The following is a 115,343-nucleotide window of genomic DNA, read 5'->3' on the forward strand; positions in this document are numbered from 1 at the left end:
CAGACTGGCTGTGACAGCGCATCCTTTCTGTGACGTGCACCGATAAAGGTAATGCTGATTTATAGAAGTTCAATGCTTCCATAACAAATTGTTTCATTTTCGCCGGTGCCGCTGCCCAGACGATGAGTGTTTCAACGACAACGAGCACGCCCATGACCGAGACTACCGTGACCCCCGTGCGTCGCTTCCGCGGCACACCCCGTGGCCGCGAGCTGGCCCCCGAGGCGCTGACGGCGCTACGTGCGCTGCTCGGCGACGAACGCCAGACGCCGACGCTTCAGCGCCGCGATCTACTGATCGAGCACCTGCACCTGATCCAGGACCACCACGGCTACTTGTCGATGGCCAACCTGCGCGCCCTGGCCGCCTACATGAACCTGCCCATGGCGACGGTGTATGAGACCGCCACCTTCTATGCACACTTCGACGTGGTCCACGACGACCAGGCACCGCCGCCGGCGGTGACCATCCGCGTCTGCGACTCGCTGTCCTGCCAGCTGGCCGGCGCCGCGGCGCTCAAGAACGAGCTCGAGGCCGGCGCCGACCCGGGCCAGGTGCGGGTGCTGCGTGCGCCCTGCATGGGCCGCTGCGAGAGCGCGCCGGTGGTCGAGGTGGGGCATCGCCATGTGCTGCATGCCAGCTGCGAGGCGGTGGAAGCGGTGGTCGATACCGGCCATTACCATCCCGAGACCGTCGACTGGCAGCGGCTCGACGCCTATCGCGGCGAGGGCGGCTATGCGCTGCTTGAGTCCTGCCGCGATGGCGAGGTGAGCGTCGACAGCCTGATGCAGACCCTCGAGGCGGCCAACCTGCGCGGCCTGGGTGGGGCCGGCTTCCCGACCTTCAAGAAGTGGTACTTCGTGCGCCAGGAGCCGGGACCGCGCTACTGCGCGATCAACGCCGACGAGGGCGAGCCGGGCACCTTCAAGGATCGCTACTACCTCGAACAGGCGCCACACCGCTTCCTCGAGGGCGCGTTGGTCAGCGCCTGGGCGGTGGACGCCGAGGCGCTCTACATCTACCTGCGTGACGAATACCCCGGCCTGCACCGCGTGCTGCACGAGGCGATCGCCGAGCTCGAGGCCGCTGGCCTGGTCAGCCCCGGCTACGTGGTGATGCGGCGCGGCGCCGGCGCCTATATCTGTGGCGAAGAGTCGGCAATGATCGAGTCGCTTGAGGGTAAGCCCGGCAAGCCGCGCCACCGGCCGCCGTTCGTCGCTCAGCGCGGCCTGTTCGACCGCCCGACCCTGGTCAACAACGTCGAGACCGTCTACTGGATCCCGCTGATCTGGCAGCGCGGCGCCGAGTGGTTCGCCGGCCACGGCCGACACGGCCGCAGCGGCCTGCGCAGCTTCTCGCTCTCCGGGCGGGTCAAGCGCCCCGGCGTGCACCTGGCCCCGGCGGGCATCACCCTTGCCGAACTGGTCGAGGAGTACGGCGGCGGCATGGCCGACGGCCATCGCCTCGCCGCCTACCTGCCGGGTGGCGCCTCCGGCGGCATCCTGCCGGCCAGCAAGGCGGATATCCCGCTGGACTTCGACACCCTGCAGGCCGAGGGCTGCTTCATCGGCTCGGCGGCGGTGATTGTGCTATCGGATCGGGACGACCTGCGCGCCGCGGCCGCCAATCTGCTGGCGTTCTTCGCCGACGAATCCTGCGGGCAGTGCACGCCGTGCCGGGTCGGCACCGAGAAGATGTTGACCCTGCTCGAGCGCGACGAGTGGCACGCCGCCGACCTCGAGCGGCTGTCCCAGGTGATGATCGACGCCTCGATCTGCGGCCTCGGTCAGGCGGCGCCCAATCCGGTGCTGGGCCTGCTCAAGGATTTTCGCAGTGAGCTTGCCGCCCAGCGCGTGATCGTCAAGGGCTAAGGGAGATGAGCATGAGCGAACAGAGTTTCAGCCTGACCCTCGACGGCGTCGAGGTCATCGCCCACGCCGGCGAGACGCTGTGGCAGGTGGCCAAGCGCGCCGGTGAGACCATTCCCCACCTGTGCTACAAGGACGCCCACGGCTACCGCGCCGACGGCAACTGCCGCGCCTGCATGGTCGAGATCGACGGCGAGCGGGCGCTGGCGGCGAGCTGCCTGCGCCAGGCCGCGCCGGGCATGGTGGTCAAGAGCGCCAGCTCCGAGCGCGCGCGGCTCTCCCGCGAAGCGGTCATGGAGCTGCTGATCGCCGACCAGCCAGAGCGTGAGCAGAGCCCCGACCGCGCCAGCCACTTCTGGGCCATGGCCGATCAGCTGGCCATCGATGCCGCGGCGGTGCGCGAGTGGCTGCCGCCGCGCAGCGCGCGCGATGCGCCCACGGTGCATCACGTCGCCGCACGGGACGCCGCCTTGCCGCACGCCGAGGGCCATGACGCCACGCACTCGGCGATGCACGTCAATCTCGACGCCTGCATCGAGTGCAACCTGTGCGTACGCGCCTGTCGCGAGGTGCAGGTCAACGACGTGATCGGTCTTGCCCATCGCGGTGCGGCCTCCAAGATCGTCTTCGACTTCGACGATCCGATGGGCGAGAGCACCTGCGTGGCCTGCGGCGAATGCGTCCAGGCCTGCCCCACCGGCGCGCTGATGCCGGCCACGCTGATCGACGCCCAGGGCCGCGGCGACTCCCGCGTGGCCGATCGCCAGGTCGACTCGGTGTGCCCCTACTGCGGGGTGGGCTGTCAGCTCACCTACCACATCAAGGACGACGAGATCCTGTTCGTCGAGGGCCGCGACGGGCCCTCCAACCACAACCGGCTATGCGTCAAGGGGCGCTTCGGCTTCGACTACCCGCGGCATGCGTCGCGGCTGACCACGCCGCTGATCCGCCGGGCCGGGGTGGCCAAGGGGCTCGACCCGGACTTCGACCCGGCCCAGCCGCTGAGCCACTTCCGCGAGGCGAGCTGGGAGGAGGCGCTGGACGCCGCCGCCGGCGGCCTCACCGCGCTCAAGGCCGAGCGTGGCCCGGCGGCGCTGGCCGGCTTCGGCAGCGCCAAGTGCTCCAACGAGGAGGCCTGGCTGTTCCAGAAGCTGGTGCGTACCGGCTTCGGCTCCAACAACGTCGACCACTGCACCCGGCTGTGTCACGCCAGCTCAGTGGCGGCGCTGATGGAGTGCATCGGCTCCGGCGCGGTCACCGCCTCCTTCATGCAGGCCGAGCAGGCCGATGTGGTGATCCTCACCGGCTGCAACCCCACCGTGAACCACCCGGTGGCGGCGACCTTCTTCAAGCAGGCCGCCAAGCGCGGCACCAAGCTGATCGTCATCGATCCCCGCGGCCAGGCGCTGGGCGCCTACGCCCACCAGACCCTGCGCTTCACGCCGGGCAGCGACGTCTCGCTGTTCAATGCCATGCTCAACGTCATCGTCAGCGAGGGGCTCTACGACCAGGCCTATATCGACGCTCACACCGAGGGCTTCGAGGCGCTCAAGGCCCACGTCGCCGAGATGACCCCCGAGGCCATGGCACCGGCCTGCGGCGTCAGCGCCGAGGAGATCCGCCAGGTGGCGCGGGAATACGCCACTGCCGAGCGGGCGATGATCTTCTGGGGCATGGGCATCTCCCAGCACACCCACGGCACCGACAACGCGCGCTGCCTGATCTCGCTGGCACTGGCCTGCGGCCATACCGGCCGCCCGGGCACCGGCCTGCACCCGCTGCGCGGCCAGAACAACGTCCAGGGCGCCTCCGACGCTGGCCTGATCCCGATGGTGATGCCCGACTACCAGCCGGTCTCCGACGCCCAGGTGCGCAGCGCCTTCGAGGAGCTGTGGAACACCGAGCTCGATCCCGAGCCCGGCCTCACCGTGGTCGAGATCATGGACGCCGTGCATGCCGGCACCATTCGCGGCATGTATATCCAGGGCGAGAATCCGGCGATGTCCGACCCCGACCTCGACCACGCCCGGGCGGCCCTGGCCAAGCTCGAGCATCTGGTGGTGCAGGACCTGTTCGTCACCGAGACCGCCCAGTTCGCCGACGTCATCCTGCCCGCCTCGGCGTGGCCGGAGAAGGACGGCAGCGTCACCAATACCAATCGCCAGGTGCAGATGGGCCGCGCCGCCATGCCGCTGCCCGGCGACGCCAAGCCCGACTGGTGGATCATCCAGGAGATCGCCCGGCGCTTCGGCCTGGCCTGGGACTACGGCCACCCCCGCGAGGTGTTCGCCGAGATGCAGCGCGGCATGCCGTCGCTGGACCACATCAGCTGGGAGCGCCTCGAGCGCGAGGACTCGGTGACCTATCCGTGCCCGGCGGACGACGCCCCGGGGGCCGACGTGGTGTTCAGCGACGCCTTCCCCACCGCCAGCGGCCGCGCCCGTTTCAGTCCCACCGTGCCGCTGCCGCCGGACGAACCCATCGACGGCGACTTCCCCACGGTGCTGACCACCGGGCGTCAGCTGGAGCACTGGCACACCGGCTCGATGACGCGGCGCGCCAAGGTGCTCGACGACCTCGAACCCGAGGCGGTGGCCAGCCTGTCGCCGGGTGAACTGCGCCGCCTGGGCCTGCAGCCCGGCGACGCCTTGACGATTACCACGCGGCGTGGCTCGATCACCCTGCGTGCGCGGGCCGACATGCTGATGCCGGACGGCATGGTGTTCGTGCCGTTCTGCTACGCCGAGGCCGCGGCCAATGTGCTGACCAACCCGGCGCTGGACCCCTACGGCAAGATTCCCGAGTTCAAGTACGCCGCCTGCCGGCTGACGGTGGCCGAGGCGGTCCCTGGCTAGCGCGAGGCCCAAGGGCAAGAGGAGGACGATGCCATGATGATTGCCGAACTGATCGACGGGGACGACTTTCGCCAGCGGCTGGTGGCGCTGGGCGTGCAGCTCCCCGAGGGCGCCTGCCCGGAGACCTGCGCCCGGCTCGCCAGGCGCAAGCACCTCGAGGTCGGCGTGCCGGGGCTGGAGGCGGAAATCGACGCGCTGATGCAGCAACGCGAGGTCATGCTGCCGTCGGTGCGGCGTGCCATCGAGGATATCCTCCAGGCGCGCTAGCCATTGCGACCCATGTGTCATTTTTCGCCACCCCTGGCCGCTTATCTCGGCCCAGGGGTGGCGTTATTTGCGCTGCCGTAATAATCATAACATGCTGTTTGTTAAATATTTTTCTCTTCTTTTTTGCATCTGGCGCACTTTGTGCTTTGTATTGGGTGACACCCAAGCAATCGTCAGGAGACAAGGATGAATACTCGCACCAAGGCAAGTCGCAAATTCATGGCCGCAACGTCGATTGCCGCCATGCTATTGGGCAGCCTGGCACTGGCGGGCTGTGGAAACGACGACGATATGCCGCCGATGGAAGACGATCCGGCCATGGATCAGCCCATGGAAGAGGATCCCGGCATGGATCAGGGGATGGACGATCCGGCAATGGACGATCCGGCCATGGATGAAGGCATGGACGACGACGGCATGATGGAAGAAGACCCGATGATGGAGGAGCAGGACGAGGAGTTCTGATCGTTCATCGCGTCAAAACGTGAAAGGTTAGCATGACGGCGGGGCATGGATGCCCTGCGAGTTGGCCGGCGACGCGCTCGTCGGCAGGCCACACAGGGACGTGGCCACATTGGATCAGGAGGTGTTTAGCGATGATGTCCAAGGCTTTGTTGAAGAAGATCGGTATTTTCGGCGTATCGCTGGGTCTTACGGCCAGCCCGCTGGTGATGGCCGATATGCACGATGACGGTGCGCCTGCCGACCCCGCTGGAACCTCGGATCCTGCTTCGCCCGGCACCCAGGACCCTGCTTCGCCGGGAACCGACCCTGCCGGGACTGAAGAAGGCACTGCCGATCCGACCACCGGTGTGCCGGGTACCGGCGACGAGCCCGAAGCGGGCATGCCAGAGGATGAGGAGGCTGGTTTCGGCGATGGTGGCGAGGCCATGCCCGGCGAGGCAGACCCGCCCGCGGAACATTCAGGCGAGCCGCTGCCTGAAGACGAGGAGCTCGATTGATCGCCGCGTGATGTTCTTGATGTTTCGATAGCTTTCCAACGGCGCCCAGCGGGCGCCGTTGGTATGTCAGAAGACCGCTCAGCTGGCGTCGTCCTGATCCTCGAGGCGGCGGTAGAGGGTCTTGCGGGCGATACCCAGGATATCGGCGGTGCGCCGCTTGTTACCGCCGGTGGCTTCGAGGACCTTCTGGATGTAGCGCTTCTCGACATCCTCGAGGCTCGGCCAGTTGGCACCCTGGCCGGCAGGGACCACCTCACTGCCGAGGGCACTGCTCTGCTCCCGGGCATGGCCGCGCAGTCGCTCGGGGAGATCGTCATGGCACAGGATGCCGTCCTCGGCCAGGGTGACCGCGCGCATGATGGCGTTTTCCAGCTCGCGGACGTTGCCCGGGTAGGGGTAGTTGAGTAGCGCCTGCAGGGCCAGCGGCTCGACCTGCTCGATGCTCTTGCCCTGCTGCCCGGCGTGCTTGTCGATCAACGCGGCGATCAGGCGCTCGATGTCGCCCTCGCGCTCGCGCAGCGGCGGGATGCGCAGCGAGAAGGTCTCGAGGCGATAGAACAGGTCGCTGCGGAAGTTGTCGCCCTCGATCTCTTTCTCCAGGTCGCGGTGGGTGGCGGCGATGATGCGCACATCGACTTTCTCCTCCTTCTCGGCGCCTACCGCACGCACGGTTCTTTCCTGCAGCGCGCGCAGCAGCTTGGCCTGCAGCGAGGGCGGCATCTCGCCGATCTCGTCGAGGAACAGGCTGCCGCCGTTGGCGGTATGGAATAGCCCCTGGCGCGCCTCGTTGGCGCCGGTGAAGGCGCCCTTCACGTGGCCGAAGAATTCGCTCTCCATCAGTTCCATGGGGATGCTGGCGCAGTTGACGGCGATGAAGGGGGCGTCGTGGCGCGGGCTCTCGGCATGGATGGCGCGGGCCAGCAGCTCCTTGCCGGTGCCGCTCTCGCCGAGGATCAGGATCGGTGCGCTGCTCTTGGCCAGCCGCGCCGCGTCGTGAAACAGCGACTGCATCGACTCGCTCTCGCCGACGATGCCGTGGAAGTGCGGGCGGGCGCCGCCGGCGCTCTCCAGGCGCGCCGCCAGGCGATGGTTCTCGAGCACGCGATAGACCGCATCGCGCACGTTCTCGAGGTCCAGCGGCTTGGTCAGGAAGTCGTCGGCACCGATCTTCAGCGCCTCCACTGCCTGCTCGATGGTGCCGAACGCGGTGATCACGATGAAACCGACGCTGCTGCCGTCGTGGCGCAGCTGCTCGAGCAGCTGCATGCCGCTGATGCCGGGCAGGCGCACGTCGCTGATGATCAGCTCGACGCTCTCGTGGCTGAGGGTGGCGATGGCGTCCTCGGCGCTGCCGACCCCGAGGGTGGCGTAGCCGGCGTCCTGGAGTTCTTCCTCGAGCAGTTCGAGAATCGCCGGGTCGTCTTCGACGATGAGAATCGGCGGCGTCACGGAAGCCTCCTTGTCATGTGGGTTGCGCTCCCTGCGTGGGTGTCGGGTCGTCGGCGGGGAAGGTCAGTTCGAACCCGGCGCCACCCAGGGCGCTGTCGAAGACCCCCACGGTCCCGCCGTGGTCGTTGATGATACGGTGAACCATCGACAGGCCCAAGCCGCTGCCCTGACCGACCGGTTTGGTAGTGAAGAAGGGGTCGAAGACGCGGCTCTTGTCGGCTTCGCCGATACCCGGGCCATCGTCCTCGACCTTGATATGCAGCTCGCCGTTGAGCGTCTCGGCGCTGACCCGGATCTGTCCGCCGGGGTTGGCCTGCAGGGCATTGTGCATCAGGTTGGTGAACACCTGGGTCAACTGCTGGCCGTTGACCGTCAGCTGCGGCGCGGGAGTGGGCAGATCGACCTCGACGCGGCTGCCGAGGCGTTCGAGCTCGTCCTCGAGCAGGTCGATCGCCGCGGCGATCAGCTCGTCGAGCCGGCAGCACTCCTTCTCGACGTTGTGCTGGCGGCCCAGCTCCATCAGCTGACGCACGATGACCACGATGCGCTCTACCTCGCTGCGGATGCGGCCCAGCTTGGCCCGCTCGTCGTCGCCGATCACCTCGCGGCGCGCCAGCCGCTGGGCCTGGCCGTTGATCACCGTCAGTGGGGCGCCAATCTCATGGGCGACGCCTGCGGCCAGTACGCCGAGCTCGGCGAGCTTCTTCGACTTGCGCAGGCGCTTCTCGAGTTCGATCTCCTTGCGCTGGCGGGCCTCGATATCGGCGTCCTTCTCGGCCATGGCGTCGAGCATGCCGTTGAGCGCCAGCGACAGCTTGCGATACTCGGTGGGGCCGTCGATGGCCGCACGCTGGCTGCGGTCGCCTTTCTCGACCCGCTCCATGACCCCTAGCAGGCGATTGAGCGGGCGTTCGATATAGTGGCGAAAGCCCCACCAGATCATCAGCACGATACCCGCTGCACCCACCGCGAACACCACCACCGCGACGATGCTGATGAAGCCGGTGTAGTTCTCGATGCCGGTATTGAGGCGGTTGACTTGCAGCACGCCGCGGATCTCACCGCCCGGGGTGGTCAGCGGTACCAGCGCCGAGTAGTAGTTCCAGCGTTCGTGCTGACGGTAGTCGCCGGTGGGCTCCTCGGCCTCGACCACCGCGCGAATGTCCTCGGCGTCGAACAGCTCTTCGCCGAGCCCCAGGCCATAGATCTTGTCGCCCTGGGTGTCGAACACATAGGCGCCGTAGATGCGGTGGAAGGAGAACGCCGAGTGCAGCGACTCCTGTAGCGCGTCGGGGGTATCGCGCTCCAGGGCGTAGCCCAGCGAGGTGCCGATGGCATGACTGATGATCTGCACCTCGCTCTGCAGCTTGGTGCGTACGTTGTCTTCCAGCGACTTGATCGCCACCAGGCTGAAAACCAGCAGGATCAGGAACAGCGGCACGATGACCGTGACGATGATGATGTTGCGTAGGCGCATTGGGGGTACTGAGAGACTCGGGTTAGCGACTATCCCAACACGCCACGCCGCGAAAATCCAGCCGCTTGACGCGGGCCACCGGCACGGTCGTGCCGGTGGCCAGTGCGCTGGAGGTCAGCCCCGCACCACCTTGAGGTGGGGCGCGGTGTGGCCGAGATTCTCCTGCAGGCGCTCGCTGTACCAGTCGATGAAGTCGATCACGCCGAACTCGTAGGTCGGCGAGTAGGGGCCCGGCTGGTAGGCCCGGGAGTTGATGCCGCGCTGGTTCTCTTCGGCCAGACGACGATCCTGATCGTTGGTGGCGTCCCACACCTTGCGCAGCTGCTCGGGGTCGTAGTCGACGCCGGCCACGGCATCGGCGTGTACCAGCCACTTGGTGGTCACCAGGGTCTGCTGCGGGCCGAGCGGCAGCACCCGGAACACCACGGCGTGGTCGCCCATGAAGTGGTTCCAGGAGTTGGGCAGGTGAAGGATGCGCAGCGAGCCCATGTCGGGGCTCTGCAGGCGGCCCATCAGCTTGCGACAGCCCGGCTTGCCGTCCAGGGTCATCGACACGGTGCCTTCCAGCAGCGGGGTGCGGGTCAGGCGGTTGCGCTTGCCGAAGCGCTTGAGCTGCCAGGGCACCTGCTCGGCGTCCCAGTCGGCCTGCTTGCGCGCCACCTGGGCCTTGTAGGCCGGGGTGGCCCGCGGGTCGTCGGTGTCGTCGTATTCGAGCAGGGTGTTGAGCAGCTCCGGATGCGCGCCGTTGCAGTGGTAGCATTCGCGGTTGTTCTCGATCACCAGCTTCCAGTTGGCTTGCTCGACGATCGACGACTCCACCGCGACCTTGGTGTTGGCCATGTCGTAGGGTTCGAGATAGTGCTCGAGGGTGGCCAGGAGGTCGTCGATGTCCGGCGGCTGCTCGGCGAGGCTGACGAAGATGAAGCCACCGGCGGTGCGCACCTGGATCGGCTTGAGGCCGTACTGGTTCAGGTCGAAGTTCTCGCCCATGTCGCTACCGGCAAACAGCAGCCGGCCATCGAGTTCGTAGGTCCACTGATGGTAGGGACAGACCAGCTTGGCGACCTTGCCCTTGTCCTTGACGCAAAGCCGCGAGCCGCGGTGGCGGCACACGTTGTGAAAGCCGTGGATGGCGCCCTCGGCGCCGCGCACCAGGATCAGCGGGTTGTCGCCGACCTCGAGGGTCATGAAATTGCCCTTCGCGGGAATCTCGCAGGCCATGCCGGCGAACAGCCACTCCTTCTCGAAGATCTCCTGCATGTCCAGGGCAAACAGCCGGGCGTCGTTGTAGAACGGCTGGGGCAGCGAGAATTGCGGGGTACGCTGGGCGAGCATGGTGCTGGTGGCCTCGCGGGCGCCGGCCAACGGATCGTCGAGACGCTCGTGTGACATCGAGTCCATGAAAACGCTTCCTCTGTAACGGGGCCGCATGAAGCGGCACGGGACGGTTGTCGGTGGGTGTGACCGGCGCGATCGGGGATACTTGGTGGCGAGTTTGGATCAGTCGCTCGCTGCACGGTTGTCTGGCGACGACAAGGCGTGATGCAGCGGCGACGCGTGGGGCAAGAATCCTGCCTGGGGCTGGGACGGGTGGGCATGCCGATGTCGCAGACAGGCATGTGGGATGGCCGCACTGTGCGCAGAATTCGCAGCAGCCGGTACCGCCATGTGAGAGCGGTGTCCATTTCATGACCGCAGCCCAGGCGAGTGTTCCCATGTCCATGAACTTCCTCAACCCGGTCACCACCCAGACCTGGACCAATGGCCGCCACCTGGTGCGCTGTGTCAAGGTGATCCAGGAGACCTGGGACGTACGCACTTTCTGCTTCATGGCCGAGCAGCCGGTGCTGTTCTTCTTCAAGCCTGGACAGTTCGTGACCCTGGAGCTGGAGATCGACGGCGAGCCGATGATGCGCTCCTACACCATCTCCAGTTCGCCCTCGATCCCCTACAGCTTCTCGATCAGCGTCAAGCGGCTACCCGGCGGCAGGGTCTCCAACTGGCTGCACGACCATCTGCGCATCGGCGATGAGCTGGCGGTACACGGCCCGGTGGGCAACTTCAATGCCATCGACTACCCCGCCGAAAAGATCCTGATGCTCTCCGGCGGGGTGGGCATCACGCCGCTGATGTCGATGGCGCGCTGGTTCTTCGATACCAACGCTGCGGTGGACCTGGAGTTCGTGCACAGCGCACGCACGCCGCGCGACATTCTCTTCCAGCGCGAGCTGGAGCATATCTTCACGCGAATCCCCGAGTTCAAGCTGCATATCGTCTGCGAGCGCAGCGACGATCTGGGCGAGACCTGGGCCGGTTTCCGCGGCTATCTCAGCCAGGCGATGCTCGAACTGATGGCGCCGGATTTCATGCAGCGCGAAATCTTCTGCTGCGGCCCGCCCGCCTACATGAACGCGGTCAAGCGCATCTTGCGCGACAACGGCTTCGACATGGCCCATTACCATGAGGAGTCGTTCGGCGCCACGCCGCTGGCGGTGCAGGAGGACGTGCTTGAGCTGGTCGAGCAGGCCGAGGCCGAGGCCGAAGAGATGGACGCGGCGGACATGCTCAGCGTCGAGTTCTCCGCCACCGGCAAGAGCGTGCGCATCCAGCCCGGCGAGACGGTGCATGCCGCCGCGGCCAAGCTTGGCCTGCACATTCCCAAGGCGTGCGGGATGGGCATCTGCGGTACCTGCCGCGTGCCGCTGAGCTCGGGGCAGGTCAACATGGAGCACAACGGCGGTATCACCGACGAGGATATCGCCGAGGGCTATATCCTCTCCTGCTGCAGCATGCCCACCGGCGATGTGGTGGTGGAGTACTGAGGCGAGAGGGCGTGCTGAGAGCCCCGTGCCGCGCTGCGGCACGGGGCTCTTGCGTTACAGGTCCTTGACCAGCCGCAGGGCGTCATAGATCGCGGCATGGGTGTTGCGCGATTCGACGGCGTCGCCGATGCGGAACAGCTGAAAGCCACCGTCCGCGTTACGAATGACGGCCTGGGGCCGGCCGACGATTAGGTCGTCGTAGTCCACCTCACCAGCGTTGCTGGAGTGTGGCTTGAGTTCGAAATAGATGTCGGCCATCGGCGTGATGCCGTAGTTGACCACTACCTGATCGATGCGCCGCGCCTGGTCCAGGTCCAGCTGATCCTGAACGGCATAGTCGCTGGTGATAGTAGCCAGCAGCTCATCGCCATCGCGCTGCACGGACTTCAGCCGGTAGGTGGGCGTGAAGGTGACGTTGGGGCGCTGCAGGGCGCGCATGTAGGGCACCAGGTTCATGGCCATGATCTCCGCCGAGAAGGTGCGGTCCGGCGTCATGATCTCCAGTTCGGCGCCGCTGGCGGCGATGATCTCCGCCGCCTGCATGGCGGCATGATCGCCAGCATCGTCAAACAGCAGTACCCGGCTTCCCGGCGCCACGTGCCCGGAGAGGATATCCCAGGTGTTGACCACCAGTTCGCCGCCGACCTCGGGCTGGTCTTCCATGGGGTAGCCGCCGGTGGCCACGATCACCGCGTCGGGCTGCTCGGCGAGCACCTCCTCGGCCTCGGCCCAGACGTTGTAGCGGATCTCGACGCCGAGTGCCTCGCACTGCGCCAGGCGCCAGTCGATGATGCCCAGCATCTCGCGGCGACGCTCGCTTTGCGCCGTGAGGCGCACCTGGCCGCCGGCATCGCTGGCGGCTTCCAGCACCACCACTGAATGGCCCCGTTCGCCGGCGACCCGGGCGGCCTCCAGCCCCGCGGGCCCGGCACCGACGATCACCACCCGGCGCTGCTGCGCGGCCTTGGGGATGGTGTGGGGCATGCTGGTTTCGCGCCCGGTGGCGGCGTTGTGGATGCAGTAGGCGGCGCCGCCCTGGTAGATGCGGTCGAGGCAGTAGTTGGCACCCACGCAGGGGCGGATCTCTTCCTCGCGGCCTTGCATGATCTTGCGCACGATGTGCGGGTCGGCCATGTGGGCGCGGGTCATGCCGATCATGTCGACCTTGCCCGAGGCGATGGCATGGCGGGCGGTGGCGACGTCCTGGATCTTGGCGCCATGGAAGGTGGGGAAATCGACCTGGCGTTTGATCTCGCCGGCGAAGTCGAGATGCGGGGCGCTGGGCATGCCCTGGATGGGGATCACGTCGGTGAGCCCGGCGTCGGTGTCGATATGCCCGCGGACCACGTTGAGGAAGTCGACCAGGCCGCTCCGCTTCAGGCGGTGGGAGATCGTCATGCCCTCATCGGCCGTGAGCCCACCCGGCAGCATCTCGTCGCCGGTATAGCGCACCCCGACGATGAACGCCTCGCCGACCCGCTGGCGAATGGCACGCAGCACCTCGAAGGTGAAGCGCAGCCGGTTGTCGAGATCGCCCCCGTATGGCGCTTCGAGGGTATTGGTCAGCGGCGACCAGAACTGATCCATCAGGTGGCCGTAGGCTTGCAGCTCGATGCCGTCGAGGCCGGCGGCGTGCATGCGCTCGGCGGCGTCGGCGTAGTCGCGGATCAGACGCTCGATGTCCCACTCCTCGACCTGCTTGGGAAAGGCGCGGTGGGAGGCTTCGCGGCGGTGCGAGGCGGACACCGCCGGTAGCCAGTCACCCTTGTCCCAGCGGGTGCGCCGGCCCAGATGCGTCAGCTGGATCATCACCGCGGTGCCGTGCTCGTGGCAGGCGTCGGTGAGCTCACGCATCCAGGGCACCACCTCGTCCTTGTAGGCCAGGATGTTGTTGAACACCGGGGGGCTGTCCTTGGCTACCGCTGCTGATCCTGCCGTCATGGTCAGGCCCAGGCCGGCCCGCGCCCGCTCGACGTGATATTCACGATAAAGCGCCTTGGGCATCCCCTCCTCGGGGTAGGCGGGCTCGTGGGACGTCATCATCAGCCGGTTCTTCAGCGTGAGATGCTTGAGCTGGAAGGGCTGCAGCAGCGGATCGTTGGCCATGGTCGGGGCTCTCTTGTGGGGCTCTCTTGTGGGGCTCTCTCGTGGGAGCTTTCTTGTTGTCTCGTTTACGGCGCTAACGGTGAGTGTGCACCTTAGTCATTAAAATGTACATTGATGTACATTGGTGGCGCAAGCAGGACATACCAGCACGTGAGCCATTGCTGCTCACCGTGGCCTACGGCATGCCTAGCGGCTTGGCAGCGGGCCTAGCGAGGGGGTGTTGGAGAGTACCCGTGCCGGGCATGGAAGCGCTTCAGGTCGCGAGGCCCCGGGGGTTGGCCGGTGAAGATTTCCACATAGTCAGGGATGCGCTGCATGCGCACCTCTAGTGGCTCCTGGGTCTTCATCGAGATATAGCCGATCTGGGTCAGGTAGATGGTGCGCCCACGCACGTTGGCCGCCAACGGCTCGACGCCGAAGCGTTCGAACATGCGAGTCAGTGCGTCGATACGCTCGGCGTCGGCAGTCTCGATTTCACGCTCCACTGGCGCCGACTGCAGCGCCCAGCTGCGCATGGCAAATTCCAGCGGGGAGTCGAACAGTTGAGGATTCAGCCAGCAGTCGAAGACGTTGAGCATCGCCTCGGCGATATTCTCGGCGTAGGCCTCGGTCTGGCGCACCAGGCCCAGGGTATTCTTCTCTCGCCAGCGTGAGATCAAGGCATCGAGCAGCGCCTCGCGGTCCTTGAAGAACCAGTAGAAGCTGGTGCGGGAGAGCTGCAGGCGCTTGGCCAGGGGCAGGATACGTACGCTATCGACGCCCGACTCGAGCAGCAGGTCGAATGCCGCATCGAGCCAGACGTCGCGTGACCCCTTAGCAGGGGGCGAAGCGGTGGGTGGCATGGTGGCGGTCTCTGGAGGCGTCGAGGAAAGTGTACATAGGTGTCATGTTTGTGTACACGTTGCCTCGAGACCGACCGCCGCCCGCGCCTAGTTGTCCGGCTCGAGCCGGTAGAGGCCATCGTCGCCCGAATCGGTGAGCAGGTAGATGTAGCCGTCGCTGCCCTGATGCACCTCGCGAATGCGGCCTATCTCTCCGTCGAGCACGATCTCGCGGTGGGCGACCTCACCGTCTTCCATGACCAGCCGCTTGAGCTGCTCGCTGCGCAGCCCGCCGGCGAGCAGGTTGCCCTGCCAGGCGGCGAATGCCTCGCTGTCGACCTGGGCCAGGCCCGAGGGCGCGAAGCGGTCCTCGTAGATATAGCGCGCGTCCTGCATATCCGGGTGGGAGTCCTCGCCGATCGGCTCGCGGGTGCTGTAGTCGACGCCGCGGCTCACCGTCGGCCAGCCGTAGTTCTCGCCGGCCTCGATCAGGTTGAGCTCGTCGCCGCCCAGCGGGCCGTGCTCACTGGCCCAGATGGTGCCGTCGGCATCCACCGCGAAGCCTTGGATATTGCGGTTGCCGATCGAGTAGATCTCGTCCAGCGCCGCGTCGTCATCGACGAAGGGGTTGTCGTCGGGCACGCCGCCGGTCTCGGTCAGGCGCAGCACGCTGCCGGCATGGTCACCGGCGTCCTGGGAGCGCTCGGGCTCGACGCCGCGGTCGCCGACGGTCATCAGCAGGCTGCCGTCGGGCAGCCACGCCAGCCGCGAGCCGTAGTGGCGACCGGGCTGGGAGTAGCGGTCCTGCTCGAACAGCTCCTCGACGTCGACCAGCGCCTCGCCGTCCAGGCGGGCCCGGGCCAGGGCGCTGACGGTGCCGCCGTCGCCGGGCTTAGAGTAGCTGAAGTAGATCCACTCCTCGCCGTCGGCGTAGGCGTGGTGCAGGGTCACGTCGAGCAGGCCGCCCTGGCCGTTGGCGGCCACCTCCGGCAGGCCGTCGAGGTGGGTGATCTCGCCGCCGTCGATCAGCGCCATGCGCCCGGCGCGCTCGGTGACCAGAAAGCGCCCGTCGGGCAGCTCGGCGATGCCCCAGGGGTGCTCCAGGCCGCCGGCCAGCTGTACGATACGCAGCGTCGCCTCTTCGCTGTCGATGCCCTCGGCGACCACTTCCTCGGCCTGGGCGGTGCTCAAGCCCAGCAGGCCGCCGGCGACCAGCGCCGTGCCCAGCATGGCGCCCTGCGATGTCTTGCCCAACTTGCTCATGATCTCGCTCCCTGTGTCGAATTCACTGACATGAATGGGTGACCTTCACCCTAGCAGAGACCCCGGCAGGCGCGATTTTCTCCCCTACAGCATGATCGCCAGCAGGATCGGCAGGTAGATGAACGACAGCAGGGTAGAGCAGAACACCAGCCCGGCGACGTACTTTGGCTCGTGGCCGGAGCGCTGGGCGAACAGGTAGTTGAAAACCGCCACCGGCATGCTCATCTGCAGTACCAGGATGCTGTGGGCCAGGGGCGGCAGGCCAATGACGGTGCCCACGCCCCACGCCAGCAGTGCCGCGGCCAGGGTGCGGACCACGCTGAAACCGATCCCCGAGGAGAGGTTGCGGGCCTGGATGCTGGCCAGCGACACGCCGAGGGTGATCAGCATCAGCGGCACCGTGAAACCCGAGATCAGGTCGACGGTGTTGTCCAGCCAGCGCGGCAGGGCGGTGTCGGTGAGCAGCAGCGCCAAGGCGATGCCGATGGCGTAGACGGTGGGGGTGCGGGCCAGGGTGCGCAGCGGACGGCCGCTCCTGCTGTGCATGGCGGAGCCGAAGGTGAACTGCACCAGCGAGACGGTGACCATCGAAGCGATGGCAAAGGCGAAGCCGCTGCTGCCGAAGGCATACAGCGCTACCGCCAGGCCCATGTTGCCGGTATTCGGGTACATCATCGGCGACAGCAGTACTCGCCAGCTTTTGCCCAGCAGCGGCGCCACGGCGAAGGTCAAGCCACCCATGGCGACGATCACCAGCAGGGTGCCGAGCATGGTACTGCCGAAGCTTCCGGCATCGATCTCGGCGCCGCTCAGTGATGCCAGGATCAGCGCTGGGGTGCCGATGTTGAAGACCAGCTTGGTGACGAACTCCACCGGGTAGGCGTGGCCGAGGCGAATCCAGGTGAAGCCCAGGCTGGCGCCGACGAAGACCGGCGCCATCACGGCAAAGAGTTCGACGAACATGCGTTGTCCTTGGTTGTGCTGCCGTGCATGAGGGCCATTAGCAGCGACGAAGGTCTAAGGTGAGGGAGTATTGTCGTCGATTCATGCTGCGCTGCAAAGGGCGGGCCGATGTCGCAACTCGACAGGTCTGTCGCAAACGCATCGCGTCGTGACGCCGCCAAGCATCTTGGCCGGCGGGGCGGGGGATACCATCGCCGCAAGTGAACCCGATCACCGCCCACTACCGTGCTTCTGGAGGCCCCGATGCCACACCGCGACGGCTTTGCCCATACCGACACCCTGGCGGCATTCGACGCGCCGCTTGCTGCCGCCATCACAGACGAGACGGCTCGTCAGGAGGCACATGTCGAGCTGATCGCCTCCGAAAACTACGCCAGCGTGCACGTCATGCAGGCCCAGGGCACGCAGCTGACCAACAAGTATGCCGAGGGGTATCCAGGCAAGCGCTACTACGGCGGCTGCGAGCACGTCGACGTGGTCGAGTCGCTGGCCATCGAGCGCGCCTGCGACCTGTTCAGCGCCGACTACGCCAACGTCCAGCCGCACTCCGGGGCCCAGGCCAATGCCGCAGCCTTCATGGCGCTGATCCGCCCCGGCGACACCGTGCTGGGCATGAGCCTGGCCCACGGCGGCCACCTGACCCACGGCGCCGCGCCCAACTTCTCCGGTAAGCACTACCACGCCGTGCAGTACGGCCTCGACCCGGCCACCGGCGAGATCGACTACGCCGAGGTCGAGCGGCTGGCCCATGAGCACCGCCCCAAGCTGATCGTCGCCGGCTTCTCGGCCTATTCGCGGGTAGTCGACTGGCGGCGTTTCCGCGCCATCGCCGATGCCGTCGGCGCCTGGCTGCTGGTCGACATGGCCCACGTGGCGGGGCTGGTAGCCGCCGGCCTCTACCCCAGCCCGCTGCCCCACGCCCACGTGGTGACCACCACTACCCACAAGACCCTGCGCGGCCCCCGCGGTGGCCTGATCCTCTCCGCCAGCGGCGATGCCGAGCTCTACAAGAAGCTCAACGGTGCGGTGTTCCCCGGCCAGCAGGGCGGGCCGCTGATGCACGTCATCGCCGCCAAGGCGGTGGCCTTCAAGGAGGCCATGAGCCAGGACTTCGTGCAGTACCAGCAGCGCGTGATCGACAACGCCCGGGCCATGGCCGGCGTGTTCATGGCCCGCGGCTTCGACGTGGTCTCCGGCGGCACCGACGACCATCTGTTCCTGGTCTCGCTGATCGAGCAGGGCGTCACCGGCAAGGACGCCGACGCCGCCCTGGGCCGGTCGCATATCACCGTCAACAAGAACGCCGTACCCAACGACCCGCAGAGCCCCTTCGTCACCTCCGGCCTGCGTATCGGCACCCCGGCGGTGACCACCCGCGGCTTCAACGTCGACGACTGCGAAGCCTTGGCCGGCTGGATCTGCGACATCCTCGACGCCCTCGCCGCAGGCGACGACAGCACCGCGGTGGAAGCCGAAGTGCGCGCCCAGGTCGAGGCGCTGTGTGCCCGCTACCCCGTCTATGCTGATAGCCGACACGTCGACGTCGAGCGGCACGGCGCCATCGCCTGAGCTAGGCGCGACACGAGTCCTGGAGAGAATCTATGCAACGCTATTCCGGCTTCGGCCTGGTCAAGCACGCGCTGAGCCACCATGAGCACTGGGAGCGCCAGTGGCGCAATCCCACGCCCAAGAAGCAGTACGACGTGATCATCGTCGGCGGCGGCGGCCACGGCCTGGCCACCGCCTACTACCTGGCCAAGGAGCACGGCATCACCAATGTCGCCGTGGTCGAGAAGGGCTGGCTGGGCGGCGGCAACACGGCGCGCAACACCACCATCGTGCGCTCCAACTACCTGTGGGACGAAGCGGCGGCGCTCTACGAACACTCCATGAAGCTGTGGGAAGGGCTCTCCCAGGACATCAACTACAACGTGATGTTCTCCCAGCGCGGCGTGCTCAACCTCGGCCACACCCTGCAGGACATGCGCGACATCCAGCGCCGGGTCAACGCCAACCGCCTCAACGGGATCGACAGTGAAGTGCTCGACGCCGACGGCGTACAGAAGATCGTGCCGATCCTCGACTGCTCCAAGCGCGCCCGCTATCCGGTGATGGGCGCCTCGTGGCAGCCGCGGGCCGGGGTGGCGCGCCACGACGCGGTGGCCTGGGGCTACGCTCGTGCCGCCGATGCGCTGGGGGTCGACCTGCTGCAGAACACCGAGGTCACCGGCTTCAAGATCCGCGACGGCCAGGTCTACGGCGTGCACACCAACCGCGGCGACATCGAGGCCAAGACCATTGGCTGCGTCACCGCCGGCAACTCCGGGGTGTTGGCCAAGATGGCCGGCTTCCGGCTGCCGCTGGAGTCGCATCCGCTGCAGGCGCTGGTCTCCGAGCCGCTCAAGCCGATCCTCGACACCGTGGTGATGTCCAACCACGTCCACGGCTATATCAGCCAGTCGGACAAGGGCGACCTGGTGATCGGCGCCGGCATCGACGGCTATAACGGCTACGGCCAGCGCGGCAGCTTCCCCACCGTGGAGCACACCCTGCAGGCCATCGTCGAGATGTTCCCGATCTTCTCGCGGGTGCGCATGAACCGCCAGTGGGGCGGCATCGTCGACACCTGCCCGGACGCCTGCCCGATTCTGTCGAAGACGCCGGTCAAGGGCCTGTTCTTCAACTGCGGCTGGGGCACCGGCGGCTTCAAGGCCACGCCCGGGTCGGGGCATGTGTTCGCCGCCAGCCTGGCCAAGGGCGAGATGCACCCCATCGCCGCGCCGTTCTCCATCGACCGCTTCCATTCGGGAGCGCTGGTGGACGAGCACGGTGCCGCCGGGGTGGCGCACTAATCGAACCTGCACGGCACGATCGCAGTTGTCCTCTGAGCGAGGAACGCCGGGGACAGGCCGAAGAGGAGGTTTGCGCCATGGATGGCGCAAGGTAGCGCCCAGGGATGGGTTCACAGCGCCTCCTCGCAGGCCTGTCGACGGAACAGTTCCGAGCGGTGCTGCAATTTGCGATAGCCCTGCGAGTCCTCAGGGATGGATTGACGGCGTGTTCGCGCATCCCTTCGCGAGGTGGCGGGCTCGAGCCAGAAGACAATGACAGATGCGGCGCAGCGTTGATGCGCGGCTTCAGGAGAACCACCATGTTTCAGATCTACTGCCCCCACTGCGAGGAGCTCCGTGAAGAAGAGGAGTTCCACCCCAAGGGCCAGGCCCACATCGTGCGCCCCGCCGAACCCGAGGCCTGCTCTGATGAAGAGTGGGGCGACTACCTGTTTTTCCGTGACAACCCGCGCGGCATCCACCACGAAATGTGGGTGCACGCCGTCGGCTGTCGCAAGTTCTTCAACGTCACCCGGCACACCGTGAGCTACGCGATCCTCGAGACCTACAAGATCGGCGAGCAGCCCAGCGTCACCGCTGAGCCTTCGGCCAGCGAAGCGGCCGCCTCCACTGCTGATGTCCGCCAAGGAGTCCGCGCATGAACCAGCAAGTACAGCGCCTGGCCCAGGGCGGGCGCATCGACCGCAGCCGGCCACTCGGCTTCACCTTCAACGGCCAGACCTACCAGGGCTATCACGGCGATACCCTGGCCTCGGCGCTGCTCGCCAACGGCGTCGACATCGTCAACCGCAGCTTCAAGTACTCGCGGCCGCGGGGCATCGTCGCCGCCGGCGCCGAAGAGCCCAATGCCGTGGTCCAGTTGGGTGCCAGCGAGGGCGCCCAGGTGCCCAACGTGCGCGCCACCCAGCAGGCGCTCTACGATGGCCTGGTGGCGCGTAGCACCAACGGCTGGCCCAGCGTGCAGAAGGACCTCATGGGGCTGGTCGGCAAGGTCGGCGGCAAGCTGATGCCGCCGGGCTTCTACTACAAGACCTTCATGGCCCCGGCCTCGATGTGGATGACCTACGAAAAGTATATCCGCAAGAGCGCCGGGCTGGGGCGCAGCCCCGCCGAGGCCGACCCGGACATCTACGATCACTTCAATCGCCACTGCGAGGTGCTGGTGATCGGTGCCGGCCCGGCGGGCCTCGCTGCCGCCCTGGCCGCGGCGCGCAGCGGCGTGCGGGTGATCCTCGCCGACGAGCAGGAAGAGATGGGCGGCTCGCTGCTCGATAGCCGCGAGACCCTCGACGGCAAGCCGGCAGCCCAGTGGGTCGCCGAGACCCTCGACGCGCTGCGCGGGCTGGCCAACGTGACCCTGCTGCCGCGCACCACCGCCAACGGCTATCACGACCACAACTTCGTCACCCTCCACGAGCGGCGCACCGAGCACCTCGCCGACAGCGCGCCGCGCACTGCCCAGGGCGCACGCCAGAGCCGGGCGCGGATGCATCGGGTGCGTGCCGGTCAGGTGATCCTGGCCACCGGCGCCCACGAGCGACCGCTGGTGTATGCCGGCAACGACGTGCCGGGCAACCTGGTGGCGGGCGCCGTCTCTAGCTATATCCGCCGCTACGGCGTGGTGCCGGGCAACAAGCTGGTGCTCTCCGTCAGCAACGACTACGCCTACCGCGCGGCTCTCGACTGGCACGACGCAGGGCGCGAGGTGGTGGCCATCGTCGATGCCCGTGAGGCGCCTGACGGTGACCTGATCAACCAGGCCCGCGAGCGCGGCATTCGGGTGATCACCGCCAGCGCGGTGATCGAGGCCAAGGGCGCCAACCGCGTCTCGGCGGCGCGGGTCGCCAGGATCGATATCGACGGCTTTCGCGTGGCCGGCCCGGTCGAGACCCTGGCCTGCGACTGCGTGGCCAGCTCCGGCGGCTACAGCCCGGTGATCCACCTCGCTTCCCACACCGGCGCGCGGCCGACCTGGAATGACGACATTCTCGGGTTCGTGCCGACCCTGGTCGACGGCGTACTCGCCAGCGGCGCGGCCCACGGCATCTATGCCCTGGGCGAGGTGCTGGCCGATGGCGTGGCGGTAGGCTCGCGGGCCGCCGCGGCGACCGGCGGCGAGGCCGCCGAGATAGCGCTGCCGGCTTGCCAGGCGCTCAACGAATCGCCGGCCTGCGCGCTCTACCAGGTGCCCCATGAGAAACCCACGCTGCGCGCGCCCAAGCAATTCGTCGATCTGCAGAACGATGTCACCGCGGCGGCCATCGAGCTCGCCACCCGCGAGGGCTTCGAGTCCATCGAGCACGTCAAGCGCTATACCGCCATGGGCTTCGGCACCGACCAGGGCAAGCTCGGCAATATCAACGGCATGGCCATCGCCGCGCGCTGCCTCGAGCGCACCATCCCCGAGGTGGGCACCACGGTGTTCCGGCCCAACTACACGCCGGTGACCTTCGGCGCCATCGTTGGCCGCCACTGCGGTGAGCTGTTCGACCCGGAGCGCTATACCGCGCTGCACCAATGGCACGTGGAGAATGGCGCCGAGTTCGAGGACGTCGGCCAGTGGAAGCGCCCCTGGTACTATCCCCGCAAGCAGGGCGGCAAGCAGGAGAGCATGCACGAGGCGGTGGCCCGCGAGTGCCGCGCGGTGCGCGAAGGGGTGGGTATCCTCGACGCCTCGACGCTGGGTAAGATCGATATCCAGGGCCCCGACGCCCGTGAGTTCCTGGCGCGCATCTATACCAACAAGTGGGAGAAGCTGGCGGTCGGCAAGTGCCGCTACGGCCTGATGTGCAAGGACGATGGCATGGTCACCGACGACGGCGTGACCAGCTGCCTGGCCGACAATCACTTCGTGATGACCACCACCACCGGCGGCGCCGCGGCGATCCTCGAGTGGCTGGAGCTGTGGCACCAGACCGAGTGGCCGGAGCTCGACGTCACCTTTACCTCGGTGACCGACCACTGGGCGACCATGACCGTGACCGGGCCCAAGTCGCGGGCGCTGCTCGCCGAGCTCACCGACGACATCGACCTGGACCGCGACAGCTTCAAGTTCATGGACTGGCGCGAGGGCACGGTGGCCGGGGTGCCGGCGCGGGTCTTCCGCATCTCATTCACCGGCGAGCTGACCTTCGAGATCAACGTCCAGGCCCACTACGCCATGCACGTCTGGAAGGCGCTGTTCGAGCACGGCAAGAAGTACGACCTGACGCCCTACGGCACCGAGACCATGCACGTGCTGCGCGCCGAGAAGGGCTTCATCATCGTCGGTCAGGACACCGACGGCTCGGTGACCCCGGAAGACCTCGGCATGCAGTGGTGCGTAGGCTACGACAAGCCGTTCTCGTGGATCGGCAAGCGCGCGCTGACGCGCAGCGACACCGCCCGTAGCGACCGCAAGCAGCTGGTCGGCCTGCGGCCCAAGGACCCCAAGGTGGTGCTGGAGGAGGGCGCGCAGATCGTCTTCGATCCCAACCACGCCATCCCCATGCCGATGGTCGGTCACGTCACCTCGAGCTACTACAGCCCGACCCTCGACAGCGGCTTTGCGCTGGCGGTGGTCAAGGGCGGCCAGCAGCGCATCGGCGAGAGCGTCTACCTGCCGATGGCCGACGGCAGCGTCCATGAAGCCGAGATCACCAGCACGATCTTCATCGATCCCAAGGGAGAGCGTCAGCATGTCTGATTCAGCGCTGAGCCGAGTGAACCTGTTTGATTCCCGCGCCGACCACGCCAGCGTGGCAGTCGAGTCGCCGCTGGCCTATTCCCTGCAGCGCAGCGCCGCACCGGCCCCCAGCGCCGCCAGCCGGGTGGTTCTGCGCGAGCAGGCCTTCCTCGGCCACCTGATCCTGCGCGGCGGGGCCATCGTCCTCGACGAGGCGCTGCGCGAGGTGCTGGATATCGGCTTGCCGGGCCGCCCCAATACCCTGAACTGGGACGCCAGCGGCGAGCGCTCGATCCAGTGGCTGTCGCCGGACGAGTGGCTGCTGATCGTCCCCGGCGGCGAGGCCTTGACGGTGGAGCGGCGGCTGCGCGAGCGCCTCGCCGATGCCAGTTTCGCCATCGTCGACGTCAGCGGCGGCCAGACGCTGCTGACGCTGGAGGGCGAGGCGGTGCCCGAGCTGTTGATGAAGTCGGTGGTCTACGACGTCGACCCGAGCCACTTCGCGGTGGGCAAAGGGGTCAACACGGTGTTCGCCAAGGCCACCGTCATCGTGCGCCGCAGCGGCGAGACCCGCTGGGAGCTGGTGGTGCGTAGAAGCTTCGCCGACTACTGCTACCGCTGGTTGCTGGATGCCGGCGAGGAGTATGCAATAGGCGTCGAGCAGTAACAGCCAAAGCGAATGTCTTTATTGTCCAAGGTGATCGACGCTGCCTCTTAAGCGAGGGACGCCGGGGGCAGGTCGAAGAGGAGGTTTGCGCCATGGATGGCGCAAGGTAGCGCCCAGGGAAGGGTTTACAGCGCCTCCTCGTAGGCCTGTCGACGGATCAGTCCCGAGCGGTGCTGCCTACCTGCAGTAGCCTGCTTGATGGTCAATATAAGCGACAACCGGCATGCTCAAGCAAACCGTCTACGGCAGGGATGCCCATTAAGGAGCCGCAATGAATCACTCTTCAGATACCTGGATTCTCGCTGCCCAGTGCCCTAGCCGCCTGGGCACCGTGGACGTGGTCACCCGCCTGCTCAAGGAGTGGCGCTGCTACATCACCGAGCAGCAGTCCTTCGATGATCGCCTCAGCCAGCGCTTCTTCATTCGCACCGCCTTTCACCCCGAGGGCGGGGCGCTCGACGCCGACGCCTTCCAGGCGGCTTTCGCCGCCCGCGCCGCCGAGTTCGGCATGACCTTCGAGCTGACCGCGCCGGGCCAGCTCACCCCGGTGGTGATCATGGTCTCCAAGGCCGACCACTGCCTCAACGACCTGCTCTATCGCTATCGCACCGGCCAGCTGCCGATCGAGATCCGCGCGGTGGTCTCCAACCACCCGGACCTCGAGCCGCTGGCCGCCTGGCACGGGCTGCCCTACCACCACTTCCCGATCACCCCGGAGACCAAGCCCGAGCAGGAAGCCCAGGTGTGGCAGGTGGTCGAGGAGAGCGGTGCCGAGCTGGTGATCCTGGCGCGCTACATGCAGGTGCTCTCCAGCGAGATGAGCGAGAAACTGGCGGGCAAGGCGATCAATATCCACCACTCGCTGCTGCCCGGCTTCAAGGGCGCCAAGCCCTACCACCAGGCCCATGCCAAGGGCGTCAAGCTGGTCGGTGCCACCGCCCACTACATCAACGACGACCTCGACGAAGGGCCGATCATCACCCAGGGGGTGGAGCCGGTGACCCACGCCGACACCCCCGAGGACCTGGTCGCCAAGGGCCGCGACATCGAGTGTTTGACCCTGGCCCGGGCGGTGGCCTACCACCTCGAGCGGCGGGTGTTTCTGAACGACAAGCGCACGGTGGTATTTGCGCGATAGGGGCTGCCCGAACGCCGTTCGCCTGGCGTTTATCAAGGCCCTTGGCAGTAGCGCGATGGCAATAATATTCATTAGCGCCATTCGCGTTGCTCTGCCATTCTGAGCTAACATGGGGGGTCGCGGCCTAGCGCCGTGACTTATCTTTCAGCAAAGGGAGGAGCTAGAGTCATGCCTCATACACTGCCCGATTTGCCCTACGCCTATGACGCGCTGGAACCGCACATCGACGCGATGACCATGGAAATCCACCATTCGCGTCACCACCAGACCTACGTCAACAACCTCAATGCCGCCCTCGAGGGCACTGGCTTCGAGGAGACGCCGGTCGACGAGCTGATCGCCAATCTCGACAAGCTCCCCGACGACAAGCGTCAGCCGGTGATCAACAACGGCGGCGGCCACTCCAACCACTCCAAGTTCTGGGAAATGATGTCTCCCCAGGGCGGTGGCCAGCCCAAGGGTCAGGTGGCAGCCGCCATCGACGAACAGCTGGGTGGCTTCGATGCGTTCAAGGATGCCTTCATGAAGGCTGCCCTGGGCCGTTTCGGTAGCGGCTGGGCCTGGCTCAGTGTGACCCCGGAGAAGAAGCTGGTGGTGGAGAACACCCTCAACCAGGACAGCCCGCTGATGCACGGCAATACCCCGGTGCTCGGCCTGGACGTCTGGGAGCATGCGTACTACCTGAAGTTCCAGAACAAGCGCCCGGATTACATCGAGGCGTTCTTCAACGTGGTCAACTGGGAAGAGGTCGAGCGTCGCTACCAAGCAGCGATCGCCTGATTTTCGACTGACAGCGTAAGTGCGAGCGCCGCGGCCGTCTGGCCGCGGCGCTCTCTTTTTGCGTTTCTCGCCGCTTCTTTGATCTCGGTTAAGGTCTCGCCGATGCCGCCGGCTAGACTGGCTGTGCCCGCCCATCTCTCTCCGTCAGAGGTGCCGTCCGGCTACCGCATGCGGGGGTGCGTGCGGCCAATAGATACTATATATTGATTTCCTCATGGCGGTTTTCACCAGATATGGTGTATCCTGAGCACTGTTGGTTCACGCCACACTTGCCTTGATTTGTAAGGGAACGATAACCATGAAGATTGAGATTTACAGCAAGCCCGCCTGCGTTCAGTGCACCGCCACCTACCGCGCGATGGACAAGCAGGGGCTCGACTATGAGGTCATCGATCTGAGCCAGGATCCCAGCGCCCGCGAAACCGTGGAAGGCCTGGGCTACCGTCAGTTGCCGGTGGTGGTGGCAGGTGACGACCACTGGTCGGGCTTCCGTCCGGATCGCATCCAGGCGCTGGCTTAACTCGGGCTTCAGGTCATCGCAGGAGGTCGCCATGCTGGCCGCGCAGGCACACCAACAGCCGGTTGCTGATCACGCCCAAGGCGAACTGGTGTATTTCTCGACCAAGTCGGGCAATACCCAGCGCTTCGTCGAGAAGCTCGGCTTGCCGGCGCGGCGCATCCCGCTGAGCCGCGATGAGCCGCCGCTGCGCGTGACCCGCCCCTACATCCTGATCACCCCCACCTACGGTGGCGGCAGCGCCGACGGCGCGGTGCCCAAGCAGGTGATCCACTTTCTCAACGATGCGCACAACCGCGGCCTGATTCGCGGCGTGATTGCAGCCGGCAACACCAATTTTGGCGCCGCCTTCGGCCTGGCCGGGCGCATCGTCGCCGACAAATGCGGCGTGCCGCTGCTATATCGATTCGAACTGCTGGGCACGCCGGACGACGTGGTCAGGGTTCAACAGGGAGTAGATGCGTTTTGGAAACGACAGCCATGAGCGAGATTCACCGGCCCGCCGGCCAGAGCGAGGGTGGACGCACACTCGACTACCACGCCCTCAACGCCATGCTCAATCTGTATGGGCCGTCGGGCGAGCTGCAGCTGGACCGCGACCGCGAGGCGGCGCGCCAGTACTTCCTGCAGCACGTCAACCAGAACACCGTGTTCTTCCACTCGCTGGAAGAGAAGCTCGACTACCTCATCGAGGAGAGCTACTACGAGCCCCAGGTGCTCGAGCAGTACGCGCGCACCTTCATCAAGTCGCTGTTCGAGCAGGCCTACGCCTACAAGTTTCGCTTCCCGAGCTTCCTCGGCGCCTTCAAGTACTACACCAGCTATACGCTGAAGACCTTCGACGGCAAGCGCTACCTGGAGCGCTACGAGGACCGCGTGTGCATGGTGGCACTGAGCCTGGCCCGCGGCGACGAGACCCTGGCCCGGGCGCTGGTCGACGAGATCATCAGCGGCCGCTTCCAGCCCGCCACGCCGACCTTCCTCAACTGCGGCAAGCGCCAGCGCGGCGAACTGGTGTCGTGCTTCCTGCTGCGCATCGAGGACAACATGGAGTCCATCGGCCGCGCCATCAACTCGGCGCTGCAGCTCTCCAAGCGCGGCGGCGGGGTGGCCTTCCTGCTCAGCAACATTCGCGAGTTCGGCGCGCCGATCAAGCGCATCGAGAACCAGTCGTCGGGCATCATCCCGATCATGAAACTGCTCGAGGACGCCTTCTCCTACGCCAACCAGCTGGGTGCGCGACAGGGCGCCGGGGCGGTCTATCTCAACGCCCACCACCCGGATATCCTGCGTTTCCTCGACACCAAGCGCGAGAACGCCGACGAGAAGATCCGCATCAAGACGCTGTCGCTGGGCGTGACCATCCCCGACATCACCTTCGAGCTGGCCAAGCGCAACGAGGCGATGTACCTGTTCTCGCCCTACGACGTCGAGCGCGTCTACGGCGTGCCGTTCGGCGATATCAGCGTCACCGAGAAGTACCACGAGATGGTCGACGATGCGCGCATCCGCAAGTCCAAGATCAACGCCCGGGAGTTCTTCCAGATCCTGGCCGAGGTGCAGTTCGAGTCGGGCTATCCCTATGTGATGTTCGAGGACAACGTCAACCGCGCCAACCCCATCGCCGGGCGCATCAACATGAGCAACCTCTGCTCGGAGATCCTCCAGGTCAACACGCCGAGCCTCTACGACGACGACCTCGGCTATCGCCATACCGGCGAAGATATCTCCTGCAACCTGGGCTCGATGAACATCGCCAAGGTGATGGATGCCGGCGATATCGGCACCAGCGTCGAGATCGCCGTGCGCGGCCTCACCGCAGTATCGGAGATGAGCCACCTCTCCTCGGTGCCGTCGATCGCCGAAGGCAACGCCCACTCCCGCGCCATCGGCCTGGGGCAGATGAACCTGCACGGCTTCCTGGCTCGCGAGCACATCTACTACGGCTCGGAAGAGGGGCTGGATTTCACCAACCTCTACTTCTGTTGCGTGGCCTACCACGCCCTGCGCGCCTCCAACCGCCTGGCCATCGAGCACGGCACGGCCTTCGCCGGCTTCGCCGACTCCGACTACGCCAGCGGCGTGTTCTTCGACAAGTACACCGAGCGTGAGTGGCAGCCACGTACCGAGAAGGTCCGTGGACTGTTCGAGCGTGCCGGCATCGCCATTCCTAGCCAGGCAGAGTGGCAGTCGCTCAAGGCCTCGGTGATGGAGCACGGCCTCTATAACCGCAACCTGCAGGCGGTGCCGCCGACCGGCTCGATCTCCTATATCAACCACTCCACCTCGAGCATTCACCCGGTGGCGGCCAAGATCGAGATTCGCAAGGAGGGCAAGCTGGGCCGTGTCTACTACCCGGCGCCCTACCTAAATGATGACAACCTGGCCTACTACCAGGATGCCTACGAGATCGGCCCGGAGAAGATCATCGACACCTACGCCGAGGCGTCGCAGCACGTCGACCAGGGGCTGTCGCTGACGCTGTTCTTCCCCGACACCGCCACCACGCGGGACATCAACAAGGCGCAGATCTACGCCTGGCGCAAGGGCATCAAGACGCTCTACTACGTGCGCCTGCGCCAAAGCGCCCTGGAAGGCACTGAGGTAGAGGGTTGCGTCTCTTGCAGCCTCTAACAAGCGAGCGAATCATGACTAACGCACACGCAGCACAGGGCACGGCGCCGCGCCTATCGCGGGTCGATGCCATCAACTGGAACCGCCTCCAGGACGACAAGGACCTGGAGGTATGGAACCGCCTGACCAGCAACTTCTGGCTGCCGGAGAAGGTGCCGCTGTCCAACGACATCCAGTCGTGGAACACCCTCACGCACCAGGAGCAGCAGCTGACCATCCGCGTCTTCACCGGCCTGACGCTGCTCGACACCATCCAGAGCAGCGTCGGCGCCCCGATGCTGATGCCGGATGCGCGCACGCCCCACGAAGAAGCGGTCTACGCCAACATCGCCTTCATGGAAGCGGTGCACGCGCGCTCCTACAGCTCGATCTTCTCGACGCTGTGCACCACGCGGGACGTGGACGACGCCTTCCGCTGGAGCGAAGAGAACCCGACCCTGCAGGCCAAGTCGGACCTGATCCTCGAGCGCTACCGCGCCGATGACCCGCTGATGCGCAAGGTCGCCAGCGTGTTCCTCGAGTCGTTCCTGTTCTACTCGGGCTTCTACCTGCCGATGTACTGGTCGAGCCACGCCAAGCTGACCAACACCGCCGACCTGATCCGCCTGATCATTCGCGACGAGGCGGTGCACGGCTACTACATCGGCTACAAGTTCCAGCAGGCCCTGGCCGAGGCCACGCCGGAGCGCCAGGCGGCGGTCAAGGAGTATGCCTACGAGCTGCTGCTGGAGCTCTACGACAACGAGGTCAAGTACACCGAGTCGCTCTACGACGAGGTGGGGCTGAGCGAGGACGTCAAGAAGTTCCTCCACTACAACGCCAACAAGGCGCTGATGAACCTCGGCTTCGAGGCGCTGTTCCCGAGTAGCGTCACCGACGTCGACCCGACCATCCTCGCCGCGCTCTCGCCCAACGCCGACGAGAACCACGACTTCTTCTCCGGCTCCGGCTCCTCCTATGTGATCGGCAAGGCGGTGGCCACCGAGGACGAAGACTGGGCGTTCTGAGGCTAGCGGTTGATCAGGATGGCGTTCAGCGCCACCGGCACCTCGTCGCCGATGCGCTGATAGCCGAGCAGAGTAAGCACGCTGCGCATGGTGGAGTTAGCCATGATTTCCTGGCCGTCCAGCGCCACCGGCTCGGCGGTGGTGACGCGCACCGTGTTGAGGTCTTCGCGGGTGAAGCGTAGCTCCACCGGCTCCTGCTGAAGATTGCCGTCGGCACGCACGCTGAAGATCAGCGTCTCGACCATCGACTCGCCTATGTCGAGGGCGTCGAGGCGCTCCGGCGGCAGCTGCGTATTCAGGGTCGCCAGGGGCATGTCGGTGATGCCGGAAAGCCACGGCGGCAGCGGCCCCAGCCGGTCCAGCGCGTCGGTCTGGTTGAGGCGCAGCGGCAGCGTCAGGATGCCATCCGCGGAAATATCGCCGCGCAGCTCGCGCACGCGGTGCTGATGCTCCACCGGGCCACTGTCGGTCAACTCGAAGATGGTCGCCTCGACCTGCGAGCGCTCGGGGTCGAGCTGCCAGTCGGCATGGGCGGGCAGGGCGATGAGCAGGGCAAACAGGGCAAGATAGGCTTTCACAGACGTCTCCCGGTCGATGACACAGCACAGACACGCCAGCGCCGGAAAAGTGCCCCATTCCCGCAAACCACGCACGGCTACGCTGGCCTCACCCATCGGCATTCGCTATCATACGCCCGCGCGCCGACGCGCCCCTCCCGATGGGCCTATAGCTCAGTTGGTTAGAGCAGGGGACTCATAATCCCTTGGTCGCTGGTTCGAGTCCAGCTGGGCCCACCACAATCAACAGCTTATGGCTGTGTCTTCTCGCCTTCCCTGAAACTTTCCGTACCTTGTCTAATTATGCCCATCCAAGTCAGCTGCAGATCATCAGCTGTGGTGGCATGGGGCATGCCGAGATAGGGTAGCCATGGCTTTTGTGTAGGGCCCTCCTCATCGTTGCTCAGCCACAGTAGGATGGTGCCAGCCTGCCTTGCTGCTTCTATCCCGTTGGCAAACGTGCTGCGGCTATTGCATGAGCCAAGATGGCTGACCCCAGGTCATAAAAGGAATCCTTGAGACGATGCTGGTCTACAACGCCACCAAGCAGCAATTTATCGACGATGTGCGAGCCAACGTCATCACCGACGCCATCGAGAACGAGGTGGCACGCAGACTGAACCGCAACTCACCGCGCAGTGAGGTGGCATCGTGGGAGAACTCGCTTCGCTTCATGATGAGCGTGCTGCTCGATGAGGGTATTCCCGCATCGGCGGGTGTGGCCATCGAGTACAACATTCCGCTGACCAATCGCCGCGTGGACTTCATTCTGACCGGCAAGAACCAACAGCGGGATGATGCGGCAGTCATCGTGGAACTGAAGCAGTGGCAGTCCGTCGAGGTGACAAAAAAGGATGCCATCGTCCGTACCCAACTGGGTGGCGGCGTACGCGAGACCAACCACCCGTCGTATCAGGCATGGTCCTATGGCGCGCTGATCGAAGACTACAACGAGACGGTACGCTCCGAATCGATCCGCCTGGTGCCCTGCGCCTACCTGCACAACATGAGGCAGGGGGACGCTATCAATGACCCCTTCTACGAACACCACACGCGCCGTGCTCCGGTCTTTATCTCGCAGGATGCCTTGAAGCTGTCAGAATTTCTGAGCCAGCACATCAAGTACGGCGACAGCAACGACGTCATGTATCGCATCGAACACGGTGTGATCAAACCAAGCAAAAACCTGGCTGATGCCCTGGCGTCGATGATGCAAGGCAATGCCGAGTTCCTGATGATCGACGAGCAGAAGCTGGTGTATGAAACCGCGCTCGATCTTGCGCATCGTGCAGGCAGTGGCAACAAGCAGTGCTTGATCGTCAAGGGCGGGCCGGGCACCGGCAAGTCGGTAGTCGCTATCAACTTGCTGGTGGAGCTGACGAAGCGCGAGATGATGACGCAGTACGTGTCGCGTAACTCGGCTCCTCGGGAGGTCTTCAAGAAAAGGCTTACTGGTACCCGCAAGAAGACCCATATCGACAACCTGTTCAAGGGCTCGGGTAGCTACGTTAACGCGGAGCCAGACACCTTCCATGCCCTGATTGTGGATGAGGCGCACCGTCTGAACGAAAAGTCCGGCATGTATCAGAATTTGGGTGAGAGCCAGATCAAGGAGGTGATCGCCGCGTCACGCTTTTCGATCTTCTTCATTGATGAGGCGCAGCGCGTAACGCTGAAGGACGTGGGGACGGTTGAGGAGATCAAGCGGCGAGCAGCGGAGTACGGATCCGACGTGCAAGAGCTCGAGTTGGCATCGCAGTTTCGCTGCAACGGCTCTGATGGCTATCTGGCGTGGCTCGATCATGCCCTTCAGATTCGCACCACGGCCAACACCGATCTGGATGACATCGACTACGACTTCCAAGTGTTCGATGACCCGAGTGCCATGCGTCGTTCGATTCTCGAGAAGAACCGCAAGGCCAACAAGGCACGCATGGTGGCGGGTTACTGCTGGCCCTGGGCGAGCAAGAAGGACAAGCATGCCATGGACATCGTGTTTCCCGAACATGGCTTCGCGGCCCAGTGGAACCTCGATGACGACGGCATGCTATGGGCCATCGCCGAGGATTCCGTCGATCAAGTCGGCTGCATCCACACCTGCCAGGGGCTCGAATTCGATTACGTCGGCGTCATCATCGGCGACGACTTCGTGATTCGCGACGGCCGCGTGGTGACAGACGCGGCCAAGCGGGCGGGGCAGGACCGCTCGGTGCACGGCTATAAGACGATGCTCAAGAATGATCCTGAGCATGCCCGTGCCTTGGCGGACCAGATCATCAAGAACACCTACCGCACGCTGATGACGCGGGGCCAGAAGGGCTGTTATGTCTATGCCACGGACCCCGAGACCCGAGAGTACTTCGCGGCCTATGCTCGCTCTCAAACAGCGACCGAGCGACTGGATGCGTCTGAGGATGCCGAGATGCTGGATGGCTTGCACCTTCCCATCGTGACGCGTGACCAGGCCGCGCCGTTCGAGCGCCATGTGCCCGTGTACAGCTTGAGCATCGCCGCCGGCGAGTTCAGCGAGATGCAGATCGCCGAAGCCGAGCACTGGGTCGAGCTGCCGGATCATGTGCGTATAAGCCCCGATCTTTTTGTCAGCCGAGTGGCGGGAGAGTCGATGAACCGGCGCATTCCCAATGGTGCCTGGTGTCTGTTCCGTGCGAACCCAGGCGGCACGCGGCAAGGCAAGGTCGTCGTGGTGCAGCATCGCGCCATCGAGGACCCTGACCACGGTGGCAGCTTCACGGTAAAGCTGTACCAGAGCGAGAAGATCGAGGAGTACGGCGAGTTCGTAAACCAGCGCATCGTGCTGAAGCCACAGACCAACGCCTTCGGCTACAAGGACATCGTGCTCGAGGATGAGCTTGAGGATCTGAAGGTCATCGGCGAATTCCTCTCCGTGCTGTGAGCGAGTGGGCGGCCGGATAGCCGCCTATGCCGATGTAGGCTAGATAGCGAGCGGCAGAGCAGGCATGCTCACCGCTATCCGATACCTCAGAACCAGGTGAGCCCTAGATGTCAGACCCGTTCAAGCAGCTCCGTGACGCCATGGACCAGTTCGCCACCGAGCGCGACTGGGACCAGTTCCACTCGCCTAAGAACCTGGCCATGGCGCTGACGGTGGAGGCAGCTGAGCTACAGGAGTGCTTCCAGTGGCTGACCGAGGCGCAGTCCAGGGAGCTGGATGAGCAGCAACTGGCCGCCGTGCGCGACGAAATTGCCGATGTTCAGCTCTATCTGATCCGGCTGGCGGGCAAGCTGGACGTGGATATCGAAGCGGCATGCCGGGCGAAGATGGAGAAGAATGCGCAGAAATATCCCGCCGACCAAGTGAAGGGAAGTGCGAAAAAATACACACACTATCAGGATTGACGTGATGTGTGGCCACCTCCCCCTGCCGTGGCTTCCCCAGCCTCGGATTATCCCCCAAGATTCCTCCCGCTAAAGCGCTGCGCCGGGTACATGGATGTGAACGCGGTGCGTCGGTGCGGACCAACTAAGCCTGCAACCGTTGTGGTTTATTCTCCACTCTGAAGGCGGAATTCAAGGCCGCTTTTTTACGTGAAAATAAACCAGCTGCTGCACAAGATCCCATATGGCGCCGTCGTGACGACCGCCTCGCTACTAGCATCACACAGCGTCACCTCGGATCAGGCTCATAAGCCGGCCGGCGGGGCCTTCAGCTTGCAGGTATCGACCCCCGAGCTAGCGGTCCTGGAGAGGATCGCCGTGACGCCGAATGAGCTGCTGTTCGGCAGTGAGCTGGTGGACACCCTCGGCGGGCTCAATACGCTGCGTCTGCTATAGGCATTGCTGGAGTGGTGCCGCTAGGTGAGAACACGGCGCCAGGCGGCATCCCGCCCGGCACCGCTTTTTGCCACCGATCAGAACTCGAGCCCAAGCGCGAAGCCGCCGATTAGGTAGCAGAACAGGGTGATCAGGACGATGCCCACGACGTTGAGCACCACGCCGCCACGCGCCATCTGGCCGATGGAGACGGCACCGGTGCCGAACACGATGGCGTTCGGCGGCGTACCCACCGGCAGCATGAAGGCGCAGGTAGCGGCAAAGGCGGCCGGGATGAGCAGCGTCATCGGATCCGCGCCGATGCCTACGGCAACGCCGCCGAGCACGGGGATGAAGGTCGCGGCGGTGGCGGTGTTACTGGTCACTTCGGTGAGGAACATGATGATCGCGGCGATGGCGGCCACCAGCAGGATGATCGGCAGCATGCCGAGGCCGGTGACCTGCTCACCGAACCAGCCGTCGAGGCCGGACGCGGCGACGGCACCGGCGAGGCTGAGGCCGCCACCGAACAGCAGCAGCACGCCCCAGGGCAGCCCTTTCTCGGCGTCCTGCCAGGTCAGCACCATCTCGCCGCGGCCTTTGCCGGGCAGGATGAACATCGCGAGGCCGGCTGCGATGGCGATAGCCGTGTCGTTGAGTTCACCCAGGGGTCCCAGCCGTTCGCCTATCCAGGGAAGATTGGTGAGCAGCCCGGGCACCACCCACAGGAACGCCGCCGAGCAGAACACCAGCAGTACCATCTTCTCGCCCTGGCTGAACATGCCTAGCTTGCGAATCTCGCCGGCGATCATCTCCTTGCCACCGGGAATCTCATCGACCTTGAACGGGTAGAGGACACGGGTCATCAGCACCCAGCCCACCAGGATGAAGGTGAAGGCCAGCGGCACGCCGAGCATCATCCACTCGAGGAAGCCGATGTTACGCCCCAGCTCGTCGGCGGCGTAGCCGGCGACGATGGCGTTGGGCGGGCTGCCGAGCAGGGTGCCGAGGCCGCCCATGCTGGCCGACCAGGCGATCGCCAGCAGCAGGCAGAGGCCGAAGCGCTTGATATTGTCGTCGGAGATGTCGTCCACATGGCCCGGCTGGTGAGGGGCATGTTCCTGGTCCGCAGGCTGTCCGTGGGTGTCGGTGTCGTCGCTACGCTCGACGATCAGGGCCAGCACGGAGAGGCCGATGGGCAGCATCATCAGCGTGGTCGCAGTGTTCGAGACCCACATCGACAGAAAGCCCGTGGCGAGCATCATGCCGAGCACGATGCGCTTCGGCTCGACGCCCACTCGTGCCAGCGTCAGCAGCGCAATACGGCGATGCAGGTTCCACTTTTCCATGGCGATGGCGATCAGGAAGCCGCCGAGGAAAAGAAACACGATGGGGCTGGCGAAGGGGGCCGTGGCCTGGCTCACGGTTCGCTCGGTGACCATCGGGATCAGCACGATAGGCAGCAGGGAAGTGGCGGATAGCGGGATTGCCTCGGTCATCCACCAGACCGCCATCAGGGTTCCGATCGCGGCGACCCAGCGCGCGTCCGACGACAGTCCCTCGGCGAAGCCCATGGCGAGCCATACGATCAGCGCCATGACCAGCCCGAAGGCGCGCAGGCCCCAGGTCATTTTCGCGGATCGCTCGCCGCCTCCCTGGCCCCCGCCGATATCTTCATAGTTCACTTGCTGGCGTGATTGATCGGCCATTGCTGCGTCCTCCTCCATGATGCGTCATCAACACGAGTCCCTACTCGATCCCTGCCTGCAATGGTGAAGTCGGTATGGCAAAAATTCCAGTGTCAGATCCAGGCGGCGCCTCAGGCTCTGTCCGGAGCGGCGGTTTCCACCTTCGCCTGGTCGCGGGCGAGCTCCTCGCGCAGGCTGCGCCGACGGTAGTAGAAGGTCACGAAGGTGGAGGTGATGACGATGAACAGCGAGTACATCACCGGGATCAGCAGCATCTGCTGCTGGGTCTCGCCGGCGAACGAGAGGGTGACGATCAGCACCGCCAGCGGCCCGTTCTGGATGCCGGTCTCCAGCGACACGGTGCGGGCCTTGAGCGGGTTGAGCCGGGCGGCACGGCTGAACCAGTAGCCGATGACGAAGCCGCACAGGCCAAGCCCGATGGCCGCCAGGTAGACCTCAGGGCCGGTGGTCATCAGCAGCTGCCAGTTACGCGGCACCCAGGTCGCGATCAGGAACACGATCACTACCACGCCGAGGATGCCGCCCATCAGCTCGGTGCAGGCGCCGAGGTTGGCATTGCGTCGGCGCAGCCACATGCCGAGCAGGGTGGGCAGCAGCAGCACGCCGAGCACCGCGATGATATTGCCCGAGGGGATGCGGAAGGCGGCGTCGATGCCGCTGGTGTACAAGGCCAGTACCAGCGGCACCATGACCACCGCCAGCAGGGTCGAGCAGACCGTCATCAGGATGGAGAGCCCGAGCAGGCTCCTCGAGAAGTAGGCGAAGATGTTGGAGGTGGTGCCGCCGGGCACGCAGCCCATCAGGATCAGGCTGACCGCCTGGATGGGCGGTAGCTGCAGGGCGCGGCCGATCAGGAAGGCGAGCAGCGGCATGAACAAGTATTGGGAGGCGAAGCCGATGCCGATCGCCTGGGGATGGCGCATGGCGATGCGGAAGTCCTTGAAGGTCAGCGACGACCCCATGCCGAGCATGATCACGGCCATCATGATGGCCAGCAGGGTCTCCTCGATTGGGCTCAGCATGCGCGGCTCCCGGCGGTTGCGGTGTCTGGATGCGCCTTGAGGTAGTCGGCGCGCAGGTCCTTGCGCAGCACCTTGCCGATGGGGCTCTTGGGCAGGTCGTCGATGAATTCGACCTGCTTGGGCACCTTGTAGCGGGCCAGGTGCTGTCGACAGTGGGCCTTCACCGTGTCGTGGTCGAGCTCGCCGCGGGTGACGATATAGGCGCGCACGGCCTCGCCGCTGTCAGGGTCGGGGACGCCGATCACCCCCACCTCGTGGACGGCGTCGAGCAGGGCGATGCAGTCCTCCACTTCGTTGGGGTAGACGTTGAAGCCGCTGACCAGGATCAGGTCCTTCTTGCGGTCGACGATGCGCAGGTAGCCGTCCTCGTCCATGTCGGCGACATCCCCGGTATGCAGCCAGCCGTCGCGCAGCGCCTCCGCGGTCGCTTCGGGCTGCTGCCAGTAGCCCTGCATCACCTGGGGCCCGCGAGCGATGAGCTCTCCCGGTTCGCCCGGGGACACCGGCTTCCCGGCGTCATCGACCAGGCGGATCTCGGTGCCAGGCACCGGGATGCCGATGCTGCCCGGCTTGCGGGTCCCGACCAGCGGGTTGAAGCTGATCACCGGCGAGCTTTCGGTGAGGCCGTAGCCCTCCACCAGGGGGGTGCCGGTGACCGTCTCCCAGCGCTCGGCCACGGCGGCATGCAGGGCCGTTCCGCCGGCCGCCGCGGCGCGCAGCCGACGCGGCGGGTAGTGGGTGAACCACTCCTCGTTGAGCAGGGCATTGAAGAGGGTGTTGACCCCGCTGATCCAGCTGATCGGGTAGTTCTCGATCGCCCGCTGCAGGTTCTGGATCGGCCGCGGGTTGGGCACCAGGACGTTGTGGGCGCCGTGCTTGAAGAAGGCGAGCAGGTTCACCGAGAAGGCGAAGACATGGTAGAGCGGCAGGGCGGTGAGCACGCACTCCTCGCCGTCGCTGATGTGCGAGCCGGCCATGGCCTCGATCTGCGCCACGTTGGCGAGCAGGTTGCCGTGGCTGAGCATGGCGCCCTTGGCGACGCCGGTGGTGCCGCCGGTGTACTGCAGCGCGGCGAGGCTCTCCGGCCCCAGGTCGCGCCAGTAGTCGGCGACCTCGATTCCCCGCGTCTGGCGCAGTTGCCTGCCTTCGGCCAGCGCCTGGCCAAGCGGCGCCGCCGCCACGCGGCAGGGGGGGATCACCCGGTTCCAGTACCTGAGCACCGCCTTGACCACCTGGCGTACCACCGGCGGGAAGCCCTGGGCGAGGCTGGTCGTCACCACCTGGCGGATGGCGGTATGCGGTAGCACCTCGGGCAGCTTGTCGACGAACATATCGACGATCACCAGCGCCTCGGCGCCGCTATCGGCGAACTGCTGGGTCATCTCCGGGGCGGTATAGAGCGGGTTGGTGTTCACCAGCACGCAGCCGGCCTTGAGGATGCCGAACACCACCATCGGGTAGCTCAGGCAGTTGGGCAACTGCACCGCCACGCGGCTGCCGGGCGAAAGCCCCAGCCCCTCGCGCAGGTAGACCGCAAAGGCGTCGGAAGCCTCGTCGACCTGGGCATAGCTGAGCGCACCGTTCATGCCGTTGGGCATGCAGCTGGTGAAGGCCTTCTGAGCGGCGAAGCGCTCGGCGCTGGCGTTGATCAACGCGGCCAGGTTGGGATACTCCGGGGCCGGAAGCTCGGCCGGGATGGCACCGTAGTGGTTGACCCAGGGGCGGTCTTCGGCAGCGACCTGCGGTGACTCCATGGGGCTCCTCGCTGAGCGGAATATTGTTGTAGTTTCTACTTCCCTTATTAGCGGTAAATGACCGCTATTGCACCCCCTTTCGCATCGCCTCCAGGGATAGATCCACCACGATCGGGTCATGGTCCGAGGAACGAAAGGGGTCGGGGCGGAAGTGGGGTGCCGCATTGTCCGGGCCATCGTAGCCGAGGAAAGGCGGCTCGTCGGCGTTGATCTGCCACGGCCGAACCTCGGCGCTGGCCGCGGCCAGTTCGGGGCTGGCCAGGGCATGGTCGAGGTAGCCCGACTCGCCGCGGAACACATAGCTATAGCGGTGCTCCGGGGGGAGCTCCCGGGCCAGCAGATCGACCAAGCCGGCATCGCTCAGGACGCGGATCGGGTCCTCGGCGCCGTAGGCGTTGAGGTCGCCGATCAGCAGCAGGCGCGAGTGCCCCTCGGCGGCAGCGAGTCGCTCGAGGAAAGCGCTCATGGCCTGGGCCTGGGCCACCCGACGCTCATTCCAGCAGCCCTGGCCGCGGTCGATATCGCCCCGCGCCGGGCAGCCGGTCTTGGCCTTGAAGTGGGCGGTGGCCACGCCAAAGGCCGGGCCGCCTTCCCGGCTGCGGAAGAAGGCCGCCAGCGGCGGACGGTGGTGTGCCGGGTGATCATCGGCGTATAGCTCGCTCACGGCCTCGACCCGATCCGGGCGGTAGAGCAGCGCGACCTTGATGGCGTCAGAGCCGCGGTCGGCGCTCCCACCGACGGCGCGATAGCGCACCCCGGTGCGCTCACTGAGCTGCTCGACCAGGTCTTGCAGGGCAGCGGGGGCGTTCTCGACCTCCACCAGGGCCAGGATGTCCGCCTCGAGGCCGGCCACCGCGGCGCCCAGCTTGGCTCGCTGGCGCTCCAGTGCGGCGGCGTTGGCGGCGCCGCGCTGGCCGAGGGTGGTGAAGTAGTTCTCGACGTTGAAGGTGGCCACCCGGAGCCGCTCGCCCGGCTCGTCGAGCGGCCCCGGGCGCGGATTGGCCTCCGTGAAGCGCGGCTCACGGGTCGGGTGCAGGCGGTGGGCGTCGAAGGCGTAGGTGAGCACCCCGGTGAGCCCCTCGACGCGGCTGCCGACGCGGCGCGTGCCGTCGTCGTTGAGGTAGGGGATCGGGCTCGGCATGGCGCGGTAGCTGCCGTCGTCGAGCATCAGCACGGCGCGCGTCTGGTCCGTGTCGGGCGCATTGGTGGGCCGGAACAGGCGCTCGTGGGCCAGCCTCAGGCTGCCGTAGCGGCCTAGCTCATAGTTACCGGTGACGATGAGCGTCTGGGGGAAGGTCACCAGCCGTCCTTCCAGTCGCGCCAGGGTTTCCTCATCGAGGGGCCAGGTCAGCGCATGCGGTTCGGGCAGCGGGGTGCGGCCACACACGTCGACTCGCTCGACCCGCTGTAGCTGGACCTGGCCGCGATGCTCGCCGGTTCGCGCGTGGAGCTGGACGTGCGTGCCTGGGACGATACGCTCGGCGTCATCCGCGCTGGCCGCCGGCATGTAGACGAATAACCCCACCGGGTCCTGTGCGGTCACCTGCTGCAGGTAGAACCCGTTGAGCCTGTCGCGGCCCAGGAAGGCGCCGGTGACTACGCCTTCGGCGATCACCTCGCGGCCGGCGGGTAGCGGCGGTCGTTGATCTTGGCCCTTGATGGCGGCCAGGTCGGTGTCGGACGCGATGGGGCAGCTGGCCGCCGCCGGTGCCGCCGTCAGCAGCAGGCCCAGCAGCAGGACCGCTAGCCCGGCCAGGGCAGGGCGCGTGGCGTTGCGGCGGGGCGGTAGGGGAGCGGTCATGGGGTAGGGGAGGCCAGGGCCGCCAGCATCACCACGGCGCCATAGGCGGCGACGCCTGCAGCGATCGGCCAGCCGAGCGAACGTAGCCGGTACCACACCACCAGGGTCGCGAACATGCCGATGGCAGTGGCGAGCCAGGCGCTGGCGCCGTTGGTGGCAGGGACCAGCGAAACCCCGAGTACTGCGGCGATCATCATGGGGCCGAGGATGCCGAGCCATTGGGGCATGGCGTCTAGGCGCTCGTCACCGTCCAAGCGTGCCAGGCGCCGCCGCATCCACAGCAGCGGCAGCAGTCGCATGAGGAAGGTTCCAGCCGCCGAGCCCAGCACGGCCAACCACAGGGCGCTACTCATGGCGGTCTCCTGGTGCGGGCAGGTGGCGTCTCACCGTGTAAAAGCACAGGGCGCCACAGGCGGCGGCCAACGGAATCGCCGCGTTGGTCAGCCCCGCTACGGTAAGCAGCAAGGCCACGACGATACTGCTGCATAGGGCCAGCGCCCAGCGCCTCGAGGTGAAGCGCGGCGCCACCAGTACCAGGAACAGGGCGGGGAGCGCGAAGGGCATGACCTCACCGAGTAGCGGCCAGCGGCGGGTCAGCTCCTCGCCTGCCACGGCGCCCAGCGCAGTGCCGCCGATCCAACTGAACCAGGCCAGCAGGGCAACGCCGGTAAACCAGCCGAGGCGCCGGCTGGCCGGCATCTGCGGCAGGCGGGCGTGGGCCAGGGCGAAGACCTGATCGGTGAGGCCGTGCATCAGCCAGGGCCAGGCGCGGCTGGTGGTCAGCCAGGGGGCGATATTGGGGGCATAGACCACGTGGCGTGCATTGATCAGCAGCGTCATGGCCACCACCAGCCACAGCGGCGATCCGGCGGCGACCATGCCGACAAACAGGAACTGCGAGGCACCGGCATACAGCAGCGTAGAGATGATCACCGCCTCCCAGGTGCTGAAACCGGCCTGGGTGGCGATCAACCCGAAGGAGATCGCCACCGGCACATAGCCGCCGAGCAGCGGGGTGGCCTCGCGCAGGCCGGTCAGCCAGGCGCGGGAGGATGGGGCGGTGGCTTGCAGGCTCATGGGCCGGGCTCCTGATAATAGGCGGTGGTGAGCAGCAGCGTGGCCCAGGTGACTCCTTTTGATTAGCGTTTTATAAAAGTGGCCTTAGCCTGTCAAATCGTTTCCTGGCGCTCTAGGTCGCTTCAGTCGTTCAGGGTGCGATCCAGCAGCAACAGGGTGGACTGCCAGGAGACGGCGTCGGCGATGGGGTCATAGCCCAGCGGCAAGCCGAACTCTTCTCCGGCAGCATCGGCGCCCGGGTTGGTAAAGCTATGGGTGGCGTCGTGGTAGTTGATCACCTCGATCTCGGCACCGGTGGCGGCCAGGGCGCTGGCCATGGCCTCGAGGTCGTCCCGGGAGACCATCGGGTCGGCGGCGCCGTTGTGGATCTGCACGACGCCGTCGAAGTCGGCCGGCGTGTCGACGGCCTGTGTCGGGCTGCCGTGATAGCTGACTACCGCCTCCAGCGGCATGCCCGCCAGCGCCATGTTCATCACCACACTGCCGCCGAAGCAGTAGCCGATCGCCGCCATGCCGCCGTCGGCCACGGCGGGGTGCTCGCGCAGCTGTGCCATGGCGGCTTCTAGGCGGTTGCGCGCCCCCGGCCAGTTCTGCATGACCTGGGAGGAGAACTCACCGGCCTGGTCGGGGTGGTCGGCGGTCTGGCCGCCGCCGTACATATCGACCGCAAGCGCCACGAAGCCAAGTGCGGCGAGCTGGTCGGCGCGATGCTTGACGTAGTCGTTGAGACCCCACCATTCGTGCACGATCAGCACCGCGGGGCGGGGGGTGGTATCGCTGGCGCTGCGGGCCAGATAGCCGTGGTAGGTTTCGCCGTCGGCACTGTATTCGAAGCGCTCGCCTTCCACCTGGGGGCCCCAGGTCAATGCAGACTCGCCATCACGGAGAGTGTCGGGGGAGGCGATATCGGTGTCGGCGAGGGCAGGGCCGGCCGCTAGTCCCGCGGCCAGGCCGAGGGAGAGAAGGAGTCGCTTGGCCATGGTGGTTCGTCCTGTGTCGAAGGAAGGTTGCCTGCTGCCTTATCACCATAGCTGGCTGCGGGCGATCAGGCATGAGCGGGGTTTCATCAGTAGAAGTGCGTTGCAGTGTACAAGATTTTTGTTATTTCTTGTACTGCTTATGTGATACCTCTTTCTTCAAGATTACATTTTTTGCTTTAAAAACATATAAATATATTGTTTTTGGAGCGAGGTGGGATGAGGCGAGTGTATAAAAAGCGGTGAAATACTTGTACATCCAGGTTTGGTTGTCTATGGTTAAGTCAGCTCCCGCGCAACGGATCGCGTGGATTGCCAGGACGCTCAGGCCAGGATGGCCTACTGGACAGGGACGGCTCTCACGACAGGATGTCATGATCGCCAAGGAGTCCACCGAGCCCCGACACCCCTGCTACTTGCCCCCTCCCTCAGGGGGCATTTTTTTGCTGACCGGGGGCCGGGAAATGATGCGCGCAGCATAACCTGAGTTAGCGTATCGAGGGGGGAAGACTGAGATGGTGGAGGTTGGAGGCGTGTCTCGATATCCAAAGTCGGGTCAGGCCCTGGCCCAACCGGCGAGCGTGTAGCGCTCAGGCATTACGGTTGGCTATTTCACCATCTGTACATTCGCTGTGCAGGGAGGTGCGATGTGCTGAAGTTCCTTGCGGGTGCGGCAAGTGTGAGCTTCCTGATGGGCATGATCGCGATGTTGATTTTCGTGCTGACAGGTTTGTAGGGGCTCGACGGCCCTGACACATGTAAAACATGACGAAACCCCCGGTCAATGGCCGGGGGTTTCGTCTTGTTAGGCTAGGTGGCGTGGCTAGAGCGACACGAAGGGCAGCAGCGACAGGGTCAGGACCGCCGCGGCGGCCAGGGTCAGGGCGATCACCTGCAGCGGCCGCTCGCGCAGGCGCTGACACAGGCTGAGCGGCTCGCCGCGAGCCTCACGCTCGGCCAGGTCCTGCTGCATGCGCTCGGCGAGGCGCGCCTGGTAGGCGTCGAGTGCGGCGCGCGCTTCGGGCAGTTGAGACTCGTCGCGTAGCCAGATCGCGGCCACCGAGAGCTTCCAGCGGCCTGCACTGGTCTCGTAGACATCGAAGCCGCCCTCGTCGAGCAGTTGCCGCACCTCGGCGGCTTCCTCCTCGGGCACGCCGCCGAGCCGGAACAGCAGTACCGCCATTGGCTACCTCGCCGCCTGGTAGTGGATATCGAGTGCCTGATCGAGGCTGCCGCCGCGGGTGTCGATGCTATTGGCCAGCGTGGCGACCTGGCCGCAGCTGATATAGTCCGACTCGGCGAGCCACTGCGGATCGGGGTAGTAGGCGAACAGGTAGTGGTCTTCCTTGATGTTATCGATCAGCGGCCGGGCGATCTCCTGGCGCACCGCCGGGCAGCCGAAGCTGCGCCCCAGGCGGCCGTTCTCGGCAATGAACTGCTCGCTGACGTAGTCGGCGCCGTGGACCACGATGGCGCGTTGGTAGGCCAGATCGTTGACCCCGGCCTCGAGTCCCTCGAGGCGCATGGAGTAGCCGTTGGCACCATAGTAGCTATTCAAGGTACGAAACAGCCCCAGGCTCGACTGATGGCTCTCGGGGGTGTTGGAGAACCATTCGGCCTGCTCGTCGCCGCTGCCTCGGCCGTGGGAGACCAGCTCCTCGAACAGCAGTCGCTCGTTCTTGAGGTCGAAGACCCACAGCCGCGGCTGGTTGGCACTGCGTGAGAAATCGATCACCGCCAGGCGCTCGGCGTCGGGGTCGGCGCACTGCACGGCGCTGGCGGCGAGGCGCAGCACCTGAGGCTCGGCCGCGGGAGCCAGGCGCTGCAGGCTGTCGGCGAGTAGTACATGGGCCTGGGCGGATACGGGCAGGATAAGCGCCAGGGCGAGCCCGGCGACGGGGAGGCGTGAGGCGATTGGCATTGTTATGACGTCTCCGGCGCAACAGAATGAACCAATAAACGGCGCTATTATGAACAGAATAGGTGGCATCAGCCAAACCAGGGACGGTACAGGGGAGCGTCAGATGAGGACAGTGGGGCAGTGGCGCCGCGTGCGCGCGTGGCTCGTGGCCGGGCTGGGGCTGTATGTTGCCCTGCTGGCGGCGCCCGGCGTGGCCGGACAAGCGCTGGCGCCGGCCATCGAGTCGCAGCTGGCCACCAGCGGCTCGCGGGATGCCGATCTCGCCGCGTTCTATCGTAGCCGGGCGCACCATGCGCTATGGCAGTCGCCCGAGCGGGTCGCGGCGCTGAGGGATGCCGTCGCCACCCTAGAGGACGACGGACTCTCGCCGGGCGATTACCTGCCCGATGATCTCGTCGCGCGCCGCGCCGCGCTCGGCGAGGACGAGTCGGCACATGTGCGCTTCGAGCTGGACGCCACCCGGGGCCTGCTCAAGGCGATGCGCCATCTGGCCCGCGGCAAGACCGACCCGCGGCGCCTGGAAGAGGACTGGAGCATTGCGCTGGCCGGCTACACGCCGGACTGGGCGGCGCTGTCGCAGCAGCTCGACGCCGGCGATATCGAGGCGGCGCTCGACCAGGCGCGTCCCGATGGCAGCTTCTACCAGGCGCTGCGCGACGGGCTCTCGCACTACCGCAGCGTGGCCGCCAGCGGCGGCTGGCCGACGCTGCCCGAGCGCAGTGAGTCGCTGCGCGAGGGCGACCGGCATCCCGATGTGGCGCTGCTGCGCCAGCGCCTGGCGGTGGAGCGCGATCCGGCAAGCCTGCCGGCCGACGCCGACTACTATCCGCGGGTCGAGCTGGATGCCGGGGCGGACGCCGGCGACGATGCCGAGCGCTTCGATGCCGAGCTGGCCCGCGAGGTGCGCTTCTTCCAGCGCCGCCACCTGCTCGAGCCGGATGCGGTGGTCGGGCGCCACACCCGCCAGGCGCTCAATGTGCCGGTGGAGGCGCGCGTCGACCAGCTGCGCGTCAACCTCGAGCGCGCCCGCTGGCTGCTGCACGACCTGCCGGCCGCCTACGTGCTGGTCGACATCGCCGGCTACGAGCTGCATCACGTGCGCGAGCATGGCGACGACTGGCGCACGCGAATCGTGGTCGGCCAGCCGTATCGCGAAACGCCGTCGATTCGCTCCGCGATCACCCACCTGACCTTCAATCCGACCTGGACGATTCCGCCGACGATCTTCCGCGAGGACAAACTGCCGCGGATCCGCGACGACCTCGGCTATCTCGAGGAAGCCAACCTGCGCGTGCTGGCGCCGAGCGGCGAGGAGCTCGACCCCGCCGAGGTCGACTGGGACAACCCCGGCGGTGTGATGCTGCGCCAGGCGGCGGGGGGCGACAACCCGCTCGGCAACCTGGTGATCCGCTTTCCCAACGACCACGCCATCTACCTGCATGACACCCCGGCCCGAGGGCTCTTCAACCGTGCCCAGCGCGCCGCCAGCTCGGGCTGCATTCGCGTCGAGCACGTCGAGGAGCTGGCGCGCCAGCTCCTCGACGACAGCCAGCGCTGGAGCGCCGCCGACGTCCGTGAGCGGATCGAAATGGAGCGCACCGGCAACGTCTCGCTGGCCAATCGGGTGCCGGTGATCCTCAGCTACTGGACCGCGAGCCCCGACGAATTTGGTGGCATCGCCTTCCGGCCCGACATCTACGGCCGCGATGCCGCGGTGCGGCGTGCGCTGGACGCCCCGGCGGGTTAGCGAAAAATATGTTTGACTCGCGGCGGAGAAGCGCGCATGCTGTTTTGGCAGTTGGTTAGCAAGTTGTATATCGTCAGTAGAAATCGAACGTTGTCAGAATCAATTTCGGTCGCCTGGTGTATCTCCTTGTCTTACCCACTCGATACGGGTAATTCCCGCAACATCATCAAGCATTAGGAAATTGAAAAATGGCAACTGGTACCGTTAAGTGGTTCAACGACACCAAAGGTTTCGGCTTCATCTCTCCGGACGATAACGGCGACGACCTGTTCGCGCACTTCTCCGAAATTCAAGCTGACGGCTTCAAAACCCTGCAAGACGGTCAGAAGGTCTCCTTCGACGTCACCCAGGGCAAGAAAGGCCTTCAGGCTTCCAACATCAAAGTCATCTAATCGCTGACATTTGATGTGTCCCTTGCGAGGGACAATACAAGGCCCGCCATGTGCGGGCCTTGTGCGTTTCTGGGCCTTCTCCGCATTGGCCCGATCTTCCTCCCCGGTTCCCTCTCTTCTTTTTTAATTCTATTTTCGAATAGATAAATTTCTACAAATAACTTTTAGCTATAAAGATTGGCCGTCACAATGGCAGCGTTATTCTCTTGCCAATGGACTGCCGATGTCGCCCGATGCCTGGCTTGCAATGACCGTCGTAGCGGCGGTGTTTCCCCTGATGGCCTTTACCCGCCTGGGCCCGGACATGGTGCTGCTGGGTGCCGTGGTACTGCTGCTGACCCTGGGCGTGATCGATACCAACCAGGCGCTGGGTGGCTTCTCCAACAGCGGCCTGTTCACCGTGGCTTTCATGTACGTGCTGGTCACGGCGATTCGCCAGACCGGTGGCATCGACCTGATCATCCGCGTGGTGCTGGGTCGGCCGACGAGCGAGCGCGGCGCCCTGGCGCGACTGCTGCTGCCGGTGGCGAGCATGAGTGGTTTCCTCAACAATACCCCGGTGGTAGCGACCTACATCCCCGCGGTGATCAGCTGGTCGCGCCGGCTGGGCATGCCCAGCCACCGCTTTCTGATGCCGTTGAGTTTCGCCTCGATCCTCGGCGGCACCGTGACGCTGTTCGGCACCAGTACCAACCTGGTGGTGCACGGCATGCTCACCAGTCGCTATCCGGAACTCTCCATGGGCCTGTTCGATATCGCCTGGGTCGGCGTGCCGGTGGCGGTGGTAGGGCTGGTCTATCTATGGTGGTTGGCGCCGCGCCTGCTGCCGGACCGCCGCGGCCTGGCCCAGGCGTTCGACAACCCCCGCGAGTTTACCATCGAGATGGAAGTCGACGCCAAGGGACCGCTGGTCGACAAGAGCGTCGAGGAGGCCGGCCTGCGCCATCTGCAGGAGCTGTTTCTGGTCGAGATCGAGCGCGCGGGCAATATCGTCAGCGTGGTGGGGCCGGGCGAGAAGCTCAAGGGCGGCGACCGGCTGGTATTTGCCGGCACCTCGGCGGCGGCGGTGGAGCTGCAGCAGATCCGCGGCCTGATTCCTTCGCGCCAGGGCGAGTCGAGCCTGAGCAAGGACTTCAAGGAGCGCCGGCTGGTGGAGGCGGTGGTGTCCGACCAGTGCCAGTTCGTTGGCCAGCGTATCCGCGACGGCCACTTCCGCACCCTCTACGGCGCCGCGGTGCTGGCGGTGTGCCGCAACGGCGAGCGGGTCGCCGGCAACCTGGGCCAGATCCGCTTGCAGCCCGCCGATGTGCTGCTGCTCGAGGCGCGTCCGCCGTTTATCGAGCGCCACCGCCAGTCGCGGGACTTCCTGCTGATCAGCCAGGTCAACGGCGCGGCGCGGCCGGTGCACGAGAAGGCCTGGCTGGCCTGGGCGATCCTGCTCGGCGTGGTGGCGCTGGCCTCCTTCGGCGCCATGAGCATGCTCAATGCGGCCATGCTGGGCGCTGCGCTGGCGGTGATCACCGGCTGCTGCAGCATCGGCGCCGCCAAGCGCGGCCTGGATACCCAGGTGCTGCTGACTATCGCCGCCTCCTTCGGCCTGGGTGCGGCGCTGGAGAGCAGCGGAGCGGCAGCCTATCTTGCCGGCGGCGCACTGGGCCTGGCCGACGGCAATCCGCTGTTGCTGCTGATCGGTACCTACGTGCTGGTGGCGCTGTTGACCGAGCTGGTCACCAACAACGCCGCGGCGGTGATTACCTTCCCCATCGTGCTGGCCAGCGCCGAGAGCCTGGGCGTCAACCCGATGCCGTTCGTGGTGGCGGTGATGTTTGCCGCCTCGGCGAGCTTCCTGACCCCGATCGGCTACCAGACCAACCTGATGGTCTACGGGCCCGGCGGCTATCGCTTCGGGGACTTCCTGCGCGTGGGCGGGCTGCTCAACCTGCTGGTGGCGGTGGTAGCGCTGGTGCTGATCCCGCTGATCTGGCCGTTTAGCGGCTGAGCCGACGCCCGCCATCTCGCCGCTCGCGGCGCTTTAGGGTAGGGTGGAGGTTTTGCCAATCAGGGAACCCGATCCCACCATGAGTGACGCGACCTCCAACGGCCCCGGCGAGCTAGTCATCGAGCCGTCGAGCGGCCAACCTGCCAATGCCTGCGTGATCCTGCTGCACGGCCTGGGCGCCGACGGCAATGACTTCAAGCCGCTGGTGCCGGCGCTCAATCTGCCGAGTTCTCTTGCGGTGCGCTTCGTGCTGCCGCATGCGCCGCGTATGCCGGTCACCGTCAACGGTGGCATGCAGATGCCGGCCTGGTACGACATCCTCGAGATGAACCTCGGGCGTCGCGTCGACGAGGCACAGCTGCGCGCCTCGGCGGCACGCGTGCATCGGCTGATAGACGCCGAGATCGCGGCCGGCATCGACAGCCGCCGGATCATCATTGCCGGCTTCTCCCAGGGCGGCGCGGTGGCCTACGAGGCGGCCTTGAGCTATCCCAAGCCGCTGGGTGGCCTGCTGGCGTTGTCGACCTACTTCGCCACCGCTGACAGCATCACACCCAGTGAGGCCAACCGCGAGCTGGTGATCGAAGCCCATCACGGCAGCATGGATCCGGTGGTGCCGGAAAGCCTGGGCAAGGAGGGCGCCGAGCGCGCCCGCGCCATGGGCTATCCGGTCAACTTCCGGCGCTACCCCATGCCGCATTCGCTGTGTCCGCAGCAGGTCGCCGATATCGGCCCCTGGCTGGCGGCACGCCTGGCCCAGGAGTGAGCCGCGATGGATACCCTCGACCCAATGGCAGCCCCCGGGCCCGACCCACGTCTGTCGAGTCCCGCAGCGCTGCGCAACCGCGAACCGATTCTCACGGTGCTGCGCGACTGGCTGCCGCCCCAGGGCCGTGTACTGGAGGTCGCCAGCGGCAGCGGCGAGCATGCGCTGCACTTCGCCACCGCGCTGCCGCACCTGAGCTGGCAGCCCAGCGACCCTAGCGCTACCGCCCGCGCCTCGATCGAGGCGTGGCGCGTCGAGCAGGGGCCCGCCAACCTGCTGGCACCGCTGGCGCTGGACGTAAGCCAGCGGCCCTGGCCGGTGCCGGACTTCAATGCGCTGGTGGCCATCAACCTGCTGCATATCTCGCCCTGGGCGGTGAGCGAGGCGCTATTCGCCGAGGCCGGCGAGCGCCTGCCGGAGGGCGGCATGGTCTATCTGTATGGCCCCTTCATGCGCGACGGCGAGCACACCGCCGAGAGCAACGCCGCCTTCGATGCCGACCTGCGTCAGCGCAACCCCGAATGGGGCATTCGCGAGCTGGAGTCCATACTGGCGCTGGCCGAGCGTCACGCCTTGGGGGTAGTGGCGGTGGAAGAGATGCCGGCGAATAACCTCAGCGTGGTGCTGCGCGTCGAGCCGGCCAGCGGGGCTTGAACTCGGCGCTGCTGCCCCAAGTCTATTTTATAGGTCATCAAGGAGGAGTGAGTATGCACGATCTGTCAAAAGACATCCGCCTACCCGACGGCTGCCCCAACTGCGGCAGCCACCGTGCGCGTGTCTCGCAAGTCGGAAACCCCGATGACAAGGTATTCTGCGCATCCTGCAATACCGTGATCGGCCTGCGCGCAGACGTCATGGAACGCGTCATCAAGGCCTCTCCCAGTGAGGCCGAGCAACTGATCGAGAAAGCCGCCAACAACAAACCCTCCTGACCGGCGGGCCGATGCCGTTTCCGCATGCCGACGGTCTGTCACTGCTGCTGATGGCGCTGACCACGCTGGTGGTCGGGGCCAGTGCGCTGCACGGCGTGCGCTATCTGCAGGCAAGCGATGCGCCGCGCCGCCGCAGCCTGCTGCTGTGGCCGCTGTTGGCGCTGCTATGGCTGGCGCTGTGCACGCTGTTCGCCAGCGGCCACCTGGTCGTCCAGTACCTTGCCCTGGAAGTCACAGCGCTGTGCGCTGTGGCACTGATGCTGCTGCCCGGCAGCCAAGCCTCGCGGGAGGCCGGGCGTCGCTATCTGCTGTGCACCCTCAGCGGCTCGCTGCTGCTACTGCCGTCAGTGGCCTGGCTGGCCAGCCAGCAGCCCGACCTGAGCCTGGTGGCGCTGGCCGAGGTCGAGGTCGCCCCCTGGTGGCTGGCGGTGGTAACGGCTGGGCTGCTGATCAAGATGGCGGGGTTTCCGCTGCACGGCTGGCTGCCGCCGGCCCACGCCGCGGCCTGGGTCCCGGTGAGTACGGTACACGCCGCGCTGGTGATCAAGGCCGCCTTCTTCATGGCCGTGAGCGTATGGAGCACGCTGGCACCGGCGGCGCTGAGCGGCGCGCAGCTGCTCGGCTGGCTGGGTAGCCTGGCCATCGTATGGGGCAGCCTGTTGGCCTGGCGCCAGACCGAGCTCAAGGGGGTGGTGGCCTACTCCACGGTGGCCCAGGTCGGCTACCTGCTGCTGCTGTTTCCGCTGCTGTTCGGCACCGCCGAGGCGGTCGCCAGCCTGGCCTGGCAGAGCACCTGGCTGCTAGTGATCAGCCACGCGCTGGCTAAAGCGGCGATGTTCATGGCCGTGGGCAGCCTGGTGCTGGCCATGGGGCGCGGTGACCTGGCGGGGCTGTCGGGCGTCGGTCAGCGTCTGCCGCTGTCGCTGCTGGTGTTCGGTCTGGCCGCGGTGTCGCTGCTGGGGCTGCCGCCGAGCGGCGGCTTTACCGCCAAGTGGATGCTGCTGCACGCGGCGATCCTCGCCCAGCAGTGGCAGTGGGTGGTGGTGGTCGCGGTGGGGACGCTGCTCGGCGCCGCCTATGTGTTTCGGGTCTTCCGCTACTGCTTTATCGTCCCCGATCAGGAGCAAGAGATCCGCGTGCCGCCGGTGTCGCTGGATATCATTGCGCTGCTGCTGGCGCTGGCCGCCATGGGCGCCGGTCTGGCCGCCGCGCCGCTGGTGTCGCTGATAGGAGGCCCGCCATGAACGACAACCCGGGCCTGCTGCTGGCGACCCTGGCCGCGTCGCTGCTGGTGGCGCCGCTGATCTTCCTGCTGCCGGAGCGCGCCTGGTTGGCGCGCACCTCGATCAACCTGGGCGCGGCGTTGCTCAAGCTGGGCCTGGTAGCGCTGATGGTGGCCGGGGTGGCCCGCGGCGACAGCTACGCCTTCGGCTTTACCGTGGTGGAGGGCGTGAGTTTTCAGCTGCGCGCCGACCCGCTGGGCATCATGTTCGCCGGGCTGTCGTCGCTGCTGTGGCTGTTCACCACCCTGTATGCCATCGGCTATCTGGAAGGCTCGCCTAATCGCAAGCGCTTCTTCGGTTTCTTCAGCCTGTGCGTGGCCAGCACCCTGGGCATCGCCCTGGCCGGCAACCTGTTCACCTTCCTGCTGTTCTACGAGCTGCTGACGCTCTCCACCTATCCGCTGGTGGTCCACCGCGGCACGCCCAAGGCGCTGGCCGCCGGGGCCACCTACCTGCGTTACACCGTCACCGGTGGCGTGCTGCTGCTGATCGCGGTGGTGGCGCTGCATGCCCTGGCCGGCGAGGTCAACTTCGGCCAGCGCGAGGTGCTGGCCGATCTGGGCCCTGAGTACCATCCAATGCTGATCGGCATCTTCGTGCTGCTGATGCTGGGGCTAGGGGTCAAGGCGGCGCTGGTGCCGCTGCACGGCTGGCTGCCCCAGGCGATGGTGGCCCCGGCGCCGGTCAGTGCGCTGCTGCATGCGGTGGCGGTGGTCAAGGCCGGGGCCTTCGGCATCGTGCGCGTGGTCTACGACGTCTACGGTATCGCCCTGAGCTATGAGCTGGGGCTGCTGACCGGGCTTGCCATCGTCGCCTCGTTCACCATCCTGTACGGCTCGCTGAGGGCCCTGGCCCAGGTCGATATCAAGCGCCGCCTGGCGTTCTCCACGGTCAGCCAGGTCTCCTACATCATGCTCGGCATCAGCCTGTTCGGCCCCATGGGGACCACCGCCGGGCTGGCGCATCTGCTGCATCAGGGGCTGATGAAGGTCACGCTGTTCTTCTGCGCCGGCAACTACGCCGAGGAGCTCGGCATCCACCGCATCGACGAACTGGATGGGGTAGGGCGGCGCATGCCCGGCACCAGCCTGGCGTTCACCTTCGGCGCGCTGGGCATGATCGGCATTCCCCCGCTGGTGGGGTTTCTCAGCAAGTGGTACCTGGGCATGGGGGCGATTCAGGCCGGCATGCCGTGGGTGCTTGCGGTGCTGGTCGCCAGCAGCCTGCTCAATGCCGCCTACTTCCTGCCGATCCTCTACCGGCTGTGGTTCAAGCCCGGTCCGCTGGAGGGGCGCGGTGAGTGGCCCGAGGAGCGTCGCCTGGGCCGGCTCGAGACCAGCGCCTGGCTGCTGTGGCCGGCGCTGGCCACGGCGGCCTTCAGCCTGCTGGCAGGGATCTTCGCCGGCCTGCCGTTCAGCCCGCTGAGCTGGGCCAGCCTGGTCGCGACCCAGGAGTATCTGCCATGAGCCTGGCGTACATGCTGTTGCTGACGGTGGCCTGGCCGCTGGCCGTGGCGGCGCTGGTGTCGGGTACCCTGGCCTGCCGCCACGGCCGCGCGCTGATCCAACAGCGCAGCTCGGGGGGCTATGTAATGCCGTCGGGCATCGCCGGCGACTGGCCGTCCCGCTGGCGCGTGGCGCTGTGGGTCAGTGCGCCGCTGCCGGCGCTGGCGGTAGCGCTGGCGCTGCCCGCGTCATCGCTGACGCTTGACTGGTGGCTGCTCGGCGGCGAGTGGCGGCTGGACGGCGTGCGCCGCGCGCTGCTCGGCTTCAGCGCGCTGCTGTGGCTGCTGGCCGGTGGCTACGCCCACGGCTACCTGGCCGGCAAGGCGCGTCGCGCGCGCCGCGGCGACCCGGATGCCGAGCGCGATCTGCAGGCGTTCGTGCTGCTGTGGCCGCTGACATTGGCCGGCAACCTGATGCTGATCCTGGCCGAGGATATTGCCAGCTTCTACACCGGCTTCGCGATCATGACCTTCGCCGCCTACGGCCTGGTGGTCAATGCCGGCAGCCGCGAGGCGTATCGCGGCGGTCGCGCCTATCTGATCATGGCGATCCTCGGCGAGGGCATGATCCTGGCCGGCTTGCTGTGGGCGGCGGCCAGCGCCGAGACGCTGACCCTGACCGGCCTACGCGAAGGGCTGGCGGTGGCGCCCCAGGCGACTGCCATGGCCACGCTGCTGTGGCTGGGCTTCGGCGTCAAGGCCGGGGTGATCGGCCTGCACGTGTGGCTGCCGCTGGCGCATCCGGTGGCGCCGACCCCAGCCAGCGCGGTGCTCAGCGGGGCGATGATCAAGGCCGGCCTGCTCGGCTGGTGGCAGACCCTGCCGCTCGGACTGACGGCGCTTGCCGGGCTGGGGCGGGTGGTTATGATCGCGGGACTGGTCGCGGCCTTCGGCGCGGCGCTGTATGGCGTGACCCAGCGCCACCCCAAGGCGGTGCTGGCCTACTCCAGCGTCAGTCAGATGGGCATGATGACCACGCTGGTGGGGCTGGGCCTTCTTGCCCCGTCGCTGTGGCCGGTGCTGGCTCCGGCGCTGGTGCTGTTCGCCGTGCATCACGGGCTCAACAAGGGCGCGCTGTTCCTGGGCGTGGGCATCACCGAGCATCCGCCGCGGCTGCCGGGCTGGCTGCTGTGGCTACTGCTGGCGCTGCCGGCGCTGTCGCTGGCCGGTGCCCTGGCCAGCGGGTTGAGCGCCAAGTGGGTGCTCAAGGCGGGCCTCTACGACGCCGGCTGGAGCTGGCTGGTCACGCTGCTGACCCTGGCCGCGCTGGGCACCAGCCTGTTGATGGCCCGCACCCTGTGGTGCCAGGCCCACGCCTGGCAGGAGGCTCGCCGCCATGGCGCTGCCCCAGCGCCTTCGTCGATGACCCTGGCCTGGGCGCTATGTGCGCTGCTGGCTGCTGCCGTGCCATGGTGGCTGACGCTGCCCGGGTCGCCCGCCGGCGCGGTGCAAGCCACCGACCTGCCGCCCTGGGGCGAGTTGCCCGGTCTGCTGTGGCCGGTGCTGCTGGGGGCGGTAGTCACCGCAGCGCTGGTGGTGGCCAGCCATCTGGAGCCGCGTCTGCATACCCGGTTAAGCCGTGCCGAACGCCTGCCGCCCGGCGACCTGTGGCCTTTTTATGTGCGCCTCACGCTGCTGCTGATGGGGGGGCTGCGCCGCGGGGTGGCGCGGCTGAGCAATGCCCAGGAGGCGGCGCAGGACATCACCGCCGACTGCGGCCAGCGGGCGATGGCCTGGTTGACGGCACTGCAGCGCGGGGAGGCCTGGCTGCGCCGCTGGGCGGTGCCGCTGATGGTGGTCATGCTCGCCGGGCTGTGGCTGGTGCTGGCGGGCTAGCGGCTGCGCCCCGGATCTCCGGGGCACAGCGTCTTGGCAGGGGGAATTACAGCAGTTCTTCGGCGGCCAGCGCCAGGCGCGAGCGCTCGACGCTCTTGAGGGTGATATGGCCGGCGTGGGGCCAGTCGCGGAAGCGTTCGACCACCGCCGCCATGCCGCAGGTGTTGGCGGTGAGGTAGGGCGTGTCGATCTGGCCGACGTTGCCCAGGCAGACGATCTTGGTGTTGCGCCCGGCACGGCTGACTAGCGCCTTGAGCTGCTTGGGCGTGAAGTTCTGCGCCTCGTCGATGATCAGGAAGGTGTCGTTCAAGGTGCGGCCGCGCATGAAACCCGGCGAGCGGATCTGTACCCGCGAGCCGAGCAGCTGGCGGGTGGCGCCGTTGTCCCAACTGGTGTCGCCGTCTTCATTACGCAGCAGGTTGTCCATGTTGTCGTGGAAGGCCCCCATCCACGGCGACATCTTCTCCTCCTCGGTGCCGGGCAGAAAGCCGATGTCCTCGCCCATGGGGATTGGCGCACGGGTGAACACGATGCGCTCGAACTGCTTGGCATCGAGGGTCTGCTGGAAGGCCGCGGCCAGGGTCATGAAGGTCTTGCCGGTACCGGCATTGCCGGCGATGGTGACCAGGTCGATCTCCGGGTCCATCAGCAGGTTGAGGGTGAAGTTCTGACGGCTGTCGTGGGCGTGAACGCCCCATACACCGGCGTGGTGACGATAGTTGGTGAGCAGCTGAAGCCGCGCCGCGTTGGGCGACAGTTCGCGCACGATGGCCTCGAAGTCGGCGCCGTTGTCGCTGTCCGAGACCAGCATGCCGACGTGCCAGTCGCGCGGCATCTCGCCGCTGAGCTGGTAGAAGGTATGGTGGTCGACGCGCTCGACCTTGACCTCGACGTTGAGACACTCCCACAGCCCGTTGCCATGCTCTCCGGCGTCGGCATAGACCTGGGCGCCTTCGATCATGGCGTCGCTGTCGGAGAAGGCGCGGTCGTTGAGGTAGTCCTCCACCGGCACCTTGAGGGCCGAGGCCTTGACCCGCAGGTTGATGTCCTTGGTGACCAGGATCACCGAGGCGTCGGGGCGTTCAGCGCGCAGCCGGCAGGTCTCGGCGAGAATGCGGTTGTCGGGGCTGTCCTCGAGGTTGTCGAGGGGCTTGAGGTCCTGGTAGCAGAGGAAGCGCAGGCGACCGCTCTCACCGCTGATGCGGGGGATCGGAATGCCCTGCTGGATGTCGTCGAAACTGACCTGGCTGGTGATATCGGAGAGGGTGCGGCTGACTTGCCGAGCGGTACGCGCGATCTCGCGGATGCCGTTCTTGTGCTTGTCGAGTTCTTCGAGCACGGTCATTGGGATGACCACGTCGTGCTCTTCGAACTGATAGAGCGCGGCGGGGTCGTGAATCAGGACGTTGGTGTCCAGCACGTAAAGCCGTGTCGCTTTCTTGTCGATTCGTACCATCGGTGGAAGCACTCCTTGGTTGACGGCAATGTCGACACTGGCAGTGACACCTTACGGTCATGTGACAGGCTGTCATCTGGTGCCCAGCGTCGCTTCCATGATGCGTGCGCTACCTTCCTCCTCTAGGTGTGTGGCGGTTATCCCTTCGACTTCAGCATGTGCCGCAAGCTCCCGTTTTGCCACTTGCGGCGTCAACGCTATGTCATTCCTGCTGCAGATAGACGCTGTCGATGTCCAGCGAGGAGCGCTGGCCGAGGTCGTCGAAGGACGCCTCGAGCCAGGCGTCGCAGGCCGCCCGGCCGCTGTCGCGCAGCTTGCACAGGAACGCCCATTCGGCGTTCATCTTGCTCGACACCGATAGCCCGTCGAGGGCGTCGTCGGCGCTGATGCGGTGGAACAGGGTGTCGCGGTAGCAGCCGATATCCATACCGCTGTCGCTGATCAGGCCCTTGAGCATGGCGGCCATGCGCACTTCCTTGATCAGCGATGCGTTGAAGGTGATCTCGTTCATGCGGTTGAGGATCGCCGCGGCGCTGGTCGGTACCTCGTCGCGCTCGATGGGGTTGATCTGCACGATCACGATGTCCCGCGAGCCGCACTCCTCCATCAGCGGGAACAGCGCCGGGTTGCCGACGTAGCCGCCGTCCCAGTAGGCGCGGCCGTCGATCTCCACGGCCTGGAACATGAACGGCAGGCAGGCCGAGGCCATCACCGCATCGGCGCTCATCTCCTCGCGACGAAAGACCCGCTGCTTGCCGCTCTTCACATCGGTGGCGCAGACGAACAGCTTGAGCGAGTCGCAGCGGCGCACTTGCTCGAAGTCGACCAGCTCGGCGAGCAGGTCGCGCAGCGGATTGAGGTTGAAGGGGTTGAACTGGTAGGGCGACACCACCCGGCTCATGAAATCCATCATCAGATAGCCGGGGGAGTGGTCGAGGCTCCAGTTGCCGAGCAGCATGTCCAGCGGGGTGCGCTTGATGGGGCTGGTCATGGCGGCGTCGCTGACCGCGCGCCAGAAGGCTTCGAGCCCTTCGCGGGCGGCTTGCTCGCCGCCGCGGGTCAGGCCCTCGGCCACCACCACGGCGTTCATGGCGCCGGCACTGGTTCCGCTGATGCCCTCTATTTCGATGCGCGGGTCTTCCAGCAGGCGGTCGATCACGCCCCAGGTAAAGGCGCCGTGTGCGCCGCCGCCCTGAAGCGCGAGGTCAATGGCTTTAGTCTCTGGCATGTCGCCTCCCTGGCGTTGATGCAATGCAATACGTGCTAGATACAGTGGGCACTGCCGCCGCCCTTCAAGTCAACGCTTAACGCAGGCGAGAGATTTGTCACCCGCCCGCGGCAGGGCCTAGGCTGGAAGATACTGCCGGTGCCATGAGGGCGGCGGGTTTATAAGGCAGCCACTCGGGTTGCCGTTGACGCGGAGGGATTCGCACATGAGCCAGAACGTAGCCGATATTATCGTCGAGACGCTACACGACGCCGGCGCCAAGCGCTGCTATGGGGTGGTGGGCGATACGCTCAATCACTTCACCGACAGCCTGCGCCAGAGCGAGATCCAGTGGGTACCGGTACGCCATGAGGAGGTGGGCGGCTTTGCCGCCGGCGGCGAGGCCTATATGACCGGTGAGCTGGCGCTTTGTGCCGGCTCCTGCGGGCCGGGCAGCCTGCACTTCGTCAACGGCCTGTTCGATGCCCATCGCAACGGGTCATCGGTAGTCTTCATCGCTTCCCAGGTGCCGATCGGCGAATCGGGCGTCGGCTTCCCCCAGGAGGTCGACCAGTCGCAGATCTTCAAGCAGTACAGCGTATTCTGCGAGACCCTGGTCTCCCCCGAGCAGGCCCGCCGCATGACCGCCATCGCCGCCCAGACGGCGCTGTCCAAGCGCGGTGTGGCGGTGCTGATCGTGCCCGGCGACCTGTTTACCCAGAAGCCCTCAGAGGACCTGCCCTACCGGGTGCACCGCTTCGACTACGCGCTGCGCCCCAGCGCCGAGTCGTTCGTACCGGCGGTCAAGCAGCTCAACCGTGGCGGCAAGATCTCGATCTTTGCCGGCTCCGGCTGCGAGCACGCCCGCGAGCAGGTGCTAGCGCTGGCGGAAAAGCTCAAGGCGCCGGTGGCCTGGACCTCACGGGCCAAGGACTTCATCGAACATGACAACCCCTATCAGGTGGGCATGACCGGGGTGTATGGGCTCGAGGGGGGCTATGAGGCGGTGGCCGAGTGCGACACCCTGCTGCTGCTGGGCTGCAACTTCGCCTGGACCCAGTTCTACCCCAACAAGGCGACCATCATTCAGGTCGATCATGACCCGGCGCAGATCGGCCGCCGCCACCCGGTGGATATCGGCCTGGTGGGCAGCGCCCGAGACACCTGCGAGGCGCTACTCGAGGTAATCGAGGAGCAGACCAGCACGCGCTGGCTCGACAAGTGCCGGAAAAGCTACCGCAAGTCGTTGGACAAGTCCGCCCATAACACCCGCGACGACGGCCTGATCCATCCCCAGGAGCTGACGCTGGCCATAGATCGCCTGGCGGCGGAGGATGCCTTCTTCACCGCCGATACCGGCAGCGTGAAGGTGTGGATGTTGCGCCATATCCAGACCCACGGCCGGCGCCGCACCCTGGCTAGCCTGCAGCACGGCACCATGGCCAACGCCTACCCCCAGGCGATCGGCATTCAGCTTGCTCATCCGCAGCGCCAGGTGGTGGCGATGTGCGGCGACGGCGGGCTGGCGATGCTGCTCGGCGACCTGCTGACCCTGGTGCAGGAGCAGATCCCGCTCAAGCTGGTGGTCTACAACAACGCCTCGCTGGGCTTCGTTGAGCTGGAGCAGAAGGTGGAAGGGCTGCTCGACGCCTTCACCGGCCTGACCAACCCCGACTTCGGTCGCGTGGCCGAGGCCATCGGCATGTGGGGCAAGCGCGTCGAGCGCGAGGACGAGCTCGACATGGCCCTCGCCGAGCTGTTCGCCCAGCCGGGGCCAGCCCTGCTGGACGTGAAGGTCAACCCCATGGAGCTGGTGATGCCGCCCAAGGTGGAAGCCGGCCAAGTCGCCTCCACCGCGCTCTACTCCGGCAAGGCGGTGCTGGCCGGGCGCATGGATGAGGTGATAAGCCTGGTCAAGAGCAACTTCCTCAAGCGCTGAATCAGTACGGGCGCCCGGTGGGTGCCCATGCTCTCCTTTATCCCGCACCAACCGGGCAGCATATCCGCTGCGTGCCGATGCGAAATAGGCGCTAGGGAATCGGCCATGTTGATCGAGATAATATGAAGCACGGCGCTGGTGGGCGTGCCGAGTGGGTCTCGGAAGGCCATAGCGATCTCGGCATGTATGACATCACTTACATGTTGTAAGACATTGCCTACGCTGAGACTACCATGGTCAAAAATACGGCGTGTTACGTAGATTTACAGATATGAAAACGTTAGCTTGGGACTAAGCGGGCAGTAGCAAAGGCCTGATGCCGTTCCACATGGCTGAGATGACATCTTGGATTACGCGATCATATTTGAAGCCGCAAGGCCGCTGTGGTGGGTGCTTCCTCTCGCCGTGCTCCTCGGCATCATCAAGTCTCGCTGGTTCAAAGGCATCTTCGGCGAAGCCTTCGTCAAGCTGATCGCCAAGGTGCGGCTGCCGGTGGAGGAGTTCCGGGGAGTTCACAACATCACGCTGCCCACGCCCGACGGCACCACCCAGATCGATCACGTACTCGTCTCCCGCTACGGCATCTTCGTCATCGAAACCAAGCACATGGCGGGCTGGATCTTCGGCAGCGAAAGACATGCGCAGTGGACCCAGAAGATCTACCGCAAGTCGTTCAAGTTCCAGAATCCGCTGCGCCAGAACTACAAGCATGTGAAAGCGCTGGAAGCCCTGCTCGACGTGCCGGCGGACACCATTCACTCGTTGGTGGTTTTCTCCGGCAGCGCCGTGTTCAAGACCAGGATGCCCGATAACGTCACCATCGGCGGCGGCTATGTGCGGTACATCAAGTCGTTCCGGAAGCCTGTGCTGTCGGACGCTCAGGTTCAGGACGTATTGGAAAGCATCACAAGCGGCCGGTTGGCGCCCAGCCGTGAAACTCACCGCCAGCACGTGAAACACCTCAAGGCCCGCTTCGAATCCAGCGCTGAACGAACATGCCCGAAGTGCGGAAGCGACATGGTACTTCGTACGTCGAAGCGGGGAGCAAACACTGGTAACCGATTCTGGGGATGCTCGGCCTATCCCAAGTGCCGGGAGGTGCAGGATGTGGCATAGGGCTGGGTATGAGGGGAGGGAGACTCAATGCGGACCTGCATCGTATGACTCTATCCACAAGATGCGGCTACGCATGCCGATGGTTCATTTGGTTAGCTGCATGTAATCACATGTTTCGAAGCGGGTTCACATCTCGATGGAGACATGTCTGTGGTTTCAGACCGCCAAGGAGGGGGCTGGTTAGCAGCATCCCCTGGCGGTAGCGTGCCCAGATTCCTCGCTTACCCTGATTCCAGAGGACTACCTTGCTCAGCACGTTCATCACTTCCTCATGAGATAAGACCACAGAGAGCCGGCGCGGCTGTTTGGCGCGTGAGAATTTACAGACATCCCCCAGTGGTTGCTCGAGGACATGGCGATACAGGAATACGAGGGCGTTAAGCGCCTGATTCTGAGTGGCCGCCGCCACATGGCGCTCCACTCCCAAGTGTTCCAAGAAAGCATGCACCTCGGAAGCATCCATGCTGGCGGGGAGTTGAATGCCGTGGAAACGGATGAAATAGCGAATCCAGTAGCAGTACGTCTTCTCGGTACGCGGACTATAGCGCTTCACCCGCATGGTGTTCTTCACGCATTGCATCAGCTTTGGAGGCGTGCCGGGCGTAGCTATCAGGACATCCTCACCAAGTTTCTGTATTTTTGGTACGGAATGAGCGCGCAAGCACGCGGATCTTGCATAGCAAGCCTAAATTTAGTTGGTTTTAATTTTTTGTTTTCACGAGGAGTTGAAGTTTGAGAGGCAATGTCATTTCTTACCTTGAGATGTGCCAGAAAGAAGGCACCAGCCTTCAGCGAGGCATGAATTTTCGGCTGAAGGGCCATCATTCCGTCATCCTCATGTCAGTACGACCCAACTCCCCTTATCGTGATGAGGTGCAGGATGAAGGTGCAGTCCTCATTTATGAGGGTCACGACGAGCCAAAGCGTAAAGGAATATCTGACCCCAAGGTTCTCGATCAACCTGAACGGCTCGCTAGCGGAACACTTACCGAGAATGGAAAATTCTATCAAGCTGCTCAAGGCTTTAAGGCGGATAAAAAAGGGCCAGACATTGTTCAGGTCTACGAAAAAATAAAAGCCGGCATTTGGACCGACAATGGATTTTTCCACCTGGTAGATTCGTGGACTGAGAATGATGGGTTCAGGAATGTTTTTAAATTCAAGTTGGTGGCTGTAGAAAGCATTTCTGATGAATCAGCCGCAGAAGAAGTTTCCAGTCACTTATCTGAGCGCAGCCGCATTATTCCGACCAGCGTAAAATTAGAGGTTTGGGCGCGCGATGGCGGTAAGTGCGTAACGTGCGGCGCAACCGATGAGCTGCATTTTGACCACATTCTCCCGTACTCGAGAGGTGGAACATCACTGAAAGCCGAGAATATCCAGTTACTGTGTGCTCGCCATAACCTCAGTAAGAGCGCGAAAATTCAATGAAAAAACATGACAACCGCATTAACTCGGACTGTAAGTTTCGCTGCGCTCCTTGCCTGCCGCAGAGCCAGGCGTTAATCGGTAGAGACATGGAACCAGCCATCCAAGAAGAAATCAGCGGTGTGGTATTGCGGCTAGCGCTACCCTTGCGGGCATCAGCTATGCGGAGGCCAAGCGTAGGGCAAACGCTCTGGGAATTTACGCCGTAGACCCGACACTCTGGTCGGAGACAGCCCACGTTCGCAAGCTTCTACGTGAACTCGGTATTGAGGCGTCACCGACAGAAACACCCTTCGAGTCGTGGGAGTGTCTGCCAGACAAGGCCCTCATGGCGATCAAATGGCGCCTGGAGCAGGGCAAACCATTCTGGCATTGGGTCGTGTTTGTCAGAGAAGGTGGCGAGGCGGTGGTGCTGGACTCCAAAAAGGCATTGAAATCGAATGTCCGCCGGGATTTCGGGCGCATCAAGCCCAAATGGTACATTGAGGTAACTAATTAACAGGCCATAGTCTGTCCTTAGTTGTAGCTACTCCCTAAAAGCCGCCAGTGCGCTGAGCACTGGCGGCTTTTTTGTTTCACGCCGACCTACCTCAGGCTTCGATCACGACCTTCTCGCCGTCGAAGCGCGCCGGCCAGGTGCGAAGCGTCACGCTGTCATCCTCCACGCAGCTGCCGTCCTCGAGGCGGAAGTGCTGCTTGTAGATCGGCGAGGCGACGACGGCGTCGCCCTTGATATCGCCGACGATGCCGCGGGCAATCACGTTGGCATCGGAGAAGGGGTCGTGGTGGTCGATGGCATAGAGTTCCTGGGCATGGCCTGGCAGGTAGAAGATCGCCACTTGGGCCGGGCCCTCGGCGGTTTCGAGCCAGGCGGCAACGCCGGAGAAGGCGACCAGGTCGGCCTTGCTGCAGATGGTTTGCCAGGTCACGTCGGTGTGTGCCTCATCTTTTAGTGCTGTCGCAGTGTTCATGGATGCATCCTGTTGATTAAGCGGGGCGCAGCTGGCCGCGTTCACTGGTCATGATGATGTCCGGATCCGGGCGCGCGTCGTTGACGAAGCTGCGGAAGCGCTTGAGCTTCTCCGGGTCGCTGATGGCATCGGCCCATTCGCACTGGTAGTTGTCGATCACTGTCTGCATCTGGCGCTCGAGTTCGTCGCCGAGGCCGAGGCTGTCGTCGAGGATCACGTCCTTGAGGTAATCCAGCCCGCCCTCGAGGTTCTCGCGCCATACCGAGGTGCGCTGCAGGCGGTCGGCGGTGCGCACGTAGAACATCAGGAATCGGTCGATGGTGCGGTAGAGCTGCTCGTCGTCGAGGTCGGTGGCGAACAGTTCGGCGTGGCGCGGGCGCATGCCGCCGTTGCCGCAGACGTAGAGGTTCCAGCCGTGCTCTGTGGCGATCACGCCGATATCCTTGCTCTGCGCCTCGGCGCATTCGCGGGTACAGCCGGAGACGCCGAACTTGATCTTGTGCGGCGCGCGCAGGCCCTTGTAGCGGTTCTCGAGCTGAATCGCCATGCCCACGCTGTCCTGCACGCCGTAGCGGCACCAGGTGCTGCCGACGCAGGATTTCACGGTACGCAGCGACTTGCCGTAGGCGTGGCCGGTCTCGAAGCCGGCCTCGATCAGCTCGCCCCAGATATCCGGCAGGTCCTCGAGGCGGGCGCCGAACAGGTCGATGCGCTGGCCGCCGGTGATCTTGGAGTAGAGGCCGTACTTCTGGGCCACCTGGCCGAGCACCACCAGCTTGTCCGGGGTGATCTCGCCGCCGGCGATGCGCGGCACCACCGAGTAGGTGCCGTTCTTCTGCATGTTGGCCATGAAGGTGTCGTTGGTGTCCTGCAGCGGCACATGGGCAGCATCGGTGATCGGCTCGTTGAAGCAGGAGGCGAGAATCGAAGCCACCGCCGGCTTGCAGATATCGCAGCCGAGACCGTGGCCATGTTTCTCGACCAGCTCGCCGAAGGTCTTGATGCCCTCGACGCGGACGATGTCGTAGAGCTCCTGGCGGGTGTGGGCGAAGTGCTCGCAGATCGACTGGTCGACCTCGACGCCGCGGGCGGTCAGCTCGTGGTCCACCACGCTCTTGAGCAGTGCGGCACAGCCGCCGCAGCCGCTGCTGGCCTTGGTGTCGCCCTTGACCGTGGCCAGGTCCACCGCGCCGGCGTCGATGGTGGCGCAGATATCGCCCTTGGTGACGTTGTGGCACGAGCAGATGGTGGCGGTTTCCGGCAGCGCGTCCGGGCCTAGCGCCGGGGCGCCTTCGCTGCTCGGCAGGATCAGCGAGGCGGGGTCGTCGGGGAGCTCGAGCCCGTTGTCGTAGTACTGCATCAGGGTGTCGAAGTAGCCGTTGTCGCCCACCAGCATCGCCCCGAGCAGCTTCTTGCCGTCGCTGGAGACCACCAGCTTGCGGTACTCCTGCTTGATCTGGTCGAGGTAGCGGAACATCCGCGCGCCGGGATTCTGGTTGCCGTGGGCGTCGCCGATGGAGCCGACGTCGACGCCGAGCAGCTTGAGCTTGGTGCTCATGTCGGCGCCCTGGAAGTGCGTCTCGCCGCCCATCAGGTTCGACAGGGCCGCCTTGGCCATCTGGTAGCCGGGGGCGACCAGGCCGAAGATGCTCTGCTGCCACAGCGCCACTTCGCCGATGGCGAGGATCTGTGGATCGCTGGTCAGGCACTGGTCGTCGATCACTACGCCGCCGCGCTCGCCGATCTCCAGCCCGCAGTCGCGGGCCAGCTCGTCGCGGGGGCGAATGCCCGCCGAGAACACGATCAGGTCGGTCTCGAGGATCTTGTCGTCCTGGAACACCATGCGATGACGCGCGTTGTCGCCGTCCTCGATGCGCTGGGTGGCGCGCTCGGTGAGTACCTGAACGCCGAGCGACTCGATCTTCTCGCGCAGCAGTTCGCCGCCCTCGGTGTCGACCTGCATCGGCATCAGCCGCGGGGCGAACTCGACCACCGCGGTGTCCAGGTTCAGGCCGCGCAGGGCGTTGGCCGCCTCGAGCCCGAGCAGGCCGCCGCCGACCACCACGCCGGTATTGGCCTGCTCGGCCGCGGCGCGGATGGCGTCGAGGTCCTCGAGGGTGCGGTAGACCAGGCAGCCCTCACGGTCGTTGCCGGGGATCGGCGGCACGAAGGGGTAGGAGCCGGTGGCCAGCACCACCCGGTCATAGGGGGTGCGGCCCTGGTCGGTGACCACCTCGTTGACCTCGCGGTCGAGGGCAAACACCGCCTCATTGAGGCGCAGCTCGATGCCGTGCTCGGCGTAGTAGTCGGCGGTGGACAGGGCCAGGGAGTCGGCGTCGCGGCCGCTGAAGTACTCCGAGAGGTGTACGCGGTCGTAGGCCAGGTGGCGCTCCTCGCCGAACACCGTTACCTGGTAGCGCTCGAGGGCACCCTGCTCGACGAGCTGCTCGACGAGGTGGTGGCCGACCATGCCGTTACCGATGATGATCAAGCGCTGCTTGGTGGATGCGGGGGTAGTCATGCGGCCTCCTCGACGGGGCGTTCTTGATGAGCGGTATCGGCGTCGCGGTCGGCGTCCTCGGCGGCTGCATCGAGCAGCGCCTGGACATCGGCCGGGCCGAAGAGCAGAGCCTGGCGGCAGGCGTTGAGGTCGCTGCCGGCCAGGGCGTGTTCGAAGGCCCAGGGGCCGATGCGGGTATCGCCGTAGAGCACCACGCCCTCCAGGCGGCCATCGCGCAGCAGCAGGCGGCGGTAGTCGCCGTTTTCGGGGTCGTGGTAGCTGAGCACGTCGTGCTCCGGGGCCGCCTCGGTGGGGCCGAAGGCGTAGAGCGACACGCCGCTGATCTTGAGCTTGGTGGCGCTGGGCTGCTCGACGTAGCCGCGTACCGCCTCGCCGGCGAGATGGGCGGCGAGTACCTCGACCTGGCGCCAGATCGGCTCGACCAGGCCGTAGGTATGCTGCTCGAACTGGCAGCACTCGCCGAGGGCGTGAATCGCCGGGTCGCTGGTGGTCAGGTGGGCATCGACCAGGATAGCGCGGTCGCTGTCGAGCCCGGCGTCGCGACCCAGTTCGGCATTGGGGGTGATACCCGCGGCCACCACTACGCAGTCGGTGGCCAGGCGGCGGCCATCTTCGAGGCGGACCGCGGCGACCCGGCCGTGGCCGTCGTCCTCGAGGGCGGCCACCCGGGCGTCGGTGACGACCGTGAGCCCGCGGCTGGCGAGCTCAGCCTCGAGTAGGCCGGCGGCGGTAGCGTCGAGCTGGCGGTTCATCAGCCGCGAGTCGCGCTGCAGCACACTGACCGCCATGCCGCGCTTGCGCAGCCCTTCGGCGGCCTCCAGGCCGAGCAGGCCGCCGCCGATCACCACGGCGCTGCCGCCATCTTGTGCGCACTCCGTGAGGGTGGCGGCGTCCTCCAGGTCACGAAAGCCGTGGACGCCCTGGAGATCGATGCCGGGCACCGGGGGCATGGCCGGGCGCGAGCCGGTGGCCAGCACCAGGCGGTCGTAGTCGAGCCGGCGTCCGCTGGCGGTGATCACCTGGCGCGCTTGGCGCTCGATGCGCTCGACGCGCTCGCCGAGAATCAGCTCGACGCCCTGCTCGGCGTACCAGTCGGCGTCGCGCAGGGTCAGGGCGGCGTGGTCCAGTTCGCCGGCCAGCAGCGGCGAGAGCAGGATGCGGTTGTAGGCCGGCACCCGCTCGGCGCCGATCACGGTGATGCTTGCCGGCGGCGCAGGCCGGGCCAGCAGCGCCTCGACCAGCCGCTGGCCGGCCATGCCGTTGCCGATGATCAGCACGCTTTCGCGGTGATCAGGGCCTGCGGGCATGGGGCCTTCGGGCATGGAAGCTTGGGGCGTTAGTGTCATGTCGGTCGACTCCTCGATGACTGGAGCATGCGGCCAAAAAAAAGACGCCTCGGCGTCCTGCTGGAGCAGGAAGCCAAGACGTCTGTGTCCGGTGGTGACGGTCGCCATTGACCGTCGGGCGACCGCGATGCCGCCGAATATTGCGTTGCCCTAGCTAAAGCAAGCTGCCTGCCAACCGGCAGTAATTTCGTCTTTTGGTAGGATTTTCAGTCGACTGGAGGCGTGGCGCAGGGGAGAGGCTGGCCCCATGACGGGGCCAGTTGCACGTCAGTGGTGCAGGGCGCGGTCGAAATGCACGGCGCTGTAACACTCGCCGAGGGTGGCGAGATCGAGCTGCTGGCCCTGATCGCGCAGCTGCTGGTCGATCTGTTCGGCGAGCAGCTCGGTAAACGCAGGGTCGGGGCGCAGCATATCGCGGCCGCAGAGCCGCTGCCGCAGCGGCGGGGCGTCGATGGGCAGGGTCTCGAGATGGCCCACCGAGCGGTCGAGGTAGGGCGGCAGGGCCAGCCAGTCGCGGGCCTGCAGGCGATTGGCCGGCGACTCGGCCAGCCAGTCGCTGGCGGCGATCAGCGCGTGAATCAGCCGGGTTAGCGTTGCCGGGTAGCGATTCGCCCAGGAGCGGGTCACGCCGAGGACCTTCTCCGGCTGCTCCGGCCACAGCTGGGCCCCGCTGGCGACGATGCGCCCGGACTGGCGGTGCTCGGCGAGGCTGCCCCAGGGCTCACCGACACAGAAGCCGTCGATCTTGCCCTGCTGCATGGCGTCGACCATGCGCGGCGGGGGCAGCGCCACCAGCTCGACGTCGCGATCGGCATCGATCCCGCCCAGGCACAGCCAGTGCCGCAGCTGATAGTGCTGGCAGGAGTGGGGGTAGACCATGCCCAGACGCGGCCGCTCGCCACCGGCGGTGAGGTAGCCGGCCAGGGCGTTGGCGCTGGCGGCCGGGTCATCGCCCAGGTCCGCCGTGCAGGCGTCGGCCAGCGCCTGGGAGAGTACGATGGCGTTGCCGTTACGGCTCAGGGTGATCGGCGCCAGGGTATCGCAGGGCGCGCGCCCCAGCCCCAGGCTCATGGCCAGCGGCATCGGCGCCAGCATATGGGCGCCGTCGAGTAGCCCGGCGGCGACCTTGTCGCGCAGCGTCGACCAGGCGTTCTGGCGCGATAGCGTGACCTCGAGGCCCTGATCGGCAAACAGGCCGCGCTCGCGAGCGACCACCAGCAGCACGCAGTCGAGCAGCGGGATAAAACCCAGCTGCAGGCGCTGCAGCTCGGCCGGAGGGAGCGTGTTCATAAGCCTTTCTCTAGTCGTTCGAGGATATCGATGACGCTCGTGGCGACCTCGGCGATGCGCTGGCCGCGGTCCATGGCTAGCTTGCGCAGCATTTGGTAGGCCTGCTCTTCGTCACAGCTCTGGTGACGCATCAGCAGTCCCTTGGCACGTTCGATGCGTTTGCGCTCGGTGAGTTGCGTACGGGTGCGGTCGAGCTCCTGGCGCATCGATTGAAAGGCTTCGAAGCGGGCGATGGCGACCTCGATGATCGGCTCGACCCGCCCCTGGGCCAGGCCATCGACCACATAGGCGCTGACCCCGGCCTTGAGCGCCGACTGCATGGTCTCGGGGTCGTGATGGTCGGCGAAGAACACCACCGGGCGCGGGTTCTCGCGGTTGAGCTGGGTCATGCTGTCGAGGATGTCGCGGTCCGGCGATTCCATGTCGATGATCACCACGTCGGGCTGATGCCTGGCCACCATCTCGTTGAGGCTGGCAGGGCTCTTGAGGTGGCAGATCACCCGATGACCTTCCCTGACCAGCGCCTCCTCGACCATGGCGGCGCGCACCTCTTCATCATCGACCAGTAGAACATCAAGCGCTGGGGGCATGGTGTGGGCTCGTCTAGCAGTGGTTGAGGCGCACGTACTTAGGTACTGCAAGTTATATTCCACGTCGGCTCATAGAGCGTCTGCGAAAGGGCTGCACTCGTCTTCGTTTTTGCAAACGCCCTCTCCGTGGCCGGCGGGGCGGCGCAGGCGCTGCCGGTGGGTGGCGTCGAGTGCCTGCGGCAGGCTGCTGCGCCGCATCATACTGGTGCAAAACCCAGGCCAAGCGCAATGCTGTGGTGCGATCAGCGCCGCCGCTGGCGATCCGCGGCGGTGTCGTCGGCTCGCTGGCGGGCCCGGCCCGCGGGGCAGTGGCGGTGGGGCAGGGCCTAGCTGGCATGGCGCTTGCTTGGTATGTGCCTAGCACCATGACTACAGCATAGATAATTGCCGAGGGCCAACGCCGGCCCTCACCCGACAACGACGTCCACTATCGGCATCCCCAGATGCCGATAGTGGGCGTTTTTGCGTTTTAGCCCTTGCATCGGGCGGCGGCGAAACGAGGAGTCACCATGTATCAGGCCGATGATTCAGCGCCGATATGCGATCGAGCAAAGACCACCTGCCCCTACTGCGGGGTAGGCTGTGGCGTGACCGCAACCATCGAGGATGGGGCGATAACCGCCGTGGAAGGGGATCGCCAGCACCCGGCCAACTATGGGCGGCTGTGCGTCAAGGGCTCAGCGCTGCACGAGACCCTGGGCCAGCAGGGGCGCCTGACCCGGCCGTGGGTTGATGGCGCCGAGGTCGATTGGGACACGGCCCTGGACGCCGTGGCCAGCCGCCTCACGGCGGTCCGCACCGAGCATGGCAATCAGGCGCTGGCGGCCTACCTCTCCGGCCAGCTACTGACCGAGGACTACTACGTCGCCAACAAGCTGTTCAAGGGGTTTCTCGGCACGCCGCACCTGGATACCAACTCGCGGCTGTGCATGGCCTCGGCGGTGGCCGGCTACAAGCGTGCCTTCGGCGCCGATGCGGTGCCGTGCTGCTATGAGGACCTCGAGGAAGCCGAGCTGGTGGTGCTGGTGGGCTCCAACCTGGCCTGGAACCATCCAGTGCTCTATCAGCGTATCAAGGTGGCCAAGACCCGTAATCCGCTGATGCGGGTGGTGGTGATCGATCCGCGGGTCACCGACAGCTGCGAAATCGCCGACCTCTATCTGGGGCTCAAGCCCGGCAGCGACGCGCGCTTGTTCAACGGCCTGCTGAGCTGGATGGCGGCCAAGGGCAAGCTGGACAAGCTGTATCTCACGCGCCATACCCAGGGCTTCGACGAGGCGCTGGCCGCGGCCCGCGAGCAGGCCAGCGACCTCGAATCGGTGGCCGCCGACTGCGACCTCGACGCCGAGGCGCTGGAGACCTTCTATTACTGGTTCGCCAGCCAACTGCACGTGGTCACCCTCTACTCCCAGGGCGTCAACCAGTCCTCCAGCGGCACCGACAAGTGCAACGCGATCATCAACTGCCACCTGGCCGGCGGCAAGCTGGGCCTGCCTGGTGCCGGCCCTTTCTCGATCACCGGCCAGCCCAATGCCATGGGCGGCCGCGAGGTGGGCGGGCTGGCCAACCAGCTGGCCGCGCATATGGACTACCACACCCCCGGCGCCATCGACCGGGTGACCCGCTTCTGGCGCAACGCGTCGCTGACGCCGACCCTGCCCGAGGGCCCGGGCCATAAGGCCGTCGAGCTGTTCAGTGCCATCGAGCGCGGTGAGGTCCAGGCGCTGTGGGTGATGGCCACCAACCCGGCGGTGAGCCTGCCGGACGCCGCCCGGGTGCGCGCGGCACTGGCCAAGTGCCCGCTGGTGATCGTCTCCGAGTGCGTGACCGACACCGACCTGCTGGCCTATGCCGATATCGTGCTGCCGGCCTCGAGCTGGTCGGAGAAGGACGGCACCGTAACCAACTCCGAGCGCTGCATCTCGCGCCAGCGCGGCCTGCTGCCGCCCCCCGGGGAGGCGCGCCACGACTGGTGGATCATGTGCGAGGTCGCCAAGCGGCTGGGCTACGGCGAGGCCTTCGACTACACCCACCCCAGCGAGATCTTCGACGAGCATGCCCGGCTCTCGGGCTTCGAGAACGCCGCCGAGCCCGCGGGCGCCAGGCGGCTGTTCGATATCTCCGGACTGGCGGGCCTCGACCGCGCCGCCTATGATGCGCTGGCGCCGATCCAGTGGCCGGTCACCGCCCAGGCGCCGCGGGGCACTGCGCGGCTGTTCGAGGATGGCCACTTTGCCACCGACAACGGCCTGGCGCGACTGGTGCCGATCACCCCGCGTGGCCCCGAGCAGCGCCTGAGTGCGGCGCGGCCGTTGCGCCTCAATACCGGGCGTATCCGCGACCAGTGGCATACCATGACCCGCACCGCACGCGCCCCGCGGCTGATGAACCACCGCGCCGAACCCTTTATCGAGGTGCATCCCGACGATGCCGCGGCGTACGGCGTCGCCGATCAGCGTCTGGCGCTGCTGAGCAGTGAGGCCGGCGAGTATCGCGCCCGGGTGCGCGTCGCCAAGAGCCAGCGTGCCGGTGAGGTGTTCGTGCCGATGCACTGGAGCGACCGCTTTACCAAGCAGGCGCGCAGCGGTGCCCTGATCAGCGGCCACACCGATCCGCTCTCGGGGCAGCCGGAATCCAAGCACGGCGCCGTGGCCCTGGCGCCGCTGAGTACCGCCTGGGAGGCCACCCTGTTAGTTAGCGAAGCGCTCAGTGAAGCGCTCAGCGACGCTGCGCCCTGGTGCGAGAGCGACTACTGGGCGCGCATTCCCATGCGCGGCTGCCAGCGCTGGCAGTTGGCAAGCGGGCAAGTCGAGCACGACTGGCTCGAGCGCCTGGCGGCCTGGCTGCCCGAGGCGGCGACGCTGTGGTGCGAAGATGCCGGCGATGGGCGGCTGCGTGCCGCGGCGGTGCGATATGGACGACTCTGCTGGTGGGCCATGGTCGGCCCGCCCGCCGAACTGCCCGGCCTGGCCTGGCTCGAGCAGCGCTTCAACGACGCCGAACTGAGCGACACCCATCGCCGCCGGCTGCTGGCCGGCTGCGACGACGGCGCCGCCGATAGCGGCCCCACCATATGCAGCTGCCACCAGGTCGGCCAGAAGGCGATCGTCTCCGCCATTCGCGACGGCGATACCAGCGTCGAGGCGCTGGGCGCCCGGCTCGCCTGCGGCACCCAGTGCGGCAGCTGTATTCCAGAACTCAAATCCCTGCTCGAAGAGGAACGCACCCATGCGCGCACCAAGCCGACCCCTGAAACCCAAGTGGCCTGACGCCTTGGTCCGCCTCAGCCAGCGCATGACGCGCTACTTCACCGCGCTCGGCGGCGAGCCTTCAGGCGCCACGCCCGGCGTGGCGCTGGGCGGCGAGTGTCGCCCGGGCAAGGTCTACCTGGTCGGCGCCGGCAGCGGCGATGTCGAGCTGCTGACCCTCAAGGCCGCGCGGCTGCTGCAGCAGGCCGATGCGGTGGTCTACGACCGCCTGGTGGAGGAGGAGGTGCTGGCACTGATCCCCGCCGGCCGCGAGCGCTACTACGTGGGCAAGGCACGCGGCCACCACAGCGTGCCCCAGGCCGAGATCGGTGCGCTGATGGTGCGCCTGGCCGGCGAGGGCAAGTCGGTGGTGCGCCTCAAGGGCGGCGACCCCGGGGTGTTCGGGCGCATGGGGGAGGAGCTGGCCGCCCTGGCGCAGGCCCAGGTGCCCGCCGAGATCGTGCCCGGCATTACCGCCGCCTCGGCCGCTGCGGCGAGCATGGGCATTCCGCTCACCGACCGCGGCCATGCCCAGCAGCTGCGGTTCGTCACCGCCCAGCTATGCCGCGAGGACGGCACGCCGGACTGGGCCTCGCTGGCGCGCCGCGACGAGACCCTGGTGTTCTATATGGGGCTCTCCAAGGTCGCCGCCATCTGCGCCGGGCTGCGCGACGCCGGCCTGCCCGGCGACTGGCCGATCATGCTGGTGGCCAACGCCAGCAAGCCCGAGCAGCAGTCACTGATCGGCAGCCTGGCGGATATGCCGGCCCGGCTGGCGGATCAGCCGCTGCCCTCGCCGTGCCTGATCGTGGTTGGCAGCGTGGTGCGCATGGTGGCGACCAGCCCCGTGGTGCAGATGCACGCCTCGAGCCAGAGTGTTTAGCCAGTGTTCAGGCACTGGCCAGGCGCTTATACATGATGCGGGTATCCACCAGCCCCAGCTCGCGGTGGCGGTAGCCGCCGGGCACCGTGCCGATGATCTCGAAGCCGAGCGTCTGCCATAGGCGTATGGCCACCTCGTTGGTCGCGACCACGGCATTGAACTGCATGGCCAGGTAGCCGGCCTCGATGGCGACCCGCTGGGAGTGCTCGCACATGGCGCGGGCCACCCCCTTGCCGCGGGCCTGGGGGGTGACCATATAGCCGCAGTTGCAGACATGGTCGCCGGGCCCGGCGGCGTTGGGCTTGAGGTAGTAGGAGCCGAGCAGCTCGCCGTCCTGCTTGACGACGAAGGTGAACTGCGGCAGCTCGCACCACAGCCGCCAGGCGGTATCGAAATCCATGTTCGGGTCGAAGGCGTAGGTCTCCTGCGCCTCGACGATGGCCTTGAAGGTCGGCCAGAAGACGCGGAAGTCGTCGTGGGTGATCGGGGTGATGTCCATGCGCTCTCTCGATGATGGCAGCCAACTATTCTGACCAGTCACCCCGGCGACGCACAAGGGCCGGCCACCAGGGCCGGCCCTTGCGTACCGCCGTTAGTCTCAGAGCTGAGCCAGCACCGTCTCGGCACTGCTCTTGTCGACGCCCTTGGCATCGATGCCGATGTACTCGACCACGCCGTCATTGGCGATCAGCGCGAAGCGCTTGCTGCGGATACCCATGCCGCCGCCGCTGGCATCCATCTCGGTACCGATGGCCTTGGTGAACTCGGCGTTGCCGTCGGCCAGCATGGTGAAGGCCTCGGCATTCTGATGCGTCTGCCAGGCGTCCATCACGAAGGCATCGTTGACCGCCATGCAGGCGATGGTGTCGATCCCCTTGGCAAGGATCTCGTCGGCCTTGATCACGAAGCCGGGCATATGGGTGTTGGAGCAGCCGGGCGTAAAGGCGCCGGGCACGGCGAACAGCACCACCCGCTTACCGGCAAACAGCTCACCGGTGGAGATATCCTGGGGGCCATCCGGGCCATTGGTCTTGATCGTGACGTCGGGAATCTTGTCGCCTACTGTCAGTGTCATACCAGATCCTTCCATGTGGTGTGTGGTGCTTCCAGGCTACGCCAATGTGCTGCCTTGTCCAGCGTCGCTGTCATAGGCTAACGCTCGCATTCCGCCTGGGCTACTGCAATCATGGGGCGAATCACAAGGCAGGGAGCCGCTAGTGAAACGTCGTACTCGCGTGGTCGTCTCTACGGCCGTGCTGATTGCCGTGATATTCGCGGTGGGCAGCGTGCTGCTCTTCAACGCTACCCCCAAGCCCAAGCGGCTGCTCGAGCCGCTGGCGGTGGACTTCACCACTGCCGATGCAGACTTCCGGCGCAGCATGGGACTGATCCTCGAGCAACCTATCGTGGCCGGCAATCGCATTGCCATGCTCGAGGACGGCGAGGCGATCTATGCCGACATGCTCGATGCCATCGACGCTGCCGAGGCCTCCATCACCTTCGAGACCTTCGAGTTCTGGGGCGAAGAGGCCGCCGGGCCATTCGTCGACGCCCTGGTGGCGGCGGCCGAGCGCGGTGTCGCGGTGCATGCCCTGATCGACTATGTCGGCTCGGTGCCCGCCACGGCGAACAAGTTCGAGCGCATGCAGGAGGCCGGCGTCGAGGTGATCCGCTGGCGTAAGCCGTCGTGGTACGAGCTGGCGCGGTTCAACCATCGCACTCACCGCAAGCTGCTGATGACCGACGGTCGCATCGGCTTTATCGGCGGTGCCAATATCACCGACAACTGGCTGCCCGACGACGACGGCCAGGCCTATCGCGATCACCACTTCCGCGTCGAGGGGCCGGTGGTGGGCAACATGCAGGCCGCCTTCGTCAATGCTTGGCTGGACGCCAGCGGCCGACTGCTGCTCGGCGATGGCTATTTCCCCGAGCTGGAGGCCGAGGGCGAACTGGAGGCGCAGATGGTGACCAGCACGCCCCGCGAGGGCCGCCACCGCATGCGCATGATGCTGATGGTGGCGATTGCCACGGCCGAAGAGCGGATCACCCTGGGCTCGGCCTACTTCTACCCCGACGAGGCATTTCTCGAGGCGCTGATCGAGGCCCGCGAACGCGGCGTCGAGGTCAATATCCTGGTGCCCGGCGACAGCATCGATATGGGCTTCGTGCGCCACGCCTCGGTCAACCGCTGGCGGCCGATGCTCGAGGCCGGCGTGGCCATACACGAGTATCAGCCGTCGATGTACCACGCCAAGTTGGTCAGCATCGACGACCGCTGGGCCAGCGTCGGCTCCACCAACCTCGACAACCGCTCCTTCCGCATCAACAAGGAGGGCAACCTCAACGTCTACGATGAGGACTTCGCCCAGCGTGTCCGCGAGCTGGTCGAGGACGACATCCGCCACGCCGAGCGCTACGACCTCGAGCGCTGGGAGAATCGCCCCTGGCGCAAGCGTCTGGCCGGCTGGATCAGCATGCTGGCCGGCGCGCACTTTTGAGCGTCAATCTCCGTCGCCTGCATTGAAGGCGGCGAACACCTGATCGCCGGTCATATCGTGGGTCTCGTTGGCGAAGGCGTAGTAGCCGGGCTTTTCGTCGATGAAGATCTGGGTGGCGAAGTGCCAGCCGTGGCCCTGGTCGACCAGCCCCACCGGTACGGCATGGTGCTCGCCGCTCTTGAGGCGGTAGAACAGGTGCGTGCCGCAGTGCCGGCAGAAGCCGCGCTCGGCCCACTCGGAGGAGGGGTAAACCGTGACGTTGTGTTCGCCTATGAGGTCTATTGCGCTGGCGCCCTCCAGAGCCAGCAGCGGACCCCCGCCCCAGCGGCGGCACAGGCTGCAGTGGCAGGCAGCGACCTCGTCGGTGGCGACCTCGACGCTCAGGGTGACGGCGCCGCACAGGCAGCTGCCGGTATGGTGGGTCGTGGCGGACATCAGACTCTCCTTGTAATGACGACTCCTCAGCCAGTCTAGACGCAAATTTCCACGCTGCTGAACGCTTAGCGCGAGGCGTCATCGAAGCGGTCGACGCGGCGCAGAGTGGGGAACAGCCGCATCCAGGCGCCGACCACGGCCAGGGTGCCGATGCCGCCGATCACCGCCGCCGGCACCACGCCGAGCCAGGCCGCCATGCTGCCGGCGCGGAATTCGCCGAGCTCGTTGGAGGAGCCGATGAACAGCATGTTGACGGCGTTGACCCGGCCGCGCATGGCGTCGGGGGTGGCCAGCTGGATCACCGTCATGCGCACATAGACGCTGATCATGTCGGCGGCGCCGGCCACCAGCATGGCCAGCAGCGATAGCCAGAACAGCGTCGAGAAGGCGAACACCAGGTTGGCGACGCCGAATACTGCCACGGCGACGAACATCACCATGCCGGCGTGGCGCTTGATGCCGCGCACGCCGAGATATAACCCCATCAGCAGCGCGCCGACGGCGATGGCGCTGCGCAGCGCACCGAGCCCCTCGGGGCCGACATGCAGCACCTCCTGGGCGTAGATGGGCAGCAGCGCAACTACCCCGCCCAGCAGCACCGCGAAAAGGTCCAGCGAGATGGCGCCGAGGATGATCGGCTGGCGGCGGATATAGCCAATGCCGGCGGTAAAGCGTCGCCAGGCGGTGGCCTCCAGGGAGGTGGCGGCCTCGGTGAAGCGGATCGGCACCGGCAGCAGCGAGACCAGGGCAATCGCGAAGCAGCCCAGGCATGTGGCGTAGGCGAGACTGCCGCCGCCCACGGCATAGAGAATCCCACCGAGCAGCGGGCCGCCGATCACCGCGACCTTCATGATCGCACTGTTCAGGGCGATGGCCTGGGCGAGCTGGGGCCGCGGAACGATATTGGGCAGCAGGCTCTGCAGCGCCGGGCCGGTGAAGGCCCGGGCGCAGCCGAACAGCGCCAGCACCGCGTAGTAGGCCCCGACCCGCTCGCTGGCGGCCAGCGCCAGGCCCAGCAGCAGCGCACTGCACAGCGCCTGTACCGCCCAGCTCAGCTGCAGGATGCGCTTGCGTGGGAAGCGGTCGACCAGGTCACCGGCGGGCAGCAACAGCAGCACCATGGGCAGAAACTGTGCCAGGCCGACGTAGGCCAGCGACATCGGGTCGCGGGTCATGGCATACACCTGCCAGGCCACCACCACCGCTTGGATCTGCATGGCGAACACCGCCGCCAGGCGCGATACCAGGAAACACACAAAGCCGGGTTGGCGATGCAGGGCGACCTGCTCTGCGGCGGGGGGATCAGCGGCGTGGGCAGAACTCATGGCGTGTCCGGCAGCGAAGCGAAACTCTGATTCTAGTGATTCTTAGGGTGATATTCACTCGGCTAATGAGTAAGGGGCTAATGAATGAGGCGGGCGGCATGGCATGGCCAGCGAAGACGCCCCGGCCACGTCCTGTGGCCGGGGCGGTGGCTACGTCAGTCTGCTCCCGCAGCGGGGACAGGTCTCATGCGCGTCGCGGGTGATGCCCGCGGATGGCTCGCGCTCGGGATTGATGGCGACCAGGGTGCCGCGCTCCCAGCGCAGGCCCATGTCCTCGAGCATACGCGGGTCGCACTCCCGGAGCTGAGCGAATTGACGACGCTTGATCGCACGGCTGCGCAGTGCGCGAAGCAGGTTTTTGAGGCTAGCGGAAATTGCCATTTCTCGGTCTCCTTGCAGGAGGCCGGGATGCAGCGCGAACAGGAGATGACCGAATACAGCGGGGGTAACCACATGGCCGCGACGCATGCCGCGGCCATCGTTTCTCAGTATCGGATTGGCACGCGGCAACGGCAGGCTCGCATCGCATTATTGGCAATACGATGTAGCTTGCTTGGGCGGTTGACGCGGGATTGCCAGCGCATGAGAAAACGGTCTCTGGATGGGGTTGATGCCGCTCACCTTATGTGAGTGACCCTTTTTTTATAAACAACCGCTGAACAAGCGTCAAGCGGTGGGTAGAGCGCCGTTGAGTCCGGACCCTCAGCGATAGCCCTTGGCCTGGAGCCTGAACAGCGTGGCGTAGCGGCCGTCGGCGGCCAACAGCTGGTCGTGGGTGCCGCGCTCGATGATCTCGCCGCGGTCGATGACCAGGATCTGCTCGGCGCTGCGCACCGTGGAGAAGCGGTGCGAGATCAGGATGGTCATCTTGTCGCGTCCATGTTCGCGGAAGCGCGCGAAGATCTCCGCCTCGGCGGCGGCGTCCATCGCCGCGGTGGGCTCGTCGAGCACCAGGATATCGGCGTTCTCGCGCATATAGGCCCGCGACAGGGCGATCTTCTGCCACTGCCCGCCGGAGAGTTCCTGGCCGCCCTTGAACCAGCGGCCCAGTTGGGTCTGATAGCCGCTGGCCATGCGCGCGATGAAGTCGTCGGCCATGCCGTGGCGTGCGGCCTCCTGCCAGCGCTCCTGGTCCTCGAAGGCGTGGGTATCGCCGACCCCGAGGTTCTCGCCGACCTGCAGCTGGTAGCGCACGAAGTCCTGGAAAATCACGCCGATACGCTCGCGTAGCGCCTCGGTCTGCCAGTCGCGCAGGTCGCTGCCATCCAGCAGGATGCGCCCCTGGGTGGGGTGATAGAGCCGCGTCAGCAGCTTGATCAGGGTGGTCTTGCCGGAACCGTTCTCCCCCACCAGGGCGAGGCTCTGGCCCGGGGCCAGGTGCAGGTTAATGTCTTGTAGCACCGCCTCTCCGCCGGGATAGGCGAAGCCAACGCCCTCGAAGCGCAGGCCATCACCGGGCGTGGCGCCCTGGGTGAGGGTGCCGCCGTCGTCCTCTACCGGCTGCTCCAGGTACTCGTAGAGGTTCGAGAGGTAGAGGTTGTCCTCATACATGCCGCTGATCGCGGTCAGGCTGGCCGAGAGCGCCGCCTGGCCCTGCTTGAAGACCATCAGGTACATGGTCATCTCGCCCAGCGTGAGGCCGCCGGCGATGGTCTCCACCACTACCCAGCCGTAGGCGCCGTAGAAGGTCAGGGTGCCGAGCAGGCCGAGCAGGAAGCCCCAGCTCTCGCGACGCAGCGTCAGCAGGCGGTCCTCGGCGAACAGCCGAGTGAAAATGTCGCGATAGCGCTGCAGGAATAGCCCCTCGAGGCCGAACAGCTTGACCTCCTTGATGCTGTCCTCGCGGGCCAGCACCGTTTCCAGATAGATCTGCATGCGGGTCTGCGGCGAGCGCCAGCGAAATAGCCGGAAGGCGTCGCCGGAGAACTTGGCCTCGGAGATGAACACCGGCAGGGCGCCCGCCACCAGCAGCAGTAGCGCCCAGGGCGAGAACTGCACCAGCAGCACACCGAAGCTGGCCAGCGAGATGGCGTTCTGCAGCAGCCCGAAGGTCTTGTTGACCAGCGCCAGGGGGCGGGTCGAGGCCTCGCGGCGGGCGCGGGTCAGCTTGTCGTAGAGCTCGGAGTCCTCGAATTGGGAGAGCGACAGGCGTCCCGCCTTTTCGAGGATCATCACGTTGACCTTCTGGCCGAGGAGCGCACGCAATAATGACTGCTGGGCGGCGAGGCCGCGCTGGGCGAGCGCGATCAGCGCGATGATCAGGCCCTCCAGCGCCACCAGCCACAGCACCGGGGTGATCAGCGCGAGCAAATCGGGGTCGCTGGCCGCGCGGTGGGCCTCCATGGCAGCGACCACGCCGTCGACGATCAACTGGCCCACCCAGGCGGCTACCGCCGGCAGCACCCCGGCGACCAGGGTGCACAGCATCAGCCCCAGGGTCATCCAGCGCGAGGTCTCCCAGACCAGGCCGAGCGCCCGGCGGCTGTAGCGAAACACGCCGAAGAACCCGGCGAGGGGCTGGCTGCTAGCGCTATTCGATAAGGCTGAGGTCAAGACAAGCGATCCAAGGGTATTTGCCGCGAGTGTACCTTTTTCGCGGATGACTTGACCCTAATCAACTCCCGTTAATGCATCGATAGATACCCTTTATCAGCACATTATCGAAAAGAAAAAGGCCGTCTTGGCATGAGCTATGTCATGAACCCGACGCTGGATGGCCAAAAAGATGGGGATCACTGTGATGAAGATACGCGTGATGAGCATGTTGGCAGGCGGAAGTCTGCTGTTGGCAGGGCCGCTGGTGGTGGCTAACGACGAACTGCGTGAGCGGGCGAATCGCGTCTTGGGCGGCGTCGAAGCAACACCCTCCGAGGAACTCGAGGATCCGAAATCCACGCTGGGGCAGGCGCTGTTCTGGGATATCCGTCTCTCATCGAACGGTGAAGTGGCCTGTGCCAGCTGTCACTTCCGTGAAAACTGGGGCTCCGATAGCCGCGAACGTTCGATCAACGCGCGCGGTGGCGAGACCATGCAGTCACAAACCGTGTTCCACTCTCAGGACACGCCGGGATTGCGTTGGCTGGCGGACCGGGCCACCGGGGCCGATCAGGCGATGGGCTCGATTACCGGCTCGATGGGGTTCGACGATCGTGAAGATATCCTGCCGGTGCTCCACGAACACGGCTACGAAGCGCTGTTCGCGGCCGCCTTTCCAGAAGATGAAGACCCTGTCTCGGTCGAGAACTATGGCCAGGCACTGCAGTTCTATCAGACCACGCTACGCACGCCGGCACCCTTCGATACGTGGCTCGAGGGGGATGACGAGGCGCTGAATGAACTGGAAGTGCGAGGCCTGGAGCGCTTCATGAACAGTGGCTGTGTCGGTTGTCATAGTGGTGAGCTGGTGGGGGGTACCATGCTTCAGCGGTTTGGCATCCGTGAGAATTACTGGGAGCACACCGGCTCGCTGGATATCAGCTCGGGTCTGATGGCCGTGACAGGCGAGGAGAGCGACCGCTTTTTCTTCCGCGTTCCCTTGCTGCGCAACGTCGCAAAAACAGGGCCTTACTTCCATGACGGCTCTGTGGATGATCTGCGCCGCGCCACCGCCATCATGGCGCGAGTGCAGCTTGGGCAGGAGCTCGACGACGAGGCGCTTGATGAACTGGTCGCCTTTCAGGAAGCGCTGACGGGGGAGATTCCGGAAAACTTCTTGCCGCCGGAAGGCATACCGTTTGAACTCCCCGAGGGAGTCGAAGCGGACTGAACAACCCTCGGCATTGCGTTTGGCAGCGGCCAGCTCCTCGGGGCTGGCCGCTGCCGTTGCGGTGCTGGCAACGCGCTTATTCGTCGCTGTCGAATGCTTTGAGGCCGCCCTGGATATTGACCACCTGGGTGTAGCCCATGCGCTGCAGGGTGTCGGCGGCCAGCGCGCCGCGGTTGCCGCCGGCGCAGTGGCAGACGATCGGCGCCTGCTTGTCTGGTGCGGCCTCGGCAATACGCATTTCCAGCGTGCCGCGGCTGATGTTGACCGCCTCATCGAGATGCCCCTGCTCGAACTCCTCCTTGTCGCGCACGTCCAGCACCAGGGCGCCGTCGCGGATCAACTGCTTGGCTTCTGCGGGCGAGACTTCCTTGATGCGCTGCTTGGCCTCGTTGGCCAGGCGCAGAAAATCCTCGGAATGATGGGCCATGGCGTGACTCCTCTCATCGGATGGGGGCTTGCCCCGCACCAGTGGACTTGCTAAAACGAAAACCAATATCGATTTTCGTTAGTTGTCATCGGCGAGTCAACAACATGGAACATCATGATCTGCTATCGGGGTTGGTGCGGCTGCACGTGCTGCACCACGCTGCCGAGCACGACATCTACGGCCAGTGGATGATCGACGAGTTGGCGCGCCACGGCTATCGGCTCAGCCCCGGCACTCTCTATCCCATGCTGCATGCCATGGAGCGCAAGGGCTATCTGCGCTCACGTCAGGAGCAGCAGGGCAGCACGCGGCGCAAGCTGTATCGCGCCACGCCCCTGGGCCACGAGGGGCTGGCGGTAGCCAAGCGCCAACTCAAGGAGTTAACCGCCGACCGGCCTCCTGCTGTCAGGATTGGGTAAAGGCGCTGCGATGAAAGGCCGCGGCGGCCTCGACTTCGGCGATGCCGCACTCGCCCGGCGGCGGCGGAACCGCACCTGCGAGCACCTCGAGCACGGCCTTGACGCCGTGTGACAGCGAAATCAGGTTGTAGCCGCCCTCGAGCACGAATACCAGCCGCCGCTCGCAGTGGCGCTCGGCGAGCAGCTTGAGGCGGTGTGTCATCGAGGCGAAGCCACGGTAGGAGACGTTCAGCGCCAGGTCGTGGGCGTGGGGGTCGAAGCCCGCCGAGACCAGGATCAGGTCGGGCTTGAACCAGTCCGCTGCGGGTTCGATGATGCGTTCGAAGGCCAGCAGGTAGGCCGCGTCGCCGGCATCGGCCGGCATCGGGATATTCACCGTGGTGCCTTCGCCGAGACCCACCCCGACCTCTTCCAGGCTACCGGAGCCGGGATAGAAGGGCGCGCCGCGGTGCAGGTCGATGAACAGCACGTCGGGGTCGGCCCAGAAGATGTCCTGGGTGCCGTTGCCGTGATGCGCATCCCAATCGAGAATCATGATGCGCTGGCAGCCCAGCGCCGCCTTGGCGTGGGCGGCGGCCACTGCCACGTTGTTGAACAGGCAGAAGCCTCGCGCTCGCACCGGCTCGGCGTGGTGCCCCGGTGGGCGTACCAGGGCGAAGGCGCTGGCAGTGTGCCCGGCAACCACTGATTCCACGGCGGCGATGGCGGTGCCGGCGGCCACCTCGGCGGCCTCGACGCTGCCCGGCGAGACGGCCGTGGTATCCACGTCCAGCCAGGCGTATTGGCCACGCAGCTTGAACACCTGCTCGAGGTAGGACGAGGTGTGTACCCGACCGAGCTGTTCTTGAGTGGCGGCCTTGCCGTCGGCGTAGGTCACGCCGTCGATGGGCGTCAGCGCCAGGAACTGCTGGATGGCGGTCAGTCTGCCCGGGTGCTCTGGATACTTCCAGGGCACCCCGAGCCCCGACAGCAGCTGGCGAATGCGGGTATCCATACGGCCGGGCAGGAACGCGGCATCGGGGCTGGGTTCGTGGGCCAGCATGCGCTGGTCGTAAAACACCGTGACGGGGGTGACATCGGTCATGGGCGGGCTCTGGATCGCGGTCGATGGCTATGAGCATGGTCCGGGGATCGCCGCCTTGCCATCTTTGTCGTCATTCCATCGTGCCAAGATGCAACGACCGCCACCCGCAGGCGGCGGTCGTTGCTGCGCTCGGCCCGGTGCCGATGGGCTCAGGCGCGGGCCTTGGTCGGTGGCGATGCGGGCGACTTCTCGCGCCGCTCGGCGAGCCTTTCGACCTTGCGCTGCTTCTCGTAGAGAAAGCGCAGCACTTCCTGGCGGTAGCGATTGTAGGCCGGATCATCGGCCAGGGTGATGCGATTGCGCGGCCGCGGCAGGTCGATGTCGAGGACTTCGCCGATACGCGCCGAGGGGCCGTTGGTCAGCATCACGATGCGATCGGAGAGCAGCACCGCTTCGTCGACGTCGTGGGTGATCATGATCACGGTGTTACCGAGCTCATCCTGGATACGCATCACCTCCTCCTGGAGGTGAGCGCGGGTCAGGGCGTCGAGGGCGCCGAAGGGCTCATCGAGCAGCAGCACCTTGGGCTCCATGGCCAGCGCCCGGGCGATGCCGACGCGCTGCTTCATGCCGCCGGAGATCTCCGCCGGACGCTTGTCCAGCGCGTGGCTCATGCCGACCATCTCGAGGTTCTTGAGAATCCAGGCGTGACGTTCGGCCTTGGTCTTGGTGCGCGCACAGGTCTTGTTGACCGCCAGGGCAACGTTCTCGTAGACGGTCAGCCACGGCAGCAGCGAGTGGTTCTGAAACACCACGCTGCGATCGGGGCCCGGGGCGTTGACCTCCTTGCCGTCGAGGATCACCGCGCCGGAGGTGGACTCGGTCAACCCGGCGATGATGTTGAGCAGGGTCGACTTGCCGCAGCCAGAGTGGCCGATGATCGAGATGTACTCGCCGCGGGCGACGCTCAGGTCGATGCCCTTGAGCACGTTGCTCGAGCCGCCCTTGGAGTGAAAGGTCATGTCGACCTGTTCGATGCTGAGATAGCGTTGGGTCATGGGAAGTCTCCTTAGCCCTGGGCGGTGCCGCGGGTCACGCGGTTGCCGATGTAGGCGACCATACGGTCGAGGAAGAAGCCGACGATGCCGACATAGACCAGCGCCAGCACGATGTCGCTGATCATCGAGGCGTTCCAGGCATCCCAGATGAAGAAGCCGATGCCCACGCCGCCGATCAGCATCTCGGCGGCGACGATGGCCAGCCACGACAGGCCCACGCCGATGCGCAGCCCGGAGAAGATGTAGGGCGCGGCGGCCGGCAGCATGATGCGGGTGAAGTACTCCAGGCCATTGAGGCGCAGTACCCGCGCCACGTTGCGGTAATCCTCGGGGATGTTTCGCACGCCGACCGAGGTGTTGATGATGATCGGCCAGATGGCGGTGATGAAGATCACGAAGATGGCCGAGGGAGTGCTGTCCTGGAAACCGGCCAGCGAGATCGGCAGCCAGGCCAGCGGCGGGACGGTGCGCAGCACCTGGAAGACCGGGTCGAGCCCGCGCATGGCCCAGGTGGACTGGCCGACCAGCACGCCGAGGCTGATGCCGGCCACGACGGCCAGCGAGTAGCCGTAGGCGACTCGCTCGAGGCTGGCCAGTATCTGCCAGCCCATGCCCTTGTCGTTGCCGCCGTAGTCGTAGAAGGGGTCGACGATCAGCTCCCAGGTGTCGCTGATCACCTGGGAGGGAGGCGGCAGCGCTGCGCCAGGCGAGGAGCAGAGGATCTCCCAGATTGCCCCGAGCACGGCGAGGATGATCACCGGTGGCAGAACATTGTGGATCAAGGTGTCGCGAAGGCGGTGAAGGTTGGCCGACCAGCCGCCCATCAGCGGCTGGTCAGTGCTGTCAGCGCTGGATGAAACGCTCATGGCGATTCTCCTGTGTCAGTAATGGTGCGAGGGATATGGCTCAGGCCAGGCGCTTGATCTCGAGGCTATCGAGATAGGCCTGGGGATCCTCGGGATCGAATGTCTTGCCGTCGAAGAAGGTCTCGACGCCGCGGGATGTCGAGTCGGGAATGTCGCTTGATGCCACGCCGAGTCGTTCGGCGGCCTGGCGCCATAGGTCCTCGCGATTGACGCGTTCGATCAGGGCGGCGCTATCGAGATCCTGCGGCAGGTAGCCCCAGCGCTGATTCTCGGTCAGGAACCACAGGTCGTGGCTCTTGAAGGGGTAAGAGGCGTGACGGTCCCAGTAGCGCATCATCTGCGGATGGTTCTCGACGACGCGGCCCGTACCGTAGTCGAAGTTGCCCTGGATACGGTCGATAAGGTCGTCATAGGGCGCATGAATCCAGCGGCGACGTGAGCAGATCTGTGCCATCTCTTCATGGTTAGCCGGGTCCTCACACCACATCTGTGCCTCCATGATCGCCATCAACAGAGCCTGGGTAGCGTTGGGGTTTTCCTCCACGTAATCACTGCGCATGGCGAAGGCTTTTTCCGGGTGGTCGTTCCACAGTTCACCGGTGGTATTGGCGGTATAGCCGATGCCTTGGTTGACCAGCTGATGGTTCCAGGGCTCGCAGACACAGAAGGTATCCATGCTGCCAACGCGCATATTGGCGACCATCTGGGCGGGAGGAATGGTGATGGTCGAGACGTCGCGGTTGGGGTCGATGCCGCCCGCCGCCATCCAGTAGCGAATCCACATATCGTGGGTACCGCCAGGGAAGGTCATGGCGGCTGTCGCCTCGTCGCCACCGGCGCGCTTCTCGGCCAGCGCCTGGCCGAACTCACGGGTATCGAGCTGCACCTCCAGGTCGGCGTAGTCGCGGCCCACCGAGATGCATTGGCCGTTGAGGTTGAGGCGGGCCAGGATGCTCATCGGTACCGGCTGGTTATTGGGCGTGACGGCGCCGGAGCTGATCAGATAGGGCATCGGCGTGAGGATGTGTGCTCCGTCGATGCCGTTGCGCTGCGAGCCGAGCACCAGGTTATCGCGGGTGGTGCCCCAGGAGGACTGCTTGAGCACCTCGACATCGGTCATGCCGTGCTTGGCGAAGAAGCCCTTTTCATCGGCGACGAACAGCGGGGCGGCATCGGTCAGGGCGATAAAGCCAAGCTTGGCCGCGGTGGTTTCCGGCTTGCCGTCGGCGAAGGCCCAGCTAACGGGTAGGCTGCTGAGCAGCGCCGAGCCGCCGACCAGGGTGGCGGAGTTCTTCAGAAAGCGACGACGCTGAGGGGAGTAGCCCTTGAATCTGTTGTTGTTCATGCGATGGCTCCAAACAAAGAAACGGCGCCTGATATAAGCCCCACCCACACTGGGTGATTCTTAATCAGACGCCGTTGTCCGCTATTGAAAACTGCCTGGGAGCTGAACCGTCGTTGACTCAGCGTACGCCAATAGCGTTGCAGTTAGGGTGCCATTTTCACATTTAGTCGAGGCGATGCTTTCGTTAACAATGACTTGCGTATATCGGTGGCGGTGAGCCGAAACCAGGCGTGGCGTTGTCTTGGTGCGCGGGCATGATGCAGCGCACCACTTGCGACCTCAGGCCTGGCGCTTTTGTAGAATATTGGCCAGGTCGATGATGGTTCTTGCCATCTCGGCCATGCTCTTGCTCTGGTCCATGGACGCCTTGCGCAGGAAGCGATAGGCCTGGTCTTCGCTCATCTGCTGATGCTCCATGATCATGCCCTTGGCACGCTCTATCAGCTTGCGCTCGCGCAGCATTTCACGAGTATTTTCCAGCTCATCGCTGATATGTTGCAGTCGCGCATTCTGAGACTGCATAAGGTCGATCAGCGCGCGGTTAAGCCGTGATTCGACCGCGTTGGCGGTCAACTGGCCGAGTTCGTGGGTCGCCTCCTGTGGAAACAGGTCGACCAGCTGTTCGCAGGTAGAGCACTGTTCGATGGCATCGTGCAGTGAGGCATCCAACTGCTGCTGGTCGTTGATGTCGGCCTGGGCCTGCTCGATCTTGCGGTGGCAAAGCTGGGAAAGCTCGGCCGTCAATTGCGCTTCGACCTGCTGCATGGCGTCGATGCGTGCGGTAGTGAGTTCATACCAGGTTTCGCCAAGCGCGTGATTCAGCTGGGCTGCGTGATCGCTGCAGGCCTGCTTGCGTAGCTGCTGGATTCCATCCTGACGGCGCGGGGCGTGCTGCTGCTGCCAGTGCTCGCGTGCAGCATCGCTGGCGAACTCACAGAAGGTATCGAAACAGCGCTGCTGGGCGTCGATCAACTGCAAAAGTAGCTGGCGATGGGCGGCGTCGAACTCGCCGGCGGTGAAGCCGATAGCGCCGCAGGCGCGTTCCTGACCGGCCAGCTCCTTGCCCTGCATGAAGTGGAAAATCGCCACCAGCGAGTGGGTCACGTCGGGATCGTCGGCGGTGTCGGCAGCGTCGAAGACCACCGCCAATAGCCCGCCGATCAGCCGATTGTAGGTGCGGGTAGCGGCATCGGCACTGATCGCCAGTGACTCGATCTCCCTACGCAGCGTGGGCAGGGCGTCGAGAGCAGCCCACACGCAGGCGATGCGCTTGAGCAGTCGCGCATTGCTCGCGGCCTGCTGCGGAAGGTCATCGAGACGCTCGCGTATCGCCTGCTCGCGCTTGAGGCTGTCGCTGACACGCTCCAGCCGTCGTGCGCTAAAGCGCTGGCCGCGGGAGGTGAGGTAGATGTTCGAGGCGCCACGCTCTTTTTGCAGCGCATGCACGAAGCGGCTGATATCGCCGACCAGTTCGCAGGTGGCGGCGAGCCGCTCGAGGTTGCCTATTTCGCTTCGCTTGGCGGCCTGCAGTAGACGGTGGGTGGGGGTCATGGGCTAGGCCTCCTCAGTGAGTGACGCATCATCTCTCGCCACGCAAGCCGCCGCCCTTGCGAGCGGCGGCTTGCTATCGGGTCGAGCCAGGTGTCGGTGCGGGCTGCGATCAGCGCAGCGAGAGTGCACCGGCGCCGGTCTCGTCGCCCACGGCATCTTGATAGGCGGCGGCCTCTTCGGCCTCGGTCTCCGGAGAGAAGCGTACCAGCAGGGCACAGGAGGCCAGTACCAGCACGGTCAGGCCAAGATAGAACAGCCCTTGCTGGTAGGTGATGGCTTCCGAACGGAACAGAAAGGCTGCGGCCACGGCGCCGACGTTGCCGCCGGCGCCGACGATGCCGGCCACCGCGCCCAGCGCCTTCTTGTTGATAAAGGGCACCACGCCGTAGGTGGCGCCTTCGGCCATCTGCACGAACAGGCTGAATACCAGCATGATGCCGATGGCGTAGGAGAGCACGTGCATCTGCGAGAAAGCGACCAGGGCGATGCCCTCGCACACCAGGGCGATGAACAGCCAGCGTACGCGGCCCTTGAGGCCACCATGCTTGGCGAACAGATCCGAGAAGATACCGCCCATGGTGCGGGCGAACACGTTCATCAGGCCAAACAGCCCGGCAATCATGCCGGCGGTGGCCAAGGTCAGATCGAAGTGATCGAAGAAATAGATGGCGGCGATATTGTTGATGGTCAATTCGACGCCGAAGCAGATGGCGTAGACCACGAACAGTGCCCAGACGCGGATGTCCTTGGCGGCTGCCAGAAAGGTCTGGCCGGCGCCGCTGTCGCCGTCTGCCTGGGGAAGCTCGCCGCGGGCGCGCAGGTCCTCGAAGTTGCCGTTGGGTGCATCCTGGGTAAACCGGTAGTAGCAGATGCCGGTAATGAACAGCACCACGCCGGGCACGACCATGGCCAGGCGCCAGCCGAGGGTCTCGCTGACGCCGAGCATCAGGATGCCGGAGAAGATCAGCGGCATCAGGATCTGGGTGGTGCCACCGCCCAGGTTACCCCAGCCTGCCGAGGTGGCGTTGGCGGTGCCGACCACGTTGGGGGCGAACATCATGGTGGTGTGGTACTGAGTAATCACGAAGGAGGCGCCAATCGCACCGATCGCCAGGCGGGCCAGCAGGAAGGTTTCGAAACTGTTGGCGAAGCCGATGCCCATCACCGGGATCGAACCGAAGATCAGCAGCCCTGAGTAGGCCTTGCGCGGGCCGATGCGGTCGCACAGCACGCCGATCAGCAGGCGCACGACCACGGTGATCGCGACAGAGGCGATGATGGTGTTGCCGATCTGGGTCTGGGTAAGGTTGAGGTCTTCGCGTACCACCGCCATCAGTGGAGCGATGCCGAACCAGCCGAAGAAACAGATATGAAAGGCGAACCACGAGAAGTGGAAGGCTCGCATTTGCGGAGTGCTGAAGTTCAACAGGCGAATCTTGTTGGCCTTGTTGCGAATTTCCATGGGACTAACCTCGTCAAGTGACGGTCGAACTCACGATCAGGGCCTTCGCCGTTGAAGGTCAGGTCGACGCACTCGTACTCGGTCTGAGCCTGGTCCACGTCAATATCTGACATTGATCTAGCAATTAGCTTGCCGTTCGCTTGATTTTATTTTTTATTCAATTACTTATGACATTCGAGTCGCGCGGAATGCTGCGCTGCATGGTGCATGTTGGTGCACTGGCAATGGGGTGCCGCCATGCCGGGGTGCAGGAAACCGGGGCGGCTCGGCGTCGGCTTGGGCGTGGTTGCGCGGCCCGGGGGGGGGGAATGGTACGCTGGATAGCGCCTCGCCGACGGGCGGTGGCCAGCGTTCAGCGTGAGACGGGGTGCAAGGAGACGGGATGGCCAAGAAGAAGGGCGATATTCGTCCCCGCAATGTCGAAAAGATCCTGCTCGCCGCCGAGCGGGTCTTCGCCGAGAAGGGCTATGCGGGCGCCGCCATGGGCGATATCGCTCAGTTGGCTGACCTGCCCAAGTCGAACGTGCACTACTACTTCGCGACCATGGAGGAGCTGTATCGCGAGGTGCTGCTGGGGTTGCTCGACGCTAGACGGGCATTGCATTCATTCCGGAGCTAACAATGAAAACATCCGATTATCCGCTCAGCGCCGTACCGGCGAGTCGCCGCAAAGGACTGCTCTCGACGACCATGGTGCTGCTGGGTTTTACCTTGTTTACGGCGACGATGTGGGCGGGCGGCTCGCTGGGCACGGCATTCACCTTTGGTGAACTGCTATGGGTGATCACCATCGGCAACCTGCTGCTTGGCGGCTATGCCGCGGCACTGGCGTATATCGCCTGTCGCAGCGGCCTCAACTCGGTACTGATGGGGCGCTTCTGCTTCGGTGAGCTTGGCAGCAAGCTCTCCGACTTGCTGCTCGGCTTCACCCAGATCGGCTGGTACGCCTGGGGGACGGCCACCATTGCGGTGATCCTGGTGCAAACCACTAACCTGCCCGGCTGGATGGAGGTCCCGCTGATGGTGGTGTTCGGCATGGCCTTCTGCATCACGGCGATGATCGGCTATCGCGGGCTCGACTGGCTGTCGCGTTTTGCCGTGCCGGCCATGCTGCTGTTCATCCTGATCAGCCTCTATACCGGCATGCACGATATTGGCGGGTTGAGCGGCCTGCTGGGCCAGACGCCCACCGACAGCATGAGTTTTGCCGCGGCCGTCACGGTGATCATCGGCACCTTCGTGAGTGGCGGGACCCAGGCGACCAACTGGAGCCGCTTCGCGCGTTCGCCGAAAATCGCGGTGATCGCCACCCTGGCGGCCTTCTGTGTCGGCAACGGGCTGATGGTACTCACCGGTGCGCTGGGCGCGCTGATCTATCAGCAGGCGGACATCGTCGACGTGATGCTGGCGCAAGGGTTCGTGGTGCTGGCGGTGTTGATGCTGTTCCTGAATATCTGGACCACCCAGGACAACACCATTTACAACTTCGCCGTGGCCGGTTGCAACCTGCTGCGCACGACCCGTCGACGCCTGGTGACCGTGGTCGGTGCCGCTATCGGTACGCTGCTGGCGGTCGGCGGCATGTACGACCTGCTGATTCCCTACCTGGTGCTGCTGGGCACCTTCATCCCACCGATCGGCGGCGTGATCATGGCCGATTTCTGGCTGCGCCATAAGGGGCGCTATCCGTCTCTCGAGTCCGCGAGCCTGCCGGCCTTTCGCTGGGTGGGACTGATGGCCTATGCGCTGGGCTCGCTGGCCGCCTATCTCTCGCCGCTGCTGCCGCCGCTGGTGGGCGTGCTAGTGGCCGTGCTGAGCTATGCGCTGCTGCTGCGCTTCGCCACTGCGACGCTGCCGGCCAAGGCCTAGAAACGACGACGCCCCGCAGGTGAACTGCACCCCGAAAGTTGGACATCCAACCCAACCTTCGGGGTGTTTCTATGAGGAATCGATATAGCGAGCAGTTCAAGTGGCAGGTGGTGCAGCAATGTCTGCGCGTGGGGGGCAGCATAAAGGAGGTAGCCCGCCAGCTTGAGCTGGATTATTCCATGGTCCGGCGATGGCTGGAGCATTACCGGCAGCATGGTCCTTCAGGGTTACGCCAGACGCGCCACCACTACGGCTCATCGTTCAAGCGTGAGGTGCTGGAAAGGATGTGGCGCGACGGCTTGTCGATCCGTCAGGCCGAGGCCCTGTTTGATATCCGTGCCGCTGGCGCTATTGGCAGATGGGAACGCCAATATCATAGTGGGGGTCTGACCGCGTTAGCCCCAAAGCGTAAGGGACGCCGCCCCATGCCCCAGAAGCCCCCATCACCGCCCAAGCCTTGCGCCGATGAGGAGCGCTCCCATGAGGAACTGCTCGAGGAACTGGCCTATCTACGGGCAGAGAATGCCTACTTAAAAAAGCTCGATGCCTTGATCCAGGAAAAGCGGGCGACGACGCGGGGCAAAAAGCCCAAGCCGTCCAAGGATTAAGGCATGAGCACTCACTGGCGCTGCTGCTGCGTGCGGCCGAGCTGCCGCGCAGCACGTTCTACTACCAGATCAAGGCCTTGGACGCTGACGATCGGTACGCGGCTCTGAAGGCGCGTATCCGGGCGATCTACGACCGCCACAAAGGGCGCTATGGCTACCGTCGCATCACCTCCGTTCTGCGGCAGGCAGGTGAGGCGATCAACCACAAGACCGTCCAGCGGTTGATGCAACAGCTAGGCTTGAAGTCCCTGGTTCGCCCTAAGCGGTATCGTGCCTACCGAGGCGCGGAAGGCTACGCCGCCCCGAATACGTTGCAGCGTCGGTTTCAGGCTCAGCGTCCCCATCAACGGTGGGTGACAGACATCACCGAATTCAAGGTCAATGGCCAGAAGCTCTACCTGTCACCGGTCATGGATCTATATAACGGAGAGATCATTGCCTTCCAGACAGGGCCACGCCCGGTGTTCGACCTGGTGAAGGGTATGCTCAAGAAAGCCTTTAGCAGGCTGATCGCGGGGGACCGGCCGCTGCTCCACTCGGATCAGGGCTGGCATTATCGCCACCCCAGATATCGCCGCCTAGTGGTGGAGAAGCGGATACTCCGTAGCATGTCACGGAAAGGGAACTGTCTGGACAATGCTGCGATGGAGAGCTTCTTCGGCACCCTGAAGGCTGAATACTTCCATTTGAACCGGTTCGACACCATAGAGCAGCTGCAGCAAGGCCTCGACCGTTACATCCATTACTACAACCACGAGCGTATCAAGATGAAATTAAAAGGCCTGAGCCCTGTGCAGTACAGGACTCAGGCCTTGAGCGCCGACTGAATGAGCCGTCCAACTATTGGGGGTCAGTTCAAGGGCGGGGCGTCGTGGGGTCAGTGCGGGAGTCTAGCTGTCGTCGCCAGGGCGGCGCGGCTCGGGCTCGCCGGTACTGGTGCTGGCGATGACGGTGCCGGTTTCGCCGCTTTCGAGCGTCGCCAGCAGGCGCTCGGACTCGCGCTGGAAGGCGGCCAGGGCATCACCTTCGAGGCTCTGGTTCTCGGGCAGGTCGACGCGCATCGGGTCGACCTGGTTGCCGTTGACGATCACCTCGTAATGCAGGTGTGGGCCGGTGCTGCGCCCGGTGTTGCCGGATTTGGCAATGGTCTCGCCCATGCTGACGCGATCACCACGGCTGACCAGCGGCTCGGAGAGATGCAGGTAGCGGGTGCGGTAGCCGTTATCGTGGCGTACCACGATGAAGCGGCCGGCCAGCGGGTGATTGCCTACCTTCTCCACGCGACCATCGGCGGGGGCATTGATCGAGGTGCCGATCGGCATCGCCCAGTCGGTGCCGTAGTGCGGGCTGACGCGCCCAGTGACCGGATGCTTGCGGCGCAGGTTGAATGAAGAACTCTGGCGATAGTTGCCGTTGAAGGGGTAGCGCTCGAAGGCCGGGTCGAGGCTTGCACCATCGGGGGTATAGAAACGGTTGTCGGAGCTGTTGCGAACCACCGTCAGATCCATCCGCGCGCCTTCGTACTTGACTGCCAGCACGCGGGAGTCGAGGCTCTGGCCGTCGATCAGGTCGGATTCCACCAGCACCTGGAAGCGATCGCCGCGACGGGTGTCGCGTCGGAAGTCGAGTTTTTTCTCCAGCAGTTTGCTGAGCTGGGCGACTTCTGAGGCGGACAGACCGGTGGCCTCGGCGGAGCGTCCGAAGCTACCGCTCACTGTCCCGGCAAACAACCGCTGGGTAGGTTCGCCTGCCTTCTCGATGCTCGAGACCTCGAAGGCCGTCTCGGGGTCGCGCTCTATCAAGAAGCCGCTGCGTGGATTCTTCATCACACGCAGCGCCAGGAGTTGCCCATCTTCATCGAGCTGGTAGTCGAAATTGTGCCCGGCCCGCCAACGGGTCAGAACATTGCGATCGGGCATCTTGTCGAGTAGCTGCAGCACTTCGCTGTAGCCGAGGCCGAGGGTTTGCTGGGCCATTACCGCGAACGTATCGCCCTGCTGCACCGTATAGGTTTCCCATTCGGGCACATAGGTCTGTTCGGCTACTAGCTCTTCATCGAGAAATACGTCGCCATCGTCGAACAGCACCAGGGGGCCGTCGAGGTAGTCGTCATAATCGTAGGCGGTATAAGAAGCCAGCGAGTCGTCGTCTAAGCCGGCATCCTGCATGGACTCATCGACCAGCGCCAGATCGTCGGACTGGCCCATCTCGGGAAGATGTAGAGCAAGATGCAGCACGTCGGTATCAATGGTTGCCGGCGAGTCTTCCGGCTGCTGCTCATCGACATCGATGGATTCCGCGGTAGTGGCGGCGACGGACGTCTGCTCAGCGCTCGCTTGTGCCGTAGAGAGCATGTCGATGTCGACGATTTCCTGAGCCGCCAGTTCGGCAATGGGGACGTACTGGCGAGTGGCATCCAAGGCATTACTGGCCATTTTCACCGCGTCTGATACGGCATTGCGCTCGAAATCGAGTTCGCCTGTTTCGCGGTTGGTATTTGAATCGAGGGGGAAGAAAGCTGGTGAAGCGACGCTGGGGCTTTCGCCTGTAGTGTCGAAAGCGCCGATGATTTTTTGCGTACCTAGCACGGTGACCATGGTGGCGACGGGTAGTAAAAGTAACTTGTGCGTGCGAGGCAGCGAATGAAGAATTCGCAACATGATAACGGCCTTGACTTGTTAGATGAACGTAAAAAGGCACGAGAACCTTACCCCAAGCCGCTTGAGATGCCTAGACTGTACATAAGCACAGGTATTTAGGCCGCGGTTTGGCAACGCTGTTCGACTAACGTCTAGCGGTAGATCATGCTGGATTTCCCCGGCGAGGTAGCGCTTATTCCTGGTTTTTCGCGTACGCCGGGGTGTAATTCAAGTGATTTATCCTGTCAGGTTGCCACTCCGGTAGTCCTTTAACGCCTGTTCGAGCTCGTCATGGGTGTTCATGACGAAAGGCCCGTAGTGGGCGATCGGCTCCTGATGGGGGGTGCCGGCGAGAATCAATGCCTGAGCGCCGGAGTGGCTGTCGAGCGAGAGGTGCTGCCCCTCGCCGAGGCGTGCCAGGTGGCCGGCAGTGATGCGCTGGTCGCCGATCTCCAGCTCACCGTCGAAGACATAGACCGCCAGCATCGGGGCGCTTTGCTCCAGCAGCAGGCGCCCGCCATGCTCCATGATCACATGAGCGACGCCGCTATCACCGGCCAGTGCATCCAGCGGCCCGGCGACGTGTTGCTGTGGCTCGATACCGCGCCATTCACCGCCCAGGGCGATCAGCCTGGCAGCCTGGCCGTGCAGAGAGGGCATCTCGCTTGAGCGTACGTCGCGGTAGGTAGCGTCGCTGAGCTTGTCCTTGGCCGCAAGGCTCAGCCACATCTGAAAGGCGTGCAGGCCATGATGGTCGGTGAGCGGCATTTCGGAGTGAACGATGCCACGTCCGGTATGCATCCACTGGGCGTCACCCGCGTTGATGGTGCTGGAATGTCCCATGTGGTCTTCATGGGTCAGGCCGCCGTGAATCACGTAGGTCAGGGTTTGAATGCCGCGGTGCGGGTGGGGCGGAAAGCCGCCGATATAGTCGTCGGGTCGATCCGAGCCTAGCTCATCGAGCATCAAGAAAGGATCGATACCGCCGCCGAAGTCGTGAATGCGCTTGATCTTCACGCCGTCGCCGTCCTGGCTCGGCTGACTGCGCACCACAGAGGCGACTGAACGGATAGGGGAGGGGGTCATCGGAGAGTCTCCTTGGAAAGGTTGGTACTGATGCCGAGGATTATCGATGATGGACAGGCGATATCAGAAGCGCATAGTTTTGCTGCAACTGTTCGAGGAATTCGAAATGTCCCGTGTGACACTAGCGCAGTGGCAGATGTTGGCTGCCGTGGTCGACCATGGCGGCTTTGCACGCGCCTCCGAGGTGGTACATAAAAGCCCTTCGACACTCAACCACGCCGTGCACAAGCTGGAAGAGCAGTTGGGCGTCAAGGTGCTGGAGCCGGTAGGCCGTCAGGTGCGGTTGACCGAAGCCGGAGAGCTGCTGCTGCGGCGCGCGCGGCAATTGATCGAGAGCGCCGAAGCGCTCGAAGACGTGGCCGAAAGCCTGGCGGCGGGGCTCGAGGCGGAGATCGTGCTGGCCATCGACCAACTGTTTCCACCGGACGCCCTGGCCCGGGCGCTGGATGCCTTTTCGGTGCGCTATCCCGGGGTGCGCGTGCAGCTTCATGAAACGGTGCTCAACGGTGGCATCGAGATGCTCTATGACGGCCGCGCCGATCTGGTGGCGTCAGGACTGGCGGCGCAAGGCTTTCTCGGCGAACCGCTGGTGACGGTGCGCTTCATCGCCGTGGCACACCCCGACCATCCACTGCACCGGCTCGGTCGGCCCCTTGACCTGCGCGATCTCAAGCAGCATCGCCAACTGGTGGTACGCGACTCGGCCCAGCGCCAGTCGATGGATGCCGGCTGGCTCAAGGCCGAGCAGCGCTGGACGCTGAGCCATCTCGCCACCTCGGTGGATATGCTGGAGCGTGGGCTGGGCTTTGCCTGGGTACCGGAGACGCGTATTGACCAGGCGCTGGCGCGCGGCACCCTGGTGGCGCTGCCGCTCAGCGCAGGGGGGATTCGCGAGGTGCCGATGCAGCTGATCTATCGCGACCGCGACCGTGCAGGCCCCGCGGCTCAGGCCATGGCGGAAGTGCTCAGGCAAGCCGTGCTCGGCTGCTGCGAGACGCACGTTGATTCGACGCCATCGAATGACTAAGCGCAAAACTTGCGCTTGAGCGTCGGGCCGATGGGGGTAGGCTGTGGCCACTTGATTACATTCGACTCGGAGGTGGCCCATGGGCCTGTTGATCGACGGCAAGTGGCACGACCAGTGGTACGACACCGACAAGCACGGTGGTGAATTCGTGCGTGAATCCGCCCAGCTGCGCGACTGGGTGACGGTCGACGGCAGCCCCGGTCCCGGCGGCCAGCCGGGATTGCCCGCCGAGGCGGACCGCTATCACCTGTATGTGTCGCTGGCCTGCCCCTGGGCGCATCGCACCCTGATCCTGCGTAAGCTCAAGGGGCTGGACGCGCTGATCGGCGTCTCGCACGTCAGCCCGCTGATGCTCGACCAGGGCTGGACCTATCATGAGGACGAGGGCTCGAGTGGCGATCCGATCAACGGCGTCGAGTATCATCGCGAGCTCTATACTCTCACCGATCCGCACTATACCGGCCGCGTCACCGTGCCGGCGCTGTGGGACAAGCAGCAGCGGCGCATCGTCAACAATGAGTCCGCCGAGCTGCTGCGCATGCTCAACGGCGCCTTCGACGAGCTGACCGGCAATCGCCTCGATTTCTATCCGGCTGACCTGCGCGAGACCATCGATGCGGTCAACACCGATGTCTACGACCACATCAACAACGGCGTCTACAAGTCGGGCTTCGCCACCGACCAGAAGGTCTACGACAAGCATGTGGTGGCGCTGTTCGAGGCGCTGGATCGCATGGAGGCGCGCCTCGCCGAGCATCGTTACCTGGCCGGCGAGTGGCTGACCGAGGCCGACATTCGGCTATTCACGACCCTGGTGCGCTTCGATGCCGTCTATCACGGCCACTTCAAGTGCAACCTCAAGCGCATCGAGGACTACCCGAACCTGTCGAACTACCTGCGTGAGCTATACCAGTGGCCGGGCATCAAGGAGACGGTGGACTTCGATCATATCAAGCGCCACTACTACTACAGCCACGACACCATCAACCCGACCCGCATCGTGCCCAAGGGGCCGCTGCTCGACCTCGAACGCGCCCACGACCGCCAGCGGCTGCCGGGGCAGGGGATTCGCGAGAAGGGTTAGGCGTTCTTCGCCAGCCAGCGATCCAGCGCATTGGCGAACTCGCGGCGGTCAACGTCGGAGTAGCCCTTGGGCCCGCCGGTGTGTTCGCCGCTGGCGCGCAAGGTCTCCATGAAATCCCTCATCTGTACCCTGGCTTTGATATTACTCTTGTCCAGCATCTCGCCGCGGGTGGTCATCACCGCCCCACCCTTGTCGATGGCCTCCATGGCCAGCGGCAGGTCCGAGCTGATCAGCAGGTCGCCGGCCGCGAGGCGGGCGACGATCTCGTTGTCGGCGGCGTCGAAGCCGCTGGCCACCGCCAGCGACTTGACCCAGCGCGACGGCGGCAGCGGGATCTGGTGATTGGCCACGAACCAGGCGGGGGTGGCGGTGCGTTCGGCGGCACGCAGGATGATCTCACGCGCCACCTTGGGGCAGGCGTCGGCATCGATCCACAGGGTCGGCATGGGGGCTCCTGACAGAGGGGCAAGAATGGCGGCCGCGAAAAGACTGGCCAGGGTCGGGTGGCGATGTTAGCATGCGCGCTCCTCGCATGTGTTGACCCCACCATCGTAACGGTTCGTCGCTCATCGCTGCTTGATTCGATGATGCTGCACGACGCTTTGCAGGACGCCAGATGCGTCCGACTATGTAGATGGAGCGCCCAGGAACGCGGATTGTCATTCCGCGCGGCGCAAACGGTCGCCACAGCGGTTCGCCGAGGGTCTATGCGAGCAGCTGCCCGCCATGGCCCGAGCCGATTCGGCCCTGCCGAATCTTCGTACGCGAACCGGATGCCAGGTGCGACCGGTGTCCCAGACTCCGCCCGTGCTGCCCCAAGGGGCAGGTCAGATCGTCCGTGACGATCGGCATATTAATGGGATCAGGGACACCACCAAACTCTGTTGCCGGTACTGACCGGCCTACCAAGGTGTGATTGATGACCTCGACTTCTGTCGCTTCGCCGAGCTTCGGCGATCTTGCTCTGTTGCCTGCCGTTCTCTCCGCTGTGGAAACACTGGGCTACGAGACTCCTTCGCCGATCCAGCTGCAGACCATCCCTGCGCTGCTGGAAGGCCGTGACATGCTGGGCCAGGCCCAGACCGGTACCGGCAAGACCGCAGCCTTCGCGCTGCCGATCCTGTCGCGTATCGACCTCGACCGCCGCGAGCCCCAGGTGCTGGTGATGGCGCCGACCCGTGAGCTGGCCCAGCAGGTCGCCGTGTCGTTCAGCAAATACGGCCAGAACCTCAAGGGCCTGGAAGTCGCCACCCTGTGCGGCGGCCAGGAATATCGCGAGCAGCTCGGCGCCCTCAAGCGCGGCGCGCAGGTCGTGGTGGGTACCCCGGGCCGCATCATCGACCACCTGGATCGCGGTAGCCTCAAGCTCGACGGCCTCTCCGCCCTGGTGCTCGACGAAGCCGACGAAATGCTGCGCATGGGCTTCATCGATGACGTCAAGCGCGTTGTCGCCGACACGCCCAAGGATGCCCAGCGGGTATTCTTCTCGGCCACGCTGCCGACCGAGATCGAGCGCATCGTCAATCGCTACCTGGTCGACCCGGTCAAGGTGGCCATCGAGGCCAGCGCCGGCACGGCCGCGAGCATCGACCAGCGCATGGTGCGCGTCGACGGCGGCGCCAAGCTGGAAGCCCTGGCGCGCATTCTCGAAGTGGAGCCGGTCGACGGTGCCATCGTCTTCGTGCGTACCCGTGCCGCCTGTACCACCCTGGTCGAGCAGCTCACCGCACGCGGCGTCAACGCCGCCGGCCTGTCGGGGGATCTCGACCAGAGCCTGCGCGAGCGCACCATCACGCGCCTCAAGCGTGGCAAGGTCGACGTGCTGATCGCCACCGACGTGGCCGCCCGCGGCCTCGACGTGCCGCGCATCACCCACGTCATCAACTACGACCTGCCGCAGGACAGCGAGGCCTACACCCACCGCATCGGGCGTACCGGCCGTGCCGGTCGGACCGGCATCGCCATCACCTTCGTCGGCTTCCGCGAGACCCGCAAGGTGCGCTGGATGGAGCAGGCCACCGGCCAGCACATGGCCGAGATGCCGCTGCCCGACGAAGCGACGATCCGCGCTCACCGCGACGAGGTGTTCTCCAAGCGCGTGCAGGGCATGATCACCGCGGGTGCCGACGAGCAGAAAGCGCTGATCGAGCGCCTGGTGGCCGAAGGCAACGATCCGATCGAGCTGGCCTGCGTGTTCGCCGCCATGGCGCGCGCCGACGAAGCACCGATCGGCCGTGTGCAGGCGCCGCGCGCCGAGCGTGCCAGCGATCGCGCCCCGCGTGACGGCAAGCCCAAGCGTCGCGACAGCGCTCCGCGTGAAGGCATGACCCGCTACCGCGTGTCAGTCGGCCACAAGGATGGCGTCAAGCCCGGCCAGCTGGTCGGCGCGCTGGCCAACGAAGGCGGCATCGAGGGCGCGCGTATCGGCCGTATCGATATCCGCAACGCCTTCTCGGTGGTCGAACTGCCCAGCTCGCTGCCGTCCAGCATCCTGGCCAAGATGGCGCGCGCCCGTGTCGCCGGTCGTCCGCTGGAGATCAGCGAAGACAGCGGCGCGCCGGAGCGTGCACCGCGCCGTCGCAGCGACGGCGACGCGCCGATTCGCCGCACCAGCGCCTGATACCGCGGCCGCCTTCGAGGCGGTCAGGGTAGGCAACGCAAGCAGGCCGGGGACATTGTCCCCGGCCTGCTGCGTTGTGGGCGTTGGAAACTCGCGACGCGAGACGCGACCTAGAGTGCGGCGATGTGAGTATTGGTGGATTCCTCCTCGACGCGCAGTGGATTGCGCAGCGGCCGTCCGAAGGCGGGCAGCTCGACCTCGAAGCGATCGCCGTCGCGGGTCTTGATGCCGTCTGCAAAGCTCAGCGTCGCGGTGCCGAAGAAGTGCACGTGGACATCGCCGGGGCGGCGGAAGTTGGAGTACTTGAAGTGGTGGTGCTCGAGGTTGGCCAGGCTGTGCGCCATGTTGGCCTCGCCGGTGAGGAACGGCTTCTCCCACAGCGTCTCGCCGTCACGCACGATGCGGCTGACGCCCTCCAGGTGTGTGGGCAGCTCGCCGACCAGCAGCTCCGGGCCGACGCTGCAGGCGCGCAGCTTGGAGTGGGCCAGCCACAGGTAGTTGAAGCGCTCGGTGACGTGGTCGGAGAACTCGTTGCCCAGCGCATAGCCGACCCGCCACGGGGTGCCGTCGGCGCCCACCAGGTAGAGCCCGGCGAGCTCCGGCTCCTCGCCGGCGTCCTCGGCGAAGGCCGGTGAGGGCAGCGCCGCCTCGGGGGCCACGATGCAGTCGCCGTCGCCCTTGTAGAACCACTCCGGCTGGGCACCGCTCTCGCCGGGGGCGGGCTTGCCGCCCGTCACGCCGAGCTTGAACATGCGCATCGAGTCGGTCAGCTCCTCCTCGCTCACCTGCGTCTTGGCGTGCATCGCCGAGCGGGTGTCGGCGCTGCCCAGATGGGTGAGGCCGGTGCCGGTAACCAGGCAGTGGGCCGGATCGGGATGGGTCAGCGGCGGCAGCAGGCGCCGCTCGTCGACCAGCGCCTGGTAGTCGACCAGGGTCTCGCCGAGGCGCGCCTCGACGACCCGGGTGAGCGGCTGGCCGGAGTCGATGGCGATGCGCGCCAAGGCATAGGTGCCGCCGTCGACGATGAGGGGACGAACGCTGTCGTTGTTCTCCACCAGCGCTACCCGCAGCTGGTCCTGGTCGAGGTATTGAATCAGTCGCATGGGCTACTCCTTGTCAGGGGCGACGATGAATCAGTTGCCGCGCACGGCGGTGAGGTCGGGCAGCCAGGTCACCAGGCCGGGGAAGGCGATCAGGATCACCGCCATGATCAGCAGGGTGGCGTAGTAGGGCAGCATCGCCTTGACCAGCTGCTCCATGGTCACCTTGCCCACCCCGCAGCCGACGTACAGGCAGGTGCCCACCGGCGGGGTCAGCAGCCCGATGCCGAGAATGAACGCCATCAAGACGCCGAAGTAGACCGGGTCGATGCCCACCGAGGTGACGATCGGCGTCAGCATCGGCGCCATGATCACCATCGCCGGGGTCAGGTCCATCACGAAGCCCACCAGCAGCAGCAGGCCGGCGACGATCAGCAGCAGCAGGAACGGGTCCTGGGTGATCGACTGCACCTGCATGACCAGCGTCTGCGGCACCATGTTGATGGTCAGGAACCAGGCGATCACCGTGGCGAAGGCCAGCAGCAACAGCACCATGCCGGTCAGCCGCGCGGTGCGGATCAGCATGCCCCACAGCTCGCGGACGTGGAACTCGCGGTAGACCACCAGCGAGATGGTCAGCGAGTAGAGCAGCGCCACCACCGCCGCCTCGGTGGCGGTAAAGATGCCGCCGATGATGCCGCCGATCACGATCACCGGCAGCACCAGGGCCAGCCAGGCGGCCTTGAACGCCTGCCACAGCGGGCCGAGGCGGAACTTGCGGGTCTGCCCGGCGCCGCCGAAGCTGGCCATGATGAAGGTGGTCACCATCAGCCCGAAGCCGATCATCACGCCGGGCACGATGCCGGCGATGAACAGCCGGCTGATCGAGGTCTCGGTGACGATGCCGTAGAGGATCAGCGGGATCGACGGCGGGATGATGATGCCGATCACCGAGGAGACGGTGTTGATCGCCGTGGCCTGGGGCGCCGAGTAGCCCTGCTGCTTCATCGACGGGATCATCATCGAGCCGGTGGCGGCGGTGTCGGCCACCGCCGAGCCGCTGATGCCGCCGAAGAACATCGAGCCGGTGATCGCCACCTGGCCAAGCCCGCCACGCACGAAGCCGACCAGGGTGCCGGCCAGCTCCATCAGCCGCCGGGCGATGCCGCCGGCGCTCATTACCTCGCCGACCAGAATGAAGAACGGGATCGCCAGCAGCGGGAAGTTGTTGACCCCGCGCACCGACTGTTCGATCAGGATCGACAGCGGGATATCCGAGATCACCGCCATCACCACCGCGGCGATCCCCAGGCCGAAGGCGATCGGCAGGCCCAGCGCCAGGGAGGCAAACAGGATGCCGAGAAAGATCCAGAGCATGACAGAGGCCTCCTAGCGAGCGCCGAGCATCAGTTGACCGGCACGCCAGGCGCGCCAGATCGCCACGGCGGCGATGAAGGCGGCGCACAGCACCAGCGAGATATTGATCAGGTTCCAGGGCACGCCGAGGATCGCGGTGCGCCCGGTGGAGCGGGCCAGCACGAAGTAACCGCCGGTCATGATCACGAACATCAGGGCGGTGATCAGCAGGTGCTGGACCAGGTAGAGGGCGTAGGCGGCGCGCTGCGGGAGCTTGCGCAGCAGCAGGTCGACGGCGATATGCTCGAAGCGTGCGAAGGCCGCCGCGGCGCCGACGAAGATCAGCCAGATGAACAGCATGCGCGCCAGCTCGTCGGCCCACGGCAGCGAGCGGTTGAGCAGCGAACGGCCGATGACGTTGGCTGATACCGAGACGATCAGCGCCACCAGCAGGGTGGCAATCAGGTGCTCCATGCCGACGGTCAGCCAGCGGAAGATCGCCGGGCCGCGGCGCTGCTGGGTATCGATCTCCAGCGGCTTGCGGCGCGGGTCGTCGAGGAACTCGGACGGGTCCGGGGGTGGAGTGTGAGAGGTATCCATAGGCGCTCCAAAAGAGGGTGTCTACAAAAGGACTGCACTCGACAATACGTCGTTAAAACTTGACTCAATATGCTCATTTACACCCCGTAAACTCCGCAATTTCGTCAATTTTTGCCTCGTCTTGCCTTCGTTCGCCTGTTTTGTAAACACCCTCAAAGACAGACAGACGCAACGCGGGCCAACCACTGGCCCGCGTCTCTCTTGGTACTGCGATATCAGTCGTTCATGGTGTCTGCGACGATCTGCTGGATCTCGGCGACCAGGTCCTCACCGATGCGCGGCGCCCACTGCTCGTAGACCGGCTGCACGGCGTCCTGGAAGGCGGCGATCTGGTCGTCGTCGAGGCGGGTGATCTGCATGCCGCGCTCCTCGAGCTGATCGCGGGCCCAGTCGTCATACTCGGTGGCCAGCTGGATCTCGTAGGCCGCCGCTTCACGTGCTGCTTCCTCGACCAGCTCCTGATAGGCCGGGTCGAGCCGGTCCCAGGTGCGCTCGGACATCATGATGATGAACGGGGTGTAGACGTGGCGGGTCTCGGAGCCGTAGTCCTGCACCTCATGGAAGTTGGAGGTGAGGATGGTGCTCCAGGGGTTCTCCTGGCCGTCGATCACGCCCTGCTCCATGGCCGAGAACACTTCGCCGAAGGCCATCGGCGTGGGGTTGGCGCCCAGTGCTTCCCAGATGCTCAGCTGCACCGGGTTCTCCATGGTACGGATGGTCAGGCCGCTGACGTCGAGCCCGGCGACATCCTCGGGGGATTCGACGGGGCGCACGCTGTTGGTCAACTGGCGATAGCCGTTCTCGTGGTAGGCGAAGGCCTTGATACCGGTGCCCTCGAACTTGTCGAGCAGCCCGAGGGCAACGTCGCTCTCGAGTACGGCCATTGCCGCTTCGCGGGTCGGCAGCAGGAACGGCAGGTCGAATACCGCCAGCTCCTCGACATAGGTAGTGGCCGGTGAGGTCGAGGGGATGGTCATGTCCAGCGAGCCGGTCTGCAGCATCTCCATCATCTGCGCATCGTCACCCAGCTGGCTGTTGGGGAAGACGTTGACGGACAGGCGTCCCTCGGTGCGTTCGGAGAGGATGTCGCCGAAATACTGGGTGGAAATATACAGCGGTGAGGTTTCGGCCAGGCCCAGGCCGACGCGAATGGTGTGGGATCCCAGGTCTTCGGTGATCACCTCGCCCTCGATGGGCGGCGGGTCGGAGAGATCCGGCGTATTGGCCTGGGCCAGCGAGGTGGCAACCAGCGCGGCGCCGGTAATCGCTAGGGTAAGCGTGCGGAGAGGGAAGTGCATGCTGAGAGCCTCCATAGAGCAGCGTGGCAGCGGCGAAGCGTGTCGGGTCCGCCAACTGCGCAGGTTGTTTTTGTCAGTGACGATCACTAGGTCGGCACGACGATTCAGTCGTCGTGCCTATGGCGAATGTTGGACTTATTCGCGATTTGTTCAACATATACTTTTGTATGTAGTGGCTCTCTGGGCAGCTCCGGCAGCGGCCATGCTATGAGTACTGCGGGTAGCGGATCAGAGCGCCTCTTCGAGCATCGCGCGAAAATCTTGTAACGTCGCTGGCCGCGGGTTGGTCGGTGTGGAGTGATCTTCACAGGCCCATGCAGAGACCCGATCGAACAGATCGGCCGTCACGCCAAGCGCCGAGAGGCGTGTGGGAAGATGGAGCCTCTCATTCAGCCCTTCGAAAAACACCGCGAGGTCATCACCCGCAGGAAGTCCCATGACCGTGCGCAGGGTGGCGAATTTCTCTTCGCAATGAGACTGATTGAAGCGCAATACCGTAGGTAGCAGGACGGCATTGAGGGTGCCATGGTGCAAGGGCAGCTCTTGGAAACCACCCAAGGCATGGGACAGGGAGTGCACGGCCCCGAGCCCCTTCTGAAACGCTAAGGCGCCCTCCACAGCGGCCATCATCATCTCGCTGCGCGCGGCCATGCTCGGTGCAGGTCCTGAGGCCTCCTCGATGTGATGAATGGCACGCCGTAGTCCATCGAGCGCAATGGCCTCGGCCGGCGGATTGAAACGAGGGCTCAGGTATGTCTCGATGCAGTGCGCAATGGCATCCATCCCCGTTGCCGCTGTGAGGTACTGGGGAAGCGAGGCGGTCATCTCAGGGTCGCAAACCGCCACCGAAGGGATCAGGTAGGGAGAAATGAAGCCCAGCTTGTGTTCGTCATCCATGCAGATTAACGAGCCTCGTCCTACTTCACTCCCGGTGCCTGCCGTCGTGGGTACGGCAATCAGAGGTAATACCTGAGCGGTGATCCGGGAAGCCCCACCGTCGATCACCGCGTATTGGCGGAGTGGCGGCGCATGCGTCGCCAGCAGCGCCACCCCCTTGGCTAAGTCAATGCTCGAGCCGCCGCCCACGGCGACAAGGCCATCGCAGTCATGCTGTCGGAGCATGGCGAGTGCTTCATGCACAGCGTGTTCCGTCGGGTTGGAAGGCGTCTCCGCGAAAACAGGGGTCGCGGCGGTGAATCCTGCCTTTTCCAGAAAGAGTTGGAAGACGCCACTTTCAATTAACCCTGGGTCGGTTATCAGAAGCGGTTGCTTTACGTTAAGACCATCAAGCTCTGTGGCCATCGAGGCAGCCGCCCCTGAGCCAAAAACAATCTTGGTTAAATAATTGATGGTGTGTAGCATAATAAGACTCCTAGTGCCCCGTGGCATTGATGAGAGTGTTTGTTCTTGTTTTCATACGACGTACCTGGCTAATCACCTTGTCTAAGGGGGGCTCGCCAAACGCTTCACAATCATACAAAGAGCATGATCAACCCCTTAACTAAGGCTCAGGAGTACTGTTTATTCGTTTGATTTCTTGTATTATGGCGCTGTGGTCCAACTCACCATGACCATTATCTACGAGGCTTGCGAAGAGGTCATTGACAAGTGATGAAACTGGCAGTTTCAGGCCAAGCTCTCCAGCAAATGACAGAGCCGTCTGCGTATCTTTTAACTGCCATTTGGCGGGGCCTCCCGGTGTAAAGTCTTGAGCAATCATGCGCTGCCCATGGACGCGTAGAATAGTCGAGTCCGCAAAACCACCCTGCATGGCGGCTAAAACACTAGCGGGATTGGCACCGCCGCGCTCCGCCATTAACAAGGCCTCAGCAACCGTGGTGATAGTGTTAGCGACGATCAGCTGATTGGTAAGCTTGGCTAGCTCCCCGCTACCCGCAGGGCCCACATGCACGGGCGTACCAAGAACGGCCAGGACGGGCTCGACGGCTGCGAAGCTCTCGATAGCACCTCCCACCATGATCGCCAGGGTGCCATCGATGGCGCCTTTTTCGCCCCCGGATACCGGCGCATCCAGATAGTGCACCTGCCGTAAGGCTGCCGCCTCAGCTTGGCGACGAGCCGTTTCCACTGGTATCGAACTCATGACGATCAGCGTTGCATCGCGCTTCATGTTGCTGATTAAACCTTCTGGGCCCAGCAGGATCTCATCACAGACAGGGCCTGAACTGAGCATAATGATGACGACATCACAGTCCGCAACCATCGCCTGGGGTGTCTCCATCATATCGACCCCCAGCGCCTGAAGGACCTCGGCCTTGCGCTGTGTTCGGTTCCAGGCACGCACGCGATAGCCAGCTTTGGCTAAGCGGCCTGCCATCGGGGCACCCATGATACCTGTGCCGATAAAGCCGATAGCTGGGGCGGGTTGCATATCATCTCCTTCAGCTAACTAAGTGATGTTAGATTTTAATTTCCTGACTAGTCGATTCAGTCCCTGTGCGAGCTAAAAGGCGTCTCTACAACGGGAGTGAGAGGAGGTTTTTTCGAGAACCAGGAGGTTAGATTGTCAACTAATAGCTGACCCATGGCATCACGAGTGTAGAGAGAGCCAGAACCTATGTGGGGTAATAAAACAACGTGATCCATATCTACGAGAGACTGGGGAACGTTGGGTTCATTTTCATAGACGTCGAGTCCAGCTGAGTGAATGATCCGTTTTTGTAGCGCGTCAATCAGTGCCTTTTCGTCAACGACACTGCCCCGAGCGATATTGATGAGAACACCATTGGGGCCCAGTTCCTTTATAACCTGAGAATCGATTAGATGCTTGGTAGAGTCACCGCCGGGTGTCGTGATCATCAGTACATCGGCATCTCTGGCCATTCTTTTTAAAGATGAGTAGTGGGTATAGCCAGACTCCACCTTGGGGGTGCGTGTATGATAGATAATGCGTACGCCGAAGCTTTCCAGACGATGGGCAATGGCGAGTCCGATGCGGCCAAGGCCTACCATACCGATGGTTCGTTCACGCAAAGTAGATGTTAGTGGAAAGGCTCCCTGTTGCCAGCTACCTTCCCTGACAAAGCGGTCAGCCTGAGGAAACTGGCGCAATGTGGCGATGAGCAAGCCCACTGCCGCATCGGCGACTTCATCGGTTAGTACATCTGGTGTGTTTGTGACGATGACTCCCTTCTCGCCAGCATAAGCGGCATCTACATGATCGTAGCCGACGCCAAAGCAGGAGATGATTTCGAGTGCTGGCAGTCTGTCAATAAGTGGAGCGTCGATGATTGAGTGACCACCAGCGGCTAGACCACTAATGTGTGGTGCGATTCTATCTAGATAGGTATCTGGTTGAGCTTGCTCCCATAAGCAATGAAGAGTGAACTTCTCTTTCAGCTGTTTGATAATCATCTCGCGCAAAGGTGCTGGAGCTAATATTTCTATGTCTTTCATATGCGGGCCTCTTTCCGTGACTTTACGACTTTGTGATATTTCGGATGATAGTTAATTTGTTTCGAGTAACGGATCTGCTTTTCCAGATAATGCTCTGAATAAGTTATTGGTTGCTTGAAGCATGATAAGTGCACCACCAATAACCAGCGCCATTCTTGGCCAATATAGTGTAAAGGCGCCACTCGGGGTGAGGTCGCCAGCACCAAGCTCTGCAAGTCGGTGGCCGGCAAAAATTATGAGGTAAGAGAAATAGATGATGAGTATGTTTATGAACATGAATATCAAGATCTGAAGAATTCTTGGTAAGAAATTGACCAAGGTTTCGACACGAATGTTCTCCCATGAGCGTACAAGGCAGCTGCAAGCAAATAACACCATATATGCGAGCGCATAACTGGTGAGTTCCTCAACCCAGGCTAGGGGGGAGCGAATCAGGTAACGCATTACCACCTGAAGCATTAGTAGAAAAAATATTAGCCCCGAAATAAATATAAGGATGTAACGAGTTCCGAGGTCTATATATCCACACAACTTGTCAAGTTGGTTAGCGATTTTTGCAAATAACTTATATGTTCTCATTACAGCCCCCGTTAAAGTCCACCAAGTCCAAGCAATCTGGGTAATGTCTCACTTATTGACGGGAAAAGAATGACAGCCATTGTGATAGCTATCTCGAGAATAATAAAAGGCCATATATATCGTACTATTGATGCAACCGACATCTTGCCCACCATGGCTGTCATCAACAATGTCCCACCTACGGGAGGAGTTAGATGACCAACCCCTAAGGCCATAACGATGATCATTGCAGCATGGACGGAGCTGAAACCAGCTTGGGTGGTAAGTATAGGGATAATGATGGCGCCGAATAAAAGTACTGCTGTAGTCCTGTCAATAAAGAGCCCTACTACGAAGAGCATAGCAAGGATTAAAGCTGATATCAGGATTGGGTCAGATGTAATATTGAGTAAGACAGACATTAGCTCGGCGGGAACGTGGCGAGCTGCCATGACATAGGATAGAGAAAAAGCAGCCCCGATAAGCACCATGACACCCCCACTAGTGAGTGCCGTCTGTAACAGTATTTGAGGGATTTCACGTAATTTAATACTGCGATAGACTACGACAGTGATGAACATTGCATAAGCTGCTGCCACTGCTCCAGCCTCAGTTGGTGAGAAAAAACCACCGAAAAGGCCGCCAACTACGACTACAGGCAGTACTAGCGGCCCAGCTGCCCTTTTCAAAGCAGATATGACCTCTCCAGATGAGGCCCGCTGATAAGAGGGGACACCAAGTTTTCTAATTAGGAAGTAGGTCATAGTCATGTAACAGATGGCAATCAATAATGCTACGCTAAGCCCAGCAGCAAAAAGAGCGCCAATAGAAACGCCAAACGTTGAACCATAGACGATTAACACGATGCTGGGAGGTATCATTGGTGCCATAGTGCCGGATACCGCTGTGATCGCTCCCGCTAAACCGGCAGGATAACCTTCTTTCTTCATTGAAGGAATAAATACTGTACCCATTGCGGCAATGTCGGCATAAGCTGACCCCGATATGCCGCCAAAAAAAACACTAGACACGATATTAATCTGAGCGAGCCCGCCCTTGAAATGGCCAACTAAGGCTTTTGCCAAACCAATCAACCTGTCGGTGAGTCCTCCTTTTGTCATGATGTTTCCGGCCAGTAGAAACATAGGGATAGCAAGGAGGGTGAAAGAAGTCATGCCGCCGTAAAAACGCTGAATCAAGACGATCAAGGCAGAGTCGCGTCCTACGTCTACCCAGTGCACCAAGCTAGCAAATACCATAGCCAGAAATACAGGAGCACCCAAAAAAATCAGCAAGAATAACGTGCCCAGCAATAGAACTATGACCACGGCACTCACCCCAAGTTAAGTATTGGTAAAGCGCCCCTCAGTGATGTTTATTGGGGCGCTTGTTCGTTGCAGTATTATGCTCTATTAAGTGTAGCTTACTGTTTGTAGAAAGTATCCTCTATGCGAGATACTGTGTCGAGAGTCGCTTCTAGGAAGTCAGGATCAGCTTCTTCTTCGACAAATGAGCGTCCGATAGGCTCGGCTAGCTCACGCCATTCAGCGCGTTCTTCAGCAGTGGGCTCTACAACGGTGCTCCCAGCTTCGATGATGCGCTCTAAAGCTCTATTGTCTTCGACTAGAGCATGGGCGTTCTGGACATCAATGGCTAGCGATGCAGCTTCTTCAACTACTTGCTGGTAGTCTTCAGGTAGGCTTTCAAAAAAATCGCTACTAACAATGTAACTAGTTACATCATACATATGTGCTGTTAGTGATACGTATTCAGCCACTTCGAGCAGGCCAGCATTCCACGCTGAATTCAAACCACCTTCGGTGGCATCAATGAGACCGGTTTGCAGGCCTGTATAACGTTCTGCGGCTGGAAGAGCGACTACTGACGGTGCCCCTAGTTCACTCCATACAGCTTGATGCATTGGAGCCTGCATTGTGCGCACTTTAATACTTTCTGAATCAAGGTCAGATGGAACGCGTATCGGACCGCGGGTAGTATAGAGATGGCGAACAGAGTTTTCAGCAGCACCTAGAAAGCGCAGCTGACCATTAGTGTCAGACTGTATATGATCATTCACAAGACCAATGTAGTCACGATCTTGGAATACTCTCCAAGCAATATGTCTTCCCGCAAATAGGAATGGAAGGTTCCAGACTTGTGCTGCGGGAAATGCACCAGCCATACCGCCTGCATTAGGAGTCATAAACTGTAGCTCGCCTAGCCGCAACTGATCCAGCACTTCGCGCTCGTCACCTCCTAGGCCCCCGACAGTGGTAATATTGATCTCCATGTCTCCGTCTGTAGCAATTTCAATATAATGCTTGAAGGCTTCTGCAGCGGGAAGTTGAAAGTCGACATTCGAGTCGAAGTAGGCAAATGTGGCTGAATAAGACTGTGCTAGAACCATACCCGAAGTCGCCATGGTAAGGCCTAGAATGCATGTGCTGCCAATAGCTTTTGTGACGTGGCGCTTGTTCATGATGTCTCTCCGCAAATTTGTTAGAGATTATAATGGAGCTTAGGTCGTCTCTTATATGTGGTTTAGTAACTTCCTGATTGTGTATTTTAGTTCGGTTGTATATATTTGGTTGCTAATGATTGATGATTGTTCTTGGGTTAGTTCCTCCATGTTATCAATGTCGGTTTTGCGAGTGCCTTGATAGAATGGCTGAATCTTTATTCTTCATGATGAAGGTCTGTGTCGTTCCAGGCGGCTACTTGATCGGATATCATTGGTATATATTTCTCGCCATTTCCGCTATTCACAGCCAATGCGAATATATTTTTAATGCCATTTGAAAGAGGGTTGCTTATTCCTGCTTTGTTTGACATTGAATCTAAGTATTGCATGTCTTTAAATGCGTTTTTTAATGTGAACTTGTGGGCTTCTTGATCGCGTTCGATAACATATTGCATGTAGCTGCGGTAGAACTCGCAGTCCATTCGACTTCCACGAATGACATTGTCGAATCGCTCAGGCTTGATTCCTATTTTTTTTGAGAGAGTAAGCGCCTCTGCGTAGAGAGCGGCATAGCCGAGAGAAATGAAATTGTTGATTAATTTAATTTTGTGGCCATCGCCAGTTTCACCGATATGGATGACGCGCCCCGCCCAGCTTTCAAGGACTGGCTTGATTTTATTGAAAGTTTCTTTGTCGCATCCGACCATGGTGTCAAGAGTGCCTTGCCAGGCCTCTTTAGGAGATCGACCTAGTGGGGCATCAACTAGCTTTGCTTTGATGTTCTCTAGCTCTTTAGCTAGCTCGAGAGTTGAGTTTGGGTCTGAAGTGGAGCAGTCCACGATGATTATGCCCGGACGTAAATAATTTATAAGGCCGTGAGGCCCTCTGATAATATTTTCGACAATTTTTGAGTCTGGCACGCAAAGGAAAATAATTTCTGACTCTTTTGCAAGCAGCTGGAGTGTATCTACTTCGCAGGCCCCACGGGATACCAAATCATTAATGGGATCTCGGTTGTGATGCCCTAAGATGGTAAGGCTGAAGCCCTTCTCGATGATATTTTTAGCCATGCCATGCCCCATATGGCCGGCACCGATAAACCCCACCTTTCTGATTGGATTGTTCACTTCTGTCCCCTCTCTTAACAGAATACTTAGAGCATGCCATCAAGCTGTGAGAGTCGCCTGAGGGTGTGGGCAATGCATGTTGTCGAACCTTCAGGGGAAATTGGTACTTCGCTGGTGAGGTTCGAATACATGCCCTTAAATGTTGTACATGAACCCCGTTTGTTCAACATATACTTTAGTATGTGTGTACTGTCCGCGTGGCAGTGGCTACTGTTATACGAAATTTCATTACAATCGGATCGATCGGGCCCATGGCCTCGGTCTTTGAATAAGGAGAGGCCTTATGTCCCAGCCCAAACGCCCCCTTCGCTCTGCCGAGTGGTTCGGCAGTGCAGACAAGAACGGCTTCATGTACCGCAGCTGGATGAAGAACCAGGGCATCCCCGATCACGAATTCCAGGGCAAGCCGATCATTGGTATCTGCAACACCTGGTCGGAGCTGACGCCCTGCAACGCCCACTTCCGCAAGCTCGCCGAGCACGTCAAGCAGGGCGTGCTGGAGGCCGGCGGCTACCCGGTGGAGTTCCCGGTGTTCTCCAACGGTGAGTCGCTGCTGCGGCCCACGGCGATGTTTACCCGCAATCTGGCGAGCATGGACGTCGAGGAGGCGATCCGCGGCAATCCCCTCGACGCCGTGGTGCTGCTGGTGGGCTGCGACAAGACCACCCCGGCGCTGCTGATGGGCGCGGCCAGCTGCGATATCCCGACCATCGTGGTCAGCGGCGGGCCGATGCTCAACGGCAAGCACAAGGGCAAGGACATCGGCTCCGGCACCGTGGTCTGGCAGCTCTCTGAGCAGGTCAAGGCCGGGACCATCTCGCTGCACGACTTCATGGCCGCCGAGGCCGGCATGTCGCGCTCGGCGGGCACCTGCAATACCATGGGCACCGCCTCGACCATGGCCTGCATGGCCGAGTCGCTGGGCACCACGCTGCCGCACAACGCAGCGATCCCTGCGGTGGATTCGCGGCGCTACGTGCTGGCGCACCTGTCCGGCAACCGTATCGTCGAGATGGTCGACGAAGGGCTCACGCTGTCGAAGATCCTGACCCGCGAAGCGTTCGCGAACGCCATTCGCACCAACGCTGCCATTGGCGGTTCGACCAACGCGGTGATCCACCTCAAGGCGATCGCCGGGCGCATCGGCGTCGACCTGGCGCTGGACGACTGGACGCGCATCGGCCGCGGTACGCCGACCATCGTCGACCTGCAGCCCTCGGGGCGCTTCCTGATGGAGGAGTTCTACTACGCCGGCGGCCTGCCGGCAGTGCTCAAGCGCCTCGGCGAGGCCGACCGGCTGCCCCACAAGGATGCCCTGACTGTCAACGGCAAGACCCTGTGGGAGAACGTCGAGGCGGCCCCGCTCTACGACGAGGAGGTGATCCGCCCCTGGGACAAGCCGCTGCGCGAGGATGGCGGCATGTGTGTACTGCGCGGCAATCTGGCCCCGCAGGGGGCGGTGCTCAAGCCCTCGGCGGCGACCCCCGCGCTGATGACCCACCGTGGCCAGGCTGTGGTGTTCGAGGGCTTCGACGACTACAAGGCGCGCATCAACGACCCCGGCCTCGAGGTGACGGCCGACAGCATCCTGGTCATGAAGCACTGCGGGCCGCGGGGCTATCACGGCATGGCCGAAGTGGGCAACATGGGGCTACCGGCCAAGCTGCTCGAGCAGGGCGTCACCGACATGGTGCGTATCTCCGATGCGCGCATGAGCGGCACCGCCTACGGCACCGTGGTGCTGCATGTGGCCCCGGAAGCCGCCGCCGGCGGCCCGCTGGCGGCGGTGCGCAACGGTGACTGGATCAGCCTCGACTGCGACGCCGGCTCGCTGCAGCTGGAGATCGACGATAGTCAGCTGGCAGCGCGGCTGGCGGAAGACGACCCGGGGGCGGCCTCGCGGCGCATCGCCAGCGACGGCGGCTATCGCCAGCTGTATATAGAGCATGTGCTGCAGGCCGACGAGGGCTGCGATTTCGACTTCCTGGTCGGCTGCCGCGGCGCCGAGGTGCCGCGGCACTCGCACTAATGGCGCATGACGAGCCCCCCATCAGCGGCGCTAACCCGGCAAATGGAGCAGAGAGGATGACAACCAACAACAGGATCACGCCCGCGCAGCTGCGCTCGCGCTACTGGTTCGACAACCCCGAGCATCCGGGCACCACGGCGCTGTGCATCGAGCGCTACCTCAACCAGGGCATTACCCTGGATGAGCTGGTGGGCGGCAAGCCGATCATCGGTATCTGCCAGTCGGGCTCCGACCTCACGCCGTGCAACCGCCACCACATCGAGCTGGTCAAGCGCGTCAAGGACGGCATCCGCGCCGCCGGCGGGGTGCCCTTCGAGTTCCCCCTGCACCCCATCCACGAGAATGTGCGCCGGCCCACCGCGGCGCTGGATCGCAACCTGGCCTACCTGGGCCTGGTCGAGGTGCTGCACGGCTACCCGCTGGACGGCGTGGTGCTGACCACCGGCTGCGACAAGACCACCCCGGCCAGCCTGATGGCCGCGGCCACGGTCAATATCCCCGCCATCGTGCTGTCCGGCGGGCCGATGCTCAACGGCTGGCGCGGGGCGGAGCGGGTCGGTTCCGGCACCATCATCTGGGAACTGCGCAAGCGCCTCGCCGCCGGCGATATCGACTACGCCGAGTTCCTCGCCCGGGCCACCGACTCGGCGCCCTCGGTGGGCCACTGCAACACCATGGGCACCGCCTCGACCATGAACTCACTGGCCGAGGCGCTGGGCATGAGCCTGCCCGGCTCGGCGATGATCCCCGCGCCCTACAAGGAGCGCGCCATGGTCGCCTACCAGACCGGCGAGCGCATCGTCGAGATGGTCTGGGACGACCTGCGCCCCAGCGACGTGCTGACCCGCGAGGCGTTCGACAACGCCATCGTCACCTGCTCGGCGCTGGGCGGCTCCAGCAACGCGCCGATCCACATCAACGCCATCGCCCGGCATATTGGCGTCGAGCTGACCAACGACGACTGGCAGCGGCTGGGGCACGAGGTGCCGCTGCTGGCCAACGTGATGCCCGCCGGCGCCTATCTCTCCGAGGAGTTCCACCGCGCCGGCGGCGTGCCGGCGGTGATGAGCGAGCTGCTCGGCGCCGGCAAGCTGCACGGCGGCGTACTGACCGTCAACGGCCGCACCCTGGCCGACAACCTGGCGGGGCGCGGTATCCAGGATCCCGCG

Annotated in this window: 96 protein-coding genes, 1 tRNA gene and 4 pseudogenes (1 of these 101 only partly in view); 49 read left to right on the forward strand and 52 right to left on the reverse strand. The window is 64.4% G+C overall.

Features of this window, described 5'->3' with window-relative positions; translation table 11 throughout:
- The first annotated feature begins 152 nt into the window (after positions 1-152).
- The 5 genes from BWR19_03955 to BWR19_03975 all read left to right on the forward strand — a co-directional run bounded on the left by BWR19_03955 (position 153) and on the right by BWR19_03975 (position 5,952).
- A complete protein-coding gene (locus BWR19_03955; protein APX92160.1) occupies positions 153-1,871 on the forward strand; it encodes an NADH-quinone oxidoreductase subunit F in 1,719 nt (572 codons plus the stop codon).
- A gap of 11 nt (positions 1,872-1,882) precedes the next feature.
- Complete coding sequence (locus tag BWR19_03960) at positions 1,883-4,723, forward strand: formate dehydrogenase subunit alpha (GenBank protein ID APX92161.1); 2,841 nt, start codon at positions 1,883-1,885, stop codon at positions 4,721-4,723.
- Between the two features lie 33 nt (positions 4,724-4,756).
- A complete protein-coding gene (locus BWR19_03965; protein APX92162.1) occupies positions 4,757-4,990 on the forward strand; it encodes a hypothetical protein in 234 nt (77 codons plus the stop codon).
- A 186-nt stretch (positions 4,991-5,176) separates the two neighbouring features.
- Positions 5,177-5,455, forward strand: a complete 279-nt coding sequence (locus BWR19_03970; protein APX92163.1) for a hypothetical protein — start codon at positions 5,177-5,179, stop codon at positions 5,453-5,455.
- Positions 5,456-5,586: 131 nt separating this feature from the next.
- Entirely contained in the window at positions 5,587-5,952 is a 366-nt protein-coding gene (locus BWR19_03975) for a hypothetical protein (GenBank protein ID APX92164.1), read from the forward strand.
- A gap of 78 nt (positions 5,953-6,030) precedes the next feature.
- On the opposite strand, the gene BWR19_03980 is transcribed toward BWR19_03975, so the two are convergent.
- The 3 genes from BWR19_03980 to BWR19_03990 all read right to left on the reverse strand — a co-directional run bounded on the left by BWR19_03980 (position 6,031) and on the right by BWR19_03990 (position 10,279).
- Entirely contained in the window at positions 6,031-7,401 is a 1,371-nt protein-coding gene (locus tag BWR19_03980; GenBank protein APX92165.1) for a sigma-54-dependent Fis family transcriptional regulator, read from the reverse strand.
- Between the two features lie 13 nt (positions 7,402-7,414).
- Positions 7,415-8,878, reverse strand: coding sequence for a two-component sensor histidine kinase (locus BWR19_03985; GenBank protein APX92166.1), 1,464 nt, complete (start codon positions 8,876-8,878; stop codon positions 7,415-7,417).
- Between the two features lie 114 nt (positions 8,879-8,992).
- The gene (locus tag BWR19_03990; protein APX92167.1) at positions 8,993-10,279 is read right to left on the reverse strand and encodes a Rieske (2Fe-2S) protein; all 1,287 of its coding nucleotides are present in this window, start codon (positions 10,277-10,279) and stop codon (positions 8,993-8,995) included.
- A 314-nt stretch (positions 10,280-10,593) separates the two neighbouring features.
- Between BWR19_03990 and BWR19_03995 the strand changes: the two genes are divergently transcribed.
- Positions 10,594-11,700 carry a hybrid-cluster NAD(P)-dependent oxidoreductase gene (locus tag BWR19_03995; GenBank protein APX92168.1) on the forward strand — a complete coding sequence of 369 codons (1,107 nt, stop codon included), beginning with the start codon at positions 10,594-10,596 and terminating at the stop codon, positions 11,698-11,700.
- Positions 11,701-11,754: 54 nt separating this feature from the next.
- On the opposite strand, the gene BWR19_04000 is transcribed toward BWR19_03995, so the two are convergent.
- The 4 genes from BWR19_04000 to BWR19_04015 all read right to left on the reverse strand — a co-directional run bounded on the left by BWR19_04000 (position 11,755) and on the right by BWR19_04015 (position 16,853).
- The gene (locus tag BWR19_04000; GenBank protein APX92169.1) at positions 11,755-13,806 is read right to left on the reverse strand and encodes an N-methylproline demethylase; all 2,052 of its coding nucleotides are present in this window, start codon (positions 13,804-13,806) and stop codon (positions 11,755-11,757) included.
- 206 nt (positions 13,807-14,012) lie between these two features.
- Positions 14,013-14,648 carry a TetR family transcriptional regulator gene (locus BWR19_04005; protein ID APX92170.1) on the reverse strand — a complete coding sequence of 212 codons (636 nt, stop codon included), beginning with the start codon at positions 14,646-14,648 and terminating at the stop codon, positions 14,013-14,015.
- 87 nt (positions 14,649-14,735) lie between these two features.
- Entirely contained in the window at positions 14,736-15,890 is a 1,155-nt protein-coding gene (locus tag BWR19_04010; protein APX92171.1) for a glucose sorbosone dehydrogenase, read from the reverse strand.
- 84 nt (positions 15,891-15,974) lie between these two features.
- A complete protein-coding gene (locus BWR19_04015; GenBank protein APX92172.1) occupies positions 15,975-16,853 on the reverse strand; it encodes a transporter in 879 nt (292 codons plus the stop codon).
- A gap of 243 nt (positions 16,854-17,096) precedes the next feature.
- Here BWR19_04015 and glyA point away from each other — a divergent pair, with 243 nt between their 5' ends.
- The 11 genes from glyA to BWR19_04070 all read left to right on the forward strand — a co-directional run bounded on the left by glyA (position 17,097) and on the right by BWR19_04070 (position 30,112).
- Positions 17,097-18,422, forward strand: coding sequence for a serine hydroxymethyltransferase (gene glyA, locus BWR19_04020; protein APX92173.1), 1,326 nt, complete (start codon positions 17,097-17,099; stop codon positions 18,420-18,422).
- 32 nt (positions 18,423-18,454) lie between these two features.
- The gene (locus tag BWR19_04025; GenBank protein APX92174.1) at positions 18,455-19,705 is read left to right on the forward strand and encodes a sarcosine oxidase subunit beta; all 1,251 of its coding nucleotides are present in this window, start codon (positions 18,455-18,457) and stop codon (positions 19,703-19,705) included.
- A 299-nt stretch (positions 19,706-20,004) separates the two neighbouring features.
- On the forward strand, positions 20,005-20,346 hold the full coding sequence (locus BWR19_04030) for a sarcosine oxidase subunit delta (protein APX92175.1): 342 nt from the start codon (positions 20,005-20,007) through the stop codon (positions 20,344-20,346).
- A complete protein-coding gene (locus tag BWR19_04035) occupies positions 20,343-23,390 on the forward strand; it encodes a sarcosine oxidase subunit alpha (protein APX92176.1) in 3,048 nt (1,015 codons plus the stop codon). The genes BWR19_04030 and BWR19_04035 overlap by 4 nt, the downstream gene beginning before the upstream one ends.
- Positions 23,383-24,036, forward strand: coding sequence for a sarcosine oxidase subunit gamma (locus BWR19_04040; GenBank protein APX92177.1), 654 nt, complete (start codon positions 23,383-23,385; stop codon positions 24,034-24,036). The genes BWR19_04035 and BWR19_04040 overlap by 8 nt, the downstream gene beginning before the upstream one ends.
- Positions 24,037-24,307: 271 nt before the next feature.
- Positions 24,308-25,174 (forward strand): formyltetrahydrofolate deformylase, encoded by an 867-nt coding sequence (locus tag BWR19_04045; protein ID APX92178.1) that lies wholly within the window; start codon positions 24,308-24,310, stop codon positions 25,172-25,174.
- Positions 25,175-25,342: 168 nt separating this feature from the next.
- Positions 25,343-25,954 carry a superoxide dismutase gene (locus BWR19_04050; protein APX92179.1) on the forward strand — a complete coding sequence of 204 codons (612 nt, stop codon included), beginning with the start codon at positions 25,343-25,345 and terminating at the stop codon, positions 25,952-25,954.
- Between the two features lie 298 nt (positions 25,955-26,252).
- Positions 26,253-26,474, forward strand: a complete 222-nt coding sequence (locus tag BWR19_04055) for an NrdH-redoxin (GenBank protein APX92180.1) — start codon at positions 26,253-26,255, stop codon at positions 26,472-26,474.
- 31 nt (positions 26,475-26,505) lie between these two features.
- Positions 26,506-26,955 (forward strand): ribonucleotide reductase assembly protein NrdI, encoded by a 450-nt coding sequence (nrdI, locus tag BWR19_04060; protein APX92181.1) that lies wholly within the window; start codon positions 26,506-26,508, stop codon positions 26,953-26,955.
- Positions 26,952-29,105, forward strand: a complete 2,154-nt coding sequence (locus BWR19_04065) for a ribonucleotide-diphosphate reductase subunit alpha (GenBank protein ID APX92182.1) — start codon at positions 26,952-26,954, stop codon at positions 29,103-29,105. The genes nrdI and BWR19_04065 overlap by 4 nt, the downstream gene beginning before the upstream one ends.
- Positions 29,106-29,119: 14 nt before the next feature.
- A complete protein-coding gene (locus BWR19_04070; protein ID APX92183.1) occupies positions 29,120-30,112 on the forward strand; it encodes a class 1b ribonucleoside-diphosphate reductase subunit beta in 993 nt (330 codons plus the stop codon).
- A gap of 2 nt (positions 30,113-30,114) precedes the next feature.
- Here BWR19_04070 and BWR19_04075 read toward each other — a convergent pair whose 3' ends face one another.
- A complete protein-coding gene (locus tag BWR19_04075; GenBank protein APX92184.1) occupies positions 30,115-30,690 on the reverse strand; it encodes a hypothetical protein in 576 nt (191 codons plus the stop codon).
- A 142-nt stretch (positions 30,691-30,832) separates the two neighbouring features.
- Here BWR19_04075 and BWR19_04080 point away from each other — a divergent pair.
- The 4 genes from BWR19_04080 (at position 30,833) to BWR19_04095 (ending at position 34,482) form a co-directional block, all read left to right on the forward strand.
- A tRNA-Met gene (locus BWR19_04080) sits at positions 30,833-30,909 on the forward strand.
- A 283-nt stretch (positions 30,910-31,192) separates the two neighbouring features.
- The gene (locus tag BWR19_04085; GenBank protein APX92185.1) at positions 31,193-33,583 is read left to right on the forward strand and encodes an AAA family ATPase; all 2,391 of its coding nucleotides are present in this window, start codon (positions 31,193-31,195) and stop codon (positions 33,581-33,583) included.
- Between the two features lie 107 nt (positions 33,584-33,690).
- Positions 33,691-34,047 (forward strand): nucleotide pyrophosphohydrolase, encoded by a 357-nt coding sequence (locus BWR19_04090; GenBank protein APX92186.1) that lies wholly within the window; start codon positions 33,691-33,693, stop codon positions 34,045-34,047.
- A gap of 189 nt (positions 34,048-34,236) precedes the next feature.
- Positions 34,237-34,482 (forward strand): hypothetical protein, encoded by a 246-nt coding sequence (locus BWR19_04095; protein APX92187.1) that lies wholly within the window; start codon positions 34,237-34,239, stop codon positions 34,480-34,482.
- Positions 34,483-34,559: 77 nt separating this feature from the next.
- Here the strand turns inward: BWR19_04095 and BWR19_04100 are convergent, their stop codons facing one another.
- The 9 genes and pseudogenes from BWR19_04100 to BWR19_04140 all read right to left on the reverse strand — a co-directional run bounded on the left by BWR19_04100 (position 34,560) and on the right by BWR19_04140 (position 44,641).
- Positions 34,560-36,170 carry an anion transporter gene (locus tag BWR19_04100; protein ID APX92188.1) on the reverse strand — a complete coding sequence of 537 codons (1,611 nt, stop codon included), beginning with the start codon at positions 36,168-36,170 and terminating at the stop codon, positions 34,560-34,562.
- Between the two features lie 110 nt (positions 36,171-36,280).
- Positions 36,281-37,192, reverse strand: coding sequence for a transporter (locus BWR19_04105; GenBank protein APX92189.1), 912 nt, complete (start codon positions 37,190-37,192; stop codon positions 36,281-36,283).
- The gene (locus BWR19_04110; GenBank protein APX92190.1) at positions 37,186-38,946 is read right to left on the reverse strand and encodes a long-chain-fatty-acid--CoA ligase; all 1,761 of its coding nucleotides are present in this window, start codon (positions 38,944-38,946) and stop codon (positions 37,186-37,188) included. The genes BWR19_04105 and BWR19_04110 overlap by 7 nt, the downstream gene beginning before the upstream one ends.
- Positions 38,947-39,010: 64 nt before the next feature.
- Entirely contained in the window at positions 39,011-40,747 is a 1,737-nt protein-coding gene (locus BWR19_04115; GenBank protein APX92191.1) for an endonuclease, read from the reverse strand.
- On the reverse strand, positions 40,744-41,100 hold the full coding sequence (locus tag BWR19_04120; GenBank protein ID APX92192.1) for a branched-chain amino acid ABC transporter: 357 nt from the start codon (positions 41,098-41,100) through the stop codon (positions 40,744-40,746). Before BWR19_04120 ends, BWR19_04115 begins: the two co-directional genes overlap by 4 nt.
- Entirely contained in the window at positions 41,093-41,824 is a 732-nt protein-coding gene (locus BWR19_04125; GenBank protein APX92193.1) for a branched-chain amino acid transporter AzlC, read from the reverse strand. The genes BWR19_04120 and BWR19_04125 overlap by 8 nt, the downstream gene beginning before the upstream one ends.
- Positions 41,825-41,946: 122 nt before the next feature.
- Positions 41,947-42,804 (reverse strand): dienelactone hydrolase, encoded by an 858-nt coding sequence (locus BWR19_04130; protein ID APX92194.1) that lies wholly within the window; start codon positions 42,802-42,804, stop codon positions 41,947-41,949.
- Positions 42,805-43,624: 820 nt separating this feature from the next.
- Positions 43,625-43,984: a hypothetical protein gene (locus BWR19_04135; GenBank protein APX92195.1), complete on the reverse strand. Its 360-nt coding sequence runs from the start codon at positions 43,982-43,984 to the stop codon at positions 43,625-43,627.
- A gap of 93 nt (positions 43,985-44,077) precedes the next feature.
- Positions 44,078-44,641: pseudogene (locus BWR19_04140) on the reverse strand (hypothetical protein).
- A gap of 184 nt (positions 44,642-44,825) precedes the next feature.
- On the opposite strand from BWR19_04140, the gene BWR19_04145 reads away from it, so the two are divergent.
- The 9 genes from BWR19_04145 to BWR19_04185 all read left to right on the forward strand — a co-directional run bounded on the left by BWR19_04145 (position 44,826) and on the right by BWR19_04185 (position 55,181).
- Positions 44,826-46,469, forward strand: a complete 1,644-nt coding sequence (locus BWR19_04145; protein APX92196.1) for a hypothetical protein — start codon at positions 44,826-44,828, stop codon at positions 46,467-46,469.
- A 188-nt stretch (positions 46,470-46,657) separates the two neighbouring features.
- On the forward strand, positions 46,658-46,861 hold the full coding sequence (locus BWR19_04150) for a cold-shock protein (protein ID APX92197.1): 204 nt from the start codon (positions 46,658-46,660) through the stop codon (positions 46,859-46,861).
- A gap of 223 nt (positions 46,862-47,084) precedes the next feature.
- The gene (locus BWR19_04155) at positions 47,085-48,860 is read left to right on the forward strand and encodes an SLC13 family permease (GenBank protein ID APX92198.1); all 1,776 of its coding nucleotides are present in this window, start codon (positions 47,085-47,087) and stop codon (positions 48,858-48,860) included.
- 79 nt (positions 48,861-48,939) lie between these two features.
- The gene (locus tag BWR19_04160) at positions 48,940-49,626 is read left to right on the forward strand and encodes a carboxylesterase (GenBank protein APX92199.1); all 687 of its coding nucleotides are present in this window, start codon (positions 48,940-48,942) and stop codon (positions 49,624-49,626) included.
- Positions 49,627-49,632: 6 nt separating this feature from the next.
- Positions 49,633-50,280 carry an SAM-dependent methyltransferase gene (locus tag BWR19_04165; protein ID APX92200.1) on the forward strand — a complete coding sequence of 216 codons (648 nt, stop codon included), beginning with the start codon at positions 49,633-49,635 and terminating at the stop codon, positions 50,278-50,280.
- 53 nt (positions 50,281-50,333) lie between these two features.
- Entirely contained in the window at positions 50,334-50,558 is a 225-nt protein-coding gene (locus BWR19_04170) for a hypothetical protein (GenBank protein ID APX92201.1), read from the forward strand.
- Between the two features lie 11 nt (positions 50,559-50,569).
- Entirely contained in the window at positions 50,570-51,802 is a 1,233-nt protein-coding gene (locus BWR19_04175; protein APX92202.1) for a hypothetical protein, read from the forward strand.
- Positions 51,799-53,307, forward strand: coding sequence for an NADH dehydrogenase (locus BWR19_04180; GenBank protein ID APX92203.1), 1,509 nt, complete (start codon positions 51,799-51,801; stop codon positions 53,305-53,307). The genes BWR19_04175 and BWR19_04180 overlap by 4 nt, the downstream gene beginning before the upstream one ends.
- Positions 53,304-55,181 (forward strand): hypothetical protein, encoded by a 1,878-nt coding sequence (locus tag BWR19_04185; GenBank protein APX92204.1) that lies wholly within the window; start codon positions 53,304-53,306, stop codon positions 55,179-55,181. The genes BWR19_04180 and BWR19_04185 overlap by 4 nt, the downstream gene beginning before the upstream one ends.
- 46 nt (positions 55,182-55,227) lie before the next feature.
- On the opposite strand, the gene BWR19_04190 is transcribed toward BWR19_04185, so the two are convergent.
- Together BWR19_04190 and BWR19_04195 are read right to left on the reverse strand one after the other, a co-directional pair.
- Entirely contained in the window at positions 55,228-56,637 is a 1,410-nt protein-coding gene (locus BWR19_04190) for a phosphate starvation-inducible protein PhoH (GenBank protein ID APX92205.1), read from the reverse strand.
- Between the two features lie 202 nt (positions 56,638-56,839).
- Positions 56,840-57,865 (reverse strand): patatin, encoded by a 1,026-nt coding sequence (locus tag BWR19_04195; GenBank protein ID APX92206.1) that lies wholly within the window; start codon positions 57,863-57,865, stop codon positions 56,840-56,842.
- 205 nt (positions 57,866-58,070) lie between these two features.
- Here BWR19_04195 and BWR19_04200 point away from each other — a divergent pair, with 205 nt between their 5' ends.
- Both BWR19_04200 and BWR19_04205 read left to right on the forward strand, forming a co-directional pair.
- Positions 58,071-59,783, forward strand: a complete 1,713-nt coding sequence (locus BWR19_04200) for a pyruvate oxidase (protein ID APX92207.1) — start codon at positions 58,071-58,073, stop codon at positions 59,781-59,783.
- A gap of 345 nt (positions 59,784-60,128) precedes the next feature.
- Entirely contained in the window at positions 60,129-60,899 is a 771-nt protein-coding gene (locus BWR19_04205) for a nuclease (GenBank protein APX92208.1), read from the forward strand.
- A 250-nt stretch (positions 60,900-61,149) separates the two neighbouring features.
- On the opposite strand, the pseudogene BWR19_04210 reads toward BWR19_04205, so the two are convergent.
- A pseudogene (locus BWR19_04210) lies at positions 61,150-61,479 on the reverse strand (recombinase XerD).
- A gap of 182 nt (positions 61,480-61,661) precedes the next feature.
- Between BWR19_04210 and BWR19_04215 the strand changes: the two are divergent.
- Together BWR19_04215 and BWR19_04220 are read left to right on the forward strand one after the other, a co-directional pair.
- Positions 61,662-62,330 (forward strand): restriction endonuclease, encoded by a 669-nt coding sequence (locus BWR19_04215; GenBank protein APX94890.1) that lies wholly within the window; start codon positions 61,662-61,664, stop codon positions 62,328-62,330.
- Between the two features lie 86 nt (positions 62,331-62,416).
- Positions 62,417-62,826, forward strand: a pseudogene (locus tag BWR19_04220) (hypothetical protein).
- 91 nt (positions 62,827-62,917) lie between these two features.
- Here the strand turns inward: BWR19_04220 and BWR19_04225 are convergent.
- From BWR19_04225 to BWR19_04245, 5 genes are all read right to left on the reverse strand, one after another.
- Positions 62,918-63,298 carry a nitrite reductase (NAD(P)H) small subunit gene (locus BWR19_04225; GenBank protein APX92209.1) on the reverse strand — a complete coding sequence of 127 codons (381 nt, stop codon included), beginning with the start codon at positions 63,296-63,298 and terminating at the stop codon, positions 62,918-62,920.
- 16 nt (positions 63,299-63,314) lie between these two features.
- A complete protein-coding gene (locus BWR19_04230; GenBank protein ID APX92210.1) occupies positions 63,315-65,819 on the reverse strand; it encodes a nitrite reductase large subunit in 2,505 nt (834 codons plus the stop codon).
- Entirely contained in the window at positions 65,816-67,141 is a 1,326-nt protein-coding gene (locus BWR19_04235) for an FAD-dependent oxidoreductase (protein APX92211.1), read from the reverse strand. The genes BWR19_04230 and BWR19_04235 overlap by 4 nt, the downstream gene beginning before the upstream one ends.
- Before the next feature lie 291 nt (positions 67,142-67,432).
- The gene (locus tag BWR19_04240) at positions 67,433-68,455 is read right to left on the reverse strand and encodes a nitrate transporter NrtA (protein APX92212.1); all 1,023 of its coding nucleotides are present in this window, start codon (positions 68,453-68,455) and stop codon (positions 67,433-67,435) included.
- Positions 68,452-69,045: a hypothetical protein gene (locus BWR19_04245; GenBank protein ID APX92213.1), complete on the reverse strand. Its 594-nt coding sequence runs from the start codon at positions 69,043-69,045 to the stop codon at positions 68,452-68,454. The genes BWR19_04240 and BWR19_04245 overlap by 4 nt, the downstream gene beginning before the upstream one ends.
- Before the next feature lie 509 nt (positions 69,046-69,554).
- On the opposite strand from BWR19_04245, the gene BWR19_04250 reads away from it, so the two are divergent.
- Both BWR19_04250 and BWR19_04255 read left to right on the forward strand, forming a co-directional pair.
- On the forward strand, positions 69,555-72,314 hold the full coding sequence (locus BWR19_04250; protein APX92214.1) for a nitrate reductase: 2,760 nt from the start codon (positions 69,555-69,557) through the stop codon (positions 72,312-72,314).
- Complete coding sequence (locus tag BWR19_04255; GenBank protein APX94891.1) at positions 72,274-73,176, forward strand: uroporphyrinogen-III C-methyltransferase; 903 nt, start codon at positions 72,274-72,276, stop codon at positions 73,174-73,176. Before BWR19_04250 ends, BWR19_04255 begins: the two co-directional genes overlap by 41 nt.
- 7 nt (positions 73,177-73,183) lie before the next feature.
- On the opposite strand, the gene BWR19_04260 is transcribed toward BWR19_04255, so the two are convergent.
- Both BWR19_04260 and BWR19_04265 read right to left on the reverse strand, forming a co-directional pair.
- Entirely contained in the window at positions 73,184-73,675 is a 492-nt protein-coding gene (locus tag BWR19_04260; GenBank protein APX92215.1) for a GNAT family N-acetyltransferase, read from the reverse strand.
- Between the two features lie 99 nt (positions 73,676-73,774).
- Positions 73,775-74,251 carry a peroxiredoxin gene (locus tag BWR19_04265; GenBank protein ID APX92216.1) on the reverse strand — a complete coding sequence of 159 codons (477 nt, stop codon included), beginning with the start codon at positions 74,249-74,251 and terminating at the stop codon, positions 73,775-73,777.
- Between the two features lie 142 nt (positions 74,252-74,393).
- Between BWR19_04265 and BWR19_04270 the strand changes: the two genes are divergently transcribed.
- A complete protein-coding gene (locus BWR19_04270) occupies positions 74,394-75,677 on the forward strand; it encodes a cardiolipin synthase B (GenBank protein ID APX92217.1) in 1,284 nt (427 codons plus the stop codon).
- 3 nt (positions 75,678-75,680) lie between these two features.
- On the opposite strand, the gene BWR19_04275 is transcribed toward BWR19_04270, so the two are convergent.
- From BWR19_04275 to BWR19_04285, 3 genes are all read right to left on the reverse strand, one after another.
- Positions 75,681-76,112 (reverse strand): aldehyde-activating protein, encoded by a 432-nt coding sequence (locus tag BWR19_04275; GenBank protein APX92218.1) that lies wholly within the window; start codon positions 76,110-76,112, stop codon positions 75,681-75,683.
- Positions 76,113-76,177: 65 nt separating this feature from the next.
- Positions 76,178-77,437 carry an MFS transporter gene (locus BWR19_04280; GenBank protein ID APX92219.1) on the reverse strand — a complete coding sequence of 420 codons (1,260 nt, stop codon included), beginning with the start codon at positions 77,435-77,437 and terminating at the stop codon, positions 76,178-76,180.
- A gap of 150 nt (positions 77,438-77,587) precedes the next feature.
- Positions 77,588-77,818 carry a hypothetical protein gene (locus BWR19_04285; GenBank protein APX92220.1) on the reverse strand — a complete coding sequence of 77 codons (231 nt, stop codon included), beginning with the start codon at positions 77,816-77,818 and terminating at the stop codon, positions 77,588-77,590.
- 27 nt (positions 77,819-77,845) lie between these two features.
- Between BWR19_04285 and BWR19_04290 the strand changes: the two genes are divergently transcribed.
- Entirely contained in the window at positions 77,846-78,067 is a 222-nt protein-coding gene (locus tag BWR19_04290) for a hypothetical protein (GenBank protein ID APX92221.1), read from the forward strand.
- 72 nt (positions 78,068-78,139) lie between these two features.
- On the opposite strand, the gene BWR19_04295 is transcribed toward BWR19_04290, so the two are convergent.
- Positions 78,140-79,990, reverse strand: a complete 1,851-nt coding sequence (locus BWR19_04295; protein ID APX92222.1) for an ABC transporter permease — start codon at positions 79,988-79,990, stop codon at positions 78,140-78,142.
- A gap of 193 nt (positions 79,991-80,183) precedes the next feature.
- On the opposite strand from BWR19_04295, the gene BWR19_04300 reads away from it, so the two are divergent.
- The gene (locus tag BWR19_04300; GenBank protein ID APX94892.1) at positions 80,184-81,203 is read left to right on the forward strand and encodes a hypothetical protein; all 1,020 of its coding nucleotides are present in this window, start codon (positions 80,184-80,186) and stop codon (positions 81,201-81,203) included.
- Between the two features lie 76 nt (positions 81,204-81,279).
- Here the strand turns inward: BWR19_04300 and BWR19_04305 are convergent, their stop codons facing one another.
- A complete protein-coding gene (locus tag BWR19_04305; GenBank protein ID APX92223.1) occupies positions 81,280-81,630 on the reverse strand; it encodes a sulfurtransferase in 351 nt (116 codons plus the stop codon).
- A gap of 104 nt (positions 81,631-81,734) precedes the next feature.
- Between BWR19_04305 and BWR19_04310 the strand changes: the two genes are divergently transcribed.
- Positions 81,735-82,049, forward strand: coding sequence for a PadR family transcriptional regulator (locus BWR19_04310; protein ID APX92224.1), 315 nt, complete (start codon positions 81,735-81,737; stop codon positions 82,047-82,049).
- On the opposite strand, the gene BWR19_04315 is transcribed toward BWR19_04310, so the two are convergent.
- From BWR19_04315 to BWR19_04340, 6 genes are all read right to left on the reverse strand, one after another.
- Positions 82,036-83,133, reverse strand: coding sequence for a histone deacetylase (locus tag BWR19_04315; protein APX92225.1), 1,098 nt, complete (start codon positions 83,131-83,133; stop codon positions 82,036-82,038). The two genes, BWR19_04310 and BWR19_04315, sit on opposite strands and share 14 nt — an antisense overlap.
- A 149-nt stretch (positions 83,134-83,282) precedes the next feature.
- Complete coding sequence (locus tag BWR19_04320; GenBank protein APX92226.1) at positions 83,283-84,131, reverse strand: nitrate ABC transporter ATP-binding protein; 849 nt, start codon at positions 84,129-84,131, stop codon at positions 83,283-83,285.
- An 11-nt stretch (positions 84,132-84,142) separates the two neighbouring features.
- Positions 84,143-84,955, reverse strand: coding sequence for a nitrate ABC transporter, permease protein (locus BWR19_04325; protein APX94893.1), 813 nt, complete (start codon positions 84,953-84,955; stop codon positions 84,143-84,145).
- 82 nt (positions 84,956-85,037) lie between these two features.
- The gene (locus BWR19_04330) at positions 85,038-86,342 is read right to left on the reverse strand and encodes a bicarbonate-binding protein (protein APX92227.1); all 1,305 of its coding nucleotides are present in this window, start codon (positions 86,340-86,342) and stop codon (positions 85,038-85,040) included.
- A 279-nt stretch (positions 86,343-86,621) separates the two neighbouring features.
- Positions 86,622-87,893 (reverse strand): response regulator receiver protein, encoded by a 1,272-nt coding sequence (locus BWR19_04335; GenBank protein ID APX92228.1) that lies wholly within the window; start codon positions 87,891-87,893, stop codon positions 86,622-86,624.
- 109 nt (positions 87,894-88,002) lie between these two features.
- Positions 88,003-89,355 carry an MFS transporter gene (locus BWR19_04340; protein APX92229.1) on the reverse strand — a complete coding sequence of 451 codons (1,353 nt, stop codon included), beginning with the start codon at positions 89,353-89,355 and terminating at the stop codon, positions 88,003-88,005.
- Positions 89,356-89,737: 382 nt separating this feature from the next.
- Between BWR19_04340 and BWR19_04345 the strand changes: the two are divergent.
- The 4 genes and pseudogenes from BWR19_04345 (at position 89,738) to BWR19_04360 (ending at position 92,659) form a co-directional block, all read left to right on the forward strand.
- Positions 89,738-89,938, forward strand: a pseudogene (locus BWR19_04345) (TetR family transcriptional regulator).
- Positions 89,939-89,976: 38 nt separating this feature from the next.
- On the forward strand, positions 89,977-91,224 hold the full coding sequence (locus tag BWR19_04350; GenBank protein ID APX92230.1) for a cytosine permease: 1,248 nt from the start codon (positions 89,977-89,979) through the stop codon (positions 91,222-91,224).
- 71 nt (positions 91,225-91,295) lie between these two features.
- The gene (locus BWR19_04355) at positions 91,296-91,832 is read left to right on the forward strand and encodes a transposase (protein APX92231.1); all 537 of its coding nucleotides are present in this window, start codon (positions 91,296-91,298) and stop codon (positions 91,830-91,832) included.
- Between the two features lie 20 nt (positions 91,833-91,852).
- The gene (locus tag BWR19_04360; GenBank protein ID APX92232.1) at positions 91,853-92,659 is read left to right on the forward strand and encodes a transposase; all 807 of its coding nucleotides are present in this window, start codon (positions 91,853-91,855) and stop codon (positions 92,657-92,659) included.
- Between the two features lie 63 nt (positions 92,660-92,722).
- Here BWR19_04360 and BWR19_04365 read toward each other — a convergent pair whose 3' ends face one another.
- Together BWR19_04365 and BWR19_04370 are read right to left on the reverse strand one after the other, a co-directional pair.
- A complete protein-coding gene (locus BWR19_04365; protein ID APX92233.1) occupies positions 92,723-94,492 on the reverse strand; it encodes a peptidase M23 in 1,770 nt (589 codons plus the stop codon).
- A 216-nt stretch (positions 94,493-94,708) separates the two neighbouring features.
- Positions 94,709-95,557 (reverse strand): nuclease PIN, encoded by an 849-nt coding sequence (locus tag BWR19_04370; protein ID APX92234.1) that lies wholly within the window; start codon positions 95,555-95,557, stop codon positions 94,709-94,711.
- 106 nt (positions 95,558-95,663) lie between these two features.
- Here BWR19_04370 and BWR19_04375 point away from each other — a divergent pair, with 106 nt between their 5' ends.
- Both BWR19_04375 and BWR19_04380 read left to right on the forward strand, forming a co-directional pair.
- Positions 95,664-96,584, forward strand: a complete 921-nt coding sequence (locus BWR19_04375; GenBank protein APX94894.1) for a LysR family transcriptional regulator — start codon at positions 95,664-95,666, stop codon at positions 96,582-96,584.
- A 79-nt stretch (positions 96,585-96,663) separates the two neighbouring features.
- Positions 96,664-97,668 carry a glutathione-dependent reductase gene (locus BWR19_04380; GenBank protein APX92235.1) on the forward strand — a complete coding sequence of 335 codons (1,005 nt, stop codon included), beginning with the start codon at positions 96,664-96,666 and terminating at the stop codon, positions 97,666-97,668.
- Here BWR19_04380 and BWR19_04385 read toward each other — a convergent pair.
- On the reverse strand, positions 97,665-98,114 hold the full coding sequence (locus BWR19_04385) for a hypothetical protein (GenBank protein APX92236.1): 450 nt from the start codon (positions 98,112-98,114) through the stop codon (positions 97,665-97,667). The genes BWR19_04380 and BWR19_04385 overlap by 4 nt on opposite strands.
- A gap of 473 nt (positions 98,115-98,587) precedes the next feature.
- On the opposite strand from BWR19_04385, the gene BWR19_04390 reads away from it, so the two are divergent.
- Complete coding sequence (locus BWR19_04390) at positions 98,588-100,288, forward strand: RNA helicase (GenBank protein APX92237.1); 1,701 nt, start codon at positions 98,588-98,590, stop codon at positions 100,286-100,288.
- Positions 100,289-100,398: 110 nt separating this feature from the next.
- On the opposite strand, the gene BWR19_04395 is transcribed toward BWR19_04390, so the two are convergent.
- The 11 genes from BWR19_04395 to BWR19_04445 all read right to left on the reverse strand — a co-directional run bounded on the left by BWR19_04395 (position 100,399) and on the right by BWR19_04445 (position 112,145).
- Positions 100,399-101,391 carry an FAH family protein gene (locus BWR19_04395; protein ID APX92238.1) on the reverse strand — a complete coding sequence of 331 codons (993 nt, stop codon included), beginning with the start codon at positions 101,389-101,391 and terminating at the stop codon, positions 100,399-100,401.
- A gap of 30 nt (positions 101,392-101,421) precedes the next feature.
- Positions 101,422-102,705: an L-dehydroascorbate transporter large permease subunit gene (locus BWR19_04400; GenBank protein APX92239.1), complete on the reverse strand. Its 1,284-nt coding sequence runs from the start codon at positions 102,703-102,705 to the stop codon at positions 101,422-101,424.
- Positions 102,706-102,717: 12 nt separating this feature from the next.
- Positions 102,718-103,284 (reverse strand): TRAP transporter small permease protein, encoded by a 567-nt coding sequence (locus BWR19_04405; GenBank protein ID APX92240.1) that lies wholly within the window; start codon positions 103,282-103,284, stop codon positions 102,718-102,720.
- 215 nt (positions 103,285-103,499) lie between these two features.
- Entirely contained in the window at positions 103,500-104,582 is a 1,083-nt protein-coding gene (locus BWR19_04410; GenBank protein APX92241.1) for an ABC transporter substrate-binding protein, read from the reverse strand.
- 228 nt (positions 104,583-104,810) lie between these two features.
- Entirely contained in the window at positions 104,811-105,944 is a 1,134-nt protein-coding gene (locus BWR19_04415) for a 4-hydroxybutyrate dehydrogenase (GenBank protein APX92242.1), read from the reverse strand.
- A gap of 139 nt (positions 105,945-106,083) precedes the next feature.
- Complete coding sequence (locus tag BWR19_04420) at positions 106,084-106,974, reverse strand: 2-hydroxy-3-oxopropionate reductase (GenBank protein APX92243.1); 891 nt, start codon at positions 106,972-106,974, stop codon at positions 106,084-106,086.
- Positions 106,975-107,030: 56 nt separating this feature from the next.
- On the reverse strand, positions 107,031-107,999 hold the full coding sequence (locus BWR19_04425) for a 2-hydroxyacid dehydrogenase (protein ID APX92244.1): 969 nt from the start codon (positions 107,997-107,999) through the stop codon (positions 107,031-107,033).
- A 51-nt stretch (positions 108,000-108,050) separates the two neighbouring features.
- Positions 108,051-108,578, reverse strand: coding sequence for a hypothetical protein (locus tag BWR19_04430; GenBank protein ID APX92245.1), 528 nt, complete (start codon positions 108,576-108,578; stop codon positions 108,051-108,053).
- Positions 108,579-108,589: 11 nt separating this feature from the next.
- A complete protein-coding gene (locus tag BWR19_04435; protein ID APX92246.1) occupies positions 108,590-109,885 on the reverse strand; it encodes a hypothetical protein in 1,296 nt (431 codons plus the stop codon).
- A 95-nt stretch (positions 109,886-109,980) separates the two neighbouring features.
- Positions 109,981-111,036 (reverse strand): hypothetical protein, encoded by a 1,056-nt coding sequence (locus BWR19_04440; protein ID APX92247.1) that lies wholly within the window; start codon positions 111,034-111,036, stop codon positions 109,981-109,983.
- A gap of 197 nt (positions 111,037-111,233) precedes the next feature.
- On the reverse strand, positions 111,234-112,145 hold the full coding sequence (locus BWR19_04445) for a 3-hydroxyisobutyrate dehydrogenase (protein ID APX92248.1): 912 nt from the start codon (positions 112,143-112,145) through the stop codon (positions 111,234-111,236).
- 283 nt (positions 112,146-112,428) lie between these two features.
- On the opposite strand from BWR19_04445, the gene BWR19_04450 reads away from it, so the two are divergent.
- Together BWR19_04450 and BWR19_04455 are read left to right on the forward strand one after the other, a co-directional pair.
- Positions 112,429-114,174 (forward strand): dihydroxy-acid dehydratase, encoded by a 1,746-nt coding sequence (locus BWR19_04450; protein ID APX92249.1) that lies wholly within the window; start codon positions 112,429-112,431, stop codon positions 114,172-114,174.
- 56 nt (positions 114,175-114,230) lie between these two features.
- A protein-coding gene (locus BWR19_04455; protein ID APX92250.1) for a dihydroxy-acid dehydratase crosses the window boundary here: on the forward strand, positions 114,231-115,343 show its 5' portion. The gene runs 690 nt beyond the window's last position; 1,113 of the gene's 1,803 nt are visible here — the first part of the coding sequence; its start codon is at positions 114,231-114,233; its stop codon lies beyond the right edge, outside the window.

Source organism: Halomonas sp. 1513 (assembly GCA_001971685.1).
GTDB lineage: Bacteria > Pseudomonadota > Gammaproteobacteria > Pseudomonadales > Halomonadaceae > Franzmannia.

What these genes read in the sequence shown, in the direction of transcription:
- BWR19_03955 (APX92160.1), top strand. Translation starts at nt 153, where the DNA reads ATGACCGAGACTACCGTGACCCCCGTGCGTCGCTTCCGCGGCACACCC.
- BWR19_03960 (APX92161.1), top strand. Translation starts at nt 1,883, where the DNA reads ATGAGCGAACAGAGTTTCAGCCTGACCCTCGACGGCGTCGAGGTCATC.
- BWR19_03965 (APX92162.1), top strand. Translation starts at nt 4,757, where the DNA reads ATGATGATTGCCGAACTGATCGACGGGGACGACTTTCGCCAGCGGCTG.
- BWR19_03970 (APX92163.1), top strand. Translation starts at nt 5,177, where the DNA reads ATGAATACTCGCACCAAGGCAAGTCGCAAATTCATGGCCGCAACGTCG.
- BWR19_03975 (APX92164.1), top strand. Translation starts at nt 5,587, where the DNA reads ATGATGTCCAAGGCTTTGTTGAAGAAGATCGGTATTTTCGGCGTATCG.
- BWR19_03985 (APX92166.1), bottom strand. Translation starts at nt 8,878, where the DNA reads ATGCGCCTACGCAACATCATCATCGTCACGGTCATCGTGCCGCTGTTC.
- BWR19_03990 (APX92167.1), bottom strand. Translation starts at nt 10,279, where the DNA reads ATGGACTCGATGTCACACGAGCGTCTCGACGATCCGTTGGCCGGCGCC.
- BWR19_03995 (APX92168.1), top strand. Translation starts at nt 10,594, where the DNA reads ATGTCCATGAACTTCCTCAACCCGGTCACCACCCAGACCTGGACCAAT.
- BWR19_04000 (APX92169.1), bottom strand. Translation starts at nt 13,806, where the DNA reads ATGGCCAACGATCCGCTGCTGCAGCCCTTCCAGCTCAAGCATCTCACG.
- BWR19_04005 (APX92170.1), bottom strand. Translation starts at nt 14,648, where the DNA reads ATGCCACCCACCGCTTCGCCCCCTGCTAAGGGGTCACGCGACGTCTGG.
- BWR19_04010 (APX92171.1), bottom strand. Translation starts at nt 15,890, where the DNA reads ATGAGCAAGTTGGGCAAGACATCGCAGGGCGCCATGCTGGGCACGGCG.
- BWR19_04015 (APX92172.1), bottom strand. Translation starts at nt 16,853, where the DNA reads ATGTTCGTCGAACTCTTTGCCGTGATGGCGCCGGTCTTCGTCGGCGCC.
- glyA (APX92173.1), top strand. Translation starts at nt 17,097, where the DNA reads ATGCCACACCGCGACGGCTTTGCCCATACCGACACCCTGGCGGCATTC.
- BWR19_04025 (APX92174.1), top strand. Translation starts at nt 18,455, where the DNA reads ATGCAACGCTATTCCGGCTTCGGCCTGGTCAAGCACGCGCTGAGCCAC.
- BWR19_04030 (APX92175.1), top strand. Translation starts at nt 20,005, where the DNA reads ATGTTTCAGATCTACTGCCCCCACTGCGAGGAGCTCCGTGAAGAAGAG.
- BWR19_04035 (APX92176.1), top strand. Translation starts at nt 20,343, where the DNA reads ATGAACCAGCAAGTACAGCGCCTGGCCCAGGGCGGGCGCATCGACCGC.
- BWR19_04040 (APX92177.1), top strand. Translation starts at nt 23,383, where the DNA reads ATGTCTGATTCAGCGCTGAGCCGAGTGAACCTGTTTGATTCCCGCGCC.
- BWR19_04045 (APX92178.1), top strand. Translation starts at nt 24,308, where the DNA reads ATGAATCACTCTTCAGATACCTGGATTCTCGCTGCCCAGTGCCCTAGC.
- BWR19_04050 (APX92179.1), top strand. Translation starts at nt 25,343, where the DNA reads ATGCCTCATACACTGCCCGATTTGCCCTACGCCTATGACGCGCTGGAA.
- BWR19_04055 (APX92180.1), top strand. Translation starts at nt 26,253, where the DNA reads ATGAAGATTGAGATTTACAGCAAGCCCGCCTGCGTTCAGTGCACCGCC.
- nrdI (APX92181.1), top strand. Translation starts at nt 26,506, where the DNA reads ATGCTGGCCGCGCAGGCACACCAACAGCCGGTTGCTGATCACGCCCAA.
- BWR19_04065 (APX92182.1), top strand. Translation starts at nt 26,952, where the DNA reads ATGAGCGAGATTCACCGGCCCGCCGGCCAGAGCGAGGGTGGACGCACA.
- BWR19_04070 (APX92183.1), top strand. Translation starts at nt 29,120, where the DNA reads ATGACTAACGCACACGCAGCACAGGGCACGGCGCCGCGCCTATCGCGG.
- BWR19_04085 (APX92185.1), top strand. Translation starts at nt 31,193, where the DNA reads ATGCTGGTCTACAACGCCACCAAGCAGCAATTTATCGACGATGTGCGA.
- BWR19_04090 (APX92186.1), top strand. Translation starts at nt 33,691, where the DNA reads ATGTCAGACCCGTTCAAGCAGCTCCGTGACGCCATGGACCAGTTCGCC.
- BWR19_04100 (APX92188.1), bottom strand. Translation starts at nt 36,170, where the DNA reads ATGGCCGATCAATCACGCCAGCAAGTGAACTATGAAGATATCGGCGGG.
- BWR19_04105 (APX92189.1), bottom strand. Translation starts at nt 37,192, where the DNA reads ATGCTGAGCCCAATCGAGGAGACCCTGCTGGCCATCATGATGGCCGTG.
- BWR19_04110 (APX92190.1), bottom strand. Translation starts at nt 38,946, where the DNA reads ATGGAGTCACCGCAGGTCGCTGCCGAAGACCGCCCCTGGGTCAACCAC.
- BWR19_04115 (APX92191.1), bottom strand. Translation starts at nt 40,747, where the DNA reads ATGACCGCTCCCCTACCGCCCCGCCGCAACGCCACGCGCCCTGCCCTG.
- BWR19_04120 (APX92192.1), bottom strand. Translation starts at nt 41,100, where the DNA reads ATGAGTAGCGCCCTGTGGTTGGCCGTGCTGGGCTCGGCGGCTGGAACC.
- BWR19_04125 (APX92193.1), bottom strand. Translation starts at nt 41,824, where the DNA reads ATGAGCCTGCAAGCCACCGCCCCATCCTCCCGCGCCTGGCTGACCGGC.
- BWR19_04130 (APX92194.1), bottom strand. Translation starts at nt 42,804, where the DNA reads ATGGCCAAGCGACTCCTTCTCTCCCTCGGCCTGGCCGCGGGACTAGCG.
- BWR19_04135 (APX92195.1), bottom strand. Translation starts at nt 43,984, where the DNA reads ATGGCGGTACTGCTGTTCCGGCTCGGCGGCGTGCCCGAGGAGGAAGCC.
- BWR19_04145 (APX92196.1), top strand. Translation starts at nt 44,826, where the DNA reads ATGAGGACAGTGGGGCAGTGGCGCCGCGTGCGCGCGTGGCTCGTGGCC.
- BWR19_04150 (APX92197.1), top strand. Translation starts at nt 46,658, where the DNA reads ATGGCAACTGGTACCGTTAAGTGGTTCAACGACACCAAAGGTTTCGGC.
- BWR19_04155 (APX92198.1), top strand. Translation starts at nt 47,085, where the DNA reads ATGTCGCCCGATGCCTGGCTTGCAATGACCGTCGTAGCGGCGGTGTTT.
- BWR19_04160 (APX92199.1), top strand. Translation starts at nt 48,940, where the DNA reads ATGAGTGACGCGACCTCCAACGGCCCCGGCGAGCTAGTCATCGAGCCG.
- BWR19_04165 (APX92200.1), top strand. Translation starts at nt 49,633, where the DNA reads ATGGATACCCTCGACCCAATGGCAGCCCCCGGGCCCGACCCACGTCTG.
- BWR19_04170 (APX92201.1), top strand. Translation starts at nt 50,334, where the DNA reads ATGCACGATCTGTCAAAAGACATCCGCCTACCCGACGGCTGCCCCAAC.
- BWR19_04175 (APX92202.1), top strand. Translation starts at nt 50,570, where the DNA reads ATGCCGTTTCCGCATGCCGACGGTCTGTCACTGCTGCTGATGGCGCTG.
- BWR19_04180 (APX92203.1), top strand. Translation starts at nt 51,799, where the DNA reads ATGAACGACAACCCGGGCCTGCTGCTGGCGACCCTGGCCGCGTCGCTG.
- BWR19_04185 (APX92204.1), top strand. Translation starts at nt 53,304, where the DNA reads ATGAGCCTGGCGTACATGCTGTTGCTGACGGTGGCCTGGCCGCTGGCC.
- BWR19_04190 (APX92205.1), bottom strand. Translation starts at nt 56,637, where the DNA reads ATGGTACGAATCGACAAGAAAGCGACACGGCTTTACGTGCTGGACACC.
- BWR19_04195 (APX92206.1), bottom strand. Translation starts at nt 57,865, where the DNA reads ATGCCAGAGACTAAAGCCATTGACCTCGCGCTTCAGGGCGGCGGCGCA.
- BWR19_04200 (APX92207.1), top strand. Translation starts at nt 58,071, where the DNA reads ATGAGCCAGAACGTAGCCGATATTATCGTCGAGACGCTACACGACGCC.
- BWR19_04215 (APX94890.1), top strand. Translation starts at nt 61,662, where the DNA reads ATGTGCCAGAAAGAAGGCACCAGCCTTCAGCGAGGCATGAATTTTCGG.
- BWR19_04225 (APX92209.1), bottom strand. Translation starts at nt 63,298, where the DNA reads ATGAACACTGCGACAGCACTAAAAGATGAGGCACACACCGACGTGACC.
- BWR19_04230 (APX92210.1), bottom strand. Translation starts at nt 65,819, where the DNA reads ATGACTACCCCCGCATCCACCAAGCAGCGCTTGATCATCATCGGTAAC.
- BWR19_04235 (APX92211.1), bottom strand. Translation starts at nt 67,141, where the DNA reads ATGCCCGAAGGCCCCATGCCCGCAGGCCCTGATCACCGCGAAAGCGTG.
- BWR19_04240 (APX92212.1), bottom strand. Translation starts at nt 68,455, where the DNA reads ATGAACACGCTCCCTCCGGCCGAGCTGCAGCGCCTGCAGCTGGGTTTT.
- BWR19_04245 (APX92213.1), bottom strand. Translation starts at nt 69,045, where the DNA reads ATGCCCCCAGCGCTTGATGTTCTACTGGTCGATGATGAAGAGGTGCGC.
- BWR19_04250 (APX92214.1), top strand. Translation starts at nt 69,555, where the DNA reads ATGTATCAGGCCGATGATTCAGCGCCGATATGCGATCGAGCAAAGACC.
- BWR19_04255 (APX94891.1), top strand. Translation starts at nt 72,274, where the DNA reads ATGCGCGCACCAAGCCGACCCCTGAAACCCAAGTGGCCTGACGCCTTG.
- BWR19_04260 (APX92215.1), bottom strand. Translation starts at nt 73,675, where the DNA reads ATGGACATCACCCCGATCACCCACGACGACTTCCGCGTCTTCTGGCCG.
- BWR19_04265 (APX92216.1), bottom strand. Translation starts at nt 74,251, where the DNA reads ATGACACTGACAGTAGGCGACAAGATTCCCGACGTCACGATCAAGACC.
- BWR19_04275 (APX92218.1), bottom strand. Translation starts at nt 76,112, where the DNA reads ATGTCCGCCACGACCCACCATACCGGCAGCTGCCTGTGCGGCGCCGTC.
- BWR19_04280 (APX92219.1), bottom strand. Translation starts at nt 77,437, where the DNA reads ATGAGTTCTGCCCACGCCGCTGATCCCCCCGCCGCAGAGCAGGTCGCC.
- BWR19_04285 (APX92220.1), bottom strand. Translation starts at nt 77,818, where the DNA reads ATGGCAATTTCCGCTAGCCTCAAAAACCTGCTTCGCGCACTGCGCAGC.
- BWR19_04290 (APX92221.1), top strand. Translation starts at nt 77,846, where the DNA reads ATGCAGCGCGAACAGGAGATGACCGAATACAGCGGGGGTAACCACATG.
- BWR19_04305 (APX92223.1), bottom strand. Translation starts at nt 81,630, where the DNA reads ATGGCCCATCATTCCGAGGATTTTCTGCGCCTGGCCAACGAGGCCAAG.
- BWR19_04310 (APX92224.1), top strand. Translation starts at nt 81,735, where the DNA reads ATGGAACATCATGATCTGCTATCGGGGTTGGTGCGGCTGCACGTGCTG.
- BWR19_04315 (APX92225.1), bottom strand. Translation starts at nt 83,133, where the DNA reads ATGACCGATGTCACCCCCGTCACGGTGTTTTACGACCAGCGCATGCTG.
- BWR19_04320 (APX92226.1), bottom strand. Translation starts at nt 84,131, where the DNA reads ATGACCCAACGCTATCTCAGCATCGAACAGGTCGACATGACCTTTCAC.
- BWR19_04325 (APX94893.1), bottom strand. Translation starts at nt 84,955, where the DNA reads ATGGGCGGCTGGTCGGCCAACCTTCACCGCCTTCGCGACACCTTGATC.
- BWR19_04330 (APX92227.1), bottom strand. Translation starts at nt 86,342, where the DNA reads ATGAACAACAACAGATTCAAGGGCTACTCCCCTCAGCGTCGTCGCTTT.
- BWR19_04335 (APX92228.1), bottom strand. Translation starts at nt 87,893, where the DNA reads ATGACCCCCACCCACCGTCTACTGCAGGCCGCCAAGCGAAGCGAAATA.
- BWR19_04340 (APX92229.1), bottom strand. Translation starts at nt 89,355, where the DNA reads ATGGAAATTCGCAACAAGGCCAACAAGATTCGCCTGTTGAACTTCAGC.
- BWR19_04350 (APX92230.1), top strand. Translation starts at nt 89,977, where the DNA reads ATGAAAACATCCGATTATCCGCTCAGCGCCGTACCGGCGAGTCGCCGC.
- BWR19_04355 (APX92231.1), top strand. Translation starts at nt 91,296, where the DNA reads ATGAGGAATCGATATAGCGAGCAGTTCAAGTGGCAGGTGGTGCAGCAA.
- BWR19_04365 (APX92233.1), bottom strand. Translation starts at nt 94,492, where the DNA reads ATGTTGCGAATTCTTCATTCGCTGCCTCGCACGCACAAGTTACTTTTA.
- BWR19_04370 (APX92234.1), bottom strand. Translation starts at nt 95,557, where the DNA reads ATGACCCCCTCCCCTATCCGTTCAGTCGCCTCTGTGGTGCGCAGTCAG.
- BWR19_04375 (APX94894.1), top strand. Translation starts at nt 95,664, where the DNA reads ATGTCCCGTGTGACACTAGCGCAGTGGCAGATGTTGGCTGCCGTGGTC.
- BWR19_04380 (APX92235.1), top strand. Translation starts at nt 96,664, where the DNA reads ATGGGCCTGTTGATCGACGGCAAGTGGCACGACCAGTGGTACGACACC.
- BWR19_04385 (APX92236.1), bottom strand. Translation starts at nt 98,114, where the DNA reads ATGCCGACCCTGTGGATCGATGCCGACGCCTGCCCCAAGGTGGCGCGT.
- BWR19_04390 (APX92237.1), top strand. Translation starts at nt 98,588, where the DNA reads ATGACCTCGACTTCTGTCGCTTCGCCGAGCTTCGGCGATCTTGCTCTG.
- BWR19_04395 (APX92238.1), bottom strand. Translation starts at nt 101,391, where the DNA reads ATGCGACTGATTCAATACCTCGACCAGGACCAGCTGCGGGTAGCGCTG.
- BWR19_04400 (APX92239.1), bottom strand. Translation starts at nt 102,705, where the DNA reads ATGCTCTGGATCTTTCTCGGCATCCTGTTTGCCTCCCTGGCGCTGGGC.
- BWR19_04405 (APX92240.1), bottom strand. Translation starts at nt 103,284, where the DNA reads ATGGATACCTCTCACACTCCACCCCCGGACCCGTCCGAGTTCCTCGAC.
- BWR19_04410 (APX92241.1), bottom strand. Translation starts at nt 104,582, where the DNA reads ATGCACTTCCCTCTCCGCACGCTTACCCTAGCGATTACCGGCGCCGCG.
- BWR19_04415 (APX92242.1), bottom strand. Translation starts at nt 105,944, where the DNA reads ATGCTACACACCATCAATTATTTAACCAAGATTGTTTTTGGCTCAGGG.
- BWR19_04420 (APX92243.1), bottom strand. Translation starts at nt 106,974, where the DNA reads ATGCAACCCGCCCCAGCTATCGGCTTTATCGGCACAGGTATCATGGGT.
- BWR19_04425 (APX92244.1), bottom strand. Translation starts at nt 107,999, where the DNA reads ATGAAAGACATAGAAATATTAGCTCCAGCACCTTTGCGCGAGATGATT.
- BWR19_04430 (APX92245.1), bottom strand. Translation starts at nt 108,578, where the DNA reads ATGAGAACATATAAGTTATTTGCAAAAATCGCTAACCAACTTGACAAG.
- BWR19_04440 (APX92247.1), bottom strand. Translation starts at nt 111,036, where the DNA reads ATGAACAAGCGCCACGTCACAAAAGCTATTGGCAGCACATGCATTCTA.
- BWR19_04450 (APX92249.1), top strand. Translation starts at nt 112,429, where the DNA reads ATGTCCCAGCCCAAACGCCCCCTTCGCTCTGCCGAGTGGTTCGGCAGT.